The organism is Bradyrhizobium sp. 2TAF36, assembly GCF_052114925.1.
GTDB classification, from domain to species: domain Bacteria; phylum Pseudomonadota; class Alphaproteobacteria; order Rhizobiales; family Xanthobacteraceae; genus Bradyrhizobium; species Bradyrhizobium barranii.
On the sequence record NZ_JBFRFR010000035.1, the window covers coordinates 1 to 99596 of the forward strand.

Annotated in this window: 96 protein-coding genes, 2 tRNA genes and 3 pseudogenes; 59 read left to right on the forward strand and 42 right to left on the reverse strand. The window is 62.6% G+C overall.

Annotated features, from left to right (window positions below; genetic code table 11):
- From AB4Z51_RS20970 to AB4Z51_RS21010, 9 genes and pseudogenes are all read left to right on the forward strand, one after another.
- Positions 1 to 472 (forward strand): ABC transporter substrate-binding protein (locus AB4Z51_RS20970; RefSeq protein WP_441497900.1); only part of this gene is annotated, 472 nt, incomplete at its 5' end.
- The gene (locus AB4Z51_RS20975; RefSeq protein ID WP_085401433.1) at positions 420 to 2051 is read left to right on the forward strand and encodes a sensor histidine kinase; all 1632 of its coding nucleotides are present in this window, start codon (positions 420 to 422) and stop codon (positions 2049 to 2051) included. The genes AB4Z51_RS20970 and AB4Z51_RS20975, both read left to right, overlap by 53 nt.
- Positions 2048 to 2413 carry a response regulator gene (locus tag AB4Z51_RS20980; protein WP_028154221.1) on the forward strand — a complete coding sequence of 122 codons (366 nt, stop codon included), beginning with the start codon at positions 2048 to 2050 and terminating at the stop codon, positions 2411 to 2413. Before AB4Z51_RS20975 ends, AB4Z51_RS20980 begins: the two co-directional genes overlap by 4 nt.
- Positions 2414 to 2470: 57 nt before the next feature.
- Positions 2471 to 3556, forward strand: coding sequence for a response regulator (locus AB4Z51_RS20985; RefSeq protein WP_244623515.1), 1086 nt, complete (start codon positions 2471 to 2473; stop codon positions 3554 to 3556).
- A gap of 28 nt (positions 3557 to 3584) precedes the next feature.
- The gene (locus tag AB4Z51_RS20990; protein WP_049808026.1) at positions 3585 to 3965 is read left to right on the forward strand and encodes a YybH family protein; all 381 of its coding nucleotides are present in this window, start codon (positions 3585 to 3587) and stop codon (positions 3963 to 3965) included.
- A 252-nt stretch (positions 3966 to 4217) separates the two neighbouring features.
- Entirely contained in the window at positions 4218 to 5171 is a 954-nt protein-coding gene (locus tag AB4Z51_RS20995; protein ID WP_441497901.1) for an ABC transporter substrate-binding protein, read from the forward strand.
- The gene (locus tag AB4Z51_RS21000) at positions 5123 to 5251 is read left to right on the forward strand and encodes an ABC transporter substrate binding protein (RefSeq protein ID WP_434057395.1); all 129 of its coding nucleotides are present in this window, start codon (positions 5123 to 5125) and stop codon (positions 5249 to 5251) included. Before AB4Z51_RS20995 ends, AB4Z51_RS21000 begins: the two co-directional genes overlap by 49 nt.
- A gap of 356 nt (positions 5252 to 5607) precedes the next feature.
- A complete protein-coding gene (locus AB4Z51_RS21005) occupies positions 5608 to 6066 on the forward strand; it encodes an OsmC family peroxiredoxin (RefSeq protein WP_275552156.1) in 459 nt (152 codons plus the stop codon).
- Between the two features lie 387 nt (positions 6067 to 6453).
- Positions 6454 to 7560: pseudogene (locus AB4Z51_RS21010) on the forward strand (TAXI family TRAP transporter solute-binding subunit); the annotation flags it as partial.
- A gap of 614 nt (positions 7561 to 8174) precedes the next feature.
- On the opposite strand, the gene AB4Z51_RS21015 reads toward AB4Z51_RS21010, so the two are convergent.
- The 3 genes from AB4Z51_RS21015 to AB4Z51_RS21025 all read right to left on the reverse strand — a co-directional run bounded on the left by AB4Z51_RS21015 (position 8175) and on the right by AB4Z51_RS21025 (position 9633).
- On the reverse strand, positions 8175 to 8600 hold the full coding sequence (locus AB4Z51_RS21015) for a hypothetical protein (protein ID WP_063982908.1): 426 nt from the start codon (positions 8598 to 8600) through the stop codon (positions 8175 to 8177).
- Positions 8601 to 9056: 456 nt separating this feature from the next.
- Complete coding sequence (locus tag AB4Z51_RS21020) at positions 9057 to 9236, reverse strand: hypothetical protein (RefSeq protein ID WP_038960078.1); 180 nt, start codon at positions 9234 to 9236, stop codon at positions 9057 to 9059.
- Between the two features lie 73 nt (positions 9237 to 9309).
- Positions 9310 to 9633 (reverse strand): hypothetical protein, encoded by a 324-nt coding sequence (locus AB4Z51_RS21025; protein WP_157789279.1) that lies wholly within the window; start codon positions 9631 to 9633, stop codon positions 9310 to 9312.
- Positions 9634 to 10208: 575 nt separating this feature from the next.
- Here AB4Z51_RS21025 and AB4Z51_RS21030 point away from each other — a divergent pair.
- The gene (locus AB4Z51_RS21030) at positions 10209 to 10442 is read left to right on the forward strand and encodes a DUF6894 family protein (RefSeq protein ID WP_135217289.1); all 234 of its coding nucleotides are present in this window, start codon (positions 10209 to 10211) and stop codon (positions 10440 to 10442) included.
- A 1092-nt stretch (positions 10443 to 11534) separates the two neighbouring features.
- Here the strand turns inward: AB4Z51_RS21030 and AB4Z51_RS21035 are convergent.
- On the reverse strand, positions 11535 to 11810 hold the full coding sequence (locus tag AB4Z51_RS21035) for a hypothetical protein (RefSeq protein ID WP_244623311.1): 276 nt from the start codon (positions 11808 to 11810) through the stop codon (positions 11535 to 11537).
- Positions 11811 to 11904: 94 nt separating this feature from the next.
- The gene (locus tag AB4Z51_RS21040; protein ID WP_231142100.1) at positions 11905 to 12489 is read right to left on the reverse strand and encodes a TetR/AcrR family transcriptional regulator; all 585 of its coding nucleotides are present in this window, start codon (positions 12487 to 12489) and stop codon (positions 11905 to 11907) included.
- A 164-nt stretch (positions 12490 to 12653) separates the two neighbouring features.
- Here AB4Z51_RS21040 and AB4Z51_RS21045 point away from each other — a divergent pair, with 164 nt between their 5' ends.
- Positions 12654 to 13628 carry an alpha/beta fold hydrolase gene (locus AB4Z51_RS21045; RefSeq protein WP_167768207.1) on the forward strand — a complete coding sequence of 325 codons (975 nt, stop codon included), beginning with the start codon at positions 12654 to 12656 and terminating at the stop codon, positions 13626 to 13628.
- A 122-nt stretch (positions 13629 to 13750) separates the two neighbouring features.
- Here AB4Z51_RS21045 and AB4Z51_RS21050 read toward each other — a convergent pair whose 3' ends face one another.
- The gene (locus AB4Z51_RS21050) at positions 13751 to 13990 is read right to left on the reverse strand and encodes a hypothetical protein (RefSeq protein ID WP_028152628.1); all 240 of its coding nucleotides are present in this window, start codon (positions 13988 to 13990) and stop codon (positions 13751 to 13753) included.
- Between the two features lie 342 nt (positions 13991 to 14332).
- On the opposite strand from AB4Z51_RS21050, the gene AB4Z51_RS21055 reads away from it, so the two are divergent.
- The 3 genes from AB4Z51_RS21055 to AB4Z51_RS21065 all read left to right on the forward strand — a co-directional run bounded on the left by AB4Z51_RS21055 (position 14333) and on the right by AB4Z51_RS21065 (position 17786).
- Positions 14333 to 15241 carry a dihydrodipicolinate synthase family protein gene (locus tag AB4Z51_RS21055; RefSeq protein WP_028152627.1) on the forward strand — a complete coding sequence of 303 codons (909 nt, stop codon included), beginning with the start codon at positions 14333 to 14335 and terminating at the stop codon, positions 15239 to 15241.
- A gap of 145 nt (positions 15242 to 15386) precedes the next feature.
- Positions 15387 to 16358, forward strand: a complete 972-nt coding sequence (locus AB4Z51_RS21060; RefSeq protein ID WP_135215968.1) for an SDR family NAD(P)-dependent oxidoreductase — start codon at positions 15387 to 15389, stop codon at positions 16356 to 16358.
- A gap of 309 nt (positions 16359 to 16667) precedes the next feature.
- Positions 16668 to 17786: an alpha/beta hydrolase family protein gene (locus AB4Z51_RS21065; protein ID WP_028152625.1), complete on the forward strand. Its 1119-nt coding sequence runs from the start codon at positions 16668 to 16670 to the stop codon at positions 17784 to 17786.
- A 116-nt stretch (positions 17787 to 17902) separates the two neighbouring features.
- Here the strand turns inward: AB4Z51_RS21065 and AB4Z51_RS21070 are convergent, their stop codons facing one another.
- Positions 17903 to 18409, reverse strand: a complete 507-nt coding sequence (locus tag AB4Z51_RS21070) for a MarR family winged helix-turn-helix transcriptional regulator (protein ID WP_028152624.1) — start codon at positions 18407 to 18409, stop codon at positions 17903 to 17905.
- Positions 18410 to 18816: 407 nt separating this feature from the next.
- Here AB4Z51_RS21070 and AB4Z51_RS21075 point away from each other — a divergent pair, with 407 nt between their 5' ends.
- On the forward strand, positions 18817 to 20346 hold the full coding sequence (locus tag AB4Z51_RS21075) for a porin (RefSeq protein WP_063982925.1): 1530 nt from the start codon (positions 18817 to 18819) through the stop codon (positions 20344 to 20346).
- Between the two features lie 268 nt (positions 20347 to 20614).
- Here the strand turns inward: AB4Z51_RS21075 and AB4Z51_RS21080 are convergent, their stop codons facing one another.
- The 3 genes from AB4Z51_RS21080 to AB4Z51_RS21090 form a co-directional block, all read right to left on the reverse strand.
- Complete coding sequence (locus AB4Z51_RS21080) at positions 20615 to 21118, reverse strand: GcrA family cell cycle regulator (protein ID WP_135215971.1); 504 nt, start codon at positions 21116 to 21118, stop codon at positions 20615 to 20617.
- A 72-nt stretch (positions 21119 to 21190) separates the two neighbouring features.
- Positions 21191 to 21388, reverse strand: a complete 198-nt coding sequence (locus tag AB4Z51_RS21085) for a hypothetical protein (protein WP_007603456.1) — start codon at positions 21386 to 21388, stop codon at positions 21191 to 21193.
- A gap of 200 nt (positions 21389 to 21588) precedes the next feature.
- The gene (locus AB4Z51_RS21090) at positions 21589 to 22530 is read right to left on the reverse strand and encodes an acetamidase/formamidase family protein (RefSeq protein WP_135215972.1); all 942 of its coding nucleotides are present in this window, start codon (positions 22528 to 22530) and stop codon (positions 21589 to 21591) included.
- Positions 22531 to 22762: 232 nt separating this feature from the next.
- Here AB4Z51_RS21090 and AB4Z51_RS21095 point away from each other — a divergent pair, with 232 nt between their 5' ends.
- Genes AB4Z51_RS21095 through AB4Z51_RS21110 form a run of 4 tightly spaced genes read left to right on the forward strand, consistent with a single transcriptional unit; the run spans position 22763 to position 26715 of the window.
- Complete coding sequence (locus AB4Z51_RS21095; RefSeq protein WP_223154008.1) at positions 22763 to 23479, forward strand: YdcF family protein; 717 nt, start codon at positions 22763 to 22765, stop codon at positions 23477 to 23479.
- Between the two features lie 60 nt (positions 23480 to 23539).
- Complete coding sequence (locus AB4Z51_RS21100; protein ID WP_028155890.1) at positions 23540 to 24322, forward strand: DUF169 domain-containing protein; 783 nt, start codon at positions 23540 to 23542, stop codon at positions 24320 to 24322.
- A gap of 9 nt (positions 24323 to 24331) precedes the next feature.
- The gene (locus AB4Z51_RS21105) at positions 24332 to 25510 is read left to right on the forward strand and encodes a saccharopine dehydrogenase family protein (RefSeq protein ID WP_135215973.1); all 1179 of its coding nucleotides are present in this window, start codon (positions 24332 to 24334) and stop codon (positions 25508 to 25510) included.
- Positions 25511 to 25539: 29 nt separating this feature from the next.
- Entirely contained in the window at positions 25540 to 26715 is a 1176-nt protein-coding gene (locus AB4Z51_RS21110) for a saccharopine dehydrogenase family protein (protein WP_135215974.1), read from the forward strand.
- 140 nt (positions 26716 to 26855) lie between these two features.
- Here AB4Z51_RS21110 and AB4Z51_RS21115 read toward each other — a convergent pair whose 3' ends face one another.
- A complete protein-coding gene (locus tag AB4Z51_RS21115; RefSeq protein WP_135215975.1) occupies positions 26856 to 28052 on the reverse strand; it encodes an FAD-dependent monooxygenase in 1197 nt (398 codons plus the stop codon).
- 147 nt (positions 28053 to 28199) lie between these two features.
- Between AB4Z51_RS21115 and AB4Z51_RS21120 the strand changes: the two genes are divergently transcribed.
- A complete protein-coding gene (locus AB4Z51_RS21120; RefSeq protein ID WP_166105847.1) occupies positions 28200 to 28676 on the forward strand; it encodes a MarR family winged helix-turn-helix transcriptional regulator in 477 nt (158 codons plus the stop codon).
- Here AB4Z51_RS21120 and AB4Z51_RS21125 read toward each other — a convergent pair.
- From AB4Z51_RS21125 to AB4Z51_RS21135, 3 genes are all read right to left on the reverse strand, one after another.
- The gene (locus tag AB4Z51_RS21125; protein ID WP_167768208.1) at positions 28645 to 29901 is read right to left on the reverse strand and encodes an O-antigen ligase family protein; all 1257 of its coding nucleotides are present in this window, start codon (positions 29899 to 29901) and stop codon (positions 28645 to 28647) included. The two genes, AB4Z51_RS21120 and AB4Z51_RS21125, sit on opposite strands and share 32 nt — an antisense overlap.
- Positions 29902 to 30051: 150 nt before the next feature.
- The gene (locus AB4Z51_RS21130) at positions 30052 to 31602 is read right to left on the reverse strand and encodes an undecaprenyl-phosphate glucose phosphotransferase (RefSeq protein ID WP_167768209.1); all 1551 of its coding nucleotides are present in this window, start codon (positions 31600 to 31602) and stop codon (positions 30052 to 30054) included.
- A 120-nt stretch (positions 31603 to 31722) separates the two neighbouring features.
- Positions 31723 to 32856, reverse strand: a complete 1134-nt coding sequence (locus AB4Z51_RS21135; protein ID WP_135215979.1) for a glycosyltransferase family 4 protein — start codon at positions 32854 to 32856, stop codon at positions 31723 to 31725.
- Positions 32857 to 33057: 201 nt separating this feature from the next.
- On the opposite strand from AB4Z51_RS21135, the gene AB4Z51_RS21140 reads away from it, so the two are divergent.
- On the forward strand, positions 33058 to 35340 hold the full coding sequence (locus tag AB4Z51_RS21140) for a GumC family protein (RefSeq protein WP_135215980.1): 2283 nt from the start codon (positions 33058 to 33060) through the stop codon (positions 35338 to 35340).
- 195 nt (positions 35341 to 35535) lie between these two features.
- On the opposite strand, the gene AB4Z51_RS21145 is transcribed toward AB4Z51_RS21140, so the two are convergent.
- Entirely contained in the window at positions 35536 to 36717 is a 1182-nt protein-coding gene (locus AB4Z51_RS21145) for a GNAT family N-acetyltransferase (RefSeq protein ID WP_135215981.1), read from the reverse strand.
- Between the two features lie 112 nt (positions 36718 to 36829).
- On the opposite strand from AB4Z51_RS21145, the gene AB4Z51_RS21150 reads away from it, so the two are divergent.
- On the forward strand, positions 36830 to 37873 hold the full coding sequence (locus tag AB4Z51_RS21150) for a polysaccharide deacetylase family protein (RefSeq protein WP_135215982.1): 1044 nt from the start codon (positions 36830 to 36832) through the stop codon (positions 37871 to 37873).
- Here AB4Z51_RS21150 and AB4Z51_RS21155 read toward each other — a convergent pair.
- Complete coding sequence (locus AB4Z51_RS21155) at positions 37870 to 38085, reverse strand: DUF2842 domain-containing protein (protein WP_014494810.1); 216 nt, start codon at positions 38083 to 38085, stop codon at positions 37870 to 37872. The two genes, AB4Z51_RS21150 and AB4Z51_RS21155, sit on opposite strands and share 4 nt — an antisense overlap.
- A 110-nt stretch (positions 38086 to 38195) precedes the next feature.
- Here AB4Z51_RS21155 and AB4Z51_RS21160 point away from each other — a divergent pair, with 110 nt between their 5' ends.
- A complete protein-coding gene (locus AB4Z51_RS21160; protein WP_135215983.1) occupies positions 38196 to 39278 on the forward strand; it encodes a COX15/CtaA family protein in 1083 nt (360 codons plus the stop codon).
- Positions 39279 to 39283: 5 nt separating this feature from the next.
- Here the strand turns inward: AB4Z51_RS21160 and AB4Z51_RS21165 are convergent, their stop codons facing one another.
- The 4 genes from AB4Z51_RS21165 to AB4Z51_RS21180 form a co-directional block, all read right to left on the reverse strand.
- A complete protein-coding gene (locus tag AB4Z51_RS21165; protein ID WP_063982941.1) occupies positions 39284 to 39628 on the reverse strand; it encodes a hypothetical protein in 345 nt (114 codons plus the stop codon).
- 118 nt (positions 39629 to 39746) lie between these two features.
- A complete protein-coding gene (locus tag AB4Z51_RS21170) occupies positions 39747 to 41027 on the reverse strand; it encodes an O-acetylhomoserine aminocarboxypropyltransferase (protein WP_028149015.1) in 1281 nt (426 codons plus the stop codon).
- A gap of 127 nt (positions 41028 to 41154) precedes the next feature.
- Positions 41155 to 41739 carry a CoA-binding protein gene (locus tag AB4Z51_RS21175; RefSeq protein WP_135215985.1) on the reverse strand — a complete coding sequence of 195 codons (585 nt, stop codon included), beginning with the start codon at positions 41737 to 41739 and terminating at the stop codon, positions 41155 to 41157.
- 123 nt (positions 41740 to 41862) lie between these two features.
- Positions 41863 to 42687 carry an enoyl-CoA hydratase gene (locus tag AB4Z51_RS21180; RefSeq protein ID WP_135215986.1) on the reverse strand — a complete coding sequence of 275 codons (825 nt, stop codon included), beginning with the start codon at positions 42685 to 42687 and terminating at the stop codon, positions 41863 to 41865.
- Positions 42688 to 42773: 86 nt separating this feature from the next.
- On the opposite strand from AB4Z51_RS21180, the gene AB4Z51_RS21185 reads away from it, so the two are divergent.
- From AB4Z51_RS21185 to AB4Z51_RS21210, 6 genes are all read left to right on the forward strand, one after another.
- The gene (locus AB4Z51_RS21185) at positions 42774 to 43202 is read left to right on the forward strand and encodes a PaaI family thioesterase (RefSeq protein WP_135215987.1); all 429 of its coding nucleotides are present in this window, start codon (positions 42774 to 42776) and stop codon (positions 43200 to 43202) included.
- A gap of 158 nt (positions 43203 to 43360) precedes the next feature.
- Positions 43361 to 43825 carry a 50S ribosomal protein L13 gene (rplM, locus tag AB4Z51_RS21190; protein ID WP_008137961.1) on the forward strand — a complete coding sequence of 155 codons (465 nt, stop codon included), beginning with the start codon at positions 43361 to 43363 and terminating at the stop codon, positions 43823 to 43825.
- A 1-nt stretch (position 43826) separates the two neighbouring features.
- On the forward strand, positions 43827 to 44306 hold the full coding sequence (rpsI, locus tag AB4Z51_RS21195; protein WP_007611021.1) for a 30S ribosomal protein S9: 480 nt from the start codon (positions 43827 to 43829) through the stop codon (positions 44304 to 44306).
- A gap of 230 nt (positions 44307 to 44536) precedes the next feature.
- A complete protein-coding gene (locus AB4Z51_RS21200; protein ID WP_135215988.1) occupies positions 44537 to 45757 on the forward strand; it encodes a GGDEF domain-containing protein in 1221 nt (406 codons plus the stop codon).
- A 70-nt stretch (positions 45758 to 45827) separates the two neighbouring features.
- A complete protein-coding gene (locus AB4Z51_RS21205) occupies positions 45828 to 46064 on the forward strand; it encodes a hypothetical protein (protein WP_028149020.1) in 237 nt (78 codons plus the stop codon).
- A 99-nt stretch (positions 46065 to 46163) separates the two neighbouring features.
- Positions 46164 to 46460: an antibiotic biosynthesis monooxygenase family protein gene (locus AB4Z51_RS21210; RefSeq protein ID WP_028155908.1), complete on the forward strand. Its 297-nt coding sequence runs from the start codon at positions 46164 to 46166 to the stop codon at positions 46458 to 46460.
- Between the two features lie 76 nt (positions 46461 to 46536).
- On the opposite strand, the gene AB4Z51_RS21215 is transcribed toward AB4Z51_RS21210, so the two are convergent.
- Positions 46537 to 47670 carry an AI-2E family transporter gene (locus AB4Z51_RS21215; protein WP_135215989.1) on the reverse strand — a complete coding sequence of 378 codons (1134 nt, stop codon included), beginning with the start codon at positions 47668 to 47670 and terminating at the stop codon, positions 46537 to 46539.
- 101 nt (positions 47671 to 47771) lie between these two features.
- Here AB4Z51_RS21215 and AB4Z51_RS21220 point away from each other — a divergent pair, with 101 nt between their 5' ends.
- Positions 47772 to 48524 carry a hypothetical protein gene (locus AB4Z51_RS21220; RefSeq protein ID WP_441497902.1) on the forward strand — a complete coding sequence of 251 codons (753 nt, stop codon included), beginning with the start codon at positions 47772 to 47774 and terminating at the stop codon, positions 48522 to 48524.
- A 90-nt stretch (positions 48525 to 48614) separates the two neighbouring features.
- Positions 48615 to 49388, forward strand: coding sequence for a gamma-glutamyl-gamma-aminobutyrate hydrolase family protein (locus tag AB4Z51_RS21225; RefSeq protein ID WP_071913319.1), 774 nt, complete (start codon positions 48615 to 48617; stop codon positions 49386 to 49388).
- 50 nt (positions 49389 to 49438) lie between these two features.
- On the opposite strand, the gene AB4Z51_RS21230 is transcribed toward AB4Z51_RS21225, so the two are convergent.
- On the reverse strand, positions 49439 to 50416 hold the full coding sequence (locus AB4Z51_RS21230; protein ID WP_441497903.1) for a GlxA family transcriptional regulator: 978 nt from the start codon (positions 50414 to 50416) through the stop codon (positions 49439 to 49441).
- A gap of 151 nt (positions 50417 to 50567) precedes the next feature.
- Here AB4Z51_RS21230 and AB4Z51_RS21235 point away from each other — a divergent pair, with 151 nt between their 5' ends.
- The 4 genes from AB4Z51_RS21235 to AB4Z51_RS21250 all read left to right on the forward strand — a co-directional run bounded on the left by AB4Z51_RS21235 (position 50568) and on the right by AB4Z51_RS21250 (position 54373).
- On the forward strand, positions 50568 to 50825 hold the full coding sequence (locus AB4Z51_RS21235) for a tautomerase family protein (protein ID WP_071913326.1): 258 nt from the start codon (positions 50568 to 50570) through the stop codon (positions 50823 to 50825).
- Positions 50826 to 50996: 171 nt separating this feature from the next.
- Positions 50997 to 52400, forward strand: coding sequence for an NfeD family protein (locus AB4Z51_RS21240; RefSeq protein ID WP_085400722.1), 1404 nt, complete (start codon positions 50997 to 50999; stop codon positions 52398 to 52400).
- Positions 52397 to 53158 (forward strand): slipin family protein, encoded by a 762-nt coding sequence (locus tag AB4Z51_RS21245; RefSeq protein WP_063982951.1) that lies wholly within the window; start codon positions 52397 to 52399, stop codon positions 53156 to 53158. Before AB4Z51_RS21240 ends, AB4Z51_RS21245 begins: the two co-directional genes overlap by 4 nt.
- Positions 53159 to 53239: 81 nt before the next feature.
- Positions 53240 to 54373 carry an asparaginase gene (locus tag AB4Z51_RS21250; RefSeq protein ID WP_135215991.1) on the forward strand — a complete coding sequence of 378 codons (1134 nt, stop codon included), beginning with the start codon at positions 53240 to 53242 and terminating at the stop codon, positions 54371 to 54373.
- 114 nt (positions 54374 to 54487) lie between these two features.
- Here the strand turns inward: AB4Z51_RS21250 and glnA are convergent, their stop codons facing one another.
- Together glnA and AB4Z51_RS21260 are read right to left on the reverse strand one after the other, a co-directional pair.
- On the reverse strand, positions 54488 to 55897 hold the full coding sequence (gene glnA, locus AB4Z51_RS21255; RefSeq protein ID WP_063982953.1) for a type I glutamate--ammonia ligase: 1410 nt from the start codon (positions 55895 to 55897) through the stop codon (positions 54488 to 54490).
- A 152-nt stretch (positions 55898 to 56049) separates the two neighbouring features.
- On the reverse strand, positions 56050 to 56388 hold the full coding sequence (locus tag AB4Z51_RS21260) for a P-II family nitrogen regulator (RefSeq protein ID WP_007603495.1): 339 nt from the start codon (positions 56386 to 56388) through the stop codon (positions 56050 to 56052).
- 383 nt (positions 56389 to 56771) lie between these two features.
- Between AB4Z51_RS21260 and AB4Z51_RS21265 the strand changes: the two genes are divergently transcribed.
- Positions 56772 to 58271: an NAD(P)H-hydrate dehydratase gene (locus AB4Z51_RS21265; protein ID WP_135215992.1), complete on the forward strand. Its 1500-nt coding sequence runs from the start codon at positions 56772 to 56774 to the stop codon at positions 58269 to 58271.
- The gene (locus AB4Z51_RS21270; RefSeq protein WP_135215993.1) at positions 58271 to 58708 is read left to right on the forward strand and encodes a GNAT family N-acetyltransferase; all 438 of its coding nucleotides are present in this window, start codon (positions 58271 to 58273) and stop codon (positions 58706 to 58708) included. The genes AB4Z51_RS21265 and AB4Z51_RS21270 overlap by 1 nt, the downstream gene beginning before the upstream one ends.
- A gap of 5 nt (positions 58709 to 58713) precedes the next feature.
- Here the strand turns inward: AB4Z51_RS21270 and AB4Z51_RS21275 are convergent, their stop codons facing one another.
- On the reverse strand, positions 58714 to 60054 hold the full coding sequence (locus AB4Z51_RS21275) for a multicopper oxidase family protein (protein ID WP_135215994.1): 1341 nt from the start codon (positions 60052 to 60054) through the stop codon (positions 58714 to 58716).
- A 154-nt stretch (positions 60055 to 60208) separates the two neighbouring features.
- Between AB4Z51_RS21275 and AB4Z51_RS21280 the strand changes: the two genes are divergently transcribed.
- From AB4Z51_RS21280 to AB4Z51_RS21305, 6 genes are all read left to right on the forward strand, one after another.
- Positions 60209 to 60293, forward strand: a tRNA-Leu gene (locus AB4Z51_RS21280).
- A 174-nt stretch (positions 60294 to 60467) separates the two neighbouring features.
- Complete coding sequence (gene tig, locus AB4Z51_RS21285; RefSeq protein WP_063982957.1) at positions 60468 to 61829, forward strand: trigger factor; 1362 nt, start codon at positions 60468 to 60470, stop codon at positions 61827 to 61829.
- Between the two features lie 401 nt (positions 61830 to 62230).
- Positions 62231 to 62863: an ATP-dependent Clp protease proteolytic subunit gene (locus AB4Z51_RS21290; protein WP_063982958.1), complete on the forward strand. Its 633-nt coding sequence runs from the start codon at positions 62231 to 62233 to the stop codon at positions 62861 to 62863.
- 461 nt (positions 62864 to 63324) lie between these two features.
- A complete protein-coding gene (gene clpX / locus AB4Z51_RS21295; protein ID WP_014494834.1) occupies positions 63325 to 64596 on the forward strand; it encodes an ATP-dependent Clp protease ATP-binding subunit ClpX in 1272 nt (423 codons plus the stop codon).
- 324 nt (positions 64597 to 64920) lie between these two features.
- Positions 64921 to 67344: an endopeptidase La gene (lon, locus tag AB4Z51_RS21300; protein ID WP_028149034.1), complete on the forward strand. Its 2424-nt coding sequence runs from the start codon at positions 64921 to 64923 to the stop codon at positions 67342 to 67344.
- A gap of 13 nt (positions 67345 to 67357) precedes the next feature.
- Entirely contained in the window at positions 67358 to 67819 is a 462-nt protein-coding gene (locus AB4Z51_RS21305; protein ID WP_441497904.1) for a GFA family protein, read from the forward strand.
- Positions 67820 to 67911: 92 nt separating this feature from the next.
- On the opposite strand, the gene AB4Z51_RS21310 is transcribed toward AB4Z51_RS21305, so the two are convergent.
- A tRNA-Val gene (locus tag AB4Z51_RS21310) sits at positions 67912 to 67988 on the reverse strand.
- A 433-nt stretch (positions 67989 to 68421) separates the two neighbouring features.
- On the opposite strand from AB4Z51_RS21310, the gene AB4Z51_RS21315 reads away from it, so the two are divergent.
- Both AB4Z51_RS21315 and AB4Z51_RS21320 read left to right on the forward strand, forming a co-directional pair.
- On the forward strand, positions 68422 to 68613 hold the full coding sequence (locus tag AB4Z51_RS21315; protein WP_014494837.1) for a hypothetical protein: 192 nt from the start codon (positions 68422 to 68424) through the stop codon (positions 68611 to 68613).
- Positions 68614 to 68793: 180 nt separating this feature from the next.
- Positions 68794 to 69654: a class I SAM-dependent methyltransferase gene (locus tag AB4Z51_RS21320; protein ID WP_135215997.1), complete on the forward strand. Its 861-nt coding sequence runs from the start codon at positions 68794 to 68796 to the stop codon at positions 69652 to 69654.
- 65 nt (positions 69655 to 69719) lie between these two features.
- Here the strand turns inward: AB4Z51_RS21320 and AB4Z51_RS21325 are convergent, their stop codons facing one another.
- The 5 genes from AB4Z51_RS21325 to AB4Z51_RS21345 are packed head-to-tail and all read right to left on the reverse strand — an operon-like array spanning position 69720 to position 76577.
- The gene (locus tag AB4Z51_RS21325) at positions 69720 to 70694 is read right to left on the reverse strand and encodes a cation diffusion facilitator family transporter (protein ID WP_439036705.1); all 975 of its coding nucleotides are present in this window, start codon (positions 70692 to 70694) and stop codon (positions 69720 to 69722) included.
- Between the two features lie 2 nt (positions 70695 to 70696).
- Positions 70697 to 73915 carry an efflux RND transporter permease subunit gene (locus tag AB4Z51_RS21330; RefSeq protein ID WP_135215998.1) on the reverse strand — a complete coding sequence of 1073 codons (3219 nt, stop codon included), beginning with the start codon at positions 73913 to 73915 and terminating at the stop codon, positions 70697 to 70699.
- Positions 73908 to 74885, reverse strand: coding sequence for a divalent metal ion exporter adaptor subunit IhpB (gene ihpB / locus AB4Z51_RS21335; protein ID WP_135215999.1), 978 nt, complete (start codon positions 74883 to 74885; stop codon positions 73908 to 73910). Before ihpB ends, AB4Z51_RS21330 begins: the two co-directional genes overlap by 8 nt.
- Complete coding sequence (ihpA, locus tag AB4Z51_RS21340) at positions 74882 to 76156, reverse strand: divalent metal ion exporter subunit IhpA (RefSeq protein ID WP_135216000.1); 1275 nt, start codon at positions 76154 to 76156, stop codon at positions 74882 to 74884. Before ihpA ends, ihpB begins: the two co-directional genes overlap by 4 nt.
- A gap of 55 nt (positions 76157 to 76211) precedes the next feature.
- A complete protein-coding gene (locus AB4Z51_RS21345; protein ID WP_135216001.1) occupies positions 76212 to 76577 on the reverse strand; it encodes a hypothetical protein in 366 nt (121 codons plus the stop codon).
- Positions 76578 to 76764: 187 nt separating this feature from the next.
- Here AB4Z51_RS21345 and AB4Z51_RS21350 point away from each other — a divergent pair, with 187 nt between their 5' ends.
- Positions 76765 to 77481 (forward strand): cation transporter, encoded by a 717-nt coding sequence (locus tag AB4Z51_RS21350; RefSeq protein WP_071913348.1) that lies wholly within the window; start codon positions 76765 to 76767, stop codon positions 77479 to 77481.
- A 175-nt stretch (positions 77482 to 77656) separates the two neighbouring features.
- On the opposite strand, the gene pepT is transcribed toward AB4Z51_RS21350, so the two are convergent.
- From pepT to AB4Z51_RS21365, 3 genes are all read right to left on the reverse strand, one after another.
- A complete protein-coding gene (pepT, locus tag AB4Z51_RS21355; protein ID WP_135216002.1) occupies positions 77657 to 78907 on the reverse strand; it encodes a peptidase T in 1251 nt (416 codons plus the stop codon).
- A gap of 119 nt (positions 78908 to 79026) precedes the next feature.
- A complete protein-coding gene (locus AB4Z51_RS21360; protein WP_028155929.1) occupies positions 79027 to 79356 on the reverse strand; it encodes an HU family DNA-binding protein in 330 nt (109 codons plus the stop codon).
- 821 nt (positions 79357 to 80177) lie between these two features.
- Complete coding sequence (locus AB4Z51_RS21365; protein ID WP_167768211.1) at positions 80178 to 80390, reverse strand: hypothetical protein; 213 nt, start codon at positions 80388 to 80390, stop codon at positions 80178 to 80180.
- Here AB4Z51_RS21365 and AB4Z51_RS21370 point away from each other — a divergent pair.
- Entirely contained in the window at positions 80389 to 81999 is a 1611-nt protein-coding gene (locus tag AB4Z51_RS21370; RefSeq protein WP_441497905.1) for an AAA family ATPase, read from the forward strand. The genes AB4Z51_RS21365 and AB4Z51_RS21370 overlap by 2 nt on opposite strands.
- 853 nt (positions 82000 to 82852) lie before the next feature.
- On the opposite strand, the gene AB4Z51_RS21375 is transcribed toward AB4Z51_RS21370, so the two are convergent.
- The gene (locus AB4Z51_RS21375) at positions 82853 to 83044 is read right to left on the reverse strand and encodes a CsbD family protein (protein ID WP_038937369.1); all 192 of its coding nucleotides are present in this window, start codon (positions 83042 to 83044) and stop codon (positions 82853 to 82855) included.
- A gap of 608 nt (positions 83045 to 83652) precedes the next feature.
- Here AB4Z51_RS21375 and AB4Z51_RS21380 point away from each other — a divergent pair.
- The 5 genes from AB4Z51_RS21380 (at position 83653) to AB4Z51_RS21400 (ending at position 87207) form a co-directional block, all read left to right on the forward strand.
- Positions 83653 to 84126: a Phasin protein gene (locus AB4Z51_RS21380; protein WP_441497906.1), complete on the forward strand. Its 474-nt coding sequence runs from the start codon at positions 83653 to 83655 to the stop codon at positions 84124 to 84126.
- 1035 nt (positions 84127 to 85161) lie between these two features.
- Positions 85162 to 85404, forward strand: a complete 243-nt coding sequence (locus AB4Z51_RS21385) for a hypothetical protein (RefSeq protein WP_085399400.1) — start codon at positions 85162 to 85164, stop codon at positions 85402 to 85404.
- A complete protein-coding gene (locus tag AB4Z51_RS21390; protein ID WP_441497907.1) occupies positions 85391 to 85978 on the forward strand; it encodes an alpha-ketoglutarate-dependent dioxygenase AlkB in 588 nt (195 codons plus the stop codon). Before AB4Z51_RS21385 ends, AB4Z51_RS21390 begins: the two co-directional genes overlap by 14 nt.
- Positions 85978 to 86925, forward strand: a complete 948-nt coding sequence (gene ligD, locus AB4Z51_RS21395) for a non-homologous end-joining DNA ligase (RefSeq protein ID WP_441497908.1) — start codon at positions 85978 to 85980, stop codon at positions 86923 to 86925. The genes AB4Z51_RS21390 and ligD overlap by 1 nt, the downstream gene beginning before the upstream one ends.
- Positions 86926 to 87039: 114 nt before the next feature.
- Complete coding sequence (locus tag AB4Z51_RS21400; protein ID WP_167768213.1) at positions 87040 to 87207, forward strand: hypothetical protein; 168 nt, start codon at positions 87040 to 87042, stop codon at positions 87205 to 87207.
- 55 nt (positions 87208 to 87262) lie between these two features.
- On the opposite strand, the gene AB4Z51_RS21405 is transcribed toward AB4Z51_RS21400, so the two are convergent.
- On the reverse strand, positions 87263 to 87799 hold the full coding sequence (locus AB4Z51_RS21405; protein ID WP_135216008.1) for a DUF4142 domain-containing protein: 537 nt from the start codon (positions 87797 to 87799) through the stop codon (positions 87263 to 87265).
- 862 nt (positions 87800 to 88661) lie between these two features.
- On the opposite strand from AB4Z51_RS21405, the gene AB4Z51_RS21410 reads away from it, so the two are divergent.
- From AB4Z51_RS21410 to AB4Z51_RS21420, 3 genes and pseudogenes are all read left to right on the forward strand, one after another.
- Entirely contained in the window at positions 88662 to 89162 is a 501-nt protein-coding gene (locus AB4Z51_RS21410; protein WP_014494395.1) for a YciE/YciF ferroxidase family protein, read from the forward strand.
- A gap of 736 nt (positions 89163 to 89898) precedes the next feature.
- Entirely contained in the window at positions 89899 to 92271 is a 2373-nt protein-coding gene (locus AB4Z51_RS21415) for a PAS domain S-box protein (protein WP_441497909.1), read from the forward strand.
- 318 nt (positions 92272 to 92589) lie between these two features.
- Positions 92590 to 92738: pseudogene (locus AB4Z51_RS21420) on the forward strand (cell envelope biogenesis protein TolA); the annotation flags it as partial.
- A gap of 386 nt (positions 92739 to 93124) precedes the next feature.
- On the opposite strand, the gene AB4Z51_RS21425 reads toward AB4Z51_RS21420, so the two are convergent.
- The 5 genes and pseudogenes from AB4Z51_RS21425 to AB4Z51_RS21445 form a co-directional block, all read right to left on the reverse strand.
- Complete coding sequence (locus AB4Z51_RS21425; protein WP_135216010.1) at positions 93125 to 93448, reverse strand: hypothetical protein; 324 nt, start codon at positions 93446 to 93448, stop codon at positions 93125 to 93127.
- A gap of 70 nt (positions 93449 to 93518) precedes the next feature.
- A complete protein-coding gene (gene hspD / locus AB4Z51_RS21430; RefSeq protein WP_085398159.1) occupies positions 93519 to 93977 on the reverse strand; it encodes a small heat shock protein HspD in 459 nt (152 codons plus the stop codon).
- A gap of 136 nt (positions 93978 to 94113) precedes the next feature.
- On the reverse strand, positions 94114 to 94458 hold the full coding sequence (locus AB4Z51_RS21435; protein WP_441497910.1) for a hypothetical protein: 345 nt from the start codon (positions 94456 to 94458) through the stop codon (positions 94114 to 94116).
- An 84-nt stretch (positions 94459 to 94542) separates the two neighbouring features.
- A pseudogene (locus AB4Z51_RS21440) lies at positions 94543 to 95075 on the reverse strand (ATP-dependent DNA ligase); the annotation flags it as partial.
- 2 nt (positions 95076 to 95077) lie between these two features.
- Complete coding sequence (locus AB4Z51_RS21445) at positions 95078 to 95425, reverse strand: hypothetical protein (protein ID WP_085398180.1); 348 nt, start codon at positions 95423 to 95425, stop codon at positions 95078 to 95080.
- Positions 95426 to 95542: 117 nt separating this feature from the next.
- On the opposite strand from AB4Z51_RS21445, the gene AB4Z51_RS21450 reads away from it, so the two are divergent.
- Positions 95543 to 95770 (forward strand): hypothetical protein, encoded by a 228-nt coding sequence (locus AB4Z51_RS21450; protein ID WP_038937520.1) that lies wholly within the window; start codon positions 95543 to 95545, stop codon positions 95768 to 95770.
- A 369-nt stretch (positions 95771 to 96139) separates the two neighbouring features.
- Positions 96140 to 96382, forward strand: a complete 243-nt coding sequence (locus tag AB4Z51_RS21455) for a hypothetical protein (RefSeq protein ID WP_135216011.1) — start codon at positions 96140 to 96142, stop codon at positions 96380 to 96382.
- 1770 nt (positions 96383 to 98152) lie between these two features.
- Here AB4Z51_RS21455 and AB4Z51_RS21460 read toward each other — a convergent pair.
- Positions 98153 to 98419 (reverse strand): hypothetical protein, encoded by a 267-nt coding sequence (locus AB4Z51_RS21460; protein WP_135216012.1) that lies wholly within the window; start codon positions 98417 to 98419, stop codon positions 98153 to 98155.
- Between the two features lie 352 nt (positions 98420 to 98771).
- On the opposite strand from AB4Z51_RS21460, the gene AB4Z51_RS21465 reads away from it, so the two are divergent.
- The gene (locus tag AB4Z51_RS21465) at positions 98772 to 99209 is read left to right on the forward strand and encodes a hypothetical protein (RefSeq protein WP_135216013.1); all 438 of its coding nucleotides are present in this window, start codon (positions 98772 to 98774) and stop codon (positions 99207 to 99209) included.
- Entirely contained in the window at positions 99206 to 99451 is a 246-nt protein-coding gene (locus AB4Z51_RS21470) for a hypothetical protein (protein ID WP_085398129.1), read from the forward strand. Before AB4Z51_RS21465 ends, AB4Z51_RS21470 begins: the two co-directional genes overlap by 4 nt.
- The last annotated feature ends 145 nt before the right edge of the window (positions 99452 to 99596 follow it).

Here is a 99596-nt window from a genome sequence, read left to right on the forward strand (position 1 = left end):
GTTTGCGGAGGGCAAGATCGACGCCTTCCTCGGATTTCCCCCAGAACCTCAGCGTTTGCGCGCGCAAAACATTGGTCATGTCATCGTCAACAGTGCGCAGGATCGCCCATGGTCGCAGTATTATTGCTGCATGCTGGCGGGTAATCGCGAGTTCGTCCGAAAGAATCCCATTGCCACCAAACGTGTAGTTCGCGCCATGCTCCGGGCGACGGACTTGTGCGTAAGCGCGCCAGCCTTTGTCTCGCAGCGGATGGTAGATGGGGGCTTCACGCCGCGCCACGACTATGCGGTTCAGACTCTTGAGGATGTGCCGTACAACCGCTGGCGCGAATACGATCCTGAAGACACAATCCGTTTTTACGCGCTTCGCCTGCGAGAGGCGAGGATGCTCAAATCGAATCCTGCAAAGATTATCGCGGATGCAGCAGACTGGCGATTCCTCAACGAGGTTCGACGTGAACTTGGGAGCTGATTCGACGTCGTTTCTTGGTCAGCGCCCGCTCCCTGCAACGTCGCGAGAAAGTGAAAACGGCGCGGCGGTGAAGAACGGTCTTCCCGGCTTTGAGTTTCGACCGTCGTTGCGTACGAAATTGCTGATGGCCTTCTTCGTCATCGAGATGCTCTTGATCTCGGTTGGTGTAATCGGTCTTCTATCGCTACGCGAAGCGGACCAGCGGGCGAATCAGGTCGTTGGCCTGCAGCAGAAGATCGAGGCATATCGGCAGATGCAGCATAATACGCTTCGACAGCTTTATGGCGTATCCACCGCGCTCGCCTTTCCGAACGAAGCGACATTGGCCGTTGTGCTGCGGCAGATCAACCAGTTTGGTTACGACCTTGACCGCGTCTCGTTCGTCGCAAAGGACGAGGTGACGCTGCTCAACCAAGTGCGCGAAGAATATGCGCGTTTCATTGCCGTAGTTTCACACATCGTCGATCTCATCCGCGGCGGACGAGCAGCTGAGGCCAAACAGAGCGAACTCGCGGAACTCGGGCCTCTCGCGGACAAGCTCGAACGACTGACCAATCAATTGGTCAACCGGGCTGAAGCGGACATGGTGGCCGGCATAGATGCGAGCCGACGAACTTACACCAAATCCCAGATACTTGTCACTGCGGTCGCGCTCGCAAGCTTTGTGCTTACGCTGGTCCTGGGACATGCGATCTCCCGGTCTGTGATCGAACCGGTCCGCATCATTCACCACGGGCTGAATCGGATAGCGGCTGGTGATTTCGCCCAGCGTATAGAGGTCCCCAATCGTGACGAACTCGGGGAGCTTGCGGCGCATGTGAATTCGACCTGCGAAGAGTTGCAGCAGCTCTACCGACGTCTTGAGGAGGCCAGCCGTCACAAATCGCAATTCCTCGCCAACATGAGTCATGAATTGCGGACGCCATTGAACGCGGTGCTCGGCTTTTCGGAGCTCATGCTCGACGGCATATACGGCGATCCTCCGGAGAGAATGCGATCCGCCGTCGAACGCATCCAACGGAACGGCAGACATCTCCTCGGGCTCATCAACGACGTCCTCGACCTCTCCAAGATTGAAGCCGGACAGCTTCGACTTTCTCTGACCGACTACTCGGTCGAGGAATTGGTAGACGTTGTGCATACCTCCGTTGAGTCGCTCGCCGCGGACAAGAAACTGAGTTTAAGAATTGCTGTGCCGCCAGGCTTGCCGCCGGCGCGAGGAGATGAACGCAGGCTCGCTCAGGCCCTGTTCAATCTCGTGGGTAACGCGATCAAATTCACCGACGCCGGAGAGGTCCGGATAGAGGTAGAAGCGCGGGAGGATTCCTACGTATTTTCCGTTCAGGATACGGGACCGGGCATCGACGAAGTGGACCAGGCCAGAATTTTTCAGGAATTCCAGCAGGTAGATAACTCGATCACCAAGTCAAAGGGAGGCGCGGGATTGGGCCTCGCCATAGTCAAGCGCATCGTGGAGATGCATGGTGGACGGATCTGGATAGAATCCCGCCTCGGCCATGGCGCGAGATTCTCTTTTCTGGTGCCGGCCCGGCTCGAGCAGCAGGCGATGCAGACATGAGCAAGCGCGTACTGGTGGTCGAAGATCAGGAGGACAATCGTCAGATTTTGCGCGATCTGCTTGCAAGCGTCGGTTACGAAATGATCGAGGCGCACGACGGCGAAGAAGCGCTCGTGGCGGCGCGCACCCAAAGCCCGGACCTGATCCTGATGGATATTCAACTGCCTATTCTAGACGGATACGAGGCGACACGGCGGATAAAAGCGCAGTCAGATCTCCGCCATATTCCAATCATCGTCGTCACTTCCTACGCGCTTGGCGGCGACGAGGAAAAGGCGCGTACGGCCGGCTGCGATGCCTATGTCGCAAAGCCCTACAGCGCACGAAAGCTACTCGAGACGATCAACCGATACTTAACATGAGATTCTAGCGCGTACTGACGTGGAGCAGAGATGCATGTCCCACCCCGAATCTTGATCGTGGATGACAACGAAACGAATCGCTGCCTTCTTACCGCGCGCCTCGATGCCGAAGGCTATAAGACCATGGAGGCCGAAGATGGCGAGAAGACTCTCGCGATCGTGCGTGAAATCGCGCCGGACGTTGTCCTCCTCGACGTCATGATGCCGAAGATCGATGGCTTCGAGGTCTGCCGGCGGCTGAAGGCCGATACGACACTTGGATTTGTCCCAATCATCATGGTGACGGCGCGAACCGACTCGCAGGATGTCGTCGCAGGACTTAACGCAGGCGCCGACGAGTATCTGACCAAACCTGTCGACCATGCAGCGCTGGTTGCCCGCGTGCACTCCATGCTCCGCATCAAAGAACTGCACGATCGAGCGGAGGCCCAGGCCGCCGAGCTCGCATCGTGGAATAGAACGCTTGAGCAGCGTGTCGCCGAACAGGTAGCGCAAATCGAACGTGTTAGCCGTTTGAAGCGTTTTCTTTCCCCGCAGATCGCAGAACTCATCCTTTCTTCTTCGCCAAATGAATCCCTGGAGACACACCGCAGACAAGTGACGATAGTCTTCTGTGACTTGCGAGGATTTACCGCTTTCTCAGAAGTTGCTGAGCCCGAGGAGGTGATGGCCGTTATGAGAGAGTATCACACTGCCCTGGGCTCTGTAGTCCATGAATTTGAAGGCACGTTGGAGAGATTTATGGGGGATGGAATCATGGTCATCTTCGGAGATCCGATCCCTTGTCCCGATCCGTGCGTACGGGCTGTGCAAATGGCGGCCGCGATGCGGAGCCGTCTATCTGAATTGTCCAGCAAATGGCGGCGGGAAAGCCACGAGCTTGGTTTCGGGATTGGCATCGCACACGGATATGCGACGCTCGGCCCTATCGGTTTCGAGGGCCGCTGCGAGTACAGCGCGATTGGGACGGTGGTCAATCTCGCGGCCCGGCTGTGCGCGGAGGCGCGCGACGGCCAGATTTTGATCGATAGCAAGGTGCGCGCGGCGATCGACGACAGAGCCACGACACAGACGGTAGGCGAACTCATGCTCAAGGGCTTGCATCGTCCTATCACCGCCTACAACGTAGTTGAGACGATTTGAGTAACATTGTTAGAGCTGGAGGATCGTCATGAACTCTGATCAGGTTCGACAGGTAGTCGATGAGGCAAATCGCAGGTTTGGTGTAGCCGCCGCCAGCAAGGACTATGCCGGTATGGCTGCGTTCTATACCGAGGACGCCAAGGTTCTGCCGCCCGATGCGCCGATTGTTTCGGGGAGAAAGCCGATCGAGGAATTTTGGCGGACGGCGGCAGACGCGCTCGGTCTGATAGACGTCACTCTCAAGACGATCGACCTCGAGGTTGCCGGCGACACCGCTTACGAGATTGGCGAGGCCGACCTGAAGCTCAGCTCTGGACAGGCTAAGGTAAAGTACCTCGTTGTTTGGCTCCAAAGGGATGGCCGGTGGCACCTGCATCGCGACATCTGGAATAGCATGCCGACGAGCTAGAGGCGGACGGAGTATCGGCGCGATCCAATGCGTAACACGGCTTTCACGATAAGACTTGCTACGAGTTCGCTCGCGCGGCCCTGACTAGTCGATGAGATGAGATGTCGCCTAGTGGTCCTGAGCTGAACGCCACTGAAGCCATTGCCACGTCTGCTGTCTGAAGGAAGCCTGACGCCTCCCGACTGAGAAGCTGACCGCTGCTTTTGACCAGCTGCGACATCCGCGCGCATATTGCTGTGATGCACAGTACCGATGGGATTTGAAGCATATGTTAGACTGTCGCTCGGCCTTGAGGGCGACGCGATGCGACGGCGCGAGTTCATAACGCTTGCCGGCGGTACGATGGTGGCGTTGCCGCTCGCAGCGTTGGCCCAAAAAGCGGGACGGACCTATCGCCTGGGTTGCTTGTCTCCGCATCCTCGCGATATCCAATTTAACGTACGTCTACGGCGCGCTGGTTTCATTGACGGCCAAAACCTCAGGATTGATTACCGCGCCTTTGCATCTCAGATCGATCTGATTTCGCAACTTGCGGCGGAGCTGGTCATAGCCCAACCCGATGTCATCTATGCTGCTGGACCCGAGGCAGTTAACGCCGTACAGCGGGCAACCGAGAGCATTCCCATCGTTGGGATCACAGGCGGCATGGTCGGGGAGGGATTGGTAAAATCGTTCGCCCGGCCCGATGGCAATATCACGGGGATCAGCATTTTTGCCCCTGAGCTTGACGGCCTACGGCAGGACCTCCTGATCGAAGCCGTGCCCGGGATTCGCCGCATGGCGGCTCTCGCCGACGACCTTTGGTTTGAACGCGTGGTGAAGTGGTTGCGAGGCGAGGCAAAGGTTCGCGCCCTGCAAGAGGCGGCGCGCACACGCAACGTTGAGCTTTCAATCTATCGCGTAACGAGAGCTGAGGAGATTGCAGCGACTATCGATAAGGCACAGGCATCGGGGGCCACGGCGCTGAATGTTCTTAATTCCGGGATGCTCGACGGCAATGGTCCACTGATTATGGAACGAGTTGCAGCACTGCGCCTTCCAACCATGTATCAGTGGGGAGTGTGGGCCGAGCAAGGTGGCTTTATCGGCTACGGTCCATCCTCCGATCACTTGGCAGACTTACTGCCCGATTCGCGGCGAGTCTTTTGCGCGGCACGATGCCTGCCGATCTGCCGGTCGAACAGCCGACGAAATTCGAGCTGGTAATCAACCTCAAGACCGCTAAGGCGATGGGTGTGATGGTTCCGGAGGTTTTGTTGGTGCGCGCCGACAAGGTGATTGAGTAAAACGATGCTGTTTGCTGCATTGCATGAGTCTGCAAGTGGCCCCTCGCTTCTGTTGATGCGGTGTAGCCAAATGTCGGTTCATAGGGGCATACCGGAAGTTTGCAACCGAGCGTCAAACCGACGCGATTGACCGGCACCGGACTCTGGCCGCTATTCCGAAAGGTTGGCGGCCCGCGCGGCCCGAGAGCTTCATCATCCTTCCGGATACATAAAGCGCGGCAATGAAGCGTTTTCACGAGGCCGTGATGGCCGCGTAACAATACGTTCAGTCTTCCTGAAGATTCGGAAGGAGCCGACGAAGCGACGCGCCGGGCGATTGGCACGTTGTTTGCGTCTGATGCATTAGGGTGACCGTAATGGTCTCCCGCAAGCTGCGCATTCACAAGGATGGAGAGGCCATGAAACGATTTGGATCTACTAGGTGGATTGGCGGTTTGTTTGAGGGCCAGGGGGCGGTCTCGACCGAGAGTCGCGCTTTGCAAAACTATCCCTATAGCTTCCTCACTCATTACGGCGAGACCTGCCCCGAAGAATTGATTGGCGCGGCCCACGCTGCGTGCTTCACTACGTCGCTTGTCAGAATGCTCGGAATGGCGAACTTCGTCCCCGAGCATGTGGAGAGCAAATCAGACATCATCCTCGAGAAGGATGAGGCCGGCATTTCCATCACCTCAGTTCATCTCACCGTCAGGGCGAAGATACCGGGCATTGACCGCGACATGTTCCAGTCAATCGTTTCGAAGGCAAAGGCGTATTCCCCAGTCTCCAAGTTGATGAATGCCGAGATTGGTTTTACGGCCACTCTGGTCTCATGATGCAGCTGAGACACGGGTAAATAGGCGTGGTTACGTTGGACCAAGCCGGCCGTTATCAACACCTAGCCAATCGGGCGCGTAGCTGCTGGCTTCGAACTGATGTCTGAGGCTCACCCGCAATACGACTAAAGGGCGCTAGTAAGCTCAATCAGGCCGATGTCGGCTTGTGGCCCATCGCGTCAGTTGGCGCAGTGCCACGACATGTCCGAAGCCGGGGGGTAGACCGGAAGTCCCGAACTCAGGCGCAGACTGGCGCGATTGACCCGGAGCAGAAGTGTTCGGTCCAGTGTTCCACTGGGCGCCATGGGAACGATCAAAGGTTCGAGAGGTTGTGTCCGTGTGGCAGGTCCCACATGCCAGGAGGATGTTGTGCGTCAACTCCTTGGAATGATTGCCGCGATGATCTTGATGGCTTCCGGATCTGCGGCCCATGCCGGACAGACCGAGTATGACCCGGCCAAGGTTAGTGACAGCCTGAAGGCAGTTTTCCAATTCGGCTCGGTCTCGACCAAGAAGGCAATGAACGCCAACACGGTCACGCTGCTTACTGGCACGATCGGCGGCACCTATGTGCAGTTCGGTGCAGACCTCGCTTCCGTGCTCGACGACGACGGTAAGCTGCGCGTCCTGCCGATCACCGGTCGAGGCTCGGTGCAGAGCATCGCCGACATCCTCTTTCTTAAAGGCGTCGATCTCGGAATCGTGCGGGCCGACACGCTCGACTATCTCGAGAAGAAGGGCATCGCCAACAACATCAAGAAGCAGTTTACCTATGTGACTAAGCTCTACAATGAGGAGATGCAGGTCATCGCACCGAAGGCAGTCAAGACTCTAAGCGATCTCGAAGGTAAGACGGTGAGCGTCGACCTGCCCAATGGCGGCACGTTTGTGACTGCACTGACAATTTTCGAGCGGCTCGGGATCAAAGCGAACTTCGTCTATATCGAGCAGCGGATCGCAATGGAAAAGTTGAAGAAGGGCGAGCTCGACGCCGTCATCGTGGTGGGCGGCAAGCCATACGTGTCTGTCACTGCCTTCAAGAATGACGGCTCCTTTCATCTTGCTGCGGTCGACTATTCGAAACCCCTGCAGAGCGATTATCTGCCGGCGACGTTGACCTCGAAAGACTATCCGAACCTGATTCCCGAGGGAGAAACGGTGGAAACGATCGCGGTGCCGGCGGTGCTCGCAGCATACAATTGGGCCCCCAACACTGAACGCCGTCGCAAGCTCGCCTTGTTCGTTGACGCCTTCTTCTCGAAATTCGCCGATTTGCAGAACCCGCCCTTTCATCCCAAGTGGAAGGAGGTCTCCCTGACGGCACCACTCGCGGGCTGGAATCGCCTGCCGCTCGCGCAGCAATGGCTCGACCAACACGGCGTCGAACCGGTAAAGCGACAACACTTTGAGGCATTCCTGCAAGAGAACCCGGCCGTCGCCAATATTCAGTCGGAGGCCGATAAGGAAGCACTATTCCGGCAATTTAAGACCTGGGGACAGGGGAGAAATGCGCAGGCACGGATGGACTCCCAAGTGGACTCCAAGAAGGTTCGAGAGCGGGACCACACCTTCCACTCGGCACTGCAAGCTGCACCTCCACGCCACCCGCCCCGCCGATCGCACCCAAGACGAGCACTCGGTAGCTTGACGGGGCAAGGCTCGGTGAGCGAATGCAGCTATCCGGATTTCTGCAATCGCACGAGCGAGGAAGCCTGGCGGAACCCATTCCTCGGCGCCACTCCGCCCGACGGCGCCAAACAAGGACTCTCAACTTCCGATGATCCGTTTCGGGGCTTCGCTCCGACACAGCCTGTTCTCAGATAACGGAAGCCCTTCGACCACGCGCTGATGTTCGTCAGCGGGCGCCGTATTGCGCGCCTCCTTCAAGACATGCCGCACCGCGAGCGAGGCCGCCCAACTGAGCTTGATCGAACTGTCGGTAACTCTTGATTACAGGCTTGCCACGTGGTCGACAAGAAACCCGCGTCAAACCCAGGAGCGTCGTGACGTTGCCGGAGGTCCGCTGCTAGCCCTAAGTGGACATGCCTTTGTCCGCGCCTGGTGTCCGATTTCGGGGCCTAACCCGGCATCACATGTGAGTACACGGACTAGATTGCGAACGTCGTACCAAGATTAAGGACCATCTTTACCATCCACTGGCCCCTGATCGTAAAGGTCATCGGGTTCGTGTTGGGTAAATCGAAATTAAAAAAGACGCTTCCACTCTTATTGAATGCCACGCCGGACAAGTCATCTGGTGAAAAGGACACGTTTTGCGTGACGTCACCGCGATGCCCCTTAATGTCCTTCAACGAAAATGGGCCGCTGAAGGTGCGCATAAGTTGCGTGTCTAATTGGAAGTCCGTGTCCGCAACACCACTTCCCGAGATTGGTCCGGAGCAACCCAACAGTGCTGCGATGTTAGCTACCCTGCTGCCAATCTTAAACGATATCGATGCGGTGCCCGACGACGTGCGTACCCTCAGCACGTGCGCAGCAATAAACCAGTCGTCCGCCTTTGTGTCTGCTGCCACGGCCGCCTCCCGCTGTAACTGAAACCTCTCGCCAGCGACTGGAGATTAACCGTCCTGATGTCATACCCATGTGAAGAGGTTCACACGACGCAAAACGACATCGGGTGACGCGCCCATTGTGTTGTTCAACAGAAAGGCCGCAGCGGCGAACCACTGCGGCCTGCTGCCGGGTTAAAATTTATAAGTGAAATATGGGTCCAGCCCCGGCGAGATGAAGCCTACAGCGCGGGGCGGGGCGCAATGTCGTCGATGTTACACTGTGGGACAATTAAATGCGTCAGCTTCGCTGACTGAGGTGGGACTCGCCGGGGCTGGCGAAGGCGAGCCCTCAACCCAAAGGCCGCAAAGCTCTCCGGCAGCCCTGACGGACGCAGTAGTCTGCACCTGATCGGCGCAGATGCGAGCGTTAAAACAATATCGAAATTTGGCGGCTCCCTCAACGAAGCCAGCGTCAATTTACCGCTGATGCCCCAGGCCGATACCCAACACGATCGCCTTCTGACGTAGCGCGCCCTCGGTTCGCTTGGTCATCTTGGCGATTTTGACGACCGGCGTGCGAGCCTTGGAGTGCGCCTTCAATTCTTTGATATTTTCCTTCGTCCACTCGCGGCGAACCAGCTTTTTCTTCTTGGCCAAAACGGCGCTCCTTCCATGTTGAAGGCGCGGTCTAACAACATGGCGCAATATACGCAACAAACGCTCTGCGCACTTACGGAGATTTAATGGCCGACAACGAACAGCTAGTTCTATCTATTTCGGCTGACACGCGGGAAAATGCAGAACCAGCAAGACAATCGAAACGGCGACTGAGGCGGTAGACGCCAAGACCACGACATCGAAGACCTTGCCGCTCGTTCTGCTCGGCACTTTGCGCCAGTGCATGGCAGTCTTCTCGCTCAGATTTTCGGCGCAGCACCAGCCCGGTCAAAGACCGGCACTTTTTCTTCGTCGTCAGGTGCTGCAGCAGATGGCGTATCTTCTGCCGCGTGCCGCAACGCTTCGGTTTGAGCGTCCAGGCCATCGACAGTTTCATTCGCCTGACTGCCGGAGTCGTGCGGTTTCGTCGGAACTTGGCTGGCGCCGGAACCAGTAACGGATCCATTGTGCTCGACCCACGTGGCGTCCGATTTTTCTGTGTCATCGGAACCTCCCTGACGAGTCAATTTTTTCGCTCGCTGCAGGTTCCAGCCAGCAGAGTCCGCTAGCAATCGCGGCTATGCCGACGCCGCCGGTTGAAGATCTACTGGCCGCGGGATGGCAAATTGGCGCGGATCGCGATGCGCGCAACGCGGAGGTGGATCTACTGCACATGATGGAAGTCCAGCGGCGCCGCCCAGCCAGCGATGGCCGGCATTACATAGGCGGCCATCGGTGCTGACGACGGTGACCGCGGATGGCGTGACGCGGCGCGCGGTGCATCGTTGGCGGGAGGATCGGGCGGGGAAGCCGGTGAGGCCGCAAGGAGAGGCGCGGAGGAGGGCGGCGTGAGGTGCATGACGCGAGCCCGTTTGCTAGCGCCGCGGCCGCACGGACCCTGTCGTTTTGGACAGGTGCGGCCCGTCCCGATGTGGGCGCATGATCGCGGCTAAAGGACGGAGGACCGCGGCTATGCGATGTTACTACTTCCTAATCTTCCACAACGGCGAGGCGCAGACGGACCAGGTTGGCGAGCTATTTGGCTCTGCTGAGCTAGCGGTCCAACACGGCGCCCGTGTCGCTCGGGATATCGCCAGCGATCCCGAATATGACCGTGGTTCGGGTACGGTCGTGATCGTGGTTGACGACTCCGGTGCAGAGATCGAGCGGCGGGAGCTGAGGGGCGGGCGGAAGCCGTGGAGGTGAGGGGGCGGGCAGGCTGGTCCGACCTCTTCGGCGGGGGATCCATCGGCGCCGGCAACAAGCTTCCGTATAGCTACCTCTGCGATGTTGGCAAACGAGGCGGGGACCAATGGACACAATCCGCTCTCGGAGCCATCGCGCGCGTCGCATGCTCGGTAGGTGTGCTTAACGACGTCAATGGCTTCGCAGGCATGATCCAACTGGACGACCACCTGTGGACGCGAGATCGGGGTTGCTACGGTGGTGGTAGTCCGCTGCCCTTGGCGAGGTCGCGGACAGGTTTAAACGGTTTGGTAAGAATGGAGTCTTGATACTGGGACGGGCTTGGGGACTCACGGGGTCCCTTAGATGGAGCGTTCAGCGCGATCCAAACGAAAAGTAAGTCGAAAGCGCTGGGTTGTTTGTTACGGTAATTTTTCTATTGAATGTCGAGACGAAGATGGCGCGAAGAATTTGGCAGCCAAGCTCCGTAAGCGCCGATACCGTGTCACAGCCCGGACAGCCGATGGCGTCTCACCTTCGTGGCGAGTAGAGCCAGACGAAATCGACGAGTGGATATCTTCACCCACGCGCCCTAGTCGCTCGCCGCGGGTTCGGCCTACGAAGAATCGATGATTTGCGAAACACTCGAGTTGGATCGCGGCTTCAGCACGTTGGTTTCGCCCGCGTCTAGTTCAACTTCGGACACACTCTAGCCCCGATTTGGCTGCTGGAATGCTGGCTCTCGCGACTCATCTGGAGTTGCAGCCAACTTGGGTCGAGATTGGTTCCGCAGGAGAAACGAGCGCTCCTGCAGCTATCCAGCGATCGGTCTTGCGTGTGATCCATCGCAAGGCCTGTGAAGGCCCCGGTCTTCCCCATTGGCTGGGGCCTTCCTTTTGCGCCAGATCACAAAAATATTGGCATCGCGGCGTCTGAGGAACGACTCTCCAAGGGAGAGATTGAAAAATCGGTCTGTGGCGAATCTGGACCTCCTCAAGGTCTCGCCATCCACCCGGAACGGCCCCACCGTCCGACGCGCGTTTGGCGATGGGCCGGTTTTCGTAGGTATTCACTCAACTCCCGCCGGCTCACAAAGTCGGCGGGGTTTTTGAGCTAGCCGTCTTGGCATCGGACTCCGAAGTTGTCGCAGGTGCGAGCGAAGGCATCTGCAGCATTTGCGTCTTCAAAGCAAAAAAGTGTGCCGACGTCGGCACGATCGATCCACCAGTCGACCTTGTTCGCCCTCGCAATGCGGGAAGCCTCTCCGCGCAGTAGGTCGAGCTGTCTTCCGGCGGCATGGACTATCAGGCAATTTTTCTTGGGCATATGTTTTGTCCTCAATAGGAAAGCTGAATTGATCGCCATCAAAAATGGAAAACTCATGGCCATGGGCTCGGCTCAATGCCGCCCGCAGATAAATCAACTGCTTAGCGGGATGCCCGCTCTCCCGCGTAGAGCGTGCATGAGGCGACGTTTTCGCAAACTACCTCAAATACCCCACCACCATCCGTGTCGTCTCATCCACCAGCGTCCTCACCATCTTCTCCGAGAGCATCTCGGCCTGGTTCAGCACCGTGTTGTGCGCGACCGCCTCGATCGCACTGACGCAGATGAAGGTCGCCAGTCCCGGGTCGATCTTGCGCATCTCGTTGCGACGGCTTTCGAGATAGGCGCGCACGAGGGTGTGGACCTCGCGGTTGAAGGCTTCGACGTCCTTGAGCTGGCCGGTGCGCGGGATCTGCTCGGCAAGCACCCGATGTAGTTTGGGATCGATGCGGTGGGCTTCGATCGCGACGGTGACGAGGCGGCGCACGGCTTTGTCGATCGGCAGGTCGGCGACCTCGGTGAGGGCGGCACGGACGATGCCCATAATCTCCTCGTTGTGGCGGTCGATGACGGCGGCGACGAGTGCCTCCTTGCTGGGAAAATACTGGTAGAGCGAGCCGACGCTGACGCCGGCGATTTCGGCGATCCGGTTGGTGCTGGCTTTCTCAAAGCCCTCGCGGACCAGAATGCGAGCGGTTGCCTCGACCAGCGCGTCGACGGTGGCGCGCGATCGCGCCTGCAAGGCATTTTTCCGGGGTTTTGTCGGCGGTTTGCGCGCCATGGGCCTGCGATCCGAATGCGAGTAGGAAAAGCGAGCGAATGCTCGCATTATATCCGCATGTGGCGGCGGTCGACACAAGCCTTTTCGTCGCCCATACAGAGAGCCCGGTCTGGAGGAGACCTGACATGAGCGTTGCAAAGATCGCATCGGCCTTCCAGTTCTGTCCGGGCGGCCGGCTGTTGGGGATGCGGCCATCCGGCGATCCCGCGCCGAGCCTGCAGAGTCGTTGCTTCAACGCGCTGTTGCGGCAGCTTCCGTTCAAGAAGCACCTTGCCTCGGCCGAGGCCGTGCAGGCGCATGTGCAGAAACTCGCATTGCAGCCGGCCTCCTACGAGCCGACGGGTTTGGGGCGCGGCGTCGAGGTGACGTTGACCAAGATGGGCGGATGGCCGGTCTATTACACGGCGCCATCTTCGGGCCATGAGGGCTGCAACCACGTCATGTTCCTGCACGGCGGTGGCTTCATCAACGAGATCGTGCCGGCGCATTGGCGCTTCGTCGGCCAGATGACGCGCAAGGCGCGCGTCGTCTGCGTGGTGCCGATCTATCCGCTTGCGCCGCGTGCCACCGCCAAGGATCTCGTACCGACGACGGCCGAGCTGTTGCGGATGCTGCTGGAGGATGTCGGGCCCGCAAAGGTCACGGTGGTCGGCAATTCCGCCGGCGCGGGCCTGGCGCTCGCCGCATGCCAGTGGCTGCGCGATCGCGGGCATCGGCAGCCGGGCCGGCTGATGCTGATCTCGCCCGCGGCCGATGCCTCGGTCAGCCGCCCGGAGCAGGTCGAGATCGCAGGCCGCGATCCGATCCAGGACATTCCGGGGATACTTGAGGCAGGGCGGCTCTATGCCGGCGAGCTCGATGTCGGCCATCCCTTCGTCAGTCCGCTCAACGGTGCCTTCCGTTCGCTCGCGCCGATGACGATCTTCTCGGGTACGCGCGATCTGCTCTATCCCGACAGCGTCGATCTCGCGGAGCGCGCGAGGGCGGCGGGCGTGCCGGTCGAGCTGCATCTGCTCCGTGACCAGCCGCACAATTTCGCGCTGATGCCGACGCCGGAAGGGCGACAGGCGCGTGCGATCATTCTGCGTGCAGTGGCTTAAAGGGAAGGCGTGATCGTCGTCACAGGGGCGCGCCGCCGCAATGGGGTCTGGCGCTAGCGGTGCCCGCGCGGAGAGACCAGGCTACCTCCGGGGCGTTTCCTCATCCGTACTCTTGCGGGGCCTTAGGCGTGGCCCTTGATCTCGTAGTGACCCGGCACGCATTTGTAGCGCTCGAGGCGCCAATTGGCGTGATAGATCGGATGCTCGCCCATCCATTTGGCAAGCGGGGCCTGTGCGCCGATCGCGCACTGCATCATCGACATCTCGGGCGTCATGTTGCTGTCGGTCACGATTTCCTCGATGCAACTGCCTGAGCTGGCTGCGCTCAGCCGGCAGAGCACGGCAACCACGGTCACGAACATTCCTGTCACCTCATCGGTAGTTTCAGACCACGAAGAGGATGCAAGCGGAGTGCCAGAGCCTGTGACACAAACAACACGCTGACCTGGCCGACTCGACCCAGCGTCCAACCTCATTTGATGATTCGGATTGTAAAAAAATTGCCCCTAAACCGAAGCCGGGCAAATACGGGGAATCCCCAAGGAAAAGGGCGAGGAAGGATCGCAGGAATGAGCGATTGTGGGGGCAGCGCCGCGCGAAGCGCCCCTTCACAAGGCCTGCGCAGCCGATAGGCTCGAAAGCGGACGGATACTCGTCAGGAGAGCGGGACCGCCACAGGACCAAAGGAAACGCGAGGGCAGACCATGAAGGCACGACCGACCGGCGTGATCCCGCCGATGACGACGCCGTTCCGGAAGGACGGCGAGATCGACCTTGGGCTCGTGGCGCCCCAGGTCGACTGGATGATCGGCGCCGGCGCGCATGGCGTCGCGGCCGGCGGCTCGACCGGCGAGGGCCACACGCTCGATCACGAGGAATATCGCGACCTGATGGCCGCGACGGTCGAGGCGGTGAAGGGACGCATTCCCGTGATCGCCGGGATCATCGTGGACTCCACGCGCGATGCGATCCGTCGCGGCAAGCTCGTGCGCGACATGAATGTCGCAGCGCTCCAGGTCACGCCGGTGCATTATCTGTTCAAGCCCGATGACGAGGCGATGGTCGCGCACTTCCGCGCCATGGCGGACGAGACCGGCATGCCCATCATCATCTACAACGTGGTGCCGTGGTCCTATCTGTCACCGGCGCTGCTGGTGCGGATCATGACCGAGGTGCCGCTGGTGGTCGGCGTCAAGCAGAGCGCGGGCGATCTCAAGCTGTTCGCGGATCTCATGATGATGGCGCCGGACAAGCTGATCTACAGCGCGGTCGATGCCCTCATGTATCCGTCCTACACGCTCGGCGCCCATGGCTCGATCGCCGCGATCCTGACCGCGGCGCCGCATGCCTCCGTCGCGCTGTGGGATGCGGTGAAGGCGGGCGACCATCCGCGCGCGCTCGACCTACACAAGAAGCTGTTGACGCTGTGGAACGCCGTGATTGCCGACAATCTGCCGGCCTGCACGCGTTACGCCCAGACGCTCCAGGGCTTGCCCAGGACCTATCCGCGCGCACCGATGCCGGAGGCCTCGCCGGCGCAGCAGGCCGCCACCCGCAAGGCGCTGGAGGCACTCGGCGCGTTGAACGGGGTGCGCGTCGAAGCGGCCGAATAGTCCGCGGGCCGAAATAACTGATGTGAAGATGGCAGCGCCGATCCGCTTTTACCTGCGGATGCGGCGCTGCTACATTTTGCGCGCGCCGCGATGCGCGGCGCCAGCTGTGAAGAAACATACCGACAAGGGGAGGGACCGAAGTCCGATGAAGGATTTTGCAGGAAAGATCGCCGTCATCACCGGCGGCGGCACGGGGATGGGACGCGAGCTCGCACGGCAGCTCGTCGCCGAGGGCTGCAATGTCGCGATGTGCGACGTCTCGGAGGCCGCGATGGCCGAGACCAAGCGGCTCTGCGAGGTCGAGAAGCTGCCGCAGGGCCTGCGGGTCACGACCCATGTCGCCGACGTCTCGATCGAGGATCATCTCAAGCGGTTTCGCGATGAGCTCGCCGAGCTGCAGAAGACCGATCGGATCCATCTCCTGTTCAACAATGCCGGCATCGGTGGCGGCGGCAGCCTGTTCACCAACACGCGCGAGCAGTGGGAGCGTACGTTCAACATCTGCTGGGGCGGCGTCTATCTCGGCGTGCGCACCTTCCTGCCGATGCTGGTGGCGGCGGACGAGGCCCACATCGTCAACACCGCGAGCGTCAACGGCTTCTGGGCCTCGATCGGCATGGGGCAGGCGCACACCGCCTACAGTTCGGCCAAGTTCGCGGTGAAAGGATTTACCGAAGCGCTGATCAACGACCTTCGCCTGCACGCGCCGCATGTCAAATGCTCGGTGGTGATGCCCGGCCATATCGGCACCTCGATCGTCTCCAATTCGCGCAAGGTGCAGAGCGCCGACGGGTCGGAGCGGCTCAATGCCGACGAGGTCGCGCTGACCCGCAAGCGCATGGTCGCGGCTGGCGTGCCGGATGCTGACAAGATGTCGGACGAGGACATCCAGGCTGCGTTCGCCGAACGCGCCCGCAGCTTCCTCGAGGACGCGCCGACGACTGCTGCGCAGGCCGCGAAGATCATCCTCAACGGGGTCAAGGCGGACCGGTGGCGCATTCTTGTGGGCGAAGACGCAAAGCGCCTTGACGAACGCGTGCGCGCAACGCCGGAGCAGGCCTACGACCGCGCCTTCTATGAAAGCTTTACGCAGGAAGTTGGCTGGCGGCTCGGTTGATTCGGTTTGGCTGAGACTGTCAACGAACGTCCGCGTATGTAGGTATGACGACCATCATGGCAAGAGGTGCGGACGTATTATTACACAGGTAATTTACATGTTACGCAGGTAACTTTACGTGCCACCTCTTGCCACTTTCCGACGCCTTATGACGATTTGGAATGTCACGCATGCGACATGCTCCGTCGTTCAAGCAATGTTCAAGCGATGGTGATGTGAAACGGGTCTCATTCGGCGCACGGCAGCTTGGTTGGTGAACCAAAATAGTTTAGTCGATCAGGGGTAACGCCATCATAAAGCGTAGCTCCGATGATACCCGCATGCCTCTCCGACGACTGGATCCTCTGCCCGGAGAGAGAGGATATTTCCGCTGAATTCACGCGGCTCCTCACCGCGGCGCAGGAGGGTGGCGCCACCATCGCAGAATGCCTGATGATCGCGCGGCAGCTCAAGCAGGGCGGTGAGCAGTCCTGGCACCGCGAATGGAAGCGGCTGGCGCAAGCCAACCGGCAGCGTGCCGAGGCGGCGTTCGCGGAAGGCCACATGGCGACCGCGCAGCGCAACTGGCTGCGGGCGATGAACTACTACGGCGCGGCCGCGATGCCGCTGGACCAGGCCGACGAGCGCCGCTGGGTCGCGGTGCTCGCCATGCAGGAATGCGCGCGCCGCTTCCTCACCGCGCGCGGTCCGGCTGGCGAGGTCGTCACGATTCCCTGGGCCGATGACGGACACGTTTTGCAAGGCTATTTCCTGCCTGCGTCCCCGGCCGGCAAGCGGGCTCCGACCGTGATCTGCATCGGCGAGCCCGGACACCGCAAGGAAGAATTCCTGTTCAAGCTCGCGCCGCATGCGCGCGAACGCGGACTGTCGATGCTCGCGCTGGACCTGCTCGGCGACCAGCGTGACGACTATACCGACACGCTCCTGCAGCGCCGCGACCTCGAGAGCTCGATTGCCAGCGTCATGGATTATCTGGAGACACGCGGCGACGTCGATTTCGATCGCGTCGCCATCGTGGCCGACGGGTGGGGCTCTTCCTTCGTCGCGCGCGCGGTGTTGCAGGAGCCAAGGCTCGCCGCGGCCGTCTGCGACGGCGGTCTGTGGGACCTGCACGAACGATCCTTCTTCGCCAGCCGCTTTGCGATGAGCGACCTCAGCATCGTCCCGGTGCCGTCGGCGCCGTTGATGGCCTCGAGCGTCGACTGTCCGGTGCTGATCACGCTCGGCGAGGACGGCTGGCTCAAGGCCGACCGGGCGCGCCAGATCGTGCAGAAGTCGCGACTCGGCAGCTCCGACATCGTGCTGAAGGTGTTCACCGCGCAGGAGACCGGCGCGGCGCAGGCCCATGCGGACAATCCCAGCCTTGCCAACGAATACATCTTCGACTGGCTGGAATCGCAACTGGGCGCCACGGGGCGGCGGATCTGAACGCCGCCTGCTGTCTTAAAGCGCGATGAGATTGGGATGAATCGTCATCGCGATTTAGGTTGTTGCTTGGGCATGATCTTTTCGGAAAACCGCTTCGCACTTTTCCGGATCATGTTTTAGTAGTCGAGGGATATCCTGACGCAGGCCTTTTCGAGCCGGGTCTTCAGCGTCGCCAGCTTGCCGGTGAATTCGGTCAGTTCGTTCTCGTCGAATTCCTGGAAGACGAATTCGCGGATCGTTTTGTACTGCTCGTTGAGGCTTGCGATGTGCTTCTGCGTCTTCTCGACCAGCGACAGCCGCACCACGCGGGCGTCGGTCGGCGAGGGCCGCCGCCGCAGCAGGCCCTTCTTCTCCAGCAGCTTGGACTGGGTGGTGACGAAGGACGGATCGACGTGGAGCAGCTTGGAGACCACGTTGACGGGCACGCCGTCGTCCTTGTCGAGGTCGGAGATCGCCATCAGGATCAGCCATTGCGGACCGCTGATGCCCAGCGTTCTCGCCCAGAACTGACGCAACTCCTCCAGATACATGTTGATCGACGAAATTTCCCAGGTGAAACGCCTGATGATATCGAGATTGCCGATGGAGCGGAGGCGCGCCCCTTCCTTCCTGGTCGCTGACACAGCGTCACTCCCGTGATCTGATTCTTTTCCGGCCGGTGTCTTGCACGGCCATAGTCCACGCAAGTCTGCCCTGACGCAAGTGCAGAGCAGGGTAATTTTGTCACTAAAACTACAAAGATGATCAGCTCAGCATATTCCCTCACTCGCGGTGTTGCGCGCGGGGCACAGGTTTAGTGAAACAACAAAGCTGACTAAATAAACTATTTTGATTAGCGGAACGGCGCAGGCATATTGGCCCGTGACGGTGGGGGGTACTCAATCGTCCCGTTGCAGGTGGTTCGCTCACGTCCCTCGCGTCGATGCGGGTGTGTCCAAAAGCGCGAAGCGGCCGAGCGGATTTGAAAAGACGGGGATCTGGGGGGCCTCACGGTCCGGTCTCCGTAAAATGAGCAACTTGGAGGTTTTATATGAAAGTGGTGAAGAGCCTTTTGCTCGGCACTGCGGCGGGTCTGATCGCCGTCGGCGGAGCACAAGCGGCCGATCTTCCGGTCAAGGCCAAGGCGGTCGAGTACGTCAAGATCTGCTCGCTCTACGGCGCGGGCTTCTACTACATCCCGGGCACCGACACCTGCATCAAGCTCGGCGGCTATCTGCGTGCTGAAGTCGCGCTCAATGCCGGCGGCAACTACAGCGCCGCCTACAACGGTGTTTCCGGCGCGAACAACCGCCTGTCGAACTACTATTTGGCGCGCGCTCGCGAGGACCTCAACATCGATACCCGTACCGCGACTGAGTACGGGGTGGTTCGCACTTACTTTGACGCGGTGTTCACCTGGACGACCGATAACTATACGGGAAGCGGCTCGGCAACAGGCGCGACCGTTTACTCGCAACTCGGAAGCACGGGCGTGTCTGCGCCGAACAACGCAAGCTCGGGCACGATCTCGGGTGGTACGCTCGGCGTCTACTATGCGTTCATCCAGTTCGCCGGCTTCACCATGGGTAAGTCCGTGTCGCAGTTCGACGCGCCCTGGACCAACTATCCCGGCAACAACTTCGACCAGCTCGTCGGTGGCAGCGGCTCCGTGAACGGCGTCGCCCAGTTCACCTACACGGCCGATTTCGGCCAGGGCGTGACCGCGACCGTTTCGGCGCAGGACCAGACCCAGTTCTTCACGACCAACATCTGGAACACCGCCGGCATGTCCACCAGCGGCGTCCTCGGCGGTGCTTACGGCTCGAACGATATCGGCGGCACTAGGTCGCCCGACATCGTCGGCATGGTTCGTGTCGACCAGGCCTGGGGCCTGTTCCAGGCGTCGGTGGCTGCGCACGACAACCACGTCGCCTACTACGGCGCGTCCGAAGTCACCGGTCATCCGGAAGACAAGTGGGGCTGGGCCGTTCAGCTAGCTCTGCAGATCAAGAACATCCCGACCGGTGCTGGCGACGTGATCAACATCTCGGGCGTCTATACCGACGGCGCGAGCCGCTACAACTTCCAGTCGCTGGCGGCGACCAGCTACTCGATGTTCGGCGGTTCGGGCAGCGCGTATCAGAGCATCGGCTTTGCCGGCGTGTCTGACGCGGTGTTCGGTCCCAACGGCCAGCTCGAGCTGACCAAGACCTACGGTTTCCGTGGTGCCTACACCCACAACTGGAACCCGTACTGGAATACGGCGCTCTACGGCGCGTGGGCTGCGGTCAACTACAGCGGCACGGCGAAGGGCCTGATCTGCGGCAGCGCTGCGTTCGCCTCGCTGACCGGCACCTGCAACCCGGACTTCAACATCGGCCAGATCGGCGTCATCACCCGCTGGACGCCGGTCAAGAACCTGACCTTCTCGGCTGACTTCGTCTACAGCCACCTCGACCAGAAGTACTCGGGCGTGATCACCACCCCGGCGCTGGCGTCGGTTGCCAAGCCTGCGGCAACCTACGAGCTGAAGGACCAGGACACCTACAGCCTGCTGCTGCGCGCCCAGCGCAACTGGTAAGCTGAAGACCGTTCCGATCTGATAGAGCCCCGGCGGGAAACCGCCGGGGCTTTTCTTTTGGCGCGGCCTTCGGAAAATCCGGCAACACGTTGCAAACGACGAAGACGAGCTATGCGAATCGATCGCCCTCAAACTTATTTACTTACCTGAGTTGATCAGCTATCTTGTTTTCAGCCGATTACGAAAGTCACGGCTCTTAGCTTCATGCTAAGCCTCCAGAAACCTCCGGTGATGCCCCGCCGGAGGTTTTTCGTTTTGGGATTTTCCTTCAGCCGCGCATCACACGGGCGCGCGAGTTCGGCCGGTAGGCGAGGCGGCTGTGGCCGACGCAGTAGGACTGGCCGTCGGGCGCGGTATTGCCGCAGAAGCAGAAGTCGTCTGCGCCCGGCGTCGAGATCGGCCAGCGGCAGCGATTCTCGGCGAGCTCCAGCAGCGAGCAGCGGTTGGCATCGTCGATCGGACCCGCGACCGCAGATGTGTCGGTGTCGCCGTAGATCGTGGCGAGCATCTCATATTGCAGCCGAGGTACGGCTCTCGTCCCGCGCCGCGGCGCGAGGCTCCGCTCGAGCTTGCGCTCGTCGGTCGTCCTGCCGCGCGTGAGATTGAGCCGGGACAGCTTGCCGATCACCGCGTTGCGGCTGACGCCGATGTCGGCAGCGATCTCGCTGCAGGTGAGGCCGGCCTCGAAGTGCTGCTTCAGAAGCTCAATTCGTTCGTTGGTCCAAGTCGGTGAAGAAGCAGTCGGTGAAGAAGTTGGTGAGAGAACAGGCATTGTAACGGTCCCAGGTTGCAGATGTCGGCCATCCGCCTCTCGAGATCCGTCCGCCTCACGTCCGGCGCGCCCTCACGTTCTGCCGTTGTCGCGAATCGACAAAAGGCCGTCCTTGATGGCGAGACGGATGCCTTCCTCGATCAGAGTGCGTGCGACGCCGGGAACGCTGGTGCCGTGGGTGCCCTGTCTCACCAGTTTTTCCAGATAGGTGATGGTCGAGAGCGCCAAGGTTACGGGAATGCGGTCAGTCTCGGCTTTTTCGGTGGCCATGGCCCGAACGCTAGCCTCTTACTCGGGTACATAAAAGTAACGATTAAGACTCTATTTAGGTTCAGGGGTGGGAGTCAAATCCGGGCGAGACCGGTGTTTCAGCTCATTGGAATCACTAGGAAAATCAGGCGCAGCGCCGCGCGCCGCGCGGGATGCCGAGCGGCGGCGGCGTGGAGACGGGTCCGGGCAGGCGGGTGGAGCTAGCCGTGCACGATCGCCTTTTCGATCATGCAATGGATGCCTTTGCAGCCGTTGACGGTCTGCGTCACCCGCAGGTCGGCGGCCAGGCTGCACAGCGTGTAGGCGTCCTCGCGCGACAGGTTTCGCGTCTCGCCGAGCAGCACGATCATGTCGCGCAGCGCGCGCACCGCGCACTGGTCGAGGTCGGGATCCATGGCCATGGTCATGTAATGCGTCGCCGTCTCGGCGCGCGGATAGTCGAACCTGAGGTCCCTGCGCAGCGTCAGGCGGAAGCGGCCCTGGAGCGCGGTCTCGATCGCGGTGACGCAGACCTCGCCGTCGCCCTGCACGCCATGGCCGTCGCCGCAGGAGAACATCGCGCCTGGGACGAACACCGGCAAATAGAGCGTCGCACCGGCCCCGAGCTCCTTGTTGTCGAGATTGCCGCCCATTGCGCGCGGCACGAGCGAGGAGATGCGGCCCCAGGCCGGCGGCGGCGAGACGCCCATCACGCCGAAGAATGGCTTGAGCGGCAGATCGAGGCCCCAGGGCATGCGGCCGACCATCCGCGACCGGTCGAGCGGGATGTTCAGGATGCGCGTTTCGTGGAAATCGTCGGGCAGGGTGCCGGACAGCGGCTTGATCATGTTCCAGCCCCAATCCTGCCGGAGCTGGACGTCGAGGATCTCGACCGCCAGCACGTCGCCGGGCTCGGCGCCCTCGACCGCGATCGGGCCGGTGAGGATGTGGCCGGGCAGCATGCGCTCGTTCTTGGCGTGAACCTCGAACATCTCCGGCGGAATGTGAAACTTGGTGCGGTCGGGCAGCATGTCGGGCCCGCCGCTGATGGTGTCGACCGTCACCTCATCGCCGCTTTTGACGGTGAGGACGGGTTTGAGCGCGGCTTCGAAGAAGCCCCAATGGCAGGTCTCGGGGCTTGAATGCAGGTGGTGATGGGTCATTAGCCGCGTCCAATCGGTTTCATCAGAACTCGTCATGAGAACCTGTTATGCCCGGGCTTGACCGGGCGATCGATCCTCTTTCAAGAAGATTTCTGAAGATGGACGGGCCGGTCAAGCCCGGCACGATCATTCAAGCGAGGCTCCCCTGTATTTCGTTCTTTCCAAGACCCTCGGCACCGCTCTGCTGCCGATCAATCTCCTGATCGAGCTCGGAATCCTGTCGCTGCTGCTGATGGCGACGCGGTTTGCCGCGGTCGGCCGCAAGCTTGCCGTGACCACGCTGGTGCTGCTGGCGCTGGTCGCGTTCTCGCCGATCGGCAATCTTCTGCTGTATCCGCTGGAGTCGCGATTCCCGGCGTGGGACCCGTCGCGGGGCGCCCCCGACGGCATCATCGTGCTCGGCGGCTCGATTGACACCGATCTGTCGGCGGCGCATCGCACGCCCGTGGTTGCGCACGCGGCCGATCGCATGCTGGCGCCGGCCGACCTCGCGCGGCGCTATCCGAACGCGCGTATCGTCTTCACCGGCGGCTCGGCGAACCTGGTCGCGACGGAGGCGAGGGAGGCCGACTACACCGCGCCGATCCTGGAAAGCCTGGGCATACCGAAGGAGCGCCTGATCCTCGAGCGCGACTCCCGCAACACCTGGGAGAACGCGATCTTCACAAAGCAGCTGGTGACGCCGAAGCCGGGCGAACGCTGGCTTCTGGTCACGTCGGCCTTCCACATGCCGCGCGCGATGGGGATTTTCCGCAAGGCCGGGTTCGATGTCGAAGCCTATCCGGTGGATTGGCGGATGGGTGGGCGCGACGGGCTCTTCGCCTTCACCCGCAATGGGGCAGATGGTCTCGGCAAGACCGACGTCGCCGTGCGCGAATGGATCGGCCTTTTGGCGTATCGCATCATGGGGCGGACCGGCGAGTTGCTTCCGGGACCGGGTAAGGACTAAAACGAGAGCCGCAGAACAAGAACAGAGTACCGGCGCGCGATCGTCGGTCGGGAGGACGCCATGCAGCAGCAGAGCGCAGACAGGATCGATCTTGCCGGCCTCGTCGCCGACCTCAACAGCCTGCTGCGGCTGAAGACGACGGTGATCGGCATGAAGCTGTTCGCGCGCACCGCCGACATGGAGGCGATCCCGAAAATCCGGCGGCCGAACGCGGTCCACACCACCGACCAGATCGTCAGCATGGCTGCACGTCTGGGTTGGACGGTCGGTATCACTGCCGACGATCTTGTCGGTGCGCAGTGTCGCGCCGTGATCGGGCTTGCGCCGCAGGACGAAAAATGGCTCGCCGGCGAAAACTATGTCGGGGTCTGGCACGGCACCGCCGAGGACGCGCGCAAGCGCCAGGAGGCGCTGGACGTGGTTCCGTTTGGGCAGTATCAGGCGCTTGCGGTCAGTCCGCTCGCGAGCGGGCGGCTCGATCCGCCCGACATCTGCCTGGTCTATGCGACGCCGGGGCAGATGATCATCCTGATCAACGGGCTGCAATATACCGGCTACAAGAAGTTCGAATGGGGGGTGGTCGGTGAGACCGCCTGCGCGGATTCCTGGGGGCGGGCGCTGAAAACCGGTGAGCCCAGCCTGTCCTTGCCATGCTATGCCGAACGGCGCTATGGCGGCGTGCCGGACGAGGAGATGCTGATGGCCTTGAAGCCCTCGCATCTCGCCAAGGCGATCGAGGGTATGAAGGCGCTGGCCAAGAACGGCCTGCGCTATCCGATTCCGCCTTATGGGATTCAAAGCGACGTCCGCGCCGGCATGGGCGTGAGTTACGCGAAGAAGTAAAGGTCGACCATGAGCTCAGCGAAATTCGACATCGTCGTCTACGGTGCGACCGGTTTCACCGGCCAGCTCGTCGCCGAATATCTGACTCAGCATTACAAGGGCGACCACGCGCTCAAATGGGCGATGGCAGGCCGTAGCCTCGGCAAGCTCAAGTCGGTACGCGACGCGATCGGCGCGCCCGGGAATACGCCGCTGATTGTCGCGGATGCGTCGGACGCGGCCTCGCTGAAGGCGATGGCGGAGCAGACGATGTCGGTGATTACCACCGTCGGCCCGTATCAGCTCTATGGCGAGGAACTGCTCGCGGCCTGCGTCGCCACCGGCACCGATTATTTCGATCTCTGCGGCGAACCGATCTGGATGCGACAGATGATCGACAAGTACGAGGCGGCCGCCAAAGAGAGCGGCGCGCGTATCGTGTTCTCATGCGGTTTCGATTCCGTGCCGTTCGAGCTCGGTGCGTTTGTCGTGCAGGAAGAGGCCAAACGCGTGTTCGGCGCTCCGGCCTCGCGTGTGAAAGGCCGCGTGCGCGACATGCGCGGCACGCTGTCGGGCGGCACCGCGGCGAGCGCGAAGGCGACCTTCGATGCGGTCGCCAAGGACATCAGCCTGATCGCGATCCTGAACGATCCGTTCGCGTTGACGCCGGGCTTCACCGGCCCGAAGCAGCCGAAGGGCAACAGGTCGCTGCTCGAGGAGGATCTGCAATCCTGGGCCGCGCCGTTCATGATGGCACTGATCAACACGCGCAACGTCCATCGCTCCAACATGCTGATGGGCTTTCCCTACGGCCAGGACTTCGTCTACGACGAGATGGTTCTGACGGGTCCCGGCGAGAAGGGCGAAGCCAACGCGCAGCGCGTGGTGGCAGCCAACGCCGAGAAGACCGGTCCGAACGCGCCGAAGCCGGGCGAGGGGCCGTCGAAGGAAGAGCGGGAGAACGGCCGCTTCGACCTGCTCTATGTCGCGATCGCGCCCGACGGCCGCATGGTTCGCGCCGGCGTCACCGGCGACCGCGATCCCGGCTACGGCTCGACCTCGAAGATGATCTCCGAATGCGCGATGTGCCTGTTGCGCGATGTGACAGACGTCCCGGCCGGATTCTGGACGCCGGGCGCGGCGATGCAGCACAAGCTGATCAAGCGCCTGCGGGACAATGCTGGGCTGACGTTCGGAGTGGAAGCGTAAGGTCCACGGCTCCCAAGGAAGCGTGATCCGTGTCCGCGAAGTTCGACATCGTCGTCTACGGCGCAACGGGATACACCGGCCAGCTCGTCGCCGAATATCTCGCTGCAAGCTACGCCGGTGACGGCGCGCCGACATGGGCGATGGCCGGGCGCAGCAGGGACAAGCTCGCCTCCGTTCGCGATGCGATCAGCGCACCCGCTGACACGCCGCTGATCGTGGCGGACGCAGCCGATCCTGCGTCGTTGCGCGCGATGGTCGATCAGGCGAAGCTGGTGGTCACAACGGTCGGTCCCTACCAGCTTTATGGTTCCGATCTGCTCGCCGCCTGCGTCGCGTCGGGCACCGACTACATGGATCTCTGCGGCGAGCCGATCTGGCTGAAGCAGATGATCGACAGGCATGACGCGGCGGCGAAGGCGAGCGGCGCGCGCATCATGTTCTCCTGCGGCTTCGATTCCATCCCGTTCGAGCTCGGTGCGTTCTTCGTGCAGGAGGAAGCCCGTCGCGTGTTCGGAGCGCCGGCGCCGCGCGTCAAGGGGCGCGTCCGCGACCTCAGTTGGAAGTTCTCCGGCGGCACCTCGGCGAGCGCGAGGGTCACCTTCGAAGCAGTCGCGCAGGATCTCAGCCTGGTGTCGATCCTCAAGGACCCCTTCGCGTTCACGCCCGGCTTCGAGGGGCCGAAACAGCCGCGCGGCAACAAGCCCGTTTTCGAGGAAGACCTGCAATCCTGGTCCGCCCCGTTTGCTATGGCGACGCTGAACACGCGCAACGTCCATCGCTCCAACATGCTGATGGGATTCCCGTATGGCCGGGATTTCGTCTACGACGAGATGGTGCTGACGGGGACGGGGGACGAAGGGCAGGCCAACGCGAAGCTCGTCATGGCCGCCAATAGCGAAAAGACCGGCCCCAAAGCGCTCAAGCCCGGCGAGGGGCCGTCGAAGGAAGAGCGCGACAGCGGTCATTACGACGTGCTCTATGTCGCGATCGCGCCCGACGGCCGTCAGGTTCGCGCGGCGGTGAAGGGCGATCTCGATCCCGGCTATGCCTCAACGGCGAAGATGGTTTCCGAATGCGCGGTTTGCCTGCTGCGCGACACGCCTGATGTCCCGGCCGGTCTGTGGACCCCGGGGGCAGCGATGCAGCACAAGCTGATCAAGCGGCTGCGGGAGAATGCAGGGCTGAGGTTCGAGGTGGAGGGGTAGGCGCTTTTGCGTGCCTAAATGACGGTGTCGTCGCCCGGCTTCACCGGGCGACCCAGTATTCCAGAGACAGTGTTGTTGAATCGAGAGGCCGCGGCGTATTGGATCGCCCGCCTTCGCGGGCGATGACAGTGAGATTGCCGCTACGCCGCCCGCGCATCATACGCGTACATGAATTCCATGCTCTTCGAGCCCAGCGGCAACAGCCATTTCATCATCTGATTGCGGACCCATGCGCCGGTGGCGCTGAACTCGCGCTTGCTGTTGCCGTTGCGGCGGGCCATCGCGACGATCTTTTCCGTGCGCGGCCGCCGTTCGGCCTCGAAGGCCTGGAAGGTGGCGCCGAGCTCCTGGCCCTCCTGCATCAGCCGCGCGAGCCGCATCGCATCCTCGAGCGCGAGCGAAGCGCCCTGGCCCGCGTGGGGGCTGGTCGCATGCGCGGCATCGCCGATCAGCAGCGAGCGCTTGCGCGACCATGTCGGCAAGGTCGCGACGTCGAGCGTGTCGGTGACCACGATGTTCTCGGCCGCGTCGATGATGTCGGGGATCGGATCGTGCCAGCCGTGATGGAAGCCGCGCAGATGCTGTTTCAGCGTCGCGTGGTCGAGCGCGCGGAACATCGCCGCGTCCATGCCGTGCGCGGGCTGCGTGCTCCACCACATCACGCCGTCGTTCGGATCCGGGCTGCAATAGCCATAGCCGAAGAACCCGCTCTTGCCGAAGGTGGTCTCGACGTGCCGGCCGATCGGCCTGCCATCGAGGACGGCGTGCGGCACGAAGCCGCCGAACCCGATCAGTCCGGTGTCGAACGGTTGCGGACCGTCCGGCACGACCTGGCGACGCACGATCGAGTGCACGCCGTCGGCGCCGATCAGGAAGTCGCCTTCGGCCGTGGTGCCATCGGAGAAGTAGGCGATGATCGGCTGGTCGCCGCGGTCCTCGATCTTGATCAGGCGCTTCTCGAAATAGAGCGAGACGCAGGCGCACCAGGCCTTGTCGATCAGGATTTCGTTCAGCGTGGCGCGGCAGACATTGACGGCCGGCTGGCCGAAGCGCCGCGCCATGTCGCGGTTGATCGAACCGAGCCGTTCGCCGCTCTGCGAATAGAAATCGAAGGATTCCGCGATCGAGCCGCGGCTGATCAACTCGTTCGCGAGCCCGATCTCGTCCAGCACATGCATGCCGTTCGGTGCGATCTGGAGGCCGCCGCCGATGCCCTTCGAATAGGGCCAGGCTTCGTAGATTGCGGATTCGATGCCAGCGCGGCGCAGCAGGATCGCGGTGACGGGCCCGGCGATACCGGCGCCGATGATCAGGGCCTTGCGGGGACGGTTGGACATGGCTTGCTCCCGACGTTTCCGTGGTGCTAGGAGAAATTACGGCTGCTAAATCTCTTAGTAGCTAAGATATATATCGACTAAGATATGAGGTCAGCCTTGTCAAGGACGAAGGCGCGCGCGGCGCTGTTGCAGGAGCTCGAGGAAGCGATGCGGCGGTCGTCCGCGCAGGGTGTGCTCTATGGCCAAACGGTTGCGAACGTTGCCGGAATTGCCAATTCCGACCTCGAATGCATGGACATCCTCTATCTCGAGGGCCGCGTTACCGCGGGCCGGCTTGCCGAGGTCACGGGGCTGACGACGGGCGCCATCACCGGCGTGGTCGACCGGCTCGAGAAGGCCGGACTGGTGCGCCGCGAACGGGACGAGCAAGACCGCCGCAAGGTCTTCATTTCCGTCGTGCCTGAGACGGCGATGAAGATCGGCCAGCTCTACGTGCCGATGCAGCAGGCGATGGAGAAGGTGTTCGGCGCCTATTCCGACGAAGAGCTGCGCCTGCTGCTGCGCTTCGCGACCGAGGGCTACAAGGGCGTGCTCGCGGCAACCGAGGCGCTGAAGGGACTGCTCGATACGCCGCCGGAAAAGCGGCCCGATCTCAAACTGAAGAAGCTTCGTCGCGAGACTTGATCTTGTAAGCCTGCGCAGCCGCGATCATGCCCCACATCGCGCCCAGCATCATCCAGAAGTGCCGCCAGTGGTCGGTGTCGATCACGAAGCTCTCGCCGACGGTGCCGACGAAGGCGGAGAAGATCGCGAGATAAGCGCGCTGCCAGGGCACACGGACGAAGATGTGCCTGATACCCATGATCACGGTGGTGAAGACTAGCGCGGGATAGCACACGCCGGAGAGCCAGCCGCCGGACATGAAGGCGTTGAGGTAGGAGTTGTGGGTGTCCTCGGGGAAGTAGCGGTGGAATTGCAGGGGGCCGATGCCGAACGGCAGGTCGAGCGCCATCTCCGCGCCGAGGATGTGCCGGCCGAACCGGCCGAAGCGGCCTTCGTCATAGCTCTGGTCGAAGCTTGCGCGCTGCTTGAACATCTCGGCGGTGGAATCGAATGACAGCAGCACCGCGATCAGCGCGAGGCCCAGCACCGCGGCAACGATCGCCATGACGACGATGCGCGAGCGCTGCGCGTTGGTGCGGCTGGTCAGCACCATCAGCGCCAGCATGAAGGCGGAGGTCAGCACCAGTCCGCCCCAGGCGGCCCGGGAGAACGCGAGCAGGATCGCCAGCGACATGATGCCGAAAGCGATGACGTTGCGGAACGCCTTGGCAAACTTATCGGAGACCACGCTCTGGAGCGCGAACAGCGCCGGCAGGATCAGGAAGGCGCCGAGCACGTTCGGGTCCTTGAACGTGCCGCGTGCGCGCCCGTAGAGGGTGAGGAGATCGTCTCCGCCGGGAACCAGATGGAAGTAGCCGGCGACCGCCGACAGCGAGGCGACCATCGCGCCGACCACGAGGCCGCGGCGGAGCATGTCGAGCCGGGCCGCGGTGTCCTCCGAAGTGACCATCGCGAAGAACACGACGGTGACCGCCATGTACCAGGACGTCGCGATCCAGCTCGCCACCTCGGATTGCTCGAACAGCGGGACCGCGCTGATCGTGTAGCCGATATTGAGCAGGACCAGCATCAGGATCAGCGGCATCAGCACGAGCCGCAGGCGCAGGCCGGTCGCGAAGAAGGTGACGGCGGCCAGCAGCGTCACGATCTCATAGGGGCTCGGCTCGATGAAGACGATGGCGCCGGAGGCGCCGGCCAGCCACACCAGCGCGCGCTGGATGGCCAGCACGCCGGGCGCAGCGCGAACCGCTGCATTCATCTCCCCGGCTGTTGCCGCATACGCCATCACACGCTCACGCTATACGCCACAAACAAGCTGTCATCGCCCGGCTTGACCGGGCGATCCAGTATTCCGCGGCGCGCGTTGCAGAAGACGGCAGGCGCTGCGGAGTACTGGATGCCCCGGTCAAGCCGGGGCATGACTGAGAAACTCAACTCAATACGCGTTCTCGTTCTTGGTCAGCAGCGAGACCGGCGTCTTCAGGAGAATGACGAGGTCGAACAGCACCGACCAGTTCTCGATGTAGTAGAGGTCGAATTCGACGCGCTTCTGGATCTTCTCTTCATTGTCGATCTCGCCGCGCCAGCCGTTGATCTGGGCCCAGCCGGTGATGCCGGGTTTGACGCGGTGACGAGCGAAATAGCCGTCGACGGCTTCGTCGAAAAGGCGGCTCTGGAGCTTGCCCTGCACCGCATGCGGACGCGGGCCGACCAGGGACAAATTGCCTGAGAACACCACGTTGAAGAGCTGCGGCAGCTCGTCGAGGCTGGTCTTGCGGATGAAGCGGCCGACGCGGGTGACGCGCGGATCGTTCTTGGTCACGACCTTGGAGGCGGTCGGGTCGGCCTGATGGTGGTACATCGAGCGGAATTTGTAGACGTCGATACGCTCGTTGTTGAAGCCGAAGCGCTTCTGACGGAACAGCGCCGGGCCGGGGCTGTCGAGCTTCACCGCCAGCGCCACCAGTCCCATCACCGGCAGGGCTGCGAGCAGCGCGAGGCCGCCGACGATGCGGTCGAACAGCCACTTCATCACCAGGTCCCAGTCGGTGATCGGCGCCTCGAACACGTCGAGCGTCGGCACCTCGCCGAGGTAGGAATAGGAGCGGGGACGGAAACGCAGCTTGTTGGTGTGCGCGGAGAGCCGGATGTCGACAGGCAGCACCCAGAGCTTCTTCAACATCTCCAGGATGCGCGTCTCCGCCGAGATCGGCAGCGCGAACAGCACGAGATCGACCCGGGTGCGGCGGGCGAATTCGACGATGTCGTCGACCTTGCCGAGCTTGCGCGCGCCGGCGCAGGTGTCGAGCGCGCGACTGTCGTTGCGGTCGTCGAACACGCCGAGCACGTGGATGTCGGAATCCTCCTGGGCATTCAGCGCCTCGACCAGTTGCTCGCCGTTGCTGTCGGAGCCAACGACGATGGTGCGGCGGTCGAGCCGGCCCTGGCGTGCCCAGGCGCGCACCAGCGAGCGCAGCACCAGACGTTGGGAGATGAGCGCGGCGAGCCCGAGGAAGTAGAAGGCGGCAAGCCACAGCCGCGACATTTCGCTGCCGAACTTGGCGAAGAAGGATACGCCGATGAACAGCAGGAAGACGAACGACCAGGACGAGATCATCCGCGTCATCTGCCGGAGCTGACCGCGGAACAGCTGCACCTGATAGATGTCGGCGGCCTGGAAGCAGACCACGGCGGCGACCGCGACGGCGATGATCTGCGCGGGATAAACCCAGCTGAAGGAACCGGCGAGCGGCATGACATAGCCGACATAGAGCGCGATGCCGACAAGGCTCAGCAGGGCGAAATCGGCCAGGCGGACGAAGCCGGTGATCACGATCGGCGAATAGGCGCGGGCGACCTTCTGGTTGACGACGTCGAGCGCGGCGGGCGAGAGCCGGCGACGGCGCTCCACAAACGGTTGGTCAGCCGGCTTCGTCGCCGCGCTTGTCGCGGCGTCGAGCATCGAGCGTGCGTTGAGCGGTTCCACGGGCGTCCACGTCCATTCCAAAAAACCCGCGGGTCGCAGCGTTGCGCCCCGGGCGAGCATCCCCTGGCACGTCGATTATCGGACAAATCGGAAGATTCTCTAAAGCGGTCTTAAGGATGGTTAATGATTGGCAAATGCGTCGCGATAACCCGCGAGCACGCCGTCAACCATCGCCTGCTGGGAGAAATGCGCGGAGATGCGCTCGCGCAGGGCGGATGCGCGCTGCGCGGTCGCCTGCGGATCGTCGAGCGCGGCCGCGATCGCTTCGGCCATGGCCTCGGCGTTGCTCGCCGCGAACAGCGCCGGGCTCTCGGGCCCAAAAATCTCGGGGATGCCGCCGACGCGGGCCGCGATCATGGGAATGCCGGCAGCTCCAGCCTCGATCACGACGTACGGCATTGAATCGCCGCGCGAGGGCACGACCAGCAGGCGCCCCTTGGAGAAGCCGTAGCGCGCCTTGACGTGACCGATGAAGCGGATGGCGTTGGAGAGGCCGAGCTTCTCGACCTGCGCCTTCAGCGCCGCCGTCTCCTCGCCGTCGCCGCCGAGCGTGAGCGTGACCTTCTTGCCACCCTCGTGCAGACGCGCCACCGCATCGACGAGCAAATCCGCACCCTTGATGTGCCTGAACTCGCCGACATAAGCGAGATCGGTGGCATCGTCGGCGATGCTAACAGGTTCGAACTCCTCCGGCGTTACGCCATTGAAGACGCAATGCACCACGCCCTTGGGTGTGCCGACGATGCGCTGATAGGTATCGCGCGCAAACGCGCTCTCGAACAGGAACAGGTCCGTCGCGTCCATCAGCGTGCGTTCGAGCCGCGCGTAAAACTCGCCCTTGAAGGTGTTGAGGGGATAGTGCAGCGAGCCGCCATGCGGGGTGTAGATGCGGATGGCGTCGTTGGATCGCCGCCGCATGCGGACGAAGGCGCCGGCCTTGGCTCCGTGGCCGTGCGTGACGTCGGGTTTGAGCGCGGCGATCAGGCGCCGCATCCGCAGCCACACCAGAAAATCGTCTGGCGACGGTTCGCGGCGGATCGCCAGCCGGTGCACGCCGAGCTTCAGCCGCGGCGCGAGTTCGGCCAGCGCCTTGTCCGCGCGCTCGCCGCCGGTGAGGCTGTCGGCGAGAATCCCGACGTGATGACCGCGATCGACCTGACCGTTGGCGAGATCGAGGATGTGGCGGAAGATGCCGCCCACGGGAGCGCGCACGGCGTGCAGGATGCGGAGCGGCCGGTCGGGAGAGGGGGGCATGATCAGAACCAGCGCTCGACGGCGAATGCTCGAACAATTCTCGAAATATCGAGATGGATTAAGAGCCCTCGTGGTTAACAAACGGTGTCGGCGCCGTGCGCGCCGGTCGCGGCAGGGCGCGATTAACCCAGCAGCAACCTTAATGGAGTGTAATCGCCCCGGTTGAGGTAGAGTCGCAGCGTTGCCCTGTGGGAGTGTTCGATGCGTTTAGCGTTCTGGCGTGCCGGCAAGGACAAGGCGGTGGTCGAGCGGGCTATTTCGAAGCCCAAGGCCGAAGCCAAATCGACCGAAGCCGCGCGAAAGATTGAAGCAGAGCCTGCGCCCGTTGCTGCGAAGCAGGCACAAGCCGAATCCGGCGATATCGATCTTCATGCGCTCGGCGCGGTGCTCGCCCGCAAGCGCGGCTGGATCATCGTGCCGACGGTGCTCGCGCTCGTCGCGTCGATCGCCGCCGTCAATCTCGTCACTCCGCGTTACAAGTCGGAATCCCGCATCCTGATCGACGGCCGCGAGAACGTGTTCTTGCGGCCGAGCAGCGACCGCAGCACCGAAGAGCGGCAGTCGCTCGATCCCGAGGCGGTGACCAGCCAGGTGCAGCTCGTGCTGTCGCGCGATCTCGCGCGCGAGATCATCAAAAAGAACAAGCTCGCGGAGCGCCCCGAATTCGATCCGGTGCTACAAGGCATTTCGCCGCTGAAGTCGCTCGCAGCGATGATCGGCATCGGTCGCGATCCGTTTTCGATGACGCCGGAAGAGCGGGTGCTGGATGCCTATTACGAGCGGCTCCAGGCCTACGCCGTCGACAAGTCGCGCGTGATCGTGGTCGAATTCCAGTCCGCCGATCCTGACCTTGCCGCGCGCGTCGCCAATTCGATCGCCGACGGCTATCTCGTGCTCCAGCAGAATGCGCGCCAGGATCAGGCCCGCAGCGCCAGCCAGTGGCTTTCGGGCGAAATCGAAAATCTGCGCAAGAAAGTCTCCGACGCCGAAGCCAAGGTCGAGGACTTCCGTTCCAAATCGTCGCTGTTCGTCGGCACCAACAACACCACGCTCTCGAACCAGCAGATGGGCGAGGTCAATACCCAGCTCAACAACGCGCGCTCGATGAGGGCGGATGCTGAATCCAGGGCGCGGCTGATCAAAGAGATGCTCCAGAGCGGCAAGCCGATCGAAGCGTCCGAGGTGGTGAATTCCGAACTGATGCGGCGGCTGTCCGAGCAGCGGGTGACGTTGCGGGCGCAGCTTGCCGAACAATCGTCCACGCTGCTCGGCAATCACCCGCGGATCAAGGAGCTGAAGGCGCAGCTCGGCGACCTCGACAACCAAATTCGCGACGAAGCGGCCAAGATCTCGCGCTCGCTCGAAAGCGATGCGCGGATCGCCGGTGGCCGGGTCGACGGCCTGACGGCGAGCCTCGACCAGCTCAAGAAGCAGGCGACCTCGACCAACGGTCAGGACGTCCAGCTCCGCGCGCTCGAGCGCGAAGCCAAGGCGCAGCGCGACCTGCTCGAGACGTATCTTGGGAAGTATCGCGAGGCCAGCACCCGCGAAAGCATCGATACCGCGCCGGCGGAAGGCCGCATCATCTCGCGCGCCATCGTCTCGAATACGCCGGCCTATCCGAAGAAGCTGCCGATCGTGCTGATTGCGACGATCGCGACGCTGCTGCTCTCGTCCGGCGTCGTCGTCACCGGCGAGCTGCTGCGCCAGACCGCGCCACGCGCGGTGGCGGTGTTCACGCCGGCGCAGACGCAGGCGCCGGTGCGCCAAGAGCCGGTGGTCCAGCCGGTCGTCCCGTCGGTGGCCGAGCCGATGCTCGATCCGGTTGTGGAAGACCTTACGCCGCTTCAGCCCGAGATGACGGCCGATGCCGACGTCACTGAATTCGCCGAGATCGAGCATCTCGCCGACAACCTGCGCGCTGCGGGACCGGCGGCGAAGAAGGTCACGGTGCTCGGCACCGCGGCCGGCGAAGCCATCACGCTGTCGACGCTGACGCTGGCCCGGCACCTGGCGCGCGAGGCGCGCGTCGTTGTGGTCGATCTCGCCGCATCCTCGCCGACCATCGCCGCGGTGTCCGTCGATGCTTCGGCTCCCGGCCTCGCCGAGCTGATGCAGGGCGAGGCCTCGTTCGCGCAGATCATCACCCGGGACAAGCTCTCGCGGTTGCACCTGGTTATGGCCGGCCGTCCCGGCTTCGACCGCAGCCTGCTGCAATCGCCACGGGTGACGCTCGCGATCGATGCGCTGCTCCGCGCCTACGACCACGTGCTGGTGGACGCCGGCAGCGCCTCGGACCTCCCAGCGGAACTCTTGACGGCGCATGCCCGCGCCGTCGTGGTGCCCGACGCGTCGATGGCGCCGGACGCCCGCACGCTGATGTGCGAGCAGCTGAAGGCGGTCGGTTTCAGCGAGGTGACGATGCTGAGCAGGCCGGTGCAGCCGTCGGACGCTGTGGAAACGCCGCGTGTGGTGGCGGCGTAATTCTCACCCTCTGCCCCTGCGGGAGAGGGTGGCTTCGCGAAAGCGAAGCCGGGTGAGGGGGCTTTCTCCACGAACTCGGAATCGTAGGGTGGGCAAAGGCGCATTTGCGCCGTGCCCACCACCTTTCAACGACTGCGGGAGACGTGGTGGGCACGCTTCGCTTTGCCCACCCTACGAGACCAGAGGCTGTGACGCCTACCCGAACGTCTGCCGCAGCCGCCGCGCCAGATCGAACAACACCTGGTTCTGCTTCACCAGCCGTTTGCCGTGGCTCAGCGAGGACATCGCCATCGCCGCGAGTTTTCCGCGCGCGGTCAGGGGCACGAAGCTGTCGAAAATGTCGTCGTCGTCCTTGCAGAACATGCGCTTGTAATCGTCCGAGCCGATGCCGAGATCGAGCGAGCGGTAGCCGCGTTCGGCGTAGCGGTCGATGATGTAGCGCATCAGGATCAGCCCGGGGCTGTAGCGGGCGTGCTCGGACATCGTGTAGGTGTTGAACATCATCGAGAAGCGCTGGCCGTCGGCGACGCCGGCGAAGATCGCGATCACCTCGTCGTCGCACTCGAGCGCATGGATGTCGATGACGCGGCCTTCGCCGCGCGCAGACAGGCACGCGCTGCGGATGAACGCTTCGACGCCGGGCTCGGCAAAGACGTTGGGCAGTTTCTGTTCGGCCATCCGCGCCGGCTTGACCCTGAAGAACCAGTCGAGCAGGCGGGTGACGTCCGCATCCGTAGTGGCGAGGTGATAACGATAGCCGGCAAGCGCCTGGAGCTTCTTTTCCTTGCTCTTGAGGCGGCGGCGAAAGGAGTTGCTGATCCGCGATGCGGGCGGCCCGCCCGGCTCCATCGCCAGGAGAGGGCAGCCGTTGATCGCACTCTGCCGCGGCAGTTGCGCGAACGGGTTGTGCTGGTCGTGCCAGCGCAGCGGCTGCTGCGTCAGCGCGAGCACGTCGGCATGCTCGCGCAGCGGCGCAAGCAGCGCGTCGAGATCGGCGATGGTGACCTCGGCGGCGAACTCGGCGTTCCACAGGCCCATGTTGAAGGTGGTGTGCTTGCCGCCCATGAAGCAGGCCGTGCGCACGCCGTGGCCTTGCCGCAGCGAGAGCGGCAGCAGCAGGAGCGGCTGGCGCTCGGCGTCGCGGGCAATGACGATGAAGGGACTGGCGCCTTCGTGGCTGCCGACCAGCCGTTGCCATGGGCCGAGCAGGTCGAAGCGCTGGTAGGGCGTGAAGAGGTGGCCGCTCTCCTCGAGCGCGCGCCAGACCGTCTCTGCCTCGGCCAGATCGGTGACGATATCGACATGCGCGATACGGCTCGCTTTCGACCGCGCTGGCGATTCTGCCGTCCGGCTTTGCATCGCCGCAGCCATGGTCATTCACGAAACCTGTCGAGAAACGAAAAATTTGCGTATTTCGGCCTGTGGCCGACCTTTGCAAAGAAATGTCAACAAAGGGTAATGACAATCAGGCGAACGCGAAGGTGGGATATTGGCATCCGACGACAGATGGCTGGAGCGGTTGCGGCTTGAGCTGGCCTGGTTCACCGGTCAGGCTGTGCTGCGCAGCCGCGGCGCCGGCGCGATCCTGCGCTTTCAACACGTGCGGCCGCGGCGGCGCGGCGCGTTTCAGCCGCTGCGTGAAAGCGAAATCAGTCCGCAATTCCTCGATCGCGCCATTCATGCGCTGAAGCGGTGGGGGTATGACTTCCTCGGCATGGACGATGTCTGCCGCCGCGCGGTGACGCTGCCGCAGAATCGGCGCTTCGTGGCGCTGACCTTCGACGGCGCCAACAAGGACCTCATCAGCTTCGCCTATCCGGTGCTGGCGCGCCACGCCGTGCCGTTCACGATCTATGTGCCCACCGCGTTTCCCGATGGAGTCGGCGAGGGCTGGTGGCTCGGGCTCGAGCGGATGATCGCGCGCGAGAGCCGCATCAACCTGATGATGGGCGAGAAAGAGCAACGTTTCACCGTCACGGGCAACGCCGAGAAGCAGGCGCTGTTTTCGTTCGTCGAGAGCTGGCTGCGCTCGTTGCCGCCGGCGGATTTGTCGGCCGCGATCGCCGATCTCTGCACGCGCTACCGGATCGACCTCGCTGCGCTCACGCGCGAAGCCTCGATGGATTGGGAGGATCTGGTAAAGCTTGCGGCGGATCCGCTGGTCACGGTCGGCAGCGCGACGGTGAACTATCCCGTTCTCGCGAACATGAAGGACGCCGCCGCGTTGCGCGAGATGACGATGGGCAAGGCGGTCGCGGAAGCGGCCTTCGACCGCGATATCAGGCATCTGGCCTTTCCGTTCGGCGATCGCTCGTCTTTCCGGCGCAGCCACGTCGTCATGGCGGAAGAGGCCGGCTTTGCCAGCGCCGTCTCGACCATCTCTGGCATCGTGGACGCGGAGGGGCGCACCAATCTGCACGCACTGCCGCGGATTTCCTGGGACGGCCGGATACAATCACTGCGCATGCTGCGCGTGCTGGTGTCCGGTGTTGCCTTCGCGCCGGTGAAACCGACCGGCAGCGTTACGAATTAAGATTTGACGCGATCCGGCCGCTGCATCCAACTCACGATCGGCATCGCCGGCAGCACCCAGCCCATGCCGACCACCACGTAGTAGATCGCCTGCCGCCAGCCGGACTCGGCGATCCACGGCATCTGCGCCAGCGCCATGCCGAGCAGGGCCCAGACAGTGGCCAGCACCAGGAGCAGGATGGCGCCGAGGAACTTGCGGGTGCGGATCGTCATGGCGGAATGCTGCGGCCTTCGCGTAACTTGCGCTGCGGGAGCGGGGGACTATAAGGGGCACGCAGTCCGGTTCAAGTCTCTTTGCAACAAGGCTTGGTTTTGCCCCTGAAATGACGACGATTTTCGCTCCGACCAACCCGCATCGCGCCGTGCGCTGGTGGTTGATTTCCGTGGCCGCCCTCATCGCGCTGATGGTGCTGGTCGGCGGCGCGACGCGGCTGACGGAATCCGGCCTCTCGATCGTCGAATGGAAGCCGGTCACGGGCAGCGTGCCGCCGCTGTCGGAGGCGCAGTGGACCGAGGCCTTCGAGGCCTACAAGAAGATCCCGCAATACCGCGAGCTCAACGCCGGCATGAGCCTGTCCGAGTTCAAGGAGATCTATTGGTGGGAATGGAGCCACCGCTTTCTCGGCCGCTTCATCGGCGTTGCCTATCTCTTGCCGTTCCTGTTCTTCCTGTGGCGCGGCGGCCTGTCGGGCGAGTTGAAACGGCGGCTGTGGCTGCTGTTCGCGCTTGGCGGACTCCAGGGCGCCGTCGGCTGGTGGATGGTGGCCTCGGGTCTCACGGAACGGGTCGAGGTTTCGCAATATCGGCTCGCGACGCATCTGATGCTCGCGCTGCTGATCTTTGCCGGCATCGTCTGGACGGTGCGGCGGCTCGCCGAGCGTCCGCAGATCGTTGCGCCCGCGCGGCTGAGATTCACGAGCGTGCTGCTACTCATCGTGACCTTCGTCCAGATCTATTTCGGCGCGCTGGTCGCGGGTCTGCGCGCCGGGCGTGCCTACAACACCTGGCCGCAGATCGACGGCGCGTTCATTCCCGCAGGCGACCGGCTCTGGTTCGAGACGCCGTGGTGGCGCAACATGTTCGACAACGTGCTGACGGTGCAGTTCGAGCACCGCATGACGGCCTATGCGCTGTTCGTGCTGGCGGCGCTGCACGCATTCGATGCGGTGCGTTCAAGCGCGGGCCGAGCTGCGAGCGGCGCGCTGTTGCTGCTGGGCGCGGTGGGCCTGCAGGCGGTGCTCGGCATCCTCACGCTGCTCAACCAGGTGCCGATCGATCTCGCGCTTTCGCACCAAGCGGTTGCGATCGTGGTGCTCACGCTTGCAGTGATGCAGGTGGAGCGGCTGGCCTCGCGACAATCTGCACAGGCGCAGCCGCGCGCGGTTCCGGTCGGTCAGGCCGGCTGATCAGGTCAGCAATAGCCGTAGACGCCGCACGCGTAGGGCAGGCGCCAGAAATAGCCGACCTGTGGTCCGCCGTAGTACGGGCCCTGATAATCGTAGCTCCAGGGCCGGCCATAATAGCCCGGCAAGGTGCTGGAGCCGGGCAGGAGCGGCGTGCCCGGCAGGTTGCGGATGTAGCTGCCGATGCCATAGGCCGGCGAGATCAGCGCATCCGGATCGGTCTCGACATAGACCTGTGGCGGGTCCTGCGGCGGCACGGCAGCGCGCCGTCTCGCTGTGGCCGGCAGATCGGCGGCAACGGCAGCTGAGACCGTCAGCATGGCGGCAAGGGCAGGCACCATCCAGCGCAGCATCGTCGGCTCCGAATCAAAGGGGCGATCCAAGGACGATGTATGCGGTAGATATGGTTAATGACTGTTAACGCGGGCTGTCATTCCGGGGCGAGGCAACGCCCCGGAATGACCAGGAAAGCTACGCCCCCAGCGCCTGCTCCAGATCGGCGATCAGATCTTCCTTGTCTTCGATGCCGATCGAGAGCCGCACCACGTCGGGGCCGGCGCCGGACTTCACCTTGGCGGCGTCGTCGAGCTGGCTGTGCGTCGTCGAGGCCGGGTGGATGACCAGCGAGCGGGTGTCGCCGACGTTGGCCAAGTGCGAGAACAGCTGCAGCTTCGACACCAGGCTGACGCCGGCGTCATAGCCGCCCTTCAGGCTGAAGGTGAACACGGCGCCTGCGCCCTTCGGCGCGTATTTGCGTGCAAGCTGGTTGTACTTGTCGCTTGCCAAGCCCGCATAGCTCACCGAGGCCACCGCCGGATGGCCGGCGAGGAATTCTGCAACGGCCTTGGCGTTGTCGCAGTGCTTCTGCATCCGCAGCGGCAGCGTCTCGATGCCGGTCAGGATCATGAAGGCGTTGAACGGCGACAGCGCGGGTCCGAGATCGCGCAGGCCCAGCACGCGGCAGGCGATCGCGAAAGCGAAATTGCCAAAGGTCTCCTGGAGGCGGATGCCGTGATATTCGGGCCGCGGCTCCGACAGCATCGGATATTTGCCGCCCGTGGACCAGTCGAACGTGCCGGCGTCGACGATGATGCCGCCGAGCGAATTGCCGTGGCCGCCCAGGAATTTCGTCAGCGAGTGCACGACGATGTCGGCGCCATGGTCGATCGGGCGGATCAGGTAGGGCGAGGCCAGCGTGTTGTCGACGATCAGCGGCACGCCCGCCTTGCGCGCCACCGTCGAGATCGCCTCGATGTCGGTGATGCTGCCGCCGGGATTGGCAATGGACTCGATGAAGATGGCCTTCGTGCGCGGCGTCACCGCGCGCTCGAAGCTTGCGATGTCATCGGAATCCGCCCACACCACGTTCCAGCCGAAGCTCTTGAACGCATGCGAGAACTGGTTGATCGAGCCGCCATAGAGCTTGCGCGCGGCGATGAATTCGTCGCCGGGCTGGAGCAATTGCTGCAGCACCACGACCTGTGCGGCGTGGCCCGAGGCGACCGCAAGCGCGGCGGTGCCGCCTTCGAGTGCGGCAACACGCTCTTCCAGCACCGCGTTGGTGGGATTGCCGATGCGGGTATAGATGTTGCCGAATGCCTGCAGGCCGAACAGCGAGGCGGCGTGGTCGGCGTCGTTGAAGACGAAAGAGGTGGTTTGATAAATCGGGGTCGCGCGCGCACCGGTGGTGGGATCGGGTTGTGCACCGGCATGCACGGCGAGGGTTGAAAATCCCGGAAGGCGATCGCTCATTGAGGGCGTCCTGTTCTTGTGATCTGAAATCGCGCGGCATGCTGATCGGCGACGCGCCCGCCGTCAAGGCGCCGCTTCACATCACGGCGCTACGATTGTCACGTTCGCGCAACGGAAGTTTATTGCGTCAGCTTTGCTCGGTCTTGTTCTTTGCAGCGCGATCGGAAGCTGCGGTGTCGCCGCCGCCGACACTCATCCGATTGAGGGATAGCTGCATGCCTTGCGTCGGCGCCGGCGGCCGTTTGGAGCTCAGCGTGCGTGAATTGACGCCCATCCAGGAAATCTCGGACGACAAGCGGCCATATTCGATCTTGGGGCAGCGGTTCATCACGACCTTGATCCCGGCGGCCTCGGCCTTCGCCGCGGCTGCGTCTTCGCGCGCGCCAAGCTGCATCCAGATCACCTTCGGCAGCGGATCGAGCGTGAGCGCTTCTTCGACCACCGGCATGATGTGGCTGGAGTTGCGAAAGATGTCGATCATGTCGACGGGGCGGCCGATGTCGGAGAGCGAGGCGACAAACGGCTTTCCGAGCAGATCCTTGCCGACATGGCCGGGATTGACCGGGATCATGTCATAGCCGCGCTGCGCCAGATATTTGAACGCAAAATAGCTCGGCCGCACATTGACGGGCGAGGCGCCGACCATCGCGATCGACTTCACGCTGTTGAGGATGCCGCGGATGTAATTGTCGGGATAGGCGTCGTGGTTCATCTTTTTCTTTCTCTGACCCTCATGGTGAGGAGCGCGGCCCGCGCGTCTCGAACCATGAGGCCACAGTCGGGCCTCCATCCTTCGAGACGCCGCGTTCCGCGGCTCCTCAGGATGAGGAGTTGACTATTCATCCCGCCATGTCGGCGTGCGCTTCTCGATGAACGCGCCGATGCCTTCCTCGGCGTCGCGCGCCATCATGTTCTCGGTCATCACCTCTGCCGCATAGCGATAGGCGTCCGCAAGGCTCATCTCGGCCTGGCGATAGAACGCCTCCTTGCCGAGCTTGACGGTGTAGGCCGACTTCAGCGCGACCTGTTCGGCGAGGGCAATTGCGGCCTCGCGCTCGGTGCCGGCCGCGACCACGCGGTTGATGAGCCCGATCTCGCGGGCGCGCGTGGCCGCGATCGGCTCGCCGGTCAGCAGCATTTCCATCGCCTGCTTGCGCGGCACGTTCCGCGACAGCGCCACCATCGGCGTGGAGCAGAACAGGCCGATATCGACGCCCGGCGTGGCGAAGCTCGCCGCTTCCGAGGCGATCGCGAGATCGCAGCTTGCCACGAGCTGGCAGCCGGCCGCGGTCGCAATGCCCTGGACGGCCGCGACCACGGGCTTCGGCAAATGCACGACCGCCTGCATCATCGCGCTGCAGGCGGTCATCATCTCGGCAAAGAAGGCGCGGCCGCGATCCGGGTCAGTGCGGCGCGCGGTCAGCTCCTTCATGTCGTGGCCGGCGGAGAAGGCGGGGCCGTTGGCGGCGATCACCACGCCGCGGACCGCCTTGTCGTCGCGGATCTCATTGAGCTCGGCATGCAGGCTTGCGATCATCGCCTGCGACAGGCTGTTGCGCGCGGCCGGACGGTTCAGCGTCAGGACCGCGATGGGGCCTATGGTCTCGCGCAGCAGGCTCGACGGTTGCGGGGAGGGGGCGCGGGCGGCCTGGGCGGACATCGAAGCGTTCCCGGTTGGATTCTTGCAATTGGATGACGCAGATAACTTAATGTAACAGGGGATGCGAAGCGAGGGTGAGGCGAAGCATGGCGTTAGCGAAAATGAGCGTGGCGGAGGTCGAGCAGTTTCTCCGTGACGAGTTTCCCCAGGCCTTCAGCGGCGATGACATCACGATCGAGAGCGCCGACGGCCAGACCTGCCTTTTGCGCCAGCGCTACAGCGAAAGGATGCTGCGGCCGGGTGGAACCGTGTCCGGCCCGACGCTGATGGCACTGGCGGATTTCGCGATGTACGTGGTGCTGCTGTCCGCGATCGGGCCGATCGGGCTCGCGGTCACCACCAATCTCAACATCAACTTCCTGCGTAAGGGGCTACCGGGACAGGACGTGCTCGCGGAAGCGCGGCTGCTCAAGCTCGGCAAGCGCCTGGCGGTCGGCGAGGTGAAGCTGCTGTCCGGCACGTCGCCCGATCCCATTGCCCATGTCACCTCGACCTATTCCATTCCAAATGTTTGAGCTTTTCGCAGGTAATATAGTACCATAATTTTAAGATATTGATTTTGCTATTGTAATTCCCGCTATGGGGCATTGACCGTTGCGCGTCTCTTCTCTAGAAAACCGCCCAGTCCGGCGCGGTGTTCGCGCCGATATCTCCCGTCCACGGAAACTCCGATATGAAAACCTTTTCGGCAAAGCCGGCTGAGGTGACGAAGAAGTGGGTACTGATCGACGCCAAGGGTCTGGTCGTCGGCCGTCTCGCAACCATCGTCGCCATGCGCCTGCGCGGCAAACACCTCCCGACCTACACCCCGCACGTTGATTGCGGCGACAACGTCATCATCATCAACGCGCAGCATGCGGTCCTCACCGGTCGCAAGCGCGAGCAGAAGACCTATTACAAGCACACCGGTTACGTCGGCCACGTCAAGGAGCGCACCGCGCGCCAGATCCTCGAGGGCAAGCATCCCGAGCGCGTGCTCGAGAAGGCCGTCGAGCGCATGATCCCGCGTGGTCCGCTCGGTCGCGTCCAGATGGGCAACCTCCGCGTCTATGGCGGCGCCGATCATCCTCACGAGGCCCAGACGCCCGAGAAGATCGACATCGCCAAGTTGAACCGCAAGAACACGAGGGCCGCATAACATGGCCGAATCCATCCAGTCGCTCGACCAGCTCTCGCAGCTCAAGACGGCGGCCGCGCCCGACGCGCCCAAGCACGAGAAGAAGGTCGACAAGTTCAACCGCGCCTACGCCACCGGCAAGCGCAAGGACGCGGTCGCCCGCGTCTGGATCAAGCCGGGCGCCGGCAAGGTCACGGTCAATTCGCGCGAGGTCGAGGTCTATTTCGCCCGTCCCGTGCTGCGCATGATGATCGAGCAGCCGTTCTCGGTGGCCGCGCGTTCCGGCCAGTACGACGTGATCTGCACGGTTGCCGGCGGTGGTCTGTCCGGCCAGGCCGGTGCCGTCCGTCACGGCATCTCCAAGGCGCTCACCTATTTCGAGCCGGAGCTGCGTACCGTGCTCAAGAAGGGCGGCTTCCTGACCCGCGACTCCCGCGTGGTCGAGCGCAAGAAGTACGGCAAGGCCAAGGCCCGCCGGTCCTTCCAGTTCTCGAAGCGTTAATCGCTTCGGTCACATTCGCCGCGAAAGCGGCTTCAATGAGATGCAAAAGGGCGCTGATTTCAGCGCCCTTTTTGTTGTTCGTTTGTATGCAAATTGATGACGTGTTTCCCGAAAACTTGGCCTCGCGTGAAAACCTGAATGGAACTCGCGGGACATAGCGTCGCATCTGGAAGGGCGCGCAAGTCGGCTGGGCCGATCGCGTAACTTGCTATGTCTAGAAGGGGGCCGACATGATGTCGCTCGATAGCATCACGCTCTATTTGGTCGCCACCATGGTTGCCGCACTGCTCGGCGCCATGATGGTGTTTTTCGGCAAGCAGGAGAACAGCCCCGCGCTGAAATGGTGGGGCACCGCGTATCTCCTCGGCGCAGCGTCCGTCGCGCTATGGACCGCGGCCGGCGACAAGCTCGGCCCGCATCTTTACCTTGCGCTGAACGCAGTCGGCTTCGTCGCCTGCGGCATGGTGTGGAATGCGGCGCGCGTCTTCCACGGCCGCAAGCCGAATTGGCCGGGTCTCCTTGTCGGCGCGCTGGCCTGGGCCGCCGCCGTGACGCTGCTTGATCCCGCCGCGTCCATGCTGCGCATGATCGTCGGCGCCGGCATCGTCTCGGTCTATGCGGCACTGACGGCGAGCGAGCTCTGGGTTGAGCGGCGCAAGAGCCTGCAACGGCGCTGGCCGGCCTTCGTGGTGCCGGTGATGCACGGCTGCGTGCTGATGCTGCCGATCGTGCTCGGCAGCTTCCTGCGTCCGAACGATGCCGGCTTCTCCAGCAGCATCTGGGTCACCGTGTTTGCGGTCGAGCTCATCCTTTATGCCGTCGGCACCGTGTTCGTGATCTTCATGCTGGTGTCGGAGCGCACGGTGACTGCGCACCGGACCGCCGCGTCCACCGATCCCCTGACCGGCATGCTCAACCGCCGCGGCTTCTCGGAAGCCTGCGGGCGCGTGATCGAGCGCGAAGCCAAGGCCGGCCGTCCCGTGACCGTGATGATCTTCGACATCGATCATTTCAAGTCGATCAACGACCGCTTCGGCCATCCTGCCGGCGACGAGATGCTGAAGCTGTTCTCGACCGTCGTCGTCAGCAACCTGCGCATGACCGACATGTCGGGCCGCATCGGCGGCGAGGAGTTCGCCGCCCTGCTGCCGTGTTCGCTGGAGGAGGGCGTGCTGGTTGCCGAGCGCGTGCGCGAGGCGTTCGAGACCTCCGGCGTCGTGGTCGATGAGGGCCCGGTCGACACCACCGTCAGCATCGGCGTTGCCGGCGGTCCGGCCGGCACCGAGCTCGAGGTGTTGCTGGCCTCGGCCGACACAGCGCTCTACCAGGCCAAGCGCGGCGGTCGTAACCGCGTCGAGGCGGCGGAGGAGCTGCCGCTGTCGCTGGAGAACTGGCGTCGCCAGAGCGCGGCGCGGGTTGGTGCGCCGCAGGCGCGTCCGGCCACCGCCTGAAGCCAAGAGGCGCCTCAAGAGGCGCCTTCGGTAATCCGCTGTTTACCATTCGATCCCTACCATTGCGGTCATGGAATCGATCCGTCGACAGAACCCGCAGGCTGCCCTGATGTCGCTCGAAGCCGCTGCGGCCTCGGCACGCGGCGGCTTCGCCTGCGTGTTCTCCACCGCGGATGAATACGAGCGCGCGCTGATCACCGAGCGCCGCGCGCAGGGGCGCTACACGCAAAGCCGTAGCTACTGGCCGCTCGCGCTGTTCATCGGTTGCGCGCTCATCGTGGCAGGCACCGCTCTGCTGTTGGCCTGAGAGCACGCATTTTTGACCGGTCAGGGCGCCGATTCGGTGCCTTTTTCTTCGTTGCGGTCTACGGTAGACACACCCATTAAACAAACAGGGTGGAAACCGATGATCACCGAGATCGCGCAAATCGACGTCAAGCCGGGCAGCGAGAAGGACTTTGAGGCGGCCGTCGCCAAGGCCAAGGCCGCCTTCGGCGGTTCGAAGGGCTTTCACGGCTTCGAGCTGCACAAGTCGATCGAGAAGCCGCAGCGCTACCGGCTGATGGTGAAGTGGGCGACGCTGGAGAACCACACCGTCGATTTCCGCGGCTCGGAGAATTTCACCGAATGGCGCGGCCTCGTCGGTCAGTACTTTGCTTCGCCCCCGGAGGTCGAGCACACCGAGACCGTGCTGACGACCTGAGCGACTTCACGACGCCTTACGCCGCCTCGTCGCTTGAGCATGATCTTTTCGGAAAACCGCTGCGCACTTTTCCGGATCATGCTGCCAGGGGCGGCGCCTCATACGTCTTGAAGTGGTCGATCATGACCTTGGCGATGGCGACCAGTGGCAGCGCCAGCGCCAGGCCCCAGATGCCGAACACGACGCCGAGCAGGATCTGGAACGCGAACAGCGTGGCCGGCGGGATGTCGAGCGCCTGCCGCTGCAGGATCGGCGTCAGCACATAGCTCTCCATCGCGTGCACGCCCATGAAGAGGAGGAAGGCCGACAGCGCCGGAATCCAGCCCGAGGCGAGGCTCGCGAGCACCACGACGACGCCGGCAATGATGGCGCCGACGGTCGGAATGAAGGCGAGCAGGCCCGCCTGAATCCCCAGGATGAACGAGCCGGGGATGCCGATGATGGCAAGCCCGATCCAGGTCACGATGCCAACAGCGATCATCACGACGATCTGCGCGATCAGCCAGCGTTCCAGCGTCTCGCTGATGCCGTCGATGATCAGGGTGACGCGGGTGCGATGCCTCGCCGGCGCCAGGAACAACAGGCCGTCGTGGTAGACGCCGGGCTGGGCGGCGAAGGACAGCCCCAGGAACAGCACGATGAAGATGTTTCCCACGCCGTGGATGGTGCCGAGCAGGAGCTTGAAGGTCTGGCTCACGATCGCGCCACCGCTGGAGGCCAGCGCGCCGGCGCCGGGCAAGGAACCGCGCGGGGGTGCTGCTGGCGAGGGTGTCGAGTCCGATGGTGGATTGGCCGAAGCGTCAGATGCAGCGCTGCCGAGATCGAAGAAGCTGGTGTCGATCCCGTGGTTGTCCAGGAAGGTCTTCACGTTGCCGATCTGCGACTTGATGGTCTTGCTCAGCAGCGAGGCCTGCTCGGCGATGGTGGCGCCGCCGAGATAGGCGACGCCTGCGAGCAGCACCGCAAGCACGACGCAGACGATCGCGAGCCGGACCGGATGCGGCAGGTGCACGCGGCGGCCGAGCGCGTTGGTCAGTGCGTTGAGGCCGACGCCGAGCAGCATGCCGGTGAAGATCAGCAGCAGCGTGGTCGCAAAATACCAGGTGAAGACCAGCATCGCCGTGAACAGCACGACGCCGATACCGCCGACCGAAATTGCCCAAGCCAGATCGGTGCGGGTCGTGGGGCGTTGGTCTGCGAGGATGGTCACATCATGTCCTTTTCGGCGGCTGCGGGCGGGGCACTCTTTCGACAAACGCGCTTTCGATCAAGACCGCGTCAACGCGCTGGTTTGACGCTGTCGCGCGAACGGTGCAGAGCGACGAGGAGAAAACAGGTGGGGGGCGCTTGAGTTTCATCAGCAAATGGGCCGGTCTGCTGGGGCTTCTGGCCGTGATCGTGATCGGTGACCAGATCCGGATCAACCGGCCCGGCCACAAATACCGCCTCACGGTTGAGGTGACGACGCCTGACGGGATCAAGACGGGGTCCGGTGTTCTCGCCGTGGTGCCTGACCGCAACTATAACCGCGGCGGCCGCACCACGATGCGCGGGGAGGCCGTGTTCGTCGATCTCGGCCAAGACGGCGGCAAAGGCAAGAACCTGGTGGCATTGCTGGCGCATCAGCAGGGCGGCAAGCTCGACCTCGACGACATCAACTATGTCGCGCTCCGTGCCTATGGCGCCGCGCGCGGCAACCGCGTCTCGTTCAACGACATCAGCCGGCAGGCCGGCATTGTCCCGGTGCAGGGGGAGCTGGTCCCCGTGCTCGTGAGCTTTAGCGATCCCAAAGACCCCAAGACCGCGCGCCTTGTCGCCGGCGACCATGCGGATACGGTTCTGGGCGACGGCTACGCCGTCCGCGGCCTCACCGCCGAGGTGGTACCCAACGGGTTTTGGCCGATCGATTTCGGCGGGGTGCTCGGGGAGCCCGTGACGCGCGGAATCGAGGCGAAATTGCCCTGGCTGGCCACGCCGGGCGACGTGGCGGCAACCGCGCTGAAGGCCGCCGGCCTGCCCGTCGTGGGGACAACCGAGGCCCGGGAGGCATTTGCGCGAAAATAGCATTGCCGTCCCGCGATCCCTTCTGTTGAATTTGTTCCATCCCGAGGGCATGTTTGGAGAATCTTCTTACGCGGGAGGTCGGAACGGGAGATGAGAAAGCCGGTCGTCGGCGTGATCGGGAACGCCCATCGCGTCGAAAATCGATTTCAGGTCCAGATGGTCGGCGAGCGCAATTTGCGCGCTGTGGCCGAGGTTTCCGGCGGCCTGCCGATGATGTTTGCGGGAGCGCCCGACATCACCGATATCGGCGCGCTGCTCGATGTGGTCGACGGGATCGTGCTCACCGGCGCCCGCGCCAACGTCCATCCGACCCGTTTCAATGTCGATCCGTGCGAGCGGCACGAGCCCTACGACATCCACCGCGACGAGGTGGCGCTGGCGCTGTCGGTCGCCTGCGTGTCCCGCGGCATTCCGCTGTTCGGCATCTGCCGGGGCCTGCAGGAGATGAACGTCGCCTTCGGCGGCTCGCTGCATCCGGAGATCCGCGAGATCCCCGGCCGCATGAACCACCGCATGCCCAGGCTCGAGAACGGCGAGATTCATCCCGATCCGACCGTGGTGTTCGCCGACCGTCACGACGTCGACCTCACGCCGGGCGGCGCGTTCGCAAAACTGCTCGGCTGCGAGAAGATCAGGGTCAATTCGCTGCATGGCCAGGGCATTCTCGATCCCGGCAAGCGCGTGCTGATCGAGGGCGTCGCCGAGGACGGCACCATCGAGGCGATCCGCATCGCGGAAGCCCCGACCTTCGCGCTCGGCGTACAATGGCACGCCGAATACGACCCGCAGCGCAATCCGATCAACCGCAAGCTGTTCGAGGCGTTCGGCGAGGCGATGGTTGTGCGCCAGCGCGCGGCGGCGTAGCAAGAAGCTCGCTCGCAGCCCTCGACTGAACGGCGCCTTGGTTTCGCGGCTTACGCCGTCTGCACCATCCGTCTTGCGCGATAGGCCTGCGGCGACATCAGGGTTAGCTTGCGAAACGCCTTGCGAAAGCTGCTCTCGTCCTCATAGCCGGCCGTGCGTGCGATGGTCTTGATCGGCTGCGCCGTCGTCTCCAGCAGCGTGCGCGCGTGCTCGACGCGGCGACGCATGATGAAGGCTTGCGGCGGCTCGCGCGTGAGCTCCTGGAACTTCCGGTTCAGCGTGCGCTCGCTGAGGCCGAGCGCATCGGCGAGGCGCTGGACCGTCATCGGGCTCTTGCCGGTGCGCCGAACCAGCAGGTCGGCCCTGGTCAGCAGCGGGTCCTGCGACAGCAAATAGCCGATGGGCATGAAGATCGATTGGGTGCGTTGCGCGGTGTCGATGACGACGTAGTCCGCGCAGAGCTTTGCAATCTCCTTGCCGTCGACCATCTCGATCAGCCTGAGCAGGAGGTCGACCCACGACATTGGTCCGGCCGCGCAGACGATGCGGTCCGCGACGGTGATGACGGCGTCGGCAGCGAGGTCGATGGTGGGATGGCGCTGCCGCAGCTCGCCTTGCAGCCACCAGGTGATGGTGGCGCGGCGGTGGTCGAGCAGGCCGCTGCCTGCAAGCAGGAACACGCCGCTGCAGAATGCGCCGATCAGCCGGCCGCTCGCATGCTGCTGCCGAAGCCAGGCGCCGGCGCGGGCATATTGCGGTTGCAGGCGTTCCGCCGTGACGTGATCGACGAGGTTGCCGGGGACGAGGATCGCGTCGAAGCGACCGCGTTTGCCGACCGCGCCATCGACGGCGACCATCTGGCCGCCGCCGGCGCGCACCGGCTTGCCGTCGAGCGAAAGCACCTCCCAGGCGAAGCGCGTTTTCGCACCGCTCTGCTGCATCACGTGATTGGCGAGCGACAGGATGTCGGCGACCCCGGCGATCGCCGAATGCATGCAGCCTTCCAGCGCCAGAATTGCGAGCTTCATGAGACCTCCAGGACAGGCGCGGCGATCCTAGCCGATCGGCGCGGGGCTGCGTGGCGGAAATTGCCCGATCTCTGTCTCATCCGCCACTGCCTTGCCGGCGCTGTCAGGTCCAGTCTCGTGCCGTCGTCACACGACATCATTGGAGAGAGACATGCCTTACGTCACCATTTCCACCGTCCGCGGCATCCTGGATGCCGGGCAAAAGAAGACCCTGCTCGAACGCGTCACCGATCTCCTGGTCGAGGTCGAAGGGCAGGGCAACCCGGATTTCCGCCGCAACGTCTGGGTCAGGATCGAGGAGCAGGAGCCGGCGCACTGGTCGCTGGGCGGCATGCAGCCGACGCCTGAGATCATCGCCGGCATGTTCGGCACGATCGGCGCGGATGGCGTGCGGGTCCGACGGCCGTAGCAGCGCAGCGTGCGCGGGCGGACCAGCCCAAGGCATGGTTCGCCACCGCCCTGTGCTCAATCGATCTGCGGGGCGATTTCCATTGCATCGCACAATCACGACCATGGCCTGCACGCGGCCGCATTGAGGTTCGCAAGACGCCCACCATATGTTCTGCAAGGGAGCCCTGCCGTGCAGACCATGAAGGCGGCCCTCGTTGCGGCGATTGGCGTCGTGGCTTTGATCTGCTGCCTCCTTCCCAGCTCAGCGGAGGAGAACGGCCGTCTTGCATTGATCGTTTCGATCGACGGAGCCATAGGCCCTGCGTCGGCCAGCTACGTGAAGGAGGCTTTGGCCAAGGCAAGCGAACGGCGTGCCGAGGTCGTGCTCCTGAGACTGAACACGCCCGGCGGCCTCAATTCCAGCATGCGCGAGATCATCGCGGATGTGCTGGCCTCGCCGATCCCTGTCGTCGGTTACGTCGCTCCCTCCGGCGCCCACGCGGCGAGCGCGGGGACCTATATCCTTTATGCGACCCACATCGCGGCGATGGCGCCGGGCACCAATATTGGCGCCGCGACGCCGGTGCAGATCGGCGGGCCGCTGCCGGGTCTTCCGAGCGGACCGGCGGACAAGGGCGGCAAGGACAAGAAGGACGGTGACCAGCAGAGCGAGTCCAAGGATCAGCCCAAGGATGCCATGACGGCAAAGGCGACCAATGATGCGGTTGCCTTCATCCGCAGCCTTGCGGAGCTGCGCAACCGCAATGTGGACTGGGCGGAGAAGGCGGTCCGTGAGGCTGCCACGCTCTCTGCGAACGCCGCGCTAGAGGCTCATGCCATCGATCTCGTCGCGCGCGATCAGGCTGAATTGCTGAGGCAGATCGATGGTCGCGTGGTCGAGGTCGCAGGCGGCAAGACGCAACGCCTGGTGACAAAGGATGCCGTCGTTGAAGCCATCGATCCCGGACCGATATCCCGCTTCCTGGCGGTGATCACCGATCCGAACGTGGCGTTCATTCTCCTGATGGTCGGCATCTACGGCTTGATCTTCGAGTTCATGTCTCCTGGAGCCGTCGCCCCCGGAGTCGTCGGCGCGATCTGCCTGCTGATCGGCCTCTATGCGCTCAATCTGCTGCCGATCAATTATGCCGGCCTCGCCCTGATGTTGGTTGGACTCGTGCTTCTCACCATCGAAGCCTTCAACCCGACCGTGGTAATCGGGCTCGGAGGGATCATCGCGTTCGTGCTGGGAGCGCTGATGCTTTTCAGGGGCGAGGCGCCGGGCTACCACCTGTCGTGGTGGGTGATCGGCATCACCGCAGCAGTGTTCGCCGGCTTTGCGCTCGTCGTGCTCGGTTCGCTTCGGCGCGTCGGCAGGGCTCCTGCACTGGTCGGCGCGCAGGCCATGCGAGGCTTGCCCGCCGAGGTTCTCGACTGGAATGGGAACGAAGGTCATGTCTTCGCCCATGGTGAGCGCTGGCAGGCGCGCGGCGCCGAAACGTTCAAGCCTGGAGAGACGGTCGAAGTCGCCAACATCGTCGACCTGACGCTGCTGATACGGCGCGCACCAACAGGCGAGGGAGGTACATCATGATGCTGGAATATCTGACCTATGCGGCGCTCGCGTTGCTTGTCATCATGTTCCTGTCCCAGGCTATTCGAATCCTGCGCGAGTACGAGCGTGGCGTCATCTTTACGCTCGGCCGCTTTACCGGCGTGAAGGGCCCGGGCCTCATCATCCTCATTCCGATCGTGCAGCAACTGGTGAAGGTGGATCTGCGGGTGATGGTGCAGGTCGTGCCGCCGCAGGACGTGATTTCGCGGGACAACGTCTCCGTCAAGGTCAACGCCGTTCTGTACTTCCGCATCGTCGACCCCGAACGGGCCATCATCAAGGTCGGCGACTACATGGCCGCGACCAGCCAGCTCGCCCAGACCACCTTGCGCTCGGTGCTCGGCAAGCACGAGCTCGACGAGATGCTCGCCGAGCGCGACAGGTTGAACGCGGACATCCAGGAGATCCTCGACAAGCAGACCGACGTCTGGGGCATCAAGGTCACCGGCATCGAGATCAAGGACGTCGATCTCAATGAAACCATGGTGCGCGCGATTGCTAAACAGGCCGAGGCGGAGCGGTTGCGGCGGGCCAAGGTGATCAATGCGATGGGCGAGCAGCAGGCTGCCGAAAAGCTCGTCGAGGCCGGCCGGATTCTCGCGCAGGAGCCTCAGGCGATGCAACTACGTTATTTCGCGGCCCTGCACGACATCGCGGGCGAACGGTCGTCGACCATCGTCTTTCCGCTGCCGACGGGCCTGCTCGACCATTTTGTGCCGCGGCGCGACAACCCGTAGCCATCAGCGGCAGGATGACCCATCTTCGGCCCAAATGGAGGTGTCGAATATTGCTCCCAACTTAAACGGGAGGAGAATTCGATGATGAAGCATGCCGCCAGACCAGCAAGCCGCCGCCGAAATCGGACATTGATGCTCACCGTCCCGCTGGTCGCCCTCGCACTTTGGTCGTGGGGGATCGATGCGGCGCAGGCCGCAGAGCCGGGCAAGGACGCGACGGCGGCTAGCCTGCCGCGCATTCTCGTGCTTGCGACGGGAGGTACCATCGCAGGCCAGGCCGACGCGCGCGCGACCGGCGCGTACAAATCCGGCCAGATCACCGGGGAGCAGTTGATGCAGTCGGTACCGGGCCTGGACAAGCTCGCGAAGCTGAACGCTGAGCAGATTTCGTCGATCGGATCCCAGGACATGAACGACAAGGTCTGGTTTGCCCTGGCCCGCCGCATCCAAGACGCCTTCGACAAGAATGAAGCCGATGGAATCCTCATCACCCACGGCACGGATACGCTCGAGGAGACCGCGTTCTTTCTCGACAATGTCGTGCGCGGCGACAAGCCGGTGGTGATCGTCGGTTCGATGCGTCCGGCCACGGCGGTGAGTGCGGACGGCCCCGGCAATCTGTACGAAGCGGTGCAGGTGGCGGCCGATCCGCGCTCTCGCGGCCGCGGCGTGATGGCCGTGCTGAACGACAAGATCCAAAGCGCCCGCTCGATCACCAAGACCAACACCACGAGCATCGAGACGTTCAGCTCCCCCAATGACGGCCCGATCGGCTATGTCGACACCGCCGGCGGCATCCGTTTCATGACCCAGGCCGCCGGCAAGCGCACGACCTATCCGCTCCCGGCGGGCGAGCAATTGCCGCGCGTCGAGATCGTCTACTCGCATGCCAACATGGACGCCGTTCCGATCGAGGACGCCATTTCGCACGGCGCCAAGGGCATCGTGCTGGCCGGCGTCGGCGACGGCAACACGTCGAAGCAGGCCCTCGATGCGCTCGAAGCGGCGGCGAAGAAGGGCGTCATCGTCGTCCGCTCGACGCGGGTCCGATCCGGCTTCGTCACCCGGAATGTCGAGGTTGACGACGACAAGAACGGGTTCGTCGTGTCCGAGGACCTCAATCCGCAGAAGGCCCGTGTTCTCACTCAATTGCTGATCGCGGGCGGGGTTACGGCTCCGGCCGAGCTCCAGCGCGCCTTCACTGCAACGTGGTGATTGGGCGCGTCGTGTCCTGCAGGGTGGGTTAGCGTAATCCACCCTGCGACTCCCCAAAACGAAAAGGCGCTCCTCGCGGAGCGCCTTTTGCTTGTCGCAGAGAGTTTGGGCCGCTTAGCCCGAATAGTACATGTCGAACTCGACCGGGTGCGGGGTCATTTCGAAGCGCTCGACCTCGGTCATCTTCAGCTCGATGTAGCTGTCGATGAAGTCGTCGTCGAACACGCCGCCGTTCTTGAGGAAGCCGCGGTCCTTGTCGAGGTTTTCGAGCGCCTCGCGGAGCGAGCCGCACACCGTCGGGATCTGCTTCAGCTCTTCCTTCGGCAGGTCGTAGAGGTCCTTGTCCATCGCCGGACCCGGATCGATCTTGTTCTTGATGCCGTCGAGGCCGGCCATCAGCATCGCGGCGAAGCCGAGATAGGGATTGGCGAGCGGATCGGGGAAGCGCACCTCGACACGCTTGGCCTTCGGCGAAGCGGTGTAGGGGATGCGGCAGGAGGCCGAGCGGTTGCGCGCGGAGTAGGCGAGCAGCACGGGAGCCTCATAGCCCGGGACCAGACGCTTGTAGGAGTTGGTCGACGGGTTGGTGAAGGCGTTGATCGCCTTGGCGTGCTTGATGATGCCGCCGATGTAGTGAAGGCAGGTCTCCGACAGGTCGGCGTACTTGTTGCCGGCGAACACCGGCTTGCCGTCCTTCCAGATCGACTGGTGCACGTGCATGCCCGAGCCGTTGTCGCCATAGACCGGCTTCGGCATGAAGGTGGCGGTCTTGCCGTAGATGTGCGCGACCTGGTGGATGCAGTACTTGTAGATCTGCATGTGGTCGGCCATCAGCGTCAGCGTGTCGAACTTCATGCCGAGCTCGTGCTGGGCGGACGCGACTTCGTGGTGATGCTTCTCGACCTTGACGCCCATCTTGGCCATGGCGCCGAGCATTTCGGAGCGCATGTCCTGCACGGAGTCCTGCGGCGGCACCGGGAAGTAGCCGCCCTTGGTGCGGACGCGGTGGCCGAGATTGCCGCCTTCATATTCGGTGTCGGAGTTGGTCGGCAGCTCCGAGGAGTCGAGACGGAAGCCGGTGTTGTAGGGGTTGGCGGAGAAGCGCACGTCGTCGAACACGAAGAACTCGGCTTCGGGGCCGACGAACACGCTGTCGCCCACGCCCATCGACTTCACCATGGCCTCGGCCTTCTTGGCGATGCCGCGGGGGTCGCGGTTGTAGGGCTCGCCGGTGGTCGGCTCGAGCACGTCGCAGGTGATGACCATGGTGGTCTCGGCGAAGAACGGGTCGATCGTCGCGGTCACCGGATCCGGCATCAGGCACATGTCGGACTCGTTGATCGCCTTCCAGCCGGCGATCGAGGAGCCGTCGAACATCGTCCCTTCGGCGAAAATGTCCTCATCGATCATGCTGATGTCGAACGTCACGTGCTGCCACTTGCCGCGCGGATCGGTGAAGCGCAGGTCGACGTATTTGACGTCGTTGTCCTTGATCGATTTCAGGACGTCTTTGGCGGTCTTCATGCATACCCCTTTTGGCTCTGCGGGTCGGTTTCCAGGTGAGCAAGATTGTTCTCGCTTTTGGCGAGTTCGCGCGCGAGCGCACAAACAAAATCAGGCCGCCGAAGCAGCCTTTTTCTTGTCGGAGTGTCGCAAAATGCGGGATAGCACCCGGCTCAGATAGCGTCCAGCCCGGATTCGCCGGTCCGGATGCGGATCGCCTCTTCGATATTGGAGACGAAAATCTTGCCGTCGCCGATGCGCCCGGTCTGCGCGGCGCGGCGGATCGCGTCGATGGCGCGCTCGACCAGATCGTCGCCGATCACGATCTCGATCTTCACCTTGGGGAGGAAATCGACGATGTATTCTGCGCCGCGGTAAAGCTCGGCGTGGCCCTTCTGCCGGCCAAAGCCCTTGGCCTCGGTCACGGTGATGCCTTGCAGGCCGACTTCCTGAAGCGCTTCCTTCACCTCGTCGAGCTTGAATGGCTTGATGATGGCTTCGATTTTCTTCACTGCGCGCCTCCCGGCCTTTCGATCAAATAGCAACGTCTTCGTCAGGATGCGCTTTTCTTAACGCACGATCTTGTCTTCGCTATGCCGGGATGCCTGACCAGCCCGGCAACAACGGCCGGCCACACCCTGATAGATTGCCAGTGAGCACGACGAACCGAAGCGGCTTCCTCGAAAGCAGGGTCTATGCCAAGTTGCAAATGCCCTGATTATTGGAGCGTTATCAGCCTTTTAACGCGCATCCCTGATAGGTGGAGCCGACTGGCTCAAAATACCGCAGACTACGAAATAGGCAATCGGTTCAATATCTGTGCAAATCGTTGTTCTGCCGGGTGGGCCTGTACGGAACGTGCCTGTTGAAAAGGCGTTTGGACCAGGGAAGTGGCATGGAAGTTCTGACCAACGCTGAAATGCAGCGTGCCGACCAGCTCAGTATTGCGGCAGGCACGCCCGGCTTCAAGCTGATGCTCAGCGCGGGGCAGGCGGTCGCGGAGGCCGCCAATGCGCTGGTGGAGGAGGGGCCGATCCTGATCGTGGCCGGTCCCGGCAACAATGGCGGCGACGGTTTTGTCGCAGCCGCGGAGCTCGCCGCGCAAGGGCGCGACGTCTCGGTGATCCTGATGTGCGAGCGCGACCAGCTCCAGGGTGACGCGGCCTCCGCGGCGCGCGGCTGGAAGCACCCGGTGCTGCCGTTCAATCCGCAGGCGATCGGCAAGCCCGCGCTGATCATCGATGCGCTGTTCGGCGCGGGCCTCAGTCGCCCGGTCGACGGCGAGGCGCATGCGATGATCGAAGCGATCAACGCCAACGGCGCCCCGGTGCTCGCGGTCGACCTGCCGAGCGGCATCAACGGCACCAGCGCAGCTTTGATGGGTGCGGCGGTGAACGCCACCGAGACCGTCACCTTCTTCCGCAAGAAGCCGGCGCATTTGCTGCTGCCCGGCCGGATGCATTGCGGCCACGTGCGCGTCGCCGACATCGGCATCGACGCACAGGTGCTGGACGAGATCGCGCCGCGGACCTTCGAGAACGATCCGGATTTCTGGGGCACCGCCTTTCCGGTGCCGCGCATCGACGGCCATAAATTCGCACGGGGCCACGTGCTGGCGGTCTCGGGCGATGCCGCCGCGACTGGCGCAGCGCGGCTCGCCGCCCGTGGCGCTTTGCGGGCCGGAGCCGGCCTCGTGACGCTGGCGACCCCGCGCGATGCGCTCGCGATCAATGCCAGCGCGCTCACCGCGGTGATGGTTCGGGCCTGCGACACAGCGGTCGAATTCGGCGCGTTGCTCGGCGACAAGCGCTACAACACCTGCCTGATCGGACCCGGCGCGGGCGTCGGCGATCGCACCTGCGATCTGGTCCACACGGCGCTTCACGCGCAGCGGCATCTGGTGCTGGACGCGGATGCGCTGACGAGCTTTGCCGCAAACCCCGAGCGGCTGTTTGAATCGATCAAGTCCTCTGAGGACAGTGCGGTCGTGCTGACGCCGCACGAGGGTGAATTTCCGCGCCTGTTCTCCGACCTCAGCAACAAACATCCGGGCCGCTCGAAGCTGGAGCGCGTCCGCGCCGCCGCCGAGCGCTGTGGTGCGGTCGTGCTGCTGAAGGGGCCGGATACCACCATCGCCGCGCCCGACGGGCGCGCCACCATCGCCGCCAACGCGCCGCCCTGGCTCGCCACCGCCGGCGCCGGCGACGTGCTCGCCGGCATCATCGCAGGACTTCTGGCGCAGGGCGTGCCGGCCTTCGAAGCCGCCAGCATCGGCGTCTGGATGCATGGCGAGGCGGGAAGCGAGGCGGGGCCCGGCCTGATCGCGGAGGACCTGACCGAGACGCTGCCGGCCGTGCACCGGCGGATCTATAATGCGCTCGGGGTGGAGTACTAGTGCTCAGGCTGCTCGCACTCACCGATATGGGCGAGGCCGCGCAGGTCCATCGGATTGCGTTTGACCGGGCGATGCCGTGGCTCGTTGGGCTGCACACACCTGACGAGGACAGCTGGTTTTACCGCGAGCGCGTTTTCACGACGTGCCGTGTGTGGGGACGGTTCGATGATGGCGTCCTGAGCGGGATCATCGCCTTCCGCGAAGGTTGGGTCGAGCAGCTCTATGTGCTTCCCGCCGCCCAGGGGTGCGGCGTCGGCACAGAACTCCTCGATGTCGCCAAGCGGGCCAGCGACCAGCTGGAGCTCTGGACCTTCGAGCGCAACGCGCCGGCGCGGCGCTTCTATGAGGCGCGCGGGTTCGCACTGGTTGAGCAGACCGACGGGGCGCGGAACGAGGAGCGGGAGCCCGACGCTCGCTACCTCTGGACGCGCCGGTAAGTCGCTCACTCCACCCCGTACCAGCGCACCAGCCGCGGCGCGGCCCAGTCGGTCACGACGGATTCGATCAGCCAGGGTCCGGGTGAGGTCGCCGCGAATGCGATGCGCTGGGTTTGGCCGGGCTCGATTGCGAGCGTGTCGAGCCAGTAGGGCTTCCAGCCGTCGTCGAGCTTGTCGAGCAGGCGAAAATGATGGCCGTGCAGGTGAAACACGATCGTGGCCGGTCCGGGGTTCTTGAGGGCCAGCACGACGGTGCGGCCGGTCCTGGCGCGGAAGGCCGGATTGGAGGAGACGGAGAAGCTTGCAGGCCGTGCCCAGCCGGCGTCGGGCGCGCCGAGCGCGACATCGAACCGCAGGGCGCCTTTGAGGTCGAGCTTCTCGGGGAGGTCGTTCAGGGGGAGCGGCTGTGGTGGCAGCAGCGGCGCGCGCCGCTCGAGCTTGCCTGATATCGTGAGGCTCCCGACCTGGCGCGCCTCCTTGCCGTCATGCAACAGGAATGGGGCCGATGTGGCCGCGTCCACGAAGGCGTCGGCGCGTGCGCCGGGGGCGAGCACCAGGGCGCCGTTGCGCGCCGGGAATGGCTCGGCCGGCTGTCCGTCGAGGGCCATCACCTGGACCTCGTGGCCTTCCAATTTGATCGCCAGAACAGAACGTTGCGAGCCGTTGATAAAGCGCAGCCGCAGCCGCTCGCCGGCCGCCGCTGAGAGTTCGAATGAAGTCCGCCCATTGAGCGTGAAGAGCGGTGTCGTGTCCTCGGGAACGCGGCCGGGCGGAAGCGCGGTCCCATCCGGCCGCAGGCGCCATTCCTCGATCAACAGGACCTCGTCGCGGTCGACAGGGACGCGATTTGTCTCGCCGGCGATGATCGGAAGCGGGCGCGCGGGCAGCTTCAGACCGTCTTCGAAGAGACGGAAGTCGGCTGCCAGAGTTCCTGCGTTTGGTATTGAAACAATTGAGGTTTCAGTCACATTCGGCGCAGTCGGCGTACGCCCTCGCAACGGGTCGGCCCCGGCCGGGCCATTCAGGCCGTACCAGACTGGCGCAAGCGGGACAGGCAGGTCGTTCCGGAAGACCACCTCGCAGCGGTCGCCTCGCTTGAGACGGACGTTCCCGATATGGCTTACGGCGGCCAGCTCCCAGATCGGTGTCGCCGGCTGACCCGGCCTGAGCGCCAGGGTTGCCGGCCTTGCCTGCAGGGCGAGCTGGGCGGTGACAGCGGGGGTTGCGCCGCCGGCGATCAGCCCGGCCGCGGAGGCTCCAAGTCCGGCTCCAAGTCCGGCTCCAAGTCCAGCTCCAAGTCCGGCCAAAACCTCACGCCGGGTCGGGTCAGAGATCCGCGTTTTCATGGCTTGATGCGGACCATGAAGCGCTGGATAAGTCCAGCCGTCGCGCCTACTTAAAGCCTGACTCTATCGGGCCATTTTTTTGCTGCGAACAGTCAGGCACATGCTATAAGCCCGGCCGCCCGCGGCATCGCGGCCGGTCTTGATGCAAATTCACGCGGGCGTGGCGGAACTGGTAGACGCGCTGGATTTAGGTTCCAGTGACGAAAGTTGTGGGGGTTCGAGTCCCTCCGCCCGCACCAAGCGCTTTCAGCGTTTGCACGGATTACCAAAGGGCTGCTTCCTCACGGAGTGTTTCCGGCGGAAGTGGTCCGATGAACCACCGGCGTTGAGGCGTCTTGCCTCGCGCCGGTTCGATTAATGACAGCGTCCCGACGCATGCGTGCCGGGGCCGAGCGAGAAGAAGATTGGACGCCATGCAGGTCACAGAAACCCTCTCGGAAGGTTTGAAGCACGAGTTCAAGATCAGCGTTCCCGCGTCTGATCTCGACGCCAAGGCTGGTGCCAAACTCGTCGATCTCAAGGACAAGGTCCGCATCAACGGCTTCCGCCCCGGCAAGGTGCCGGTCGCTCACCTGAAGAAGGTCTATGGCCGCTCGGTGATGGCCGAGACCATCGACCAGACCATCCGCGACACCAACACGCAGCTGTTCTCCGACCGTGGCTTCAAGCTTGCGACCGAGCCGAAGATCACCATGCCGAGCGAGCAGGCCGAGGTCGAGGAACTGCTCAACGGCAAGACCGATCTGACCTACACGGTCGCGATCGAAGTGGTGCCCGCGATCGCGCTCGCCGACTTCAAGAGCTTCCAGGTCGAGAAGCCCGTCGCTGACGTGTCCGACACCGATGTCGACGAAGCCATCAAGCGCATCGCCGACAGCAACCGCGGCTATGCGGCCAAGGCCGAGGGCGCCAAGGCCGAGTCGGGCGACCGCGTCACCATCAACTTCAAGGGCACCATCAACGGCGAAGTCTTCGAGGGCGGCACCGGCGAGGGCATCCAGGTAGCGATCGGTTCCAATACCTTCATCCCCGGCTTCGAGGAGCAGCTCACCGGCATCGGCGCGGGCGAGACGCGCACGCTGAAAGTGTCGTTCCCCAAGAACTACATGAACGACAAGCTCGCCGGCCAGCCGGCCGAGTTCGAGACCACCGCGACCTCGATCGAGGCGCCGCAGGACGTCGCGATCGATGACGAGTTCGCCAAGACGCTGGGCCTCGAATCGCTGGACAAGCTGAAGGAAGCCGCGCGCGAGCGTCTGGCTGCCGAGTTCGCCGGCGCGACGCGCCAGCGCGTCAAGCGTGCGCTGCTCGACCGCCTCGACGAGGCGCATCGCTTCGAAGCGCCGCCGTCGCTCGTCGACGAGGAGTTCAATCTGATGTGGAACTCGGTCAAGGCCGAGATGGATTCGGCCGGCAAGACCTTCGCGGACGAGGATACCACCGAAGACAAGGCCAAGGACGAGTACCGCAAGATCGCCGACCGCCGCGTTCGGCTCGGCCTCGTGCTGTCCGAGATCGGCGAGAAGAACAAGATCACCGTGACCGACGACGAGGTCGGCCGCGCCGTGATCGAGCGCGCTCGCTCGATGCCGGGCCGCGAGAAGGAAGTCTGGGACTATTACCGCAGCAACGCCCAGGCGCTGGCCCAGCTTCGTGCACCGATTTACGAGGACAAGGTCGTCGACTTCATCCTCGAGCTCGCCAACGTGACCGAGAAGAAGGTCTCGCGCGAGGACCTCTACAAGGACGAGGACGCGGAAAAGACCGCAGCCTGAAGGCTCTAGAGCGTTTTCGAGCGAAGTGGATACCGGTTCGCGTAAAGAAAACGCGTCAAACTTAGAATCTAGAGCCCCGTTCCGATTCAATCGGAACGGGGCTCTAGGAAAGCCTTCCATTAAGGATGATCAGCAAAGGGGCCCGGCTAGCCAACTGGCTGGCTGGGCCTGTTTGCGAGAATCAGCTTCAAGTGCCCCGTGGATTAAGCCTTAATTCGCTCCGCACTTGTCTGGCGCGAATTGGGCTATATCTGTCGGTACGCCCTGTACCCAAGTCTTATACCAAGCGTTCTACCTCTACCCACTTCCTGCATCACTGGCGTCCATCGGCCTTCCGGCAAATCCAGCCAAACTGGCAGCCAAGACTGGCAATGTCCGCCTCCTAAAACCCTAGGTGACTCATGCGCGATCCGGTTGAAACCTACATGAACCTCGTGCCCATGGTGGTCGAGCAGACCAACCGTGGCGAGCGCGCCTACGACATCTTCTCGCGCCTGTTGAAGGAGCGCATCATTTTCCTGACCGGGCCGGTCGAGGACGGCATGTCGACGCTGGTGGTCGCGCAGCTCCTGTTCCTTGAAGCGGAAAATCCGAAGAAGGAAATCTCGATGTACATCAACTCGCCGGGCGGCGTGGTGACGTCGGGCCTTGCGATCTACGACACCATGCAGTTCATCCGCCCGCCGGTCTCGACGCTGTGCACGGGCCAGGCCGCCTCGATGGGCTCGCTGCTGCTCTGCGCCGGCGAGAAGGACATGCGCTTCTCGCTGCCGAACGCGCGCATCATGGTGCATCAGCCCTCCGGTGGCTTCCAGGGCCAGGCCACCGACATCATGCTGCACGCGCAGGAAATCCTGAACCTGAAGAAGCGGCTCAACGAGATCTACGTGAAGCACACCGGTCAGACCTACAAGACGATCGAGGACGCGCTGGAACGCGACAAGTTCCTCACCGCGAACGACGCCAAGGAGTTCGGCCTGGTCGACAGGGTCATCGACAAGCGCGCCGAAGAGCCGGCGGCGAAACCGCAGTAACGCGAACGGGGCTGCAACATCGATCCCTGGAATACCTATGGGGATTTCTCGGGATCGTCAGGGCGACGTTCACGTTAACGGCGCACTACGCGGCGGCGCAAAAAACAGTCTTGCGCCCCGCGACAGGCAGAAAGTTCCGCTTTCGTGCTTGTTTTTCGTGGCAATCCAGCAACTCCGGGGCGATTTCGATCACTTCGTCCGTGCCAAGACGTGAAATCACGGTATTGTCACGGGTAGCCAGCGCCCCCTCGATTAGCGAATTCTTGATAGTCGGGTGACAGCATGGTTGGCTACGATTGATCGGCTATGATCGCGGAGAATCGAGTGACCGTGATTCGCACGGGATCTAACGCGTAGGGTCTTTTTTGGTACGGAATTTGCTCTATTTGAACTTCATACGGCATGCGTGCCGGAATGGAGCGATCGAGCGGAGCGGGATCGAACCGCGGACGGAGACATGAATGAGTAAGGTCGGCACGAGCGACTCCAAGAACACACTGTATTGCTCGTTCTGCGGCAAGAGCCAGCACGAAGTCCGCAAACTGATCGCGGGTCCCACGGTCTTCATCTGCGACGAGTGCGTTGAGCTCTGCATGGACATCATCCGCGAGGAAAACAAATCCTCGCTCGTGAAGTCGCGCGACGGCATTCCGACGCCGAAGGAAATCTGCAAGGTCCTGGACGATTACGTCATCGGCCAGAGCCATGCGAAGAAGGTCCTGTCGGTCGCGGTGCACAATCACTACAAGCGCCTCAACCACCAGACCAAGCACAACGACGTTGAGCTCGCGAAGTCGAACATCCTGCTGATCGGTCCGACCGGTTCGGGCAAGACGCTGCTCGCGCAGACGCTCGCCCGCATCCTGGACGTGCCGTTCACGATGGCCGATGCCACGACGCTGACCGAAGCCGGCTATGTCGGCGAGGACGTCGAGAACATCATCCTGAAGCTGCTCCAGGCCGCCGACTACAATGTCGAGCGCGCCCAGCGCGGCATCGTCTACATCGACGAAATCGACAAGATCAGCCGCAAGTCCGACAATCCCTCGATCACGCGCGACGTGTCGGGTGAGGGCGTGCAGCAGGCGCTGCTGAAGATCATGGAAGGCACGGTGGCTTCGGTCCCGCCGCAGGGCGGCCGCAAGCATCCGCAGCAGGAGTTCCTGCAGGTGGATACCACCAACATCCTGTTCATCTGCGGCGGTGCGTTCGCCGGCCTCGAGAAGATCATCTCGGCGCGCGGGCGGTCGACCTCGATCGGCTTCGCCGCCCAGGTGCTCGCGCCGGAGGATCGCCGTACCGGCGAGATCTTCCGCCACGTCGAGCCTGAGGACCTCCTGAAGTACGGTCTCATCCCCGAATTCGTCGGCCGTCTGCCGGTCGTGGCGACGCTCGAGGATCTGGACGAGACTTCGCTGAAGAAGATCCTCACCGAGCCGAAGAACGCGCTGGTGAAACAGTACCAGCGGCTGTTCGAGATGGAGAACATCGAGCTGACCTTCGCCGACGAGGCGCTTGGCGCGGTCGCCCGCAAGGCGATCGAGCGCAAGACCGGCGCGCGTGGTCTGCGTTCGATCCTCGAGGCGATCCTGCTCGAGACCATGTTCGACCTGCCGGGCCTGGAAGGTGTGGAAGAAGTCGTGATTTCGCGCGAAGTCGTGGAAGGTACGGCCCGTCCGCTCTACATCTACGCCGATCGGTCCGATCGCGCCGTCGAGAACGCCAGCGCCTGATTTGCGGCGCTGGAACGCTCCAATCGTCTTTGATAGTAGCGGCTGCGGAATGGTTCTCCGCAGCCGATGTTGCGTCGCTTATACGCGTGCGTAAGCGCCTGATGGCGCGCGTCTTTCAATGACTTGACACCCCCCCGGTCGATAGCCACCTAATGTCGACGGCGAGCGAAAATTCTCTTCAAGATTCGCCTCAGTTCCGATCCGGCAAGCCCGGTCCAACCTTAGAATGGTAGGCCGGTTTTGTGGATCACCTCGGCACCTTGTGGCGGTTGCGCATGAGCATGGCGGGCTGCGTGCAAGGGGGTAAAGCAAAAGGAAAAGGCCATGACTAATCCAAAACCCCGGCCAACCATCGTCCATGGCGAAACGCACGCCTATCCCGTGCTGCCGCTGCGCGACATCGTCGTCTTCCCGCACATGATCGTTCCGCTCTTCGTCGGTCGCGAGAAGTCGATCCGCGCGCTCGAAGAGGTGATGAAGAACGACGCGCTGATCATGCTCGCGACGCAGAAGAACGCGTCCGACGATGATCCGGCGCCCGATGCCATTTACGAGACCGGTACGCTCGCCAGCGTGCTTCAGCTCTTGAAGCTTCCCGACGGCACCGTGAAGGTGCTGGTCGAAGGGCTCGAGCGTGCGCGCGTGCAGAAATACACCGATCGCAGCGAGTACTACGAAGCGACCGCGATTGCGCTCGCCGACACCGATGCGAAGTCGGTCGAGGCGGAGGCACTGTCGCGCTCGGTCGTGTCCGATTTCGAGAGCTATGTGAAGCTCAACAAGAAGATCTCGGCCGAGGTCGTCGGGGTCGTGCAGGCGATCACCGATTTCGCCAAGCTCGCCGACACCGTTGCCTCGCATCTCGCCGTCAAGATTGCGGATCGCCAGCAAATCCTGGAGACGCTGTCGGTCACCACGCGCCTCGAGAAGGTGCTGGGCCTGATGGAGAGCGAGATCTCGGTGCTGCAGGTCGAGAAGCGCATCCGCTCGCGCGTCAAGCGCCAGATGGAGAAGACCCAGCGCGAGTATTATCTCAACGAGCAGATGAAGGCGATCCAGAAGGAGCTCGGCGACGACGACGGTCGCGACGAACTCGCCGATCTCGAAGAGAAGATCTCCAAGACCAAGCTCTCCAAGGAAGCGCGCGAGAAGGCGCAGCATGAATTGAAGAAGCTGCGCCAGATGTCGCCGATGTCCGCGGAAGCGACCGTCGTGCGCAACTATCTGGATTGGCTGCTGTCGATCCCGTGGAACAAGAAGTCCAAGGTGAAGAAGGATCTGGAATCGGCGCAGGCGGTTCTGGATGCCGATCACTACGGGCTGGAGAAGGTCAAGGACCGTATCGTCGAGTATCTCGCGGTGCAGTCGCGCGCCAACAAGCTGACGGGCCCGATCCTCTGCCTCGTCGGACCGCCCGGCGTCGGCAAGACCTCGCTCGGCAAGTCGATCGCGAAGGCGACCGGACGTGAGTTCGTGCGCGTCTCGCTCGGCGGCGTGCGCGATGAGGCCGAGATCCGCGGTCACCGCCGCACCTATATCGGCTCGATGCCCGGCAAGATCATCCAGTCGATGCGGAAGGCGAAGTCGTCCAATCCGCTGTTCCTGCTGGACGAGATCGACAAGATGGGCGCCGATTTCCGCGGCGATCCGTCTTCGGCGCTGCTCGAGGTCCTGGACCCCGAGCAGAACGGGACCTTCAACGACCACTACCTCGAGGTCGACTACGATCTGTCCAACGTGATGTTCATCACGACCGCGAATACGCTCAATATTCCGGGGCCGCTGATGGACCGCATGGAGATCATCCGGATCGCGGGCTACACCGAGAACGAGAAGGTCGAGATCGCACGCAAGCATCTGATCCCGAACGCGGTGTCCAAGCACGGCCTGGACTCCAAGGAGTTCTCGATCGACGACGACGCGCTGCTGCTGTTGATCCGCCGCTACACCCGCGAAGCGGGCGTGCGTAATCTGGAGCGTGAGCTCTCCACACTCGCCCGCAAGGCGGTGAAGGAGCTGATGATCTCCAAGAAGAAGTCGGTCAAGGTCACCGAGAAGACTCTGGAAGAGTTGCTCGGCGTGCCGAAGTACCGCTTCGGCGAGATCGAGAGCGAGCCGCAGGTCGGTATCGTCACGGGCCTTGCCTGGACCGATGTCGGCGGCGAGCTGTTGACCATCGAAGGCGTCATGATGCCCGGCAAGGGCAAGATGACGGTCACGGGCAATCTGCGCGACGTGATGAAGGAATCGATCTCGGCGGCGGCGTCCTACGTGCGCTCGCGTGCGATCGTCTACGGCATCGAGCCGCCGCTGTTCGACCGGCGCGACATCCACGTGCACGTGCCGGAAGGCGCGACGCCGAAGGACGGTCCGTCGGCGGGCGTGGCGATGGCCACCGCGATCATCTCGGTCATGACCGGCATTCCGGTCCGCCACGATGTCGCGATGACCGGCGAGATCACGCTGCGCGGCCGTGTGTTGCCGATCGGCGGCCTGAAGGAGAAGCTGCTGGCCGCTGCCCGCGGGGGCATCAAGACGGTGCTGATCCCCGAGGATAACGCCAAGGATCTCACGGAGATTTCCGATGCGATCAAGGGCGGCATGGAGATCATCCCGGTGTCACGTCTGGACGACGTCGTCGCCAAGGCCTTGGTGAAGAAGCCGGTGCCGATCGTCTGGGAAGAGGACACCAAGGTGACGGTGAAGCCGGACGGGGACGAGGCCGCCGGCGGACTGACCGCTCACTAAGGTTCAGCGAAAGATGATAAAACGGCGCCTTCGGGCGCCGTTTTTGTTTTGGGGGCAGGGATCAGGGCGATGCAGATCGACGGGGCAGTGCCATTGCGGGCAGATCACCTTCGAGGCCGAGATCGATCCCGAGACGGTGTCGGTCTGCCATTGCCGGGATTGTCAGACCCTGACGGGATCGCCGTTCCGGGTGACCGCGATCTGTAGCAACGCCGACGTCATGCTGACCAGCGGCACGCCAAAAGTCTACGGCAAGCGCGGCGACAACGGCCGGATGCGCTTCCAGCACTTCTGCGCCGACTGCGGTTCCCCGCTGTTCACCAGCGGCGAGGGCGACCAGGCTGACGATTGGGGTATCCGCTGGGGCTCAATCCGGCAGCGCGACAAATTGCGGCCCGTCAGGCAGATCTGGTGCCAGTCGGCGGCGGTGTGGATCGACGCGGTGCCGTTGCTGCCGGGGAGGCCGGGGGATTAGGCTGGCTTGCCAAGCCGAAGCTCGCCGCAAAAAGCCCGCCTTCGCCCGTTGGGATTCGGCGTGGCAGCCTGCGTCGCTGCGCGAGCGCGGGCTGGTGGGCGGTCACGGATTCGAACCGCGGACCCTCTCGGTGTAAACGAGATGCTCTAACCAGCTGAGCTAACCGCCCCAAGGCGCCTCTTTAGCCCTCCCGCGGGTGTTCGAGCAAGGCCCGAACGCATCGCAAACAGGGCTCGAGCAAGACCGCCTTTGTGATGATTGTCACAGGCGTCCGCCCGCGAGTCGGCCAATGTCCCCCGCAATTCACGATGGAGGGGTGGCCAATGTGTGCTCTGCTGGACCTCATCTACCGACATTGTTGCCGAGCGTGTTTGAGCGAAGCGCGACGCATGAGCCGCCGCGGCTCGATCATTCCAATTTGGTAGTTCCGGCTGACGGCGCGCCGATTTGGCCGCAGGCGGCTGTCCTGCCTCGTTGCGCCTGGCATCGGACGCCCACGAGCCGCCCTCCAAGGGTCCAAAATTGCCCTTTTTCGGTCATCTTTTTGATCGCCATCCGAACCAACGTGACGGCTCCCTGTGGCAGCGTGGAGTATCGCCGTGATGAGTGATCTTCGCATCAAGCTGGAAAGGTACGAGTCGAAAGCCGCCCACTGCATGAAAGCGGCTCAAGAAGCTCCTGATGAGGCCGGTCGGGCCTTCTACGAGGAGCTTGCCAACTATTACGACGAGCTGGCAGCCGACTTTCGCCGCGTCCTCGCCAAGCGAACCGGAGTTTCGCTCGCGGCCGAATGATCCGGCGTAGCGCAGGTCGGCAGTTGAAGACCTCGGCGGTCCGTCAACCTCTGACGCCGTGTCGTGCGGCGTGAACGCAAGAACGTCTCGCTGACAGGTGGACCGAACAGGCCGCCTCAGTTGACGGCGTCCTTGCTTTTCGGCATCGGGGTCTTTCGACCAAGCTGCCGGAGGGGATCCATGGAACAGCCAAGCGGACACGCAGAGAATGCCGACCAGATCGCCTATTGGAACGGTCCGAGCGGGCAGCGCTGGGCCGATCGGCACGCGGCCCAGGAAAGCTTGCTCGGCCCCATCGCCGCCGTGCTGATCGATCGCGCCAAGCCGAAGCCGGGCGAGCGCGTTCTCGATGTCGGCTGCGGCTCCGGCGCGACGACGTTCGCGTTCGCGAAGGCTGTCGCGCCCGATGGCTTCGCGCTCGGCCTCGACGTCTCCGACCCGATGCTGGCGCAGGCGCGCGCGTTTGCGCCAAAAGGCCTGCCGCTCGATTTCGTGCTGGCGGATGCGACGGTCCATCCGTTCGAGCCGGCGAGCTTTGACCTGTTGGCATCGCGCTTCGGCGTGATGTTCTTCGCCGATCCCATTGCGTCCTTCACCAACCTCCGCCGCGCGCTGAAGCCGACCGGACGGCTCGCCTTCGCCTGCTGGCGCGAGCCGAAGGAAAATCCGTGGATGATGGCGCCGCTGATGGCGGTCTACAAACATGTCCCGAAGATGCCGCCGGTCGGGCCGGAAGAGCCGGGCCCGTTCGCCTTCGCCTCGGAGGAGCGCGTGATGCGCATCCTGAAAGGCGCGGGCTTCGTGGACGTGGCGATGGAGCCGCACAATCTCGCGATGGATGTCGCCATCGGCGGCGGGCTCGATGCCGCCGTGGACGGCGCGCTCCAGATCGGCCCGGCCAGCCGCGCGCTCCAGGGCCATCCGCCGGAGACCTATGCCGCCGCAAAAGCCTCGATCCGCGAGATGCTCGCGCCGTTCCTCAAAGGACAGAGCGTGGCGCTCCAGGGCGCAATCTGGATCGTGACGGCGAAGGCGGCGTAGGCGCCGCTCTCTCTCGACGTCGTCATTGCGAGGAGCGAAGCGACGATGTGGAGGCGTTGTGCCCATTACACCACATCATCCGGCGCGAGCGCGCAGCCATTGTCGGGATGCGTCTCGATCTGGAGCGTGGTGTGGCCGATGCGGAAGGACGCCCTCAGCATCTGCGCCGTCTCCATCAGGAATGCATCGCCGGCTCCGGTGGGCATGACGAGATGGCAGGTCAGTGCCGTCTCGGTGGTCGAGATCGGCCAGACGTGGAGGTCGTGGATTCCCGAGACGCCGGGCCGCTCCAGCAGAAAGATCTTGATCGCGGCGATGTCGGTGCCCCTGGGCGCCGCAGCCATCGACATGTCGATGGAGCCGCGCAGCAGGCTGGTGGTGCTCCACAGGATGGTGGCGCAGATGACGAGGCTGGTGACGGGATCGAGCCAGAGCCAGCCGGTCCAGATGATCAGCGCCGCCGAGACCACGACGCCGAGCGAGACCGCGGCGTCGGCCGCCATGTGCAGATAGGCGCCTTCGATGTTGATGTCGTCCTTGCGTCCGCGCGCGAACAGCATGGCGGTAAAACCGTTGATGAGGATGCCGATGCCGGCGACCACCATCACGGTGACGCCCGCGACCGGCTCCGGCTCGCGCAGCCGCAAGATCGCTTCCCAGCCGATCGCGCCGGTCGCGACCAGCAGGAACACCGCGTTCGCGAGCGCCGCCAGGATGGTGGAGGCGCGAAAGCCGTAGGTGAAGCGGCCGCTCGGCGCGCGCCGTGCCGCGATCGATGCGCACCAGGCCACGACCAGGCCGAGCACGTCGCTGAGATTGTGGCCGGCGTCGGCGAGCAGGGCGGTGGAGTTGCCGATATAGCCGTAGATCGCCTCGGCCACGACCAGCGCGGTGTTGAGCGAAATGCCGATCGCGAATGCCGTGCCGAAATCGGCGGGCGCATGGACATGCGCGTGGCCAGGACCATGGTTATGTCCGTGGTCATGCGCGTGGCCGGCATGATCATGGTGGTGATGACCGTGATGGTCGTGGCTGCCCAAATCTAGCGCTCCCCGGACGCCGCCAAATCAGGCGCCATTGTAGGCGTTTCGGCAGCCGCGTCACGCCGGAACAGCGCATAGAGCGCCGGCAGCACCAGCAACGTCAGCACGGTCGAGGAGATGATGCCGCCGATCACCACGGTCGCCAGCGGACGCTGCACCTCGGCGCCGGCGCCGGTGGCGAGCGCCATCGGCACGAAGCCGAGGGAGGCGACCAGCGCGGTCATCAGCACTGGGCGCAGCCGCGTCAGCGCACCTTCGCGTACCGCGTCGGCCACGGGGCGCCCCTCGCTGCGCAGCCGCTCGATGAAGGCGATGATGACGAGGCCGTTGAGAACGGCCACGCCCGACAATGCGATGAAGCCGACACCGGCGCTGATCGACAGCGGGATGTCGCGCAGCAGAAGCGCCGCGACGCCGCCCGTCAACGCCAGCGGCACGCCGGAGAACACCAGAGCCGCATCCGCCGCCGATCCCATGCCCATAAACAGCAGCAGGAACACCAGCAGCAGCGCCACCGGTACCACGATCATCAGCCGCTTGGTCGCCGAGACCAGCTGCTCGAACTGGCCGCCCCAGCCGATCCAATAGCCCGGCGGCAGCTTGACCTTCTCGGCGACGGCGGCTTCCGCCTCGCTCACGAAGGAGCCGAGGTCGCGCGCGCGGACATTGGCGGTGACGACGATGCGCCGCTTGCCGTTCTCGCGGCTGATCTGGTTCGGACCGGGCGTCGCATCGACAGTTGCGACCGACGACAGCGGAACATAGCGCATCTGGGCAAGGGGAGAGGCGGTCAGCGCTGTTCGAACGGCGGTGCCGCTTGCTGCTTCCTCGCTCGGCGGCAGCGGGATCGGGATGGCCCGGATCGCGTCGAGATTGCCGCGCAGATGTTCCGGCAGGCGCACGACGATATCGAAACGGCGGTCGCCCTCGAACAGCTTGCCTGCCGATTTGCCACCGACCGCGATCTCGACGATGCCCTGCACCTCACCGATGCTGAGCCCGTATCGGGCGAGCGCCTGGCGGTCGAGCCGGACGGTGAGGATCGGCAGGCCCGAGACCTGCTCGATCTTGACGTCGCTGGCGCCGCGGATGCTGCGGATTGCGGCCTCGACCTGCTTTGCCGCGCCCTGGAGGATGTCGAGGTCGTCGCCGAAGACCTTGATGCCGACGTCGCTACGCACGCCGGAGATCAGCTCGTTGACACGGAACTGGATCGGCTGGGAGATTTCATAGGCGCTGCCGGGAATGTCGTCGGCAGCGTGGTCGATAGCCTCGATCACCTCCGATTTCGGCTTGTCCGGATCGGGCCATTCCGCGCGCGGCTTCAGCATGATGTAGCCGTCTGTCTGCGCCGGCGACATCGGGTCGGTCGCGATTTCGGCGGTGCCGATGCGGGTGAAGAATTCCTTCACCTCGGGAATCTCCTTGATGCGCTTTTCCAGCGCCTTTTGCAGATCCAGCGACTGCGTGAGGCTGGTGCCGGGAATCCGGATCGAGGCCAGCGCGACGTCGCCTTCGTCCAGGCTCGGGATGAACTCGCCGCCCATGCGTGCGGCGGCAATGCCGCTTGCGACCACGATGATGGCGGCCATGACGGTGACCGCGACCCGATTGTCGATCGCGAGGCGGAGCAGGGGGAGATAAATGCGCTTCGCCACCCGCATGAACAGGTTTTCGTGTTCGGACACCTTGCCGGTGACGAAGATGGCAACCGCCGCCGGCACGAAGGTGATGGAGAACAGCACCGCGGCGCCGAGTGCCATCAGCACGGTCAGCGCCATCGGCGTGAACATCTTGCCCTCGACGCCGGTCAGCGTCAGCACGGGCAGGTAGACAACGGCAATGATCAGCGTTCCGAACAAGCTCGGCTTGATGACCTCGCGCGACCCGCGCAGGATCGCGCGCAGCCGTTCGGGAGTGGAGAGCAGGCCGCCTTTCTGGCGTTGCGCCTCGGCCAGCATGCGCAGGCAGTTCTCGACGATGATCACGGCGCCGTCGACGATGATGCCGAAATCGATCGCACCCAGGCTCATCAGGTTCGCGCTGACTTTTGTTTCGACCATGCCGGTGATCGTCATGGCCATGGAGAGCGGAATGACGCAGGCCACCACGAGCGCGGCGCGGATGTTTCCGAGGATCAGAAACAGCACGGCCACGACCAGGGCCGCACCTTCCAGGAGGTTGTTTTCGACCGTGCGGATGGTGGCCTCGACCAGATGGGTGCGGTCGTAGACGGTCCGGGTCACGACGCCGTCGGGCAGCGATTTGGCGATCTCGTCGAGACGGGCTGCGACGCGGCGCGCCACGCTGCGGCTGTTCTCGCCGATCAGCAGCATGGCGGTGCCGAGCACGGTTTCCTCGCCGTCGCGCGTCGCCGCTCCCGTGCGGAGGTCTCGGCCTTCCTTGACGGTGGCGACATCCCTGATCCTGACGGGATTGCCGCCCCGCGAGCCGATCACGATGTCCTGGATCTCGCTGATGTTGCCGACCTGGCCCGGGGAGCGCACGAGATACTGCTCGCCGTTGCGTTCGATATAGCCGGCGCCGACATTGGCGTTGTTGGCGGCGAGCGCCGTCATGACGTCGCGAAAGCCGAGCCGGTAGGCCATCAGCTTGCCGGGGTCCGGCAGCACGTGGAACTGCCGCTCGAAGCCGCCGATGGTGTTGACCTCGATCACCCCCGGCACGTTGCGAAGCTGCGGCCGGATGATCCAGTCCTGCACGGTGCGCAGATCGGTCAGCGAATAGTCGTGACCGCCTTGCGTCTTCGCGCCCGCTTTTGCCTCGACGGTGTACATGAAGATTTCGCCCAAGCCGGTCGAGACCGGGCCCATCGCGACCTCGACGCCCGCCGGAAGCTGGTCCTTCACCTGCTGGATGCGCTCGCCCACGAGTTGGCGGGCAAAATAGATGTCGGTGCCGTCCTTGAACACGACCGTCACCTGGCTCAGGCCGTAGCGCGACAGCGAGCGGGTGTAATCGAGCTTCGGCAGGCCGCCCATCGCGGTCTCGACGGGGAAGGTGATGCGCTGCTCGGTTTCGAGTGGCGAGTAGCCGGGCGCGCGGGTGTTGATCTGGACCTGGACGTTGGTGATATCGGGGACGGCGTCGATCGGCAGGCGCTGGAAATTCCACGCTCCGAAAGCGACGGCGCCGAGCGCGAGCAGGAGGACCAGCCAGCGCTGCTGAAGCGAGACGGCGATGAGACGCTCAATCATGTTCCGCCTCGCCCTTGCCCATCTCCGCCTTCACGACAAAACTGTTCTCCGCGACGTAGTGCTCGCCGGCCGAAAGACCCGCCTTGATCTCGACATGGCGCGGATCGGAATCTCCGAGTTCCACGGGACGCGCCTCGATCTTGTCGCCGTCCTCGCGGACGAACACGATGGTTCTGTTCTCCAGCGTCTGGATCGCGCTTCGGCGTACGGCGACCGCGACGTTGCGCGCGGCGAGGATCAGCCGCGCCGTGACGAACAGGCCGGGACGCAGGCGCCCGTCTGGATTTGCGAGCACCACGCGGGCGAGCGCGGTCTGGGTCTCGCTGCTGCCGATCGGCGCCATGTAGGAGATCGTGCCCTTGATCTCGCCGCGGCCGTCGTCGGGATCGATCAGCACCTCGTCATTGAGACGAACGCGCCGGAGGTCCTGCCGGTAGATCGACAGGTCGACCCAGATCGTCGAGAGGTCGGCGACCACAAAGGCCGGCTTCTGCTCGGAGGCGTATTCGCCGAGCGAGATCTGCCGCTCGATGATGGTGCCGGCGATCGGCGCCTTCAGCTCGTAGACGGTGAGGCTCTGGTTGCTCTCGATCGCGGCGAGCAGATCGTCCTTGCCGACCCTGTCGCCGATGCGCTTCTGGATCGATTTGGCGATCCCCGGAAAGCGCGGCGTCACCTGCACGACGGCTTCCTGGTTGGCGCGCAAGATGCCGTTGAAGGACAGCGTATCGGTCAGCGTCGCACTCCCGGCCTCCGCCAGCGTGACACCGGCGGCCGCCAGCTTGACGTCGGAGATGCGGATGCGGTCGGCGCCGTGCTCGTCCTGCTCGACATGGTCGTTCGGCTTCTCCGGCTTCTTGTCCGCGGCATGCTCGGTGTGCGTGACCCCGGCAGGGGCGAGCAGGGAATAGCCGTAAGCGCCGAGTGCTGCGGCAAGGATGGCAATGACGATGGTGGAGGATGTTTTCATCGCGCGCTCTCCCGGGCCAGCGCAAAGGGATTGCCGACGAGGCCTTCGATGGTCGCAACGCCGGCATGGAAGTTCTGCAGCGCCTCCTGCTCGCGCAGCCGCGCCTGGGTGACGCTCGCCTGGGCGTCGAGCACTTCGAGCAGGGAGAAGCGGCCCTGGCCGTAGCCCTGCGCGATCGCCTCCGAGGCTTCTGTGGCTTTCGGAATCGCGGTCTCGCGCAGCACCGCGAGCTCGCGCAGCGAGCCCTGGAGCGAGTCGTAGGCGCGGCCGGCGACCACGATCAGCGTGTTGCGGTTGGCCTCGCGCTCGGCCCTGGTCTTGGCGAGGCTTTCCTGCGCCGAGAGGATGTTGCCCTGGTTCTGGTCGAACACGGGAATCGGCACCGAGACGGTGAGGCGCACCGCGTCGTCATTGGTCTCGTTGAAATGGCGCCATCCCGCCGCGATCCGCACGTCGGGATAGGGCCTTAAGCGCGCCATCAACAGCTCGGCGTTGCGCTGGGCATAGACCGCGGTCCAGCGCACCAGCTGCGGATTGGCGTCGATGGCGGCCACGACCGACTGGAACGTCGGCGTCTTTCCCGTGGTATCGAGCCGGCCGGAGACCTCGCCGAACTTTGCCGCGGGATCCCCCATCAGCACCGCAAGCTCGCGCCTGGCGCTCGCCAGCGTTGCCTTGAAGCGTTCGCGGTCGGCCTTCACCAGGGCGGACGCGACCTCGGCGCGGCCGGTCTCTGCCGGCGAGGAGGCGCCGGCCTCGACGCGGCGGCGCAGCAGCGGCGTCAGCCGGTCGATCGCGGCGATCTGCTCGTCGAGGATCTGGATGCGCCGCTGCGCGCCGAGCACGCTGAGGAAGGCGATCGCAGTCTCCGACAACACCTCCAGCCTGACCGCCTTGCGCTGGATCGCGGCCACCTCGATGCCGGCGGCGCCCGCGGCGATCCGCGCATCACGCTTGCCGAACAGCTCGAAGGCCTGGCTGATCTGGAGCGTGGTCTCGGCCGATCTCGTGCCGCGATAGATGCCCGATCCGAACGAATTGTCCTGTTCATAGGACAGTTCCGGATTGAGCAGCGCGCCGGCCTGGATGCGCTGCCCCGTGGCGATGCCGACGTCGCGCTCTGCCGCGGTGAGCCGCGGGCTCGCGGCCAGCGCGCGCGACAGCGCGCTCCGCATCGTCAGCGTCTGGGCGTGGGCGTGCTGCGTCAGCCAGGGGCTGACGAAAATCGCCATCGCGCACGCCAGGCGCGCGGCAGTCCGTCTGCAAGACATGAAGGTGACCTGTGAACAATCGTATCGTGGGCGCGCAGGCGCCCGGCTGATCAGTTCAGGTCAGGTGTTTGGGGGGCGGAGAGTCGGTGTCGGGCGCAATGCCGAGCAGCGCAGGCTCACGCTGCGGGATCGGTGCGGCAACGATGTCGGCGGCGGATCCAGGCTGCAGCGGCTGCGCGACGGCGACCGAGAAGCAGCCGTGGCAGTGATGGCCGCCGAAGGCCTTGTGATCGCCATGGCCCGCAGAACCGTCTTCGACAATCGAGGCGATCTCCGAGCCGCCGGAGGGGCTGGTGACATCGATGTCGTGCGCGCCATGGAGCGCGCCGGACAGCAGATAGGTGATTGCGAGACACGCAGCCAACAGCCCGCGCCAGTTGCGCAGGCGAAACAATCTGATCGGGCGGCGGATCGCAGTCACGAAGTCACTCTGGTTACGTCCGGGTTCGTAGCATGGCGACCGGAACAGTGTCGACCCGCAATAATGTTACGTGTGCGGAACTGAACGTCGCACCCGCATGTGTCCACGCGATTGCAAGCAGCGACGTCCGTTCATCGCCATCGTTGCGGTCCCATGGTAAGATAGAAACGACGAGAGGGAGCTCGGAATGCCCGAAGAGTCTTGCTGCTCGCACGATGCGTGCTGCGGGGAAGCCGCCAAAGCCCGTGTGGAGGAAGTCGCCGCGTCAGGCTGCGCCGACTGCTGCTCGGCGGGCGTTCCGGTCTTCGACGGGCTCGATCCGCGATACAAGCGCGTGCTGTGGACCGTCATCGCCATCAACGCGGCGATGTTCGTGAGTGAAATGGCGGCGGGCCATTTGGCCGGCTCCCAGGCTCTCAAGGCCGACGCTCTCGACTTCCTCGCCGACACGGTCACCTACGGCCTGAGCCTTTCGGTGATCGGCGCGAGCATCAAGACGCGTGCCACCGCCGCGTTGTTCAAGGGGTTGTCGCTCAGTGCCATGGCCGCCTGGGTGTTCGGGTCAACGCTCTATCAGACCCTGGTCCTGGGGCTCCCGCGTGCGGAGCTGATGGGAGCGATGAGCCTGGCCGCGCTGGCAGCGAACCTGACCTCGGTTCTCTTGCTTGCGCGCTACAAGGACGGCGACGCCAATGTGCGGTCGGTATGGCTCTGCTCGCGCAATGACGCGATCGGCAACGTCATCGTGATGGTCGCTGCCATCGGTGTATTTGGAACCGCGACGGCATGGCCCGATCTGGCTGTCGCCGCGGTAATGGCTGGAATCTTCCTGACCTCGTCGCTGCAAATCTTGCGGCAAGCATGGGCAGAGTATCGCGGTGGGCAAGCTGCCGTGACTGCCTGAGGGTGGCCTTTGCGCGCGATCCAAACGCGGAAAGGCCCCAGCCCGGGGCTGACCGGCTGAGGCCTTATGTGCTCACATTCTCATCCTTGGGACTTGAGACGCTAACGCGCCCCGTACTGGATCGTTCCGCAGGGCTCGGAATTATTTTGCCCTGCTGCCGGGGGTAGCAGCGTTCCTACGCCTTCTCCTCCCAGATCATCGCGAGATGCACGATCGTCTGCACCGCCTTTTCCATGTCCTGCCGGCTGACCCATTCGAGCCGCGAATGAAACGCGTGCTCGCCGGCGAAGATGTTGGGGCAGGGCAGGCCCATGAAGGACAGGCGCGAGCCGTCGGTGCCGCCGCGGATCGCGGTGCGCATCGGGCGCAGGCCGGCACGGCGGATCGCCTCGATCGCGTATTCGAGGATGTGCGGGTGACGGTCGATCACCTGCTTCATGTTGCGGTACTGCTCCCTGACCTCGAACTTGTAGGTCGAGCGCGGATAGTCCTTCATCACGTCCTTGACGATGTTCTCGAGCAGGACTTCCTTCTCCTTCAGCCCTTCCTCGGTGAAGTCGCGCACGATGAAGGAGAGCGTCGCCTGCTCCAGCGCACCGTCGATGCCGATCGGATGCAGGAAGCCCTGCTTGCCTGACGTCGTCTCGGGCGAGCAGCCTTCCTTTGGCAGCCGCTCGATGATGGCGGCTGCGATCTTGATCGCGTGCTCCATCTTGCCTTTGGCGTAGCCTGGATGGGCGCTGACGCCGTTGATGGTGATGGTGGCGCCGTCGGCCGAGAAGGTCTCGTCCTCGACGCTGCCGGCGCTCTCGCCGTCCATGGTGTAGCCGAAATCGGCGCCGAGCTTCTTCAGGTCGACATTGTCGACGCCGCGGCCGATCTCCTCGTCCGGCGTGAACAGGATCTTGACGGTGCCGTGCTTCACATCGGGGTTGTTGATGAAGAAATGCGCGGCATCCATGATCTCGGCGACGCCGGCCTTGTTGTCGGCGCCCAAGAGCGTGGTGCCGTCGGTGGTGATGATGTCGTTGCCGATCTGGTTCTTCAGCGCGGGATGTTCAGTGAAGCGGATCACCTGGCTGGTATCGCCCGGCAGGGTGATATCGCCGCCGCGATAGTCCTTCACCAGCTGCGGCTTGACGTCCTTGCCGGTCACGTCGGGCGAGGTGTCCATGTGCGAGCAGAAGCAGATCACCGGCACCTTCTTGTCGGTGTTGGCCGGGATCGTTCCGTAGACGTAGCCGAAGTCGTCGAGATGCGCGTCGGCGACGCCCATGGCCTTCAGCTCGGCGGCGAGCACGCGGCCGAGATCTTTCTGTTTCTCGGTCGAGGGCGAGGCCGGGGATTCCGGATCGGACTGGGTGTCGATGGTGACGTAGCGCAGGAAGCGTTCGGTCACGGTGTGCGAAAAGGAGAGGGAGGACATTTCTGGTCAAACCGCCGGATCTTGGGGAAGCAAGGCTTGGGGGAAGCAGGCGGTATATCAGAAAAGCGGGCCGTGATGCGGCCAGAACGAAGCGGATCAGGCTTAACGAAACGTAGCTGCTAGATCGCTTCCTTGAGCTCCTTGACCGGGCGGAAGGCCACCTTCTTGCTGGCCTTGATGTGGATCGCCTCGCCGGTGGTGGGGTTGCGGCCGGTGCGGGCGGCGCGCTTGCGGACCTGGAGGATGCCGAGCCCGACGATGCGGACGCGGTCGCCCTTCTTGAGGTGCTTGGCGATCAGATCGACCATATCGGTCAGGACGGCCTCGGCGTGCTTCTTCGAAAGGTCCTGGCTCTCCGCGATGTCAGCGGCGAGGTGCTTGAGCGTGATGGTGGCGGGAGCGGCTGCCTTCTTCGCCGAATCCTTCTTGGCCGAATCCTTCTTAGCCATGTCTGGCCTCCTCAATGACAGGGAAGCCCCGGAAAAGCCGGTCAAGCGTGGGGATCCCTCCAAGTCCTGGAAGGCCTAGACGATTCGGGCGCGGGCTGACTATGCCACGAGTTCCCGGCAGACGCCGGCAGTGCCGCGAAAGGCATCGAGAAGTTCGGGCTAAGACTATGAAGGGATTGCCAAAATGGCGCGAGAGACGGGGCTCGAACCCGCGACCTCCGGCGTGACAGGCCGGATGAATGGTCCTTGTTCTCAATCAGAGTTTCAACTTTCCTGGAACCCGAACGAGACCGTAACGGGCCGAAGTTGAAACCGCGGACCTCGCTATTTCAGAACCAAAAACACAACCGCACAACCGGATAAATCGCTTTAAAGTTGTGGATGGAACAAACGAAGGCCGCCCCGGTCGGCGACTCTTCTTTTGGCGCGCCAACCGGCATGTCCCGACCCTCATTTTTCTAAAGCGGCGCCCTGTGTCTGGGCGCTGCCAACCGTATTTGGTTCTATGCGACCCAACCAGATACGGCGGCACACCTTGGCAACAATAGCGGCGCCGACTGGCTCAGGCCGTGGCGCGTCTTTTTCTCCATTCGGAGGCTGTTCGTGACTATTCGGGCGAAACGTCATGCTTGGGCGAGGCGCATCCTGTCGGATACGCGCTTGACCGGCTTCGACAGGCATCTCGCGCTGGCGGTCGCCGGAACAGACCGGTGTGGAATCGTATTCTGCCAGGCGGACGGCGAGTTTTTCTTCGAGGCTAGACCGCAATATGCGGTCGCCTCCACCTAACAACCATAAGGAACAAGATGAGAATCATTGGACTACGCCCCGCGCGAGCGGGTGCGGGAGCCATTGCGCACGTCGATATCGAGACGGCCGAAGGCATCAAGATTTACGGCGTGCGTGTTTCGCGAGCGCCGGACGGTTCGTACCGCGCGTTTGGTCCTGACAATGAGCGTGGCCGCACCTGTGCGTTCAACCACGACATCGCCAACAAGATTGCTCTCCTTACCGTCGCAGGACTGTCGCAGCATGAACGTCTCGCAAGCTAAATCTACCAATACCGACCCAATCCCGACTGAAGAAACCCGCGACCTTACCTTCGGCATCTATGACGTCCTGACCGACCAAGGCCACTGCCTCGCCGACGTTGTCCTTGCACCAGCCGGCGAAGATGGCGAGCCGGATTGGGCAGGGGCCGACCCGGCCAACGTTCGGAAGCTCCCTGCCGACGAATGGCCAGAGGACGAGCCCTCCGCCCGCGCAGCATGCGTGCTTGTAAGCGACGTCGACGGCTGCGACCCGGATGGAACGTTCCTGATACGGCTGGATGACGGCAAGCCCGAGGTAATCCAGATACATGGCCCGGAGTCCGACCGCGCTGTCGCCGAGTCGATTATCGCTCGCGATATCGGGGCCGAGCCGCCAAAGCGAGAGCCATCTAAACTGCAGCAATCGATGGCGCTGATGCGGGCGCGGTTGTTATTCAAGCCGGTCGCGGCCAACGATAACACGCAATCGCCGGCCAAGCTGGATTCGTGGGGCAAGCTCACTTTCACCTGGTTCGACGACATCGGCACCGAGGCTAAGAAGGAAACTGTCGTCAAGGGTATGCTTGGCGCTGGCGAGTTCACGATGATTAGTGGCCTGCCAGGGTCAGGAAAGTCCGTCATCGTGACCGACCTTGCATGTCACATTGCGGCCGGCCTGCCATGGATGGGCAGGAAGGTGAAGCAAGGCTTGGTTGTCTACGTGGCGGCCGAGCGCAAGAAACTCACCGAGCGGCGCATGATGGCGTTCCGCAAGAAGCACGGCGTCAAAGACCTTCCACTGCTCGTGCTTGGTGGCCTGATAGATATGACCACGGGCACGCTTCATGCCACGGCGATTGCCATGGCAGTCAAGAAGGCGGCCGAGATAACCGGCCAGCCATGTGTTTGGATTATCATCGACACGCTCACACGCACCTTCGGCCCCGGTGACCAGCATCAATCAAAGGACATGGCGAAGTATGTCCGGTCCTGCGACACGATTATTGCCGAGACCGGCTCGCACCTGACGGTGGTGCATCACACCAGTTGGGCGGGCGAACGTGGCAAGGGTGCGATCGACTTGGACGGCGCGGTTGATGCGTCTTTCATGGTCAAGAAGAACGCGGCCGGCCATGTGCTGGAATGCGACGGCACCAACGACGGCGAGGAAGGCGTCATCTGCAATTTCCGCATGGAGTCGGTCGACCTCGGCACCGATGAGGAAGGCGAGCCGATTACCGCGCCTGTTGTGGCGAAAGCGGTGGACGTTGCTGGATTTGCCAGGGGCGCGGGCGAGAAGGTCAAGCAGACCGTGCAGGCCAAGGCAGAGACCGAGCTTATGGACATCCTGACCGAGCTTTCAGCGGGCGGGCGTCCTGTCGGCGGTGGCATGTGGCAAGCGAGGTATCATCAGATGCACCCCGACGTGAAGGAGAACACCATCGCGTCAAGATGGAAGCGAGCTGTCAGGGCGCTCGAAGACGCAGGCCGCGTCCAGTCAAACGGCACTCCGAAGGTCTACATACCTGCAGAGGTTCAAAATCTAGGTGCAAACGAGGTGCATGCACCTGATGCACTTGCACCTGCACCAAGCGACCATTTAAGCGGCTAGGTGCAAAGGTGCAGGTGCAACCCCCTTTAGGGGTTGCACCGATGCACCTGCACCCGCCGATGGTTTGGACATTAAAGAACCAAACATGAGCGAGGTGCCCTGGGTGCCCAGATCCAGCGGAACAGCCGGACGAAACCAAGACCGTACAAGCGGCCAGATATAAGCACCACGTCGAGGACTACCATGAACCCCGCAAACGACAACCAACCACGCACTCCGGCGCAACACCGCCGCATCCTGGCAGAGCAAGCGACCACAGGCGAGCGCGCGTATCAGGGAGGCGCTTGGCCTCAGGGCCGGCGTCTACACAAGGCTGGCAAGCTTGTGCGAGTGGACATGGGAATGGTTGCGGTGGAGTCGCTCTTGGAGGCTGGCCTCGGCGATCTGCTACCGTGGCTGGCTGCATAGGGGTGGGGCGACTCAATCTCTCACACCATCGGCCTTAACTTCCGGCCGCACAATCCAACGCGTCATCCCGCAGATTTCGAGGAAAATTTTGGCTGTGTTTCGAAAACCTGCGGGATGACGCGTGCAACTTGGCGAGCGGTAGGTGGGGGCGACCGCGCCAGAGCATGAACCACCCCCTGGAGCGGTCCTTCCCCTTGGAGCAAGGCACCAAACAAAACAGTGGCAGAATTCTAGTCCGAGTTTTGATATCAAAAAGAGTCGGTGCGTTTGGCATTCGGCGCCACTAGCCACTAACCCGATCAGCCGCACAAGCGGCCAGATCTGATCCAGCTCATCACAGGAGGGCGCATTGACGCCAGCACTGGCGTTTCTAACCATGTGACCGAATCTCAGATAGAAAAAAGCCGCCCGAAGCCGGGCGGCCAGCTCTTAGTTGTCCAACTGCTTACTTCTTTAGGGCATCCGCCGCATCGCGCGCGGCATCTTTTACGTCGCCTGCGGCATTGTGTGCTGAGCCCTTGGCTTTATCCATCTTGCCTTCGGCTTCCATGCTCTTATCACCAGTGAGCTTACCGGCGCCTTCTTTGATGGCACCCTTTGCTTTATCAGCGGCACCTTTCACGTGTTCGCGATCCATACCGTATCCTTCCCTGTGACATTAGGCATGACAACGGCTCGCTCGTGTGGCCGTTCCTATGGAACTATAGGTGTGGTTCAGCTAGGTGCCTCAGCTGAAGAAACTGCGGAGTCGTAAGAAGTCGCTGTTCGTGCGGGCGGTCTTGACTCAGGTGATCTCGATGAGGCCACAACTCGGTCGGAACTGCAAAGCCTGTAGAAGAGCAGGTTCGAAGGGCCACTTGCAGCGCCGGACGCTCTCAACCATGGCAAATTGAGCATGTTCGAGTCCTAAGCCGAAGGCTGCGAATTCCTATTCCTCGATGGCGGGCTGGGTTCCCCGTAGGTTTGACATACCCACTCTTTGACGAAACCGTACACCCAGCCCAGCCTGTTGGTGCAGAGCGGCTCAACGGCGGCTGAGAGTTTTGGACGTCGTGCCCCTGCCAGTGCCGGTCACGCAAACATACCGGCAAGCGGGCGAGTCATTTTGCGGGACGAATCTTCGTCAGACGTGACATTCACATTGGGGCGGTGGGCTTGCTCTATCGAGGTGGCCTTCGGAACGTTGCACTGCACAGCATGTTGACGTCTCGCCGAGGGGGCGACCAACCATCCTTGGCGTGCCAAATGAGCAAGCGTAAACCAGCGACGTCAAAGCATACCCGCGGCCCGAAAACAGTCGCGAAGGCCCAACGGTCTGCTCAGGCTATTGTCAGAAGCCCGAAAGCGAGTGCTTCGCCTTCCATTGCCGCAGACGCGAACCAACCTCCTGCAAAGCGTCCTCAGGTGTCCCAAGAAGACACCCTCGTTGAAAATCCGCCGCCGCCTTTTGTTGAGACCGCCTTCCAGGAGACAGAGAACGATTCAAGGAAAGAGATTGATTTTTTGTCGTCGGCCAGCGCAAACATGCGGGCTTATCAAGCGATGCTACTGGAAATGGCACAAGCCAACATGCAACTTGCGATCGAATACGCCCAAAGGCTGGCAACAATTAGGTCGCCCCTTGACCTTCCCGGCCTAGTTGCAGAGTTCACTAGCAAGCGGATCGCAATGTTCCGGAAGCATTCGGCAGAGCTGGTCAAATTAGGTACCAAGCGATGACCTTCTAAGACCAAAGATCTAATGCCCCGTTCTTCTTAGGCCGAGGACTTACTGGATTGCGTGGCTCACTCCTTAGCTTTTACGCGCATGAACCGAGTGCAGTACCCGTAACCCACTGATCATTCGCTCGCTAGCCGACGATCCGCGTGCTCTGCACGCGTTGTTGGCGTCGCGCTCGGTTAGAGTCCGCACGTTTCCAGCCTGAATAGCTAGCTTTCTTGCAGCCTTCCATACCGCCAAAGATTCGACCAGACCATCAATCATGCTCGCTAGTGTCAGTCGATATCCGTATGCAAAGGCAGGGACCGACGGCAACTTTTCCTTGTTCAAGCGGCGACCAAGCGGCGATGCGCAGACGCAATATCCCGCTGAGGTCGTAAGCAGAAGCTCGGGGAGGGGTGGGTCAGATCCTTCCGACCTACGCCACTAGCAACCGGCCGCCCCCACTTTCACGCGCATCTGCAATTCAGAATATGACCCCCTAGGCCGCCCGGCCGATCAATCTAAGGGAGAAATCAATGCCGATTTTTTCAGCCGTTGCGACTGCGCGGCTCTTGCCGCTCCGGCATCACTAGCACTTTCTGCGGCGAAGCGGGGTCGTGGAAGTTGACGAAGATCTGAGGATGACGAAGGAAAAGACTAATGACTGCGGTCTCCGCTGCAAAGTCTTCGAACTCTGTCCACATCTTCTCAGACGCGGCCTGGCACGACCCGACGTCCGGCAAATTTTGTGGGATAGGAACCAAAGTTTCTGGCGATGGGTTAGCCTTGGGGGCAATGAGCGGAGAAAGGCGGTCAAGGGTACGGCGACGCACCGCGCTCGCGCGGGCTTTGCCCTTGACGGCTGAAGGGGCGGCAGCCCCTTTACGCGCGAGGGATCGTCACCGCGTGGCCGGGGACGAAGACCCGGGCGCGGGACTGCTAAGGAACGCGCTAGAGCCCGGTCGCCCGCGCAGCAGGAGGACGCGCCCGAAACGGAACCGTGCGCCTTTGCGGAAAGTTGGGATACCACCAGACCAAAAGCGGGGAGACCACATGAAGCGAATTACAAAATGGCGGGCGGCGGCGAAGCGTGAGCTGATCGCGCCTCGCGGCGACAAGCGATATGTTCGCCGCGATGCGAAAGGCCGTATCAAGGAAAGCGATGATGTGAGCCGGTCGCTTTCTCAGGATCGCCGCAAGACGGCGAAGAAAAAAGTGAAAGCGGGGCAGGGTGACCGGGGCGACCGCAAGCCCGTCAACTCCAAGGCGCGGAAAAAATCGAGTGCCCGCAAGTAACGCAACCTTCGATCTCTTCGGAGGTGTCTTCCTTCCGGAAGGTATGAAGTATCAGCCGGAGTTTCTCTCTGCTAATGAAGAGCGTGCGCTTCTGGCTGATATTGAGACGCTTCCATTCAGGGAATTTGAATTCCGCGGGTTCACCGGCAAGCGCCGTACCGTTTCTTTTGGCTGGCGCTACGATTTCAATGGCGGTGGTCTCACCAGAACTGAGGACATGCCTGAATTCCTGACCCCGATCCGAGCCCGTGCCGAGGCATTCGCCGGCATTGTGCCCGGCAGCCTCCAACAGGTTCTCGTGACCGAGTACGCGCCCGGCGCCGGCATCGGCTGGCATAAAGATCGCTCCGTCTTTGGCGATGTTGCCGGCATTTCGCTGCTGTCTTCCTGTATCTTCAGGCTCCGCAGGCGAACGGCTAAGTCGTTCGAGAGGAACACCCTCGTTGCCGAGCCGCGCTCCGTCTACCTTCTCCGCGGTCCGTCGCGCACCGAATGGCAGCACAGCATTCCCGGTGTCGAAAGCCTGCGCTACTCGGTCACGTTTCGTAACGTGCTCGAAGAAGGTGAATCCTAGTGGCGCGCGTATCCACATTGCCGAAGCGGCTCCAGCCCATGCTCGCGACACTGACCGACGCGCCGTTCGACGATAAGGGCTGGATATTCGAGGACAAGTATGACGGCTTCCGGATGGTCGCAAAGATCGACGGTGGCAAGGTCACTCTCTACAGCCGCAACGGCAAGATCATCAGCCATAGCTATATCGAAGTCGCCCAGGCCCTCGAAGGTGTCAAAGGCGATGCCGTCATCGACGGAGAACTCGTAGCGATCGGCAAAGACGGCGTATCGCATTTTCAGCTCCTGCAGAATGCGCTGCGCCATGAAGCAAAGCTGCAGTACTTTGCCTTCGACCTGATGTTTCAGGATGGCGAAGACCTTCGTGGCCTGCCGCTCACGGAGCGGAAGAAGCGCCTTAAGGGTATCCTGCCGAAGCACAGGCTCATCGGGTTCAGTCGCGACCGAAAGACTTCGGGCGTGAACTTTTTCGAGGAGGCCGAGCGCAAGGGTCTTGAAGGCATCATGGCAAAACGCGCCGACAGCAAGTACCTGTCAGGCGCGCGAACCGACGACTGGCTGAAGATCAAAACCTCGAAACGCCAGGAAGTGGTGATCGTGGGATTTACGGCACCGCGGAGGACGAGACCGTTTTTCGGCGCACTTACACTTGCGCTGCGGGAAGGAGATGGCTGGCGTTATATCGGCCATGTCGGGACCGGCTTCAGCCACGAAACACTCGGAGAGCTGCACAAAAGGCTCATCAAGCTCAAAGCCGCCAAATCTCCTTTCGGCAAAAAGGTGAAGGACGAAGCGGTCACCACCTGGGTGAAGCCGCAACTCGTTGCCGAGGTAAAATTTACCGAGTGGACGAGCTCCGGCGAGATGCGGCACCCCGTTTATCTCGGCCTGAGAAAAGACAAGCAGGCAAAAGACGTCGTCATGGAGCGCGAGAAGCCGCGAGGATGACGCGGCATGTCAGCCCGGCTGAGCGGTGAGCATCCTTGTCTCGTTAATCCCATGAATAGGAACGAGCACCTTCGCGCATGATTGTCATCATCCACGAAGTGAAAGGACGTTCACATGGCAGACGAGCAGAATCCCAACAAGCAGCAGACCCCTGGACAGCAGAACCAGCAGGGCAATCAGGGCGGCCAGCAAGGTCAGAACCCGAATCAGAAGCCGGGCCAGCAAAACCAGGACCCGGGCCAAAACAAGCAAGGCGGCGAAAAGGGCGGCCAGAAGCCGTAAAGTAACAAAAGCCCGGCTTCGGCCGGGCTTTCCGTTTGTGTCGTGATTGCCTGACCTATTTACGGTTCTTGTCGAGCGTCTGCGCCATTTCGAGATGGTGCTTCAGTGCCGCCAGGGTTTTACCAGCCCAGTCCTTCAGCTTGGCATCGTCGCCGCCATTCGAGTAACGCTCGAACAGCGAGACCGCATCCTTATGAGCGCTCACCTGCATGGCGTCGTATTCCGACGCAAAATCCTCGGGTTTGGCCTCGCGCAGCTTTGTGATCTTCTTCTGCGACGCGTCATCGAGCGAAGCCGGGATCGCGGCTTTCAGGGTGTCGGGGACCATCGATTTGAGTTCGCTGCTCGTCTTGGTGTGGTCTTTCACCATCATTTCCGCAAACTGTTTCTCGTCCGCATTGCCCTTCTGCTGCGCGATCTTGGCCGCTTCGATCTCCGTCATGTCGCTCATGGCGGCTTCCTTGATGAAGTCTTCGGTCTTCGGCGCAATTCCAAGCGTGGAATTCACGCCGGTCTTCTCGCCGACCGACTGCGCAAAGGAGGGTGAGGCAAAGACTGCGAGCACGGCAAATGCAAGGGCTGCTTTTTTCATGAAAGTCGTCCTCTGGAGGATAATCGCGCGATCAACCTTCGTTCAGGATCAAAGTTCCTGGGCACAAAGGGACGAGCACGACCCCGGCCCGAGAGGAGGGAGACCGGGGCCGCTTGCCCGGGCAATGAGCATGCCGGACGTTCCGGCATACACTGGCAATGCCAAGGCAAGCTCTGCCGTTCCTAAACGTGGTTCGGCCCAACGTTCAAACAGGGGTATGCGCTGTGTGCACTTTTGGACCGAGACGTGCGGGCGATCATCATGGGGCCCGAACACTTCCGAGCACCGCCCGGCTGCCATGCGAAGCGTCCGCGCGCATGCGCGCTACCAGTGCCTGTCACGCCGACCAGCGATCCTGCTCTTCCCGGTGAGCCTGCTCGTTCAATCTCTCAGCGAGCTGATCCGCAAGTTCGTCCGTGTCGGCGGTCGCTATGGGCTCGCCTTTTTGCGTAGCTTTTGCTTGTCTGCTTCGATCGGAAAATCATCGGGAGTTAATGCGGGTTCTTTGCTCATGTCACCCTCATGCGGCTGGCACCTGCAGACGTGGAACGCTTGGTCTCAAGGCCAGTTGCAAGCGAACTTCAATATGTTGGAAAGCCAACGTTAAAGTGCGAAGGAGATTGCGTTTATCGCGGTCGCCTCGCCCCGAGGTGGGGGACGATGAATGAAAAATGGTTTATGTGGCAGGAGGTCTGACTATGCGGCGGCTTTTGGCGCGACCCTAGACCGAAGATGTAGAGAAGCGGTTGAGGCAAATGGCGGAAGCCGGGCGACCGGAATTGGAACGACTCAAAGGCAGCCCCGTTAGCCGCCGAGCTTCACAGCGGTGATGCGATTACCTCAAAACATTGGAGAACCGCAAATGGCGAAAGAGCCGAAGACTCTCGACGACCTGTTCCACGATACTCTCAAGGATATCTACTTCGCTGAGAAGAAAATCCTGGCCACCCTGCCGAAGATGGCAAAGGCAGCTCAGAACGAAGAACTGAAAGCAGCATTCGAAAAACACCGCACCGAGACGGAGGGCCAGATCGAGCGACTGGAGAAGGTGTTCGCGGTGATCGAGAAGAAACCGCAGGGTAAAACCTGTGCCGCGATCGTCGGTATCACAGAAGAGGGCGCCGAGATCATGGAAGAATATAAGGGCTCGCCCGCTCTCGACGCCGGCCTCCTTGCCGCCGCTCAGGCCGTCGAGCACTATGAGATTTCTCGCTACGGCACGATGATTGCTTGGGCCGAAGAGCTTGGCCTCGACGATGCCGTCTCACTCCTTGAGGAAACCCTCGAAGAGGAAGAGGCGACCGACGAGGCTCTGACTGAAATCGCAAAGACAGCGATCAATCAGGAGGCTGAAGCAGCCTAACACTTACGATGAATTAGAAACTGCCCCGCAATACGGGGCGTTTTTTTTCCGTGTGGTCCATGCAAGCAACGCGAAACCAGCCATTGGCGCATTGGGCGACAGACTCATACACAACTCCAACTCAATGATGAGCGATGACGCCGCTCCCTTGGCCACAGACAGTGTCGTTGCCAAGATAGGCATGGGAACAAATGTCCACTTTTGCACTTAGTGATCACCTTTGGCAGGTGAGTCATCTACTTCAGTAGTGACAAAGTCTCAGGGTCCAAGACGCGGAAGGATCGACGCTGCAAGTGCGGTGCTCGACCCAAGCTCGTCCATAACATGATGGAGTCTCTACGCCGGCTCACTGTCCGCGTGTTCGAATGCCAATGCGGCGAACGCACTTGGACCGAGGACAGAGAGTAAGGCCGCCTCAGTTGGCGACCTCTATCATCATTGCCACACGTCTTTGCCCGGTGGTGTTTGTGTCGCTGTTGTCGCTGGTCGAGAAGGTGATGCCTGAGCCGGCCAATGTCGCGCACCGATATGCTCAAATTCGCAGCCAACTATCCGGCGTTCGTTAAACTCGCACCAATCCGCCTTTGGTTGCGAGCTAATGAGTCCACGCCTTACACGCCGTGTGACCCTGGACAAATGCCAGAGGTCAGCTGCATGACCGAAGGCTAGGAACTCAAACGTTTTAGTATTGTTTTACCTCAACCCTCCAGCAATCGGCGGGCTGGATAGGACCCGAATGAAAAACTCAGACCGCTTCGAAGCTGCGCAATCCAGCGAGGGGCGTTATCGGCTTCTTGTTGAGGCGATCACCGACTACGCGATCTATATGCTGGATCGCGACGGGCATGTCACCAGCTGGAACCCGGGAGCGAAGCGCTTTAAGGGCTATGAGGCTGAGGAGATCATAGGGCACCACTTCTCGACATTCTATACGGATACCGAGCGGGAGCAGAAAGTGCCTGCGTTGGCGCTGGAGGAGGCGGAGCGAACTGGACGCTTCGAGCGAGAGGGTTGGCGTGTGCGCAAGGACGGCACGCAGTTCTGGGCCCATGTCGTCATTGACGCGATCCGTTCGCCTAAGGGCGAACTTGTAGGTTTCGCCAAGATCACCCGGGATCTGACCGAGCGAAGGGCGGCCGAGGCCAAATTACGCGAGAGCGAGCAGCAGTTCCGGCTAATGGTCCAAAGTGTTACGGACTACGCCATCTACATGCTGGACGTGGAAGGCAATGTGGCGAGTTGGAACGCTGGGGCCCAGCGCATCAAGGGGTACGGACCCGAAGAGATCATCGGTCGCCACTTCTCCAATTTCTATACGGAAGAGGATCGCGCCGCGGGCCTCCCGCGAACAGGCCTGCAGACCGCATCCCGCGAAGGACGCTGGGAGCATGAAGGTCAAAGGGTACGAAAGGACGGCACTCGCTTTTGGGCGCATGTCGTGATCGACGCGATTCGAGACGACGACGGGAAGCTCGTAGGATTCGCCAAAGTGACCCGGGACATTACAGAACGGCGTGAGGCGGAAGCCGCGCTCCAGGCGGCGCAAGCAACGTTGATCCGGTCCCAGAAGCTGGAAGCGATCGGCCAACTTACTGGCGGCGTTGCCCACGACTTCAACAATCTATTGCAGGTGATTAGCGGAAACCTGCAACTGCTCAGCAAGGACATCGCGGGTAATGCCCGAGCGGAGATGAGAGTCCAGAGCGCTCTTGCCGGCGTCGCGCGGGGATCGAAACTTGCTACCCAGTTACTCGCCTTCGCGAGGCGCCAGCCGCTGGAGCCGAGGGTGGTGAACGTCGGTCGCCTGATCAAAGGCATGGATGAACTGCTGCGTCGCGCCATCGGCGAGGAGATCGAGGTCGAGACGGTCGTCGGCGGTGGGCTGTGGAATAGCCTCATCGACCCCGATCAACTCGAGAATGCCATTCTCAACCTCGCGATCAACGCCCGCGATGCGATGAACGGCGAGGGCCGGCTGACCATCGAGGCCAGCAATGCCTTCTTGGACGACGAGTATGTCCGCCACTACGATGATCTGATTGCGGGGCAATATGTGATGATCGCGGTAACTGACACGGGCATCGGCATTCCGTCAGATATCCTGGAGCGGGTCTATGAGCCCTTCTTCACGACCAAGGCGGAGGGCAAGGGCACTGGCCTTGGCCTTGCCATGGTCTACGGTTTTCTTAAGCAATCCGGCGGACACGTCAAAATTTACAGCGAGATCGGCGCCGGAACGACGGTGAAGCTATACTTCCCGCGAGAAATGGCCATCGAGGATACGCTAGTTAGTGCCACCTCCGGTGACATCAAAGGCGGCGAGGAAACCGTACTGGTGGTCGAGGATGACGATGAAGTGCGCGAGGTCGCGGTGTCGATGCTCTCCGATCTTGGCTACCGCGTGGTGAAGGCGAGAGATGCGGTGGCCGCGCTAGCCATCGTCGACAGCGGCATACCAATCGACCTGATCTTCACCGACGTGATGATGCCCGGCACCCTGCGCAGCCCGGAGTTGGCGCGGAAAGCCAAGGAACGGCTGCCCAACGTTGCAGTCCTTTTCACATCAGGCTACACGCAGAACGCCATCGTGCACGGAGGACGGCTCGACCCGGGAGTGGAGCTTTTGGCCAAGCCCTATACGCGGGAAGCGCTTGCGCGGAAGATCAGGCATGTGCTTGCCAACCATGCTCAACGGCGTCTCGCCGCTACGGAATCGCGTCAGCCCACAAGCGAAGACGCCGTCAAGGGTGCGACCGTGTTGCTCGTCGAAGACGACGAACTGATCCGCCTGACAGCAACGGAGATGTTGAACGATCTGGGCTGCAAGGTGATGGAGGCCAGCTCCGCCGAAGAGGGGTTGAAAGCCCTCAATCAGGCTGCCGTGGATATCCTCGTGACCGATGTCGGCCTCCCCGGAGTGTCCGGCCTGCAACTCGCAAAGGACGCCCGCTCGCTGCGACCCGACTTGTGCATTGTTGTGGCGACAGGTGACAGCGGGATCCAATCCGAAGCCGAGCTCTTGGACGCGGTGCTGGTCGTGAAGCCCTACGCGCCGGAAACTCTGCGCCGCAGCCTCGAAAATGCGCTGCAGGCAAAAGCGCGACCCTAAACAGGTGTCGACAGCGCTTGCAGCGGCAGCGTCCAAGCTGCCGAAATTACGAAGCTCAATGGAGATTTCCCGAAGACTTCGGAACATTGGTTAGCGCATTCTGTATTTGCGCTCGATTGGGGCGACAGGCAGGCATTCCGTTGAGGTTAATTGATCCGGGCGGGCTTTCGTAGATTGGCAACTCGCAGCGCAATCGAGGCTCGGTCGGATGATCAACGAGCTCGTTAATGTCTTGCCCGAAGCGCCGCGCGGACAGACCACTGCTGCGCAGTACGTCCGTATGCCGAAGCTTCACCGTCGCGCGGGTGAGCTCCCGACATTCCGCGTAAACTGAAGACGTGCCAAACATCTCTGGGATAGTACGATCTAGCTATCGCTGCCCCCTATGAAAGCAGCGCTGGAAGCGTGGGGCCGGCAGCAATCTCTTCCATCAAGGCTTCGCCAAGGAGACCGACGACCCAGACGTCGAGTGTTCAGGCTGAGCACAACCGGTGGGAGAAGGAAAGGGAGAAGCTGACGGCTGCGCTGCGACGCGCGCGAGATTAGGCTTACAAGCCGACGAGGTACCGCAAGGAGGACAACGAAAGACCTCCGAAACGCGCAAGCTTCGGAGGTCGAAGTCTGTTTCTGTTATCTCGCGCGCGTCAGGCTCGGCGGGTTTCCGTCCTTTTGGCTCCTGTAGGAGGCCTCAAGGATCCCTCCAGCAGTCGCCGAACTCGCGGCGATCGGAGTGGATCATCGCCAAGCGGTGAGGACTGTTGGCAGAAAGGAGCCTGCGAGAACTTGGTCATCCAACGACGCTCGATGCGGTTCAGGACGTCTCTGGGCAAGGCAATGTTATCCATCGCGATCCTCAGGCGGCCAGAAGTCTGGATGTCGAACAGAGACGGTAGGGCTTCCCTCCGGGGGGATTGCGTGGACCACCGTCGAGTTCGCACAGCGCTTCGAGTATCTCGTCGATGGTGACCGGCGCTTTAAGTCCAACCGGTGCCCGCAACGATGGGCAAGAAGCGATCGCCGATGCGTCAGACGCCCAGGATGCGAGAATGGCGCGTTTCTCGCAGATCGAAAGCGAAGGGTCTGCCAGTACATCCCCCGGGTGCTCGAACACGGTGCAGGGATGCAGCAGCGTGTTGAAATCGATGACATTGTCGTCGGAAGCGGTCGTCAGCCGCATGGTATCCTCCATTCTTTGGACGAAGCGGATGCCGCGCGTCGGACGACGCGCGGCATTCTCGGGCGATGGATTAGGCCGCCTTGGCCTCGATCTGGTGGACGTTGCCGGAAGACGTTGCGCCGGCAATGGCGATACGCCGCGGCTTCATGGCTTCCGGGATCTCGCGAACGAGTTCGATGGTCAGCAAGCCGTTGTCGAACGCGGCGCCTTTCACCTGGACATATTCTGCGAGGTTGAACTGCCGCTTGAAACCGCGGGTCGAGATACCGCGATAGAGGAAATCACGCTCAGTCTTGTCGGATTTGCTGCCTTCGACCGTCACCACGTTCTGCTCGGCGGTGATGACGATGTCGTCGGGCGAGAAACCCGCCACCGCGAGCGAGATCTGATAGCGGTCGTCGGCCAGACGTTCGATGTTGTAGGGCGGATAGTTGTCCTCGCTGGCCCGCTGAGCCACTTCTGCGAGGTCGAAAAGGCGGTCGAAACCAATGGTCGAGCGCCAGAGGGGGGCAAAATCGTAGGTGCGCATAGCCAAATCCTCCTAAGAGCAAGATGTCTACGAGCGGCACCGGACACAACCGGTGCCCGTCTCTGGCCGGGCCCGTCAGGCGCCCGGACGCCATCGTCAGATGGCGACAAAAAAATTAGCAAAGCCAATTTTGGTTTCAAGAGGGGGCTGAAAAAATTTTGTCACCGATTGCCGCGCCGTTACAGGTCTCCCGCAGTCCCTTGAAGAACGGATGCCGCACCTTTCCCTCGGCGGACTTGGCGCGATACTCGATCTCAGCAAGCAGCTTCGGTTCGACCCAGATGCCTTTGTGCGCAATCATCCTGGCATAGGGCTGTGTCTTCCGGACCAGCGGCTCGAGGCGCCGCCTCAGCTCGGCCGCCGATGTCTTGTCGAAGCCGTGGTCGACCTTGCCGGCATAGATCAGGTGGTCGCCCTTGCGCCGCGCGAGATAAATGCCGTCCCATTTGCCCTCGTCAAGCGCGAAGCCGGCAATCGTCAGGGTCTCGCGTTGGGCGCAGGTTTTCTTGACCCAATTGTTGCCCCGGCCGCTGCCATAGACGCTGTCCCGGACCTTCGAGACGACGCCTTCGAGCCCAACCTTGCAGGCATGCGTGAACATCTCGCGGCCGTCGATCTCGAAGCTCTCGCTGAACTGCACGTCGCTGCCGGTGATAATCTTCTTCAGCGCAGCCTTGCGCTGGAGCAGGGGGACTTTCCGGAGGTCCCTGCCGTTGAGATAAAGCAGGTCGAAGGCGACGAGCACGATCTTCGTCGAGGCGCCCTTGAGCTCGTTCTGTAGAACCGAGAAATCCGTCGTGCCGTCGGCGGCGGGCACCACGATTCACCGTCGATGATTGCGGCACTGGCCTTGAGGTGCCAAGCGTCGTTGGCGACCTTCCGGAAGCGATTGGTCCAGTCGTGACCGCGCCGCGTGAAAACCTTCACCGCTTCGTTGGCGAGGTGGACCTGCACCCGGTAGCCATCGAACTTGATTTCATGGATCCATCGCTCGCCGGACGGCACGCGGTCGATCGAGGCCGCCAGGGCCGGCTCGATGAAGCCGGGGAAGGGCGCCTTGACGCCCAGCGCTTCCGGCTTTTTTCCCTGGAAGGCCATCGCTACACCAGGCGAAGACTGAATTGCTGCAGGTCTTGTGGTGAGTAGCGATCCACAAACTCCTGCAGGTACGAAGGCACGTCGCTCAGTTGAAGATTGCAACGACGCTGGATCTCGCCGGCAATGTCCTCGGAAACATCTTCCGACCAGCGTACGGCCGTGTTGAAGGCGACTACCCGGATCGGCTGGCGATATTTTCCGGCAAGCAGATCCTGGATGACGGTTTCCGCCGCCATCTCCAAGTCTGCTTCGCACCATGCGCTGCCATTGCGGCCGGAGTTGTCTGCGACCAGGTAGACAGTCTCGTCGCTGTTCGGGGCGATCGACAGAAGCCATCGGGACTGACGCATACGCAACTCCACGCAACAGAACCGGGACTCAATTTGATACGCGCCGGTTCGTTCCTCGGGTTGGAACCGCTCGCTTAGCCGCGCCTTTTATAACGAGAGGCAACCAGCGGAGGAAACATGGCCGTCAATAAACCGACTGGCGACAACGCGCGCAAGGGCGCGGTGAAGAAACGCTCGCAGACCAAAACGACAATCGGCGGCGCGAGCGGCTATACCAAACGCGACAGGACGTCCGGCGAGTTCATGGCTGTGAAGAAGCCGAAAACAGCGAAGAAAGCCGCGAAAAAATTCAAAGGCGTGCGGGTCGAGAAGAAAGCTAAGAAAACCGCCAAGCGCGCCCGCTAGGGTTGACGGTTGGCGTTACCGCGCGGGCTCGGTTTTGTGCTAAGGCCGCCAGGTGAGGCGGCCTTGCCATGATGAGCGTCCGCTAAAAAACGGTCCCGGCACCCCTACATGCCGGGACCGTTGGACCTCGGCGGTAATGGGGGTCGCCGAGGTTTACTGAGGTCTAGGAAGAGTCGGCAATCCGGTCTGTATGCCTTCCGACATAGGCGGCGCCACTGGTCGCTCTCTCTGAGTAATCGACGCGCCTTAGCTTTTCCAAACCCACGACCTGCAGTGGCTCGCGCTCGTTCCACGACGCTAGGATGATATTGACGCAGCTTTTGCCGAATGGCTTCGGGAACGTTCGGTGGGGCCGTCGTTTGGAAAGCAATGACGAGCACGACCGTAGTTCTCATTCCCGGCATGCTGAAAGCGCTTCGCCTGGTGCGCGTCTACGGCTTTTTGGTCGAGCGCAGGGACGGCCTGTATTACCCCGGCAGCAGCCAGCCGGCATGTTCGAAGGCTTTGGCAGAGAAGATGGTTGAAGGCGGCTGGCTGGTGAAACGTGGAGAGCGTTATCAGCCGACAGAGAAGGGTTGGCATGCAGGAAAAGCCGGTTCGGATGTGGGGTAAGGTAGGTGAATCCCAGGGCCGCCCGGTGAAGATTACGCTGGCTAGATGCGCGAGATGGGCATGCGCAGCGTCCTGTCTATCGCGCTAACCGATGCAGCCATAGCGTAGCCCTGCACGCCGATTGCTGGCCGGACGATCTGCGGCTGTCCGACCTCGAGCCGCGGTTCTTTTCTCGGTCGTGCGGCCGGCGCGGCGCCGACGTCCGGCCGGATTTCAATTGGAACGCAAAAGGGTCTATCGGCGGCGTGAGCTATCGGTAGCCACCTTAAAGACGGCCCCGGCCATGGGGGCTTTTGAGGTGTGGGACCGGGGCCGCTTGGGGATGCTTGGCCCTTGGCAAGACCAAGCGATTTTCAGATTACTCTGCCCTCACAGCGTTTCTGTTCGTTTGAGCACATTGCTGGAATCAAAAAATGCCGATTTTTCCCGGTTCCGCTTACATATGTTATTAGCGGCCGCGCAGCGCCTTGATAGCCTCGGAAAGCCGGGCTGGTCTTGATTTCGGATTTATTGCGTACCCGGGCGGCTCGCAGCTACAAGTTTGGCGGCGGGCATATTTCAGCAGAGAGTTTAGATCGACGCTTCAAAACTAAGGCCGCCCTGGGGCGGCCTTTTTGCATTCACCAACAAAAAAGCCGCGGCCCCAGCTGCTGCCGGGCGGCTGGGGCCGTTGGGTTGCTCGGGCTGGCAGGGGGACCCAACATCCAGAGCACAACAACAAACCGCTCATTTGCCACTTGTTCCTACGTACAGGCCCGCCCCCGAGAGACCATGGTCAACGGAGCTGGTAGGCACGGGCTGGGCTCGGCGCAAGCTGAAGAGGGATCAATAAGAGGCCACCAACTGAGGCGGCCTTAGAGGTGCGGCGCCAGGTAGTCGAGAAATTTGAAAAAACAGTAGAGGGCGAGAGCGGTTACAGCGACGAAAGCGACAATCATCGTCGCCCATTCGCGTTTGGAAAATAGATCGAAGTCGAACATAAGGAGCCCTTGCCGAAGAGCTAACGCCGAGAATGTATAGCCGTCTCCTACCGAGGCGGCCTCACGCTATCTCGTTTTCCCAAACCTGCCTGTAGCACCTCTGACATTCGAACACCCCAACGTTTTGGTTCACGCGGGGATCGAATGTCGAAAAAGCAAGAGCCAACTCCCCATGGCAATGGGGCACGAAGGGTATGGGCCTCGGTCTTGCGGTGGAGCTTCTTTGCCTGCGTCTGTCATCGTTGGTCGGCACGTTCCCGTTCATCCAATGCCGAACCACTACCATGACCAACCGGTTCCCTAAACGATTTAGGGCACTGCATTTTTCAAACAGGCCAGTACAGGGCCCGCGGGCTGAACCAAATCTCTACGCCTCCCGATCGGCGCATTCGGACCTTTGAGACACGACAAGCGTTGACGCTCCAACCGGCAAGACCGTGAACCTGGAGTGTCGGACGTGAGTATAGTCCCTCTGGAATTTGAAAGACGGTTGGCGCAGCGGTGGGCGGCCAGATTTCAAAAGCCCGTTCCCCCAGTACAGCAAGAGCGTCAGCCACCCAACGAAGGTTGGCAGGTCGTCACTAGCTCGAAGCGAAAGGAATTATCTGCCAATAAGTGGCGCCAGCGCATGGAGAGCCCGCCGGCTCAATAGCCGGCGGGACAAAAAGATTAGCGGCCTCGCAAACTCGATATGGTCGTGACGGCAAGCGCGGCCAGCAGCCCGACACAGACAGACGTTACGGGTCAGCTCATCCTCGGCGGAACTTCTCGACGACAAACCAAGTGAGACTTACTTACGTGGTTCGGTCACCACTTTGGTTGATCCGTCCGGCGCTGCCTGCATTCCTGGTGGGCTTTGACCTTGCGGGCTTTCCGGCGGCGCGCCACCCGATTTCGTATCCAGCGGTCCGGTCCAACCTTGTGGCTGCAATTGACCTTTTTCTTCTGGTGCCGATTGTCCAGTTGGCGCGTTCAAGTCTTTCTTCGGATCGGCTTGCGCTGTCGCAAATCCGCACGAAAAAGCCCAGCAAATCGTCGTTATCAGAATGATCCTCATGTCAACCTCCGCTTGGCTTACTCAAACAAACAGGCTGGGCCACCCTTCAGTTCCGTATTGCAATGCGGGCGAACGACCGATGGAAAGCGAATGTCCGCTCCGGCTCAAAATGCGAAGAACTCAGCGTGAGCGAACCACCAGAGGCGCCAGTATGGTCGTAAATGTTCGTGGAGACATGGCAGAGACGTCCGCGGTATTCGTCGATGGCGATGACGTGTTCGCCATTGGCGAACGACATGAGCATTTGTCGGGCTGCGATCCATACAATCGAGCTTGCACCAGTTGATCTACATGGCTGACGGTGTAGGTCTGTGCCGGGCGCTGGAGATCTCACCCCATTGGGGACCAAGCGGTGATCATTGAAATTCTGGCCCAGATCATTTTACAACTGGCATGGTACTGTTCGGCGGCGTTGTGGCCGAGATTGCGCAGAGTACGCAAGCTGGCGCGCAATGGATGGCAACCTTTCGAAGGAAGCTGCGTTCGTCAGGGCGCAGGAACTTCTCAAAGGGAGCGATCAAACTTGTGCCAGCCAAGGTTCATGTCCGATTACACCGCCCTCAAAGTCACCGCTCTCGACGCGGTTAACGAGCTGCTCAACCATGTTGGCTGGGGTGCCGACGATGGGAGTGAGCGTTGCGCGATCATCGGGGTGTGTAGATCGCATATCACCGAGAACATCGACAAGATCGCAACCACACGCGAGCAGGCCTTCGCTTTGATTGATGAAGTCGCCCAACAGATGAAAACGGATTGGGACGAAATTCACGACGTGTTCGAAAGAAAATGATCGATGCGTCAGGCACCGATGACGTCGCGCGCTACAATCAGGTGTGCAACGCTATCCTGCTGTCGAGCGCTTCAAGCAATGAGCAACCGCAAGGGCGTCGTTTTTCACGACGAGCTGCGGCCGAGAACACGATGCACAAGTGCATCACCGCTGTGCGGTCGCTGCCGATGGAGCTGCGGCTCAACTCGAAGCGGTGGCTGGAGGAGCGGGGATTAGAAGCGCTGGATGATGGCGATGTCTAGCACTACTTTGGCAGATTTTTGATTTTGTCGCGTTTTATAGGATTCCCGAATCAATTTTTCAATGATTCATGGGTGGTCGGCTCTTGGAGGGCTGACCATGCCGGGATGGGAAGACGAACTTGAACGCTGGCTGATGCCGTTCTTG

What these genes read in the sequence shown, in the direction of transcription:
- AB4Z51_RS20975 (WP_085401433.1), top strand. Translation starts at nt 420, where the DNA reads ATGCAGCAGACTGGCGATTCCTCAACGAGGTTCGACGTGAACTTGGGA.
- AB4Z51_RS20980 (WP_028154221.1), top strand. Translation starts at nt 2,048, where the DNA reads ATGAGCAAGCGCGTACTGGTGGTCGAAGATCAGGAGGACAATCGTCAG.
- AB4Z51_RS20990 (WP_049808026.1), top strand. Translation starts at nt 3,585, where the DNA reads ATGAACTCTGATCAGGTTCGACAGGTAGTCGATGAGGCAAATCGCAGG.
- AB4Z51_RS20995 (WP_441497901.1), top strand. Translation starts at nt 4,218, where the DNA reads ATGGGATTTGAAGCATATGTTAGACTGTCGCTCGGCCTTGAGGGCGAC.
- AB4Z51_RS21000 (WP_434057395.1), top strand. Translation starts at nt 5,123, where the DNA reads ATGCCTGCCGATCTGCCGGTCGAACAGCCGACGAAATTCGAGCTGGTA.
- AB4Z51_RS21005 (WP_275552156.1), top strand. Translation starts at nt 5,608, where the DNA reads ATGGTCTCCCGCAAGCTGCGCATTCACAAGGATGGAGAGGCCATGAAA.
- AB4Z51_RS21025 (WP_157789279.1), bottom strand. Translation starts at nt 9,633, where the DNA reads ATGAAACTGTCGATGGCCTGGACGCTCAAACCGAAGCGTTGCGGCACG.
- AB4Z51_RS21030 (WP_135217289.1), top strand. Translation starts at nt 10,209, where the DNA reads ATGCGATGTTACTACTTCCTAATCTTCCACAACGGCGAGGCGCAGACG.
- AB4Z51_RS21035 (WP_244623311.1), bottom strand. Translation starts at nt 11,810, where the DNA reads ATGGCCATGAGTTTTCCATTTTTGATGGCGATCAATTCAGCTTTCCTA.
- AB4Z51_RS21045 (WP_167768207.1), top strand. Translation starts at nt 12,654, where the DNA reads ATGAGCGTTGCAAAGATCGCATCGGCCTTCCAGTTCTGTCCGGGCGGC.
- AB4Z51_RS21050 (WP_028152628.1), bottom strand. Translation starts at nt 13,990, where the DNA reads ATGTTCGTGACCGTGGTTGCCGTGCTCTGCCGGCTGAGCGCAGCCAGC.
- AB4Z51_RS21055 (WP_028152627.1), top strand. Translation starts at nt 14,333, where the DNA reads ATGAAGGCACGACCGACCGGCGTGATCCCGCCGATGACGACGCCGTTC.
- AB4Z51_RS21060 (WP_135215968.1), top strand. Translation starts at nt 15,387, where the DNA reads ATGAAGGATTTTGCAGGAAAGATCGCCGTCATCACCGGCGGCGGCACG.
- AB4Z51_RS21065 (WP_028152625.1), top strand. Translation starts at nt 16,668, where the DNA reads ATGATACCCGCATGCCTCTCCGACGACTGGATCCTCTGCCCGGAGAGA.
- AB4Z51_RS21075 (WP_063982925.1), top strand. Translation starts at nt 18,817, where the DNA reads ATGAAAGTGGTGAAGAGCCTTTTGCTCGGCACTGCGGCGGGTCTGATC.
- AB4Z51_RS21080 (WP_135215971.1), bottom strand. Translation starts at nt 21,118, where the DNA reads ATGCCTGTTCTCTCACCAACTTCTTCACCGACTGCTTCTTCACCGACT.
- AB4Z51_RS21085 (WP_007603456.1), bottom strand. Translation starts at nt 21,388, where the DNA reads ATGGCCACCGAAAAAGCCGAGACTGACCGCATTCCCGTAACCTTGGCG.
- AB4Z51_RS21090 (WP_135215972.1), bottom strand. Translation starts at nt 22,530, where the DNA reads ATGACCCATCACCACCTGCATTCAAGCCCCGAGACCTGCCATTGGGGC.
- AB4Z51_RS21095 (WP_223154008.1), top strand. Translation starts at nt 22,763, where the DNA reads ATGGCGACGCGGTTTGCCGCGGTCGGCCGCAAGCTTGCCGTGACCACG.
- AB4Z51_RS21100 (WP_028155890.1), top strand. Translation starts at nt 23,540, where the DNA reads ATGCAGCAGCAGAGCGCAGACAGGATCGATCTTGCCGGCCTCGTCGCC.
- AB4Z51_RS21105 (WP_135215973.1), top strand. Translation starts at nt 24,332, where the DNA reads ATGAGCTCAGCGAAATTCGACATCGTCGTCTACGGTGCGACCGGTTTC.
- AB4Z51_RS21115 (WP_135215975.1), bottom strand. Translation starts at nt 28,052, where the DNA reads ATGTCCAACCGTCCCCGCAAGGCCCTGATCATCGGCGCCGGTATCGCC.
- AB4Z51_RS21120 (WP_166105847.1), top strand. Translation starts at nt 28,200, where the DNA reads ATGCGGCGGTCGTCCGCGCAGGGTGTGCTCTATGGCCAAACGGTTGCG.
- AB4Z51_RS21125 (WP_167768208.1), bottom strand. Translation starts at nt 29,901, where the DNA reads ATGGCGTATGCGGCAACAGCCGGGGAGATGAATGCAGCGGTTCGCGCT.
- AB4Z51_RS21135 (WP_135215979.1), bottom strand. Translation starts at nt 32,856, where the DNA reads ATGCCCCCCTCTCCCGACCGGCCGCTCCGCATCCTGCACGCCGTGCGC.
- AB4Z51_RS21140 (WP_135215980.1), top strand. Translation starts at nt 33,058, where the DNA reads ATGCGTTTAGCGTTCTGGCGTGCCGGCAAGGACAAGGCGGTGGTCGAG.
- AB4Z51_RS21145 (WP_135215981.1), bottom strand. Translation starts at nt 36,717, where the DNA reads ATGACCATGGCTGCGGCGATGCAAAGCCGGACGGCAGAATCGCCAGCG.
- AB4Z51_RS21155 (WP_014494810.1), bottom strand. Translation starts at nt 38,085, where the DNA reads ATGACGATCCGCACCCGCAAGTTCCTCGGCGCCATCCTGCTCCTGGTG.
- AB4Z51_RS21160 (WP_135215983.1), top strand. Translation starts at nt 38,196, where the DNA reads ATGACGACGATTTTCGCTCCGACCAACCCGCATCGCGCCGTGCGCTGG.
- AB4Z51_RS21165 (WP_063982941.1), bottom strand. Translation starts at nt 39,628, where the DNA reads ATGCTGCGCTGGATGGTGCCTGCCCTTGCCGCCATGCTGACGGTCTCA.
- AB4Z51_RS21170 (WP_028149015.1), bottom strand. Translation starts at nt 41,027, where the DNA reads ATGAGCGATCGCCTTCCGGGATTTTCAACCCTCGCCGTGCATGCCGGT.
- AB4Z51_RS21175 (WP_135215985.1), bottom strand. Translation starts at nt 41,739, where the DNA reads ATGAACCACGACGCCTATCCCGACAATTACATCCGCGGCATCCTCAAC.
- AB4Z51_RS21180 (WP_135215986.1), bottom strand. Translation starts at nt 42,687, where the DNA reads ATGTCCGCCCAGGCCGCCCGCGCCCCCTCCCCGCAACCGTCGAGCCTG.
- AB4Z51_RS21185 (WP_135215987.1), top strand. Translation starts at nt 42,774, where the DNA reads ATGGCGTTAGCGAAAATGAGCGTGGCGGAGGTCGAGCAGTTTCTCCGT.
- rplM (WP_008137961.1), top strand. Translation starts at nt 43,361, where the DNA reads ATGAAAACCTTTTCGGCAAAGCCGGCTGAGGTGACGAAGAAGTGGGTA.
- rpsI (WP_007611021.1), top strand. Translation starts at nt 43,827, where the DNA reads ATGGCCGAATCCATCCAGTCGCTCGACCAGCTCTCGCAGCTCAAGACG.
- AB4Z51_RS21200 (WP_135215988.1), top strand. Translation starts at nt 44,537, where the DNA reads ATGATGTCGCTCGATAGCATCACGCTCTATTTGGTCGCCACCATGGTT.
- AB4Z51_RS21205 (WP_028149020.1), top strand. Translation starts at nt 45,828, where the DNA reads ATGGAATCGATCCGTCGACAGAACCCGCAGGCTGCCCTGATGTCGCTC.
- AB4Z51_RS21210 (WP_028155908.1), top strand. Translation starts at nt 46,164, where the DNA reads ATGATCACCGAGATCGCGCAAATCGACGTCAAGCCGGGCAGCGAGAAG.
- AB4Z51_RS21225 (WP_071913319.1), top strand. Translation starts at nt 48,615, where the DNA reads ATGAGAAAGCCGGTCGTCGGCGTGATCGGGAACGCCCATCGCGTCGAA.
- AB4Z51_RS21230 (WP_441497903.1), bottom strand. Translation starts at nt 50,416, where the DNA reads ATGAAGCTCGCAATTCTGGCGCTGGAAGGCTGCATGCATTCGGCGATC.
- AB4Z51_RS21235 (WP_071913326.1), top strand. Translation starts at nt 50,568, where the DNA reads ATGCCTTACGTCACCATTTCCACCGTCCGCGGCATCCTGGATGCCGGG.
- AB4Z51_RS21245 (WP_063982951.1), top strand. Translation starts at nt 52,397, where the DNA reads ATGATGCTGGAATATCTGACCTATGCGGCGCTCGCGTTGCTTGTCATC.
- AB4Z51_RS21250 (WP_135215991.1), top strand. Translation starts at nt 53,240, where the DNA reads ATGATGAAGCATGCCGCCAGACCAGCAAGCCGCCGCCGAAATCGGACA.
- glnA (WP_063982953.1), bottom strand. Translation starts at nt 55,897, where the DNA reads ATGAAGACCGCCAAAGACGTCCTGAAATCGATCAAGGACAACGACGTC.
- AB4Z51_RS21265 (WP_135215992.1), top strand. Translation starts at nt 56,772, where the DNA reads ATGGAAGTTCTGACCAACGCTGAAATGCAGCGTGCCGACCAGCTCAGT.
- AB4Z51_RS21275 (WP_135215994.1), bottom strand. Translation starts at nt 60,054, where the DNA reads ATGAAAACGCGGATCTCTGACCCGACCCGGCGTGAGGTTTTGGCCGGA.
- tig (WP_063982957.1), top strand. Translation starts at nt 60,468, where the DNA reads ATGCAGGTCACAGAAACCCTCTCGGAAGGTTTGAAGCACGAGTTCAAG.
- AB4Z51_RS21290 (WP_063982958.1), top strand. Translation starts at nt 62,231, where the DNA reads ATGCGCGATCCGGTTGAAACCTACATGAACCTCGTGCCCATGGTGGTC.
- clpX (WP_014494834.1), top strand. Translation starts at nt 63,325, where the DNA reads ATGAGTAAGGTCGGCACGAGCGACTCCAAGAACACACTGTATTGCTCG.
- lon (WP_028149034.1), top strand. Translation starts at nt 64,921, where the DNA reads ATGACTAATCCAAAACCCCGGCCAACCATCGTCCATGGCGAAACGCAC.
- AB4Z51_RS21305 (WP_441497904.1), top strand. Translation starts at nt 67,358, where the DNA reads ATGATAAAACGGCGCCTTCGGGCGCCGTTTTTGTTTTGGGGGCAGGGA.
- AB4Z51_RS21315 (WP_014494837.1), top strand. Translation starts at nt 68,422, where the DNA reads ATGAGTGATCTTCGCATCAAGCTGGAAAGGTACGAGTCGAAAGCCGCC.
- AB4Z51_RS21320 (WP_135215997.1), top strand. Translation starts at nt 68,794, where the DNA reads ATGGAACAGCCAAGCGGACACGCAGAGAATGCCGACCAGATCGCCTAT.
- AB4Z51_RS21330 (WP_135215998.1), bottom strand. Translation starts at nt 73,915, where the DNA reads ATGATTGAGCGTCTCATCGCCGTCTCGCTTCAGCAGCGCTGGCTGGTC.
- ihpB (WP_135215999.1), bottom strand. Translation starts at nt 74,885, where the DNA reads ATGAAAACATCCTCCACCATCGTCATTGCCATCCTTGCCGCAGCACTC.
- ihpA (WP_135216000.1), bottom strand. Translation starts at nt 76,156, where the DNA reads ATGTCTTGCAGACGGACTGCCGCGCGCCTGGCGTGCGCGATGGCGATT.
- AB4Z51_RS21350 (WP_071913348.1), top strand. Translation starts at nt 76,765, where the DNA reads ATGCCCGAAGAGTCTTGCTGCTCGCACGATGCGTGCTGCGGGGAAGCC.
- pepT (WP_135216002.1), bottom strand. Translation starts at nt 78,907, where the DNA reads ATGTCCTCCCTCTCCTTTTCGCACACCGTGACCGAACGCTTCCTGCGC.
- AB4Z51_RS21360 (WP_028155929.1), bottom strand. Translation starts at nt 79,356, where the DNA reads ATGGCTAAGAAGGATTCGGCCAAGAAGGATTCGGCGAAGAAGGCAGCC.
- AB4Z51_RS21370 (WP_441497905.1), top strand. Translation starts at nt 80,389, where the DNA reads ATGAACGTCTCGCAAGCTAAATCTACCAATACCGACCCAATCCCGACT.
- AB4Z51_RS21365 (WP_167768211.1), bottom strand. Translation starts at nt 80,390, where the DNA reads ATGCTGCGACAGTCCTGCGACGGTAAGGAGAGCAATCTTGTTGGCGAT.
- AB4Z51_RS21375 (WP_038937369.1), bottom strand. Translation starts at nt 83,044, where the DNA reads ATGGATCGCGAACACGTGAAAGGTGCCGCTGATAAAGCAAAGGGTGCC.
- AB4Z51_RS21380 (WP_441497906.1), top strand. Translation starts at nt 83,653, where the DNA reads ATGAGCAAGCGTAAACCAGCGACGTCAAAGCATACCCGCGGCCCGAAA.
- AB4Z51_RS21385 (WP_085399400.1), top strand. Translation starts at nt 85,162, where the DNA reads ATGAAGCGAATTACAAAATGGCGGGCGGCGGCGAAGCGTGAGCTGATC.
- AB4Z51_RS21400 (WP_167768213.1), top strand. Translation starts at nt 87,040, where the DNA reads ATGGCAGACGAGCAGAATCCCAACAAGCAGCAGACCCCTGGACAGCAG.
- AB4Z51_RS21405 (WP_135216008.1), bottom strand. Translation starts at nt 87,799, where the DNA reads ATGAAAAAAGCAGCCCTTGCATTTGCCGTGCTCGCAGTCTTTGCCTCA.
- AB4Z51_RS21410 (WP_014494395.1), top strand. Translation starts at nt 88,662, where the DNA reads ATGGCGAAAGAGCCGAAGACTCTCGACGACCTGTTCCACGATACTCTC.
- AB4Z51_RS21415 (WP_441497909.1), top strand. Translation starts at nt 89,899, where the DNA reads ATGAAAAACTCAGACCGCTTCGAAGCTGCGCAATCCAGCGAGGGGCGT.
- AB4Z51_RS21425 (WP_135216010.1), bottom strand. Translation starts at nt 93,448, where the DNA reads ATGCGGCTGACGACCGCTTCCGACGACAATGTCATCGATTTCAACACG.
- hspD (WP_085398159.1), bottom strand. Translation starts at nt 93,977, where the DNA reads ATGCGCACCTACGATTTTGCCCCCCTCTGGCGCTCGACCATTGGTTTC.
- AB4Z51_RS21445 (WP_085398180.1), bottom strand. Translation starts at nt 95,425, where the DNA reads ATGCGTCAGTCCCGATGGCTTCTGTCGATCGCCCCGAACAGCGACGAG.
- AB4Z51_RS21450 (WP_038937520.1), top strand. Translation starts at nt 95,543, where the DNA reads ATGGCCGTCAATAAACCGACTGGCGACAACGCGCGCAAGGGCGCGGTG.
- AB4Z51_RS21455 (WP_135216011.1), top strand. Translation starts at nt 96,140, where the DNA reads ATGACGAGCACGACCGTAGTTCTCATTCCCGGCATGCTGAAAGCGCTT.
- AB4Z51_RS21460 (WP_135216012.1), bottom strand. Translation starts at nt 98,419, where the DNA reads ATGAGGATCATTCTGATAACGACGATTTGCTGGGCTTTTTCGTGCGGA.
- AB4Z51_RS21470 (WP_085398129.1), top strand. Translation starts at nt 99,206, where the DNA reads ATGATCGATGCGTCAGGCACCGATGACGTCGCGCGCTACAATCAGGTG.